Genomic DNA, 113,328 nt, shown 5'->3' on the forward strand with positions numbered 1-113,328 from the left:
TACGAACTATGAGTCTCACCGAATACGGTTAAAACCATCCTTCAAACCTATCAGACATACCGCTCAGGTTTCAGTGCTTGTTGGTTCAAACCCTATATATAGTGAGAGCACTACGCCACCTCCACAAGACAGGACCGACTCGATATGGAGCAGCGATTCATTTCCAATCCCGGAATCGCACCCAGCATCGGCGCCGCCGAGCGCATTGCCCAACGATCCTACAAGGCCTTGCGCATTGTCTATGGATAGGCTCAGGTCTCTCAGACGCTCAACCGATACGCCTGCGACCGTGATATGACGACTGACACTAAGTTTCCCCTGCTACGAACCGTTGGATTAGACGGTCTGTTGGTGACCTTTGCGCAAACCATGTCCGAGCCATCAAACCGCGCCGCTCTGGCATTTCGCGGCGCGGTCGAAGAACAACAGATCGACGGTGTGCTTGAGACGTCGGCCTCGCTGGCATCTGCATTTATACGGTTCAATCCCTCAAGCCTGTCGCATCACGACATCGAAGAGTTGCTGCGCGCGATGTTGGACAGTCGCGATTGGTACGCCGCACCCTTGCCTGCGGGGCGACGATTCTGGAAAGTACCGACAGTCTACGGTACCGATCTTGCGCCACAGCTAGAAGACGCAGCGCTGGCAGCTGGATTGTCACCCGCAGACGCCATCGATCGTCTCAGCCAATCGCGCGTGCGGGTACTAACCATCGGGTTCGCTCCGGGCCAACCTTATCTCGGGCCACTAGGTCCCGAATTCAACATTCCTCGCCTGAAAGAGCTGACGCCAATGGTGCCCGAGGGTGCGTTGGTTCTAGCAATTTCGCAATTTGTTCTGTTCTCAGGGCCAACTCCAACCGGATGGCGCCATGTAGGGCAAACCGCATTCCGTTGCTTTCGTCCGGACATGGAGCAGAGCTTTGCCCTCAACCCCGGTGATGAGATGCAGTTCATCTCTGTCTCGCGCGAGGAACTTGAGGATATCCAGAGAACCTGTACCGATGGTTCTGGCGGTGCGAGTTGCAAGGAGATCACGGCATGACGCTGATCGTCCATCGCATCGGTCCAGCTTGCACGGTTCAGGATCAAGGGCGTACTGGGTATCTGGATCAAGGCCTGTCACGTTCGGGTGCCGCAGATGTAATGGCGCTTTACGAAGGAGCCGCCTTACTGGGTAACGCCCCAAAGTGCGCAGCACTGGAAATGGCGGGGATGGGGGGCGAGTTTGAGGCAACCGAGCCTACCGCCATCGCGCTAACCGGCGCACCTATGCGGGCCAGTATCGATGGCAGCCCGGTTCTGTGGAATGCCTCGCACCAGATGGAAGTCGGACAGCGACTGATAATCGGGTCGGCTCAACAGGGCAGTTATGGGTATCTACACTTGGGCGGCGGGGTCGAGACCGAAATGACACTGGGCTCTCGCGCCGCACATCTGACCGCCAGGATCGGGCGCGCTGTTCGGGCCGGCGATCGACTGCCCGCACCCGGAGCGGGAACCACGGGCCTGAAGTTGCGTGCCGACGATAGATTCTCGGGAGGCTTGCTGCGGGTCGTGGCCAGCTTTCAGACTGCGCTGTTCGATGAAGGTACACTTGCGCGGTTTACACGAACGACTTTCCACCGTGGCGCCCGGGCCAACCGGATGGGCATGCAGCTAGATAGCGAAGGCGACGGCTTCGCTGCCAAAGGCCAGTTAGACATCCTGTCAGAAGTTATAACCCCCGGCGATATACAGATGACCGGTACCGGTGCACCCTTCATCTTACTTCCCGAATGCCAGACCACCGGAGGCTACCCGCGCATCGCAACCGTCCTAGCCTGTGATCTGCCCCGTGCGGCACAGACCCCGGCAGGGGGCGAGGTTCGGTTCGAGTTTGTATCGATGGAACAAGCTGTGACACTGCAAGCCGCTTTTGAGGCCGAACTGGCCCGCATACCGGGGCGCGTTGAACCTTTGGTCCGCGATCCGCATGACATCCCGGACCTTCTGTCCTACCAATTGATCAGCGGAATGATCTCTGCCACCGAATAAGGAGTTATCGCGATGCCGAGCGTCGATCTGAATGCAGATATGGGCGAGAGCTTTGGCCCCTGGAATATGGGGGATGATGAAAGCCTGCTGAAGATCATCACTTCGGCCAATATCGCCTGTGGCTTTCACGCCGGTGACCCGGATGTGATGGCCAAGACCATGACTCTGGCGGCCAAGAACGGTGTTGGCATTGGCGCGCATCCTGGTTTTCCCGATCTACAGGGGTTCGGGCGTCGAAACATGAAAGTACCTCATGACAGTTTGCGCAATCTTGTGCGTTATCAACTCGGATCGGCCATCGGTATGGCCAAAGCCGTAGGTACCGAAGTCCGGCACCTAAAATTGCACGGCGCACTGGCCAATATGTGTTCGGTCGATATCGACATGGCGCGCGCCTGTTATCAGGGCGCGCTGGATGTGGACCCCAACATTATTATAATGGTGCTTGCGGTGACCAAGCAGGAAGCGGCTGTGCGCGAACTGGGTTGCAAATGGGTGGGTGAGATCTTTGCGGATCGCGCCTACAACGACGACGGCACGCTAGTAGACCGGTCCTTGCCGGGGGCGGTCATCCATGATCCCGCGCTGGCAGGGCCGCGCATCCTGAACATGGTGAACGAAGGTGCGATCATCACCGAATCCGGCAAGCGGCTAGAGACTTCAATTGATACGATATGCCTGCATGGTGATGGCCCGACGGCGGTTCAGATCGCGCACTCCGTGCGCGAGAACCTGATCGCAGGCGGTGTCGAGGTCACAAAGTTCATCCGCTAGTCACAACAACGTAACTTTCGAACCCCATCTCCAAACTGTTGCCCATGCAGGCCTTAGCGCCTAGCATGAGTGGCAAGTGCATGATCTGACTACCACAAATCCAAGCAACGCGCCGCAAGGAGATGAGCCTATGTCTTTCGATCTGATGTCCTACCAGCCAAGGGGCGACAAGAAAAACTCGGACTTCTTCACCGAATATCTGCCCAGGATTTACGAGCGTCGCATCAGCTCGGGCATCGCGGATCAGGTAGGCGCGATGCGCGCGATCGTCATTCAGGTTGAAACCGATGCGCTGTTCGACACGTTGGTCGAACTTTATGTAATGACCCCCTATCGCCATACTGCCAGCTATCTGGGCCAGACGCATAAGTTCGCGGTCATGCACTCACATGCCGATTACCCGGCGCTGATTCTGATGGCTCCGCTCAGTTCGGCGTTCGAAGATTTCATTCCCCGCATCAACAGAATGTACCCGCTGGCGCGCGGCACGCCTCAGACGCGCTATGTGGGTGAGATTTACGGCGCTACCGATTTGAAGAACCTGACGGGAACGCTGGAGGATCAGAATATTCGGTTCGAATATTCTGGGGATACGGAAAACCCATTTTACACGTTGGACGGATACCGGTTTACGACGCCGTCGGATTTCACGTGCAACCGCGTCGGCTATTCAACGCATGATTTCAACGACACCGACAGTCTGGGGCTTGGCGATCGCGTGATGCTGAGCGATGCGGAACAAGCGCGGCTGGATCAGGCCGCAGCCTTTGGCGCCGACAGCAAAATCTCTCCGCTGATGCTGGGAATCGATCACCTCGCCACGCGGGTTCTCGCCGGAGAGCGCGAGGACGCGATCCTTGAGTTTCTGACCATGGTCCCCTATTATTTCTGGGGGGCGTACAACATCTTTGACATGAACTCGTCAACCAACGTGAACCGTAACGCCAATGTAGATGACGACAAGAAATCCCCCGCCAAGGTCTTCACCGCCAACAACACGCCATCCTTCGTAAATTCCTTCGCCAAACTGCCGATGCCGACCGAGGATTTCGTGCGCAACTTTGGACGCCGCCTGCACCACATGGCAGTCGAGATTCAGGATGGTGATCATGCCGCAGGTGAGAAAAATGTCGATTTCGTAGTGAATACGCTCAAAGACAATGGTGTGCCATTTCTTGCCCATGTGGTGGGCGAGTGCAAAGACGATCCGAATCTTAAACAGATCTTCTCGAAGCACTCGAAACATACATTGCTGATCACTGAGTATATCGAGCGCTGCCATCACTATGATGGCTTCTTTACCAAAGACAATGTTGCTGCCCTGACCGCTGCCGCTGGGCAGGACGAACAGTACCAGCATGGTCACGTTTTCGACTGATCGGATGAAAAAAGGGCTGCGAGATCATCGCAGCCCAGACCCATCCAGGAGAGTATGTCGGGTCTTATGACGGCCCGATCATGAAACATGTGACGTTGCGCGCCTGCAACCGGCGGCAAGCCAGATCGGCCTGTTCGCGGGTCATGCCCTGAAAGGTCGCATCAAACCCGCGCGCGCTCTGGTTCACCTTACGCAACGTGCCTTCCAATGTAGTCATTTCCGACAGCGCGGTTTTCAGCAAAACTTTCTCGGCCTCGTATCGCGTAGTGTATCGGCCCACATTGACACCCCACAGGTGACCGCCGGATGTGGACAGGCGGGTAACCACTTCGGGTTCCGGCTCTGGCTGTCTGGCCGGTTCAACCGAGGCAAGAACCACATCCCCAGGCCGCGAAACTGGTCGTGTTGCGCTGTCCGCAGGTGCGATATCCGCTGCCGCAATGGCGGCGGCAATACCGTCTTGAATACGGGAACCATTTTTCTCGGCCGTTTCGGCAACTGCACCTGCTACTTGCACAGCAGCGGCTGCCGTCGGACGCAGGACCGGGCGCAAGCTTTTCTTCGGTGGACCAACCTGAGCGACCTGTACGGTGCCCAGCCCCGTGTTTCCGGCATACGCCGGGCGGGCAGGCTTGCGGATCGGCGCGCGCGAGGGGGCACGGCGGAAACCCATATCCAGAAGTTCAGCTACACGGGCGTTACGTGATGCGCCGGATTTGCCGCCGAAGACCGTGGCAATGATGCGTTCATCCTTGCGTTTGGCTGAAGCAACAAGGTTAAATCCGGCCGCGCGGGTATAGCCGGTCTTGATCCCATCGGCGCCCCTGTAGGCCGCCAGCAGGCGGCGGTTGGTGTTCGGAACGGTCTTGATCCCGGCATGAGTCGATTGGCGCGAGAACAGATTATAATACTGCGGATAATCATACAGCAGATGACGGCCCAGCGTGGTCATGTCGCGCGCGGTCGACAAGTGGCCCGACTCGGTCAGACCATGCGCGTTCTTGAAGGTCGTCCGGCTCATCCCCATCGCCTTGGCGGTACGGGTCATGCGACGGGCAAAGGCCGCCTCGGAACCGCTGAGCGCGATACCTATGGCGGTCGCCGCATCATTGGCCGATTTCACTGCTGCTGCCCGGATCAGATAACGAAACGCGATTCGCTGGCCCGTGCGCAATCCCAGCTTGGACGGCGGTTCAGCCGCCGCCTTCTTGGTGATCCTAACCTGAGTGTCCAATGTGATCTCACCATTCCGCACCGCCTCAAACGCGATGTAGAGGGTCATCATTTTGGTCAGCGATGCCGGATGGAGCCGCGTGTCGGCATTACGGGAATGCAGCACTTCCCCGGTGCGCGCGTCGATGACCATGGCTGCGTAGGGGGCCGCCACGCCTTGAAGTGGCGCAAAAGAAAGCAGCCACAGGAATGCTATAAGGAATAAGCCCATTCGGGCCGGAACTGTCCGCCGAATCTGCACGATCTTTGCCTCTGTCTGCCTCGCGCCGCCGGGTTTTCCCGGTCAGCAATTTTTATTTTGATATTGGTTAGGCTAACACAGGGACGGGCTTAAAGAAACTGAAAGCTGCGTGTTCGTTACACCCACTCCGACCTAGCACTGCACTACATGTGGTATAAGTTGCGCGTCCAGACACCAAACCCGCGATTACGCCGAAATTCAGGCAAGCCAATCCATCGAATTTTTCGCAACTGATGTGAAACGGCAACAGGTCAGGAAATCCGGGCAACCAGAACCGAGAGATCGCCCAGATCTCGCAACTCACAAAATCTGGGATTGCCGGCCGGAGTTTCAGCCTTCTCAATTTCCCAGACCAGCCCATGGGGCACATACACGCCCCAGCATCCCGCTTCGATGGGCGCCACCACGTCAGACCGCATCGAGTTTCCGATCATCATCGAGGCCTCGGGACCATCCCCATGCTGCGCAAAAATCGTCGAATAAGTCGCTGCCGTTTTTTCGCTCACGATCTCGACGCCATCAAATAGCTCACCCAATCCGGATTGCGCCAGCTTACGCTCCTGATCGATCAGGTCGCCCTTGGTGATCAGCAAAACCCTGTGCGTCTCGGCCACCGTCTCGATGGCCTCGCGCGCATGGGGGAGCAGTTCGATGGGATGCGCCAGCATCTCCTGCCCCGCTTCGACAAGTTGGCGGATGACGCGCGCCGGAACGCGATCTTCCGTCACCTCAATCGCTGTCTCGATCATCGATAGGGTAAAACCTTTGATGCCATAGCCATAGTGTCGAATGTTCCGCTTTTCAGCGGCAAGAAGACGTTCCATCAGGTGATCACGCTCGGCGTGATCGGCCAGCAATTCGGCAAAATACGCCTGCGTCAGTTGAAAAAACCGCTCATTATGCCACAGCGTGTCATCCGCATCGAACGCGATTGTGGTCAATTTGTCCTGCATTGCGATTCCGACTCGTAGCTCTTTTCTCTGACCACAGTGACGTTATATAAGCCCTCAAACAAACCGAAGCTTGAATCGGGATTCTCTTACAGCAATGCGCGAACACCAGTGGATCATGTCGGACAAGGACGACCAGGACGACGACACGTCGGTCCTGGTGCAAACACGTCCCAAGACCAAGCGGCCTCCACTGTATAAGGTGTTGCTGCTGAATGACGACTACACGCCGATGGAGTTTGTGGTGCATGTGCTGGAACGGTTCTTCGGCATGACCCATGCACAGGCGTTCGAAATCATGCTGACCGTGCACAAGAAAGGCGTCGCCGTGGTTGGCGTGTTCAGCCATGAGATTGCCGAAACCAAGGTCGGGCAAGTGATGGATTTCGCGCGCAGGCATCAGCACCCGCTGCAATGCACCATGGAACGCGAAGAATAACGCGCGGCCATGTCTCCTCGCCTTGAACTTGCCCTAAGCAGCGGGCTCCGCCTGTCACAACCTCTGATCGTGCTGGCCCCAACCCCCAACCACGATCTGTCGGACCTGCCGCACGAGACGCAGGTGATACAACCCTTCAAACCCTTTCACGATCATTTTGCCGCGCAAGGTTTTGTGGCAACGCCCAACAGTGACGCGCCCAGCCAGGATGCTGTCGTCTTCCTGCCGCGTGCCAAAGCGCTGGCCCGGGCGTTGGTTCATCAGGCTTGCAGCCGCGCCAGCGGGATCATTGTGGTGGACGGGGCCAAAACCGATGGCGTCGACAGTTTGCTGAAAGACATCCGCAAGCGGGTCGCAATCAACGGGCCGATTTCGAAAGCGCATGGCAAGATTTTCTGGTTTCAGTCTGATGCGGACGCGTTTGCCGACTGGGCTGCGCCTGAAAACCAAATGGTCGACGGATTCCACTCCGCACCCGGTGTGTTTTCCGCTGACGGTATCGATCCTGCCTCAGCCCTGTTGCAGAGGTCTCTGCCAACCAAGCGCGGTACGCGCATTGCTGATCTGGGCGCAGGCTGGGGCTTTCTGTCCGCCGGGCTGATCGACGACACCTTGCACAGCCTGCATTTGGTTGAGGCGGATCACACCGCACTCACCTGTGCCCGCTCCAACGTCACCGACCCTCGTGCGCAGTTCCACTGGGCCGACGCAACCAATTGGACCGCACCCGAGCCACTGGACATGGTGGTCATGAACCCGCCGTTTCACACCTCGCGCAGTGCTGACCCGGCCCTTGGGCAGGGATTTATCGCAAACGCCGCACGAAACCTAACACGCAACGGGCAACTCTGGATGGTTGCCAATCGCCACCTGCCATACGAAGCCACCCTGGCCGAGTTCTTCACGCGCGTTGAAGAAGTTGCAGGAGATAACCGATTCAAGGTGTTTCATGCCTCTCGCCCTCGGGGCTGAGGCCCGCTAACCTGCGCCAGAACTCAGGAGGATTCGCATGTCCTTTTCAATCGCGGGCAAGACCGCAATCGTCACTGGCGGTGCCAATGGCATCGGGCTTGCCATCGGGCGGCATTTTGCCGATGCAGGTGCCAATGTCATGTTTGCCGACATGGATGAAAAACGCCTGTCTGAAGAGCTGGGTGAACAGGCGGATGACAGCAATATCCGCTATTTTGCGGGCGATCTGCGCGAAAAGCTGACCATCGCCAACTTACTCTCGGCAACGCTGGATGCTTTCGATCAAGTGGATATCCTGATCAATGGCGCACGGCAGGTCATCCCTTCAGACCCGCTCGACGCGGATGATGACTCGGTCCGTACATTGTTGAACCAGAACCTGATGCCTGCGCTGAGACTGAGCCAACTGATCGCCAAGCGGTTCATCAAACAGGCTGATGGTGACACCGAGAACCCTGCAGGTTCGATCATCAACCTGTCCTCGATTGCTGCGCGCCGAACCCACCCGGACCTGATGGCCTACTCGGTCTCAACAGCCGCCCTGGATCAGATGACCCGTTCGCTTGCTGTAGCATTGGCGCCGAGCCGCATCCGCGTGAACTCAATTGCTCTGGGATCGGTAATGAGCGCCTCGTTGCAATCCACTTTGAAGGAAAATCGCGACTTCCGCGATGATATCGAAAAACACACGCCCCTGGCACGAATTGCAGCGCCAAACGAACTGGCGGAAACAGCGCAGTTCCTTGCATCGGATGCCGCGGGTTTCATGACAGGGCAAATCCTGACCATTGACGGCGGCCGCACCCTGCTGGACCCGGTCGCGGCACCTGCCCACTGACACCTATGTTTGACACAGAAAAAAACACCGCCTCCGCATGGTTTCGCCAATTGCGCGATGAGATCATCATGGCGTTCGAAGCGCTTGAGGAAAGCCACGACGCTGGCCCGTTCTCAGACGATCAACCGGGCCGTTTTGAAGTGAAAGAAACCACCCGCCAATCCGACGATGGCTCGGACGCTGGTGGCGGTTTGATGTCCGTTATGCGCGGCGGTCGCGTGTTCGAAAAAGTGGGCGTTAATGTTTCAACCGTTTACGGCACACTAGGCGAACGCGCGCAGAATGCGATGGCTGCGCGCAAGGGCATTCCCGGAATGAAAGATGACCCGCGTTTCTGGGCGTCTGGCATCAGCCTGGTGGCACATATGCAGAACCCGCATGTGCCTGCGGTACACATGAACACACGAATGTTTTGGACACCGCATGCCTGGTGGTTCGGTGGCGGGTCCGACCTGAACCCTTGCATCGAATATGACGACGACACCTCTCATTTCCACGCCACTCAAAAGGCTCATTTGGATCCGCATGGTGCGTCGCATTATCCACGCCTCAAAGATTGGGCCGATGAATATTTCTACATCCCCCACCGCAAACGCGCACGAGGTGTTGGTGGGATATTCATGGATGACTATTGTACGGGCGACTGGCAGGCAGATTTCTCCCTGACCCAGGATATTGGCCGCGCATTCCTTCCAGCGTTCTTACCTCTGGTCGAGAAGCGTCGAATTCAGAGTTTCAATGACACGGACAAGACTAAGCAGCTTGTGCATCGTGGTCTCTATGCGGAATACAATCTGGTTTACGACCGTGGCACCAAGTTTGGTCTGGAAACCGGGCATGATCCCGATGCCGTTCTCATGAGCCTGCCGCCGCTGGCGAAATGGATCTGATGGTCAGAAACCAAAATCTATGAAATTGTCATAGCAATATCCCTGAGCCGACCCTGCCGTCATATTTGCTCCTACGGTTTTGACCGTGACGGAATATGTTGTGACATCTTCAGCCCCTTCAGGCGGTGACAGAGAAAACTGCACCGTACGGGCACCTCTCTCATAGGGTTTCGAGATATAGATGCGTTGAGTTGCCGATGTCCGCAGCGTCCGGATCGCAAAATCACCGATCCCGCACCAATAGGCCACTGGCGCTGATGTACCGATCGCAGCCACCTCGTAGGTGCCATCATTCAATGGCGTGACTGTTGTTCGAAATGCGGGCCGCACACCCACACCGAAGCCAACAGCTTGTGAAAGTGTGGGGCACACCAAAGCAGCCACCAGGCATGCAAGCTTCAGAATTCGCATATCCAATACCTCATTCGATAACTTCGATCGACGCCATCAAAGCGTGAATTCAATCAATAACATACCATGACAGCATTCTTGCTTCTGGTACAATGTCGAATTCGTGTGCCCTTGGTTACCCACCATGAAAATCCTTTCATTGAATATGATCCGCGCTATGATCTAAGGAACCGTAGTTTCCAGAGTGACCCGTGCAGACGTCATTTCCAAAAGACTGGTTCGATATTTCTCCTGAAAAATACGCCGATTTCGGTGCAGTGTTTTATCTCGCGGCACTGACCAAAACACATCGGGATCGCAACTTAGGTCAGGCGCTTTATGCCTTTGAAACGCCCTTGCGTCTGGGGCAGTATCATATCTTTCGGCAAAACGGATTTCCGCGCGGGTTTGTGACTTTCGCCGGTCTAAGCCCTGAAGCCGAACATCGCTATGCGGTACAGGAACAGCCGTTGAATGACGCCGATTTCACCAGCGGTACGTCTTTCTGGATCATCGACATGGTCGCTCCGTTTGGTCAGACCAACCAAATTGTCGAGATGCTGAAACGCGAGATTCCACATCCCCGGGTGCGCACTAACCGGATGGACAGCGACCTGACCCGAAACCGCATCGTCGAATGGACCCGTGACCAGAACGCTGAGGTGCATATGCGCCTTTACAGAAAAAATGAATTCGCGCGAGTGCTAAAGCAGGAGGGATCATAACATGGTCTCGATAGTCGGCGATACAACAGGTTCGGTGACAGATGATCCACCGAATGTGGCAACCGGTGATCTTGATATTACCAGCGGTGCCACCATCGCCTCGCAGGACTGGTCAATCCAGACGCCGCCCGATCACGGGACAGCCAGCATTGATCCAGCTACAGGCGAATGGACCTATACGGTCGACCCTACCTTTTTCGACAGTTTGGATAATGGCGAAATCGTCACCGATACGTTCACGGTCGAAGTCAACGCCGTCGTCAGCGTCTTCGGCTTTAATTTTAATGCAGCTCCGGAAACAACCGATGTCACCATCACAATTGAAGGTGTGTGTTTTACTGCAGGCACGTTGATCGAGACCGAAGTCGGTTCGCAACCGATCGAAACTCTTCAGGTGAATGACGAAGTGTTGACCGCCGATCACGGCTTGCAGCCCATCCGCTGGATCGAAAGCAGCCGATTGGACCGTGGGCGATTACGTGCGAACCCTTCAATGCGACCGGTGCGGCTTACTGCAGGCAGTCTTGGGCTAAATATTCCATCCCGTGATCTTCTAGTCTCTCAACAGCATCGAATTCTGATAAGTGGTCCCAAGGTCCAGATGCTATTTGGTGCGCCCGAAGTATTGGTCGCCGCAAAACACCTTTGCTCCTGGCCGGGCATCGATATCGAAACAAGCGACCAGCCTGTCGAGTATTTGCATATCCTTCTGGACAGGCACGAGATTCTAACCGCCGAAGGGGCGCCAGCTGAAAGCTTATTTCTGGGTGAAGAAACTCTTTACACGCTTTCGTCTGACGCATTGCAAGAACTCGTCGAGATTTTCCCCGACCGCGCGACAGACGAACACAACGGATTCGGAAATGTCGCGCGCCTTATCCTGCGCGAGCATGAGGCGCGCGCACTTGCCTAATCCTTAGACGACCCGCCCACCAACATCCTGTGGGGCCAGTGCGACAGTCTTGATCACCGCATAGCAACTGCTGCCCTGCTGCAATCCCAAGGCCGCGACCGAGCGTCGGGTCACGCGGGCCAGAACAATCCCAGCAGGTGTGTTGACCGACACAATGGCACCCGGCCCTTCGCCTGATCGGATCGTTTCGACCTGCCCGGAAAGCACGTTCAGGGCTGACAGCCCTTCTGGTGGTATGTTCGACAAGATCACCTCTTGCGCCGGGATACGGATACGCAGGTCTTCGCCGATCCGGTGCGCAATGCGCGGCAGGAACAACCGCGCCCCGCCTGCGTCCAATTCAGATAAACCATCATCGTGATGAGCCGCCACGCGAACGCTTAGCACCGCACCCACGGCGCGCACACCGGCGGGGGCAACTGATGGGTCGGCCAGCACTTCGGACGCAGGGCCAAAGCGTACCACCTGCCCATCCTGAAGCGCCACGACCGATGTCGCCAACCGCGCAACCTCGGCCGCCGAATGTGTTACATAGAGGATTGGAACCGAGACCTCATCCCTTAACCGTTCAAAATAGGGCAGGATTTCCGCCTTCCTCGCATCGTCAAGCGCCGCCAAGGGCTCGTCTGCAAGAATCAGGCGCGGGCTGGCCAACAAGGCGCGGCCAATGGCAACACGCTGTTTCTCACCGCCCGACAGCATAGCCGGGCGCCGATCCAGCAGGTGGCCGATTCCCAACATCTCGATCACGCGATCCGGGTTTTCGCGCTGTACCCCGCGCGGGGCAAACCAACGACCATAGTTCAGATTCTGACGCACAGTCAGATGCGGGAACAAGCGGCCTTCCTGAAAGATGTATCCCAGTCGCCGCCGATGTGGCGGCAGCCAAACCCCGCAATCCGTATCGAATAAAACCCAATCACCCACAGCAACACGTCCCGATTGGGGGCGCAGCAACCCGGCTACGGCATTGACCACCGTGGTCTTCCCGGAACCCGAGCGCCCAAAAAGGACTGTGACACCCAGAGGCGCTTCAAAATCCAAATCGAGCGCAATACCCGGCAGATTATGTTGCATGCGAACAGACAGACTCATGACCCTGCCACACGTTTGGCCACACGGCGGCCCACATATTCTGACAAGAGCAGCGCCCCCATGGCGATTATGATCGAGATGATCACCAATCGCGTCGCCGCCGCCTCACCCCCGGGCACCTGCAAAAACGCATAGACGGCGGAAGGCAGAGTCTGGGTCTGGCCCGGTATATTTGAAACAAAAGTGATCGTGGCCCCGAACTCTCCCATCGCTTTAGCAAAGGCCAGTATTGCGCCTGCGATAACTCCAGGCAGGATCATCGGCAGCGTCACCGTTCCAAAGACCATCAGACGCGACGCACCCAACGTAGCCCCGGCCTGCTCCAGTTTGGGATCCACCGCCTCAATCGACAAACGGATCGCGCGCACCATCAGTGGAAAGGCCATGATCCCAGCTGCAAGCGCCGCACCGGTCCAGCGGAATGCGAAAACGATACCAAGCTCGGCCAACGGCCCACCCAGCGGCCCCTGAATGCCGAACGTCAGCAGCAACAGATAGCCGGTTACGACCGGAGGTAGGATCAGCGGCAAATGCACCAGACCATTCAACACTTGCCGCCCCGGAAAGCGCCAACGCGCCAAGGCGTAGGCCACGAAGATTCCGAATGGCAGCGTTATTAGCGTCGCCCAGAGCGACACGCGCAACGACAGGTGCAACGCCTCGATCTCTGCTGGTCCCAACCACCCCATCTCGTCACCCGTTCGGCAGGGTGAAACCCTGCCTCAGAAACTCTGCCTGCGCGGTTTCTCCTTGCAGATAGGTCAGAAATGCCTGCGCATCTGGATTTGCGGTGCGGGTCAGGGCTGCGGGGTAGACAATTGTCGGATAATGCTCAGGCGGGATTGTTCCGATCACACCCACCCGATCCTCGGCAATTGCATCTGAACGATACACAATTCCCAGTGGTGCAGCACCCGTCGCCACCAGCGCCAGTGCTGCGCGAACATTATCTGTCTGTGCGATCTGGTCCTGTACTTCGTTCCACATGCCCAAACCCTGCAAGGCAGCCTTGCCATAGATACCTGCAGGAACGGCATCGACCAATGCCAACGCCAGATAACCCCCATCCAACTGGGAGAGCAGATCAAACCCAGCTCCAATTTCGGCGGCTTCCGAACTCGGCCCGCCAATCAGCACCAACCCGTTGCTTAGCAAGTCCACCCGTGAAACAGTATCGATCAAATCTTCGCTTTGCAGCACATCCATCCACTCTTGATTGGCCGATATGAACAGATCTGCAGGGGCACCAACCTGAATCTGCCGCGCCAATACCGATGAAGCGGCGTAAGACACCGTGACACTGTGCCCGGATTCTTCCTCAAACCCGGGTGCGATGGCATCCAGCGCGGTCTTGAGGCTGGCCGCAGCAAAGACCAGCACCCCCTCGGCCCGAACCGGAGCTGCGATCAGCGTGCATAACGCCACAGCCGCAATCAGACAGCGCATCTTGTGCCTCCGGTTCAAAGGGTTGCAGTCTCTTTGGGCATATCGGAGGCGACACGGGGCAGGCAAGGCCCTTTCCCGGCGCAAGGAAACATCTGGCTCTACAACGACACGCGTTTCTGTCGCAATTGGGATTGAACCCGGCAGGCATTCAGGCTGATGTGAGCCAAACCAAGACAGGAACCGTTGAACATGCTGCAGCAGACCCCCGGACTGATTGAAGAAATCCGCTCACGCTTTGCCCATGTCGACGCCTGCCCGTTTCAGGGGCCACGCATTTTCTTTGAAAACGCAGGCGGTGCGCTGACCCTGAATACGGTGGTCGACACCTCGGCCAAATTCGCTGCGATCCCGGATAATCAGGGGCGGGACAACGTCGCCAGTCATGCGCTGGTCGATATCATCAACCGCGCGAAGGCAGATTTGTCTGTCTTCATGAACGCCTCAGAAGGTCAGTTCTTTGTCGGCGAAAGCGGGACAGAGCTGCTGTTCCGCATGATCCGCACGGCCTGCGTGAATGCACCGAAGGGGGGTAAGGTGATCGGCAGCTCCATCGAACACCCCGCCAGTCGCAGCGCCGCACGCAGATGGGCTGAAATCGCCGGCCTTGACTATGTCAATGTGCCCCATGACGACGCAACAGGCCTTGTCACCGCCGAAGACTATGCTGCGCTGATGACCCCGGATGTGGCCGTCGCCACGATCCTGCACGCCTCGCCTGTAACGGGCATGGGGATGGATGTGGCTGCCATAGCGCGTGTCATCCGCGCTGTCGCACCCGATTGCTTCATAATCGTCGACGGCATTCAGCACGCAGCCCATGGCCAGATGGATATCGATAGCTACGACGTCGATGGCTATGCGATCTCGCCTTACAAAGTGTTCTCACGTCATGGTTATGGCATCGCCTGGATCTCGGACCGCTTAACTGCCCTGCCGCACGACCAATTGATCGACGCCCCTGCAAACGGATGGGAATTTGGCACCAGAGACACCGGCTCATACGCCGCGATGTCCGACGTGGTCGGCTATTTCGACTGGCTCGGCGGACAGGTCTCAGAGGAAACTGATCGCAGAGACCGCATCCGGGCCGCCGGCCATGCGATACACGCCTACGAAACACACCTGACCAATGCTATGATCAACGGTACAGGCAACCTGCCCGGTCTGAGCGATATGGACCACATCACGATCCTGGCTGGTGCCGATAATCCCGCGCGCGAGGGGCTGGTGTCGATCACTGTCGAGGATTTTCCGTCGGCGGATGTGGTGACCCGGCTGAACCAACAAGGCATCCGCACCCATACCCGAAAAGCGGACCACTACAGCGGCAATGTGCTGACACCTTTAGGCCTGAACGACTGTATCCGCATCTCGCTGTGCCACTACAACACCGAACATGAGGTCGCGCAGCTCTTGGCCGCTCTCAAGGACATGAAACCCTGATCTGCAGCGCGGTACAAATTTGCGGAAGAAATTGTGCCCTACCCTCTTGCGCCCGCGCACGGGCTTAGCTACATGAGCCCTCACGGGTGATTAGCTCAGTTGGTAGAGCGCTTCGTTTACACCGAAGATGTCGGGAGTTCGAGTCTCTCATCACCCACCATCAAACAGCCCTTGTTTTACTGGCGTCCTTTAAAATAAGGACATGACGCTGCCGTGTGGAGCACATCGCGGGAGTACATCGTGGGTCGTTTCGCAATGCCAAATCCAACTCTGATTAAGGGCTCGTATTACTGCCGAGTCGCCGTCCCTGCCGATCTCAAGGGCGAGGCCAGGGGAACGTAGGTGACAGCGACGATCAATGGACAGATCATAAATCGCAATGTCGGGAGCCGAGCTTTGCTGAGTTTGAATCGAGCTTCCGTTCCGCGAACATAGTGGACAAAAAAATTCCTGAATATGAAAGGTTCATCAGGTCTTCGACCACCGGATCGTATTACTCGACTGCATGGTTCGAGTTTATTCTTTTCGCGTAAATCAGTAGACTTACAACCGAAGTAAACAGGTGCATCGGACACGTTATTAACCTGTCTTTTTGGCCTGATAAGTAAGGACTATGCGGGTTAGATCGCTAGATATTCCTCACGAAGGTTGGTGTCTTCAAGTACTTCTTTCGCTGTACCATCAAATACAATGGTTCCGGTATCTAGTATGATCGCACGGTCCGCTAACTCCAAAGCGCGCACGGCATTCTGCTCAACAATTATCGTTGTCATACCCTGTTGCTTAACGTGAGTAAGGGTCTTTTCGATTTCATCGACAATGACAGGAGCCAATCCCTCATACGGTTCATCCAAAAGTAAGACCTTGATGTCCCTCGCCAAGGCTCTGGCGATTGACAGCATTTGTTGTTCGCCTCCTGACAGTGTAATTCCTTCTTGTTTTCTGCGCTCTCCCAAACGCGGAAACAACTCGTAAAGCCGTTCCAGTGACCATCCGATTGGCGGCGCAATCTGAGCAAGCTGCAGGTTTTCTTCGACGGTCAGGCCAGGAATTATTCGCCTGTCTTCTGGTACCAGACCAAGACCAGCTGCCGCCGCCTCGTAGCTTGTCATTTTGTGTAGCGGCTTGTGGTCTAGCCAGATTTCGCCATGTCTTACTTCAGGCTCTCCAACTCTCGCAATCGAACGAAGAGTTGAGGTTTTTCCGGCACCGTTACGCCCAAGAAGAGCAAGAATCTCGCCTTCGTGCACGTTGAAACTGACGCCTTGAACGATATAGCTTTCGCCGTAGTAGGAGTGCATATCCCAAACGGAGAGAAACGCAGGCGCAGTGCTGGCCATATTGGCATTTTTCGAAAAGTCAGGTTTCTCGTTCATAGGTTTTCCTTACGCAGCCTCGCCTAGATAGGCTTCGCGAACCTTGGGGTTTCCGCGGATGTTTTCCGGAGTATCTTCAACCAGAGGTGTTCCCTGCGCCAGAACGGTGATGCGTTCGGCAAGGCTGAATACGACGTGCATATCATGCTCAATGATTGCGATGGTGATGTCGCGCTCATCCTTAATTTGTTTCAGCAAGTCGATTGTGTTGTTTGTATCCGCCCTCGCCATACCCGCGGTAGGTTCGTCTAACAGCAGTAGCCGCGGATTCTGACTGAGGCACATGCCAATCTCGAGTCGGCGCTTATCGCCACGTGAAAGCGAGGCTGCATGCATTTCGCGCTTGTCAGCCATGTTCATCTCTTCCAGCATCGCTTCAGCCTGTTCAACAATCGCCTTTTCGTTGGCGATGGTCTCATACGCATGCATCCGGAACACTCCATCCCTCATAGCAAAAATAGGTATCAACATGTTCTCAATCACCGTCAGTTCACCAAAAATCTCTGGTGTCTGGAAAACACGACTAATGCCCATCTGATTGATCTGAAAAGGTTCGAGTCCCAAAACCGAGGCGTTGTCGAACAATACGGTTCCTGTGTCCGGCATAAGCTTGCCCACAAGACAATTCAGCAGGGTCGACTTGCCAGCACCATTGGGCCCGATGATCGCATGAACCGAGTTTTCTTCTACATTGAGGTTTACGTCCGTCAGCGCCTTGAGGCCGCCGAAGCGCTTGCTAACGTCTTTGACTCTTAGAATTGCCATGGCTCGCCCCTTATTCCGCCGGTTCTGTCTTGCCAGACGTTGCGTCATCGGTTTTTGGTTTCTTGCGTTTGATCCGGTTGAGCAAACGCTGACCACCTTCGACCAGCCCCCCCGGCAGGTAGATAACGACGAGCATGAAAAGGATGCCAAGCGTTAGATGCCAACCTTTTCCGATGAACGGATGGATCACGAAAACAACCGCGTTCTCCAACCCATCAGGCAGGAAAGCAAACCAACTGTGCAACACATTGTCGTTGATCTTAGAGAAGATATTTTCGAAGTATTTGATGAAGCCTGCGCCCAGAACCGGGCCTATCAATGTGCCGGTACCGCCTAGGATCGTCATCAGAACGACCTCACCCGAAGCGGTCCACTGCATACGCTCAGCGCCCGCCAGCGGGTCCATTGCGGCCATCAAGCCACCAGCCAGACCGGCATACATGCCAGAGATAACAAACGCTGCCAACGTGTACGGCTTCGAGTTAAGGCCGGTGTAATTCATCCGCTGCTGGTTCGATTTGACAGCCCGTAGCATCATGCCGAAAGGCGAGCGAAAGATGCGGATAGATAAGTAGAACACCACCATCATAACTATCGCACAAAGATAATATCCCGCGTTAAAATCAAAGCTCCACGCTCCGACGTCCATTGTATAAGTTGCGCGCATCGGCAGCCCGAACAGATGTGGCAGGTCCGGTGAGTTGGCACCCTGCAGGATTTGCGGATCGTCTGCGTAAACCTGCAGACCGGTTTCCCCGTTGGTTAGATTGAACTTGGGGTTCGACAAGACAGAGTAGGCTAATGCAAAACTCATCTGCGCAAAGGCCAGAGTCAGGATCGAAAAGTAGATGCCGGACCGGCGCAGACTGACATACCCAATCAGCAGCGAGAATACCCCGGCGACCACAACGCTGAGCGCGATAGCCGGAATGATGTTGTAACTCAGCAATTTGAACATCCACACGGCTGAGTACGATCCGACACCCAAAAAAGCCGCGTGACCGAATGACAGGTATCCGGTTAGGCCGAACAGGATGTTGAACCCGATGGCAAAGATGCCAAAGATAACAAAGCGCTGCATCAGGTCCGGATAACCCGCGTTGAACTGCGCCATGGCGCTACCTTCTGGGAACGGGTTCAGGATGAACGGGGCCAGAAGGGTGAGAAGGCCGACGATGATTAGAAGGCTGGTGTCTTTTTTGTTCAGTCCAAACATCAATTATTCCTCCATCACGCCTTTGCGTCCCATCAACCCGCGCGGGCGCGTCAGAAGCACAATGATGGCAACAAGGTAGATGATGATTTGATTGATCCCGGGAATTGTCGTGGTGGCCCAGGTCGTCGAGGCAAAACTTTCCAGGATGCCCAGCAGAAAGCCAGCCAGCACGGCTCCGGGCAGCGAGCCCATGCCGCCAACAACAACGACGACGAAGCTAAGGACCAGAAAGTCCATCCCCATGTGATAATTTGGCGGGTTTAGCGGCCCGTACATTACACCGGCCAAACCGGCCACTGAGGCAGCGATACCGAACATGATCGTAAAGCGCCGGTCGATATTGATACCCAGCAAGCCTACGGTTTCACGATCCGCCATTCCGGCGCGTACGACCATGCCGAACGTGGTGAAATGCAGGAATGAGAAAACGGCGCCGATAATGGCGACGGCAAATCCAAAGTAAACCAAACGCCAGATTGGATAGATTATTGCGTTGGGGTCAAATCCAATCATTGTGCCAAGGTCGATAGAACCGCTCAGCGCGTCAGGCGCTGGAGTTTGGATTGGGTTGGCGCCGAAGAAATACTTCACGATTTCCTGCAACACGATCGCCAGACCAAAGGTGACGAGGATCTGGTCGGCGTGAGGGCGCTTGTAGAAGTGCTTAATCAAACCGCGTTCCATCACATAGCCCACTGCTAACATGATCGGGATCGCAAACAGGATAGCCAAAGGAACAGACCAATCGATGATCGTCGCACCGGTCTCTGGGCCGAACCAAGCCTCGACATAAGGTGTTTCAACCTTCAGTGGGTTGCCCAGAAAGTCGGTTTGGCTTTCGTCGATGGTGGCAAAGCTCAGGTTCATGAGCTTTTGCAGAGTAACGGCACAGAACGCACCGATCATGAACAGTGCGCCGTGTGCGAAGTTCACAACACCCAGCGTTCCAAAAATGAGCGTCAGCCCCAGCGCAATCAACGCATAGGCCGACCCTTTGTCCAGACCGTTCAAAATTTGCAATAGGATGGCGTCCATTGGCCCCACCTCAGGGTTGGTCAGTGTGAATTAAGTGGCGTAACAGGATCAACCCTGTTGCAGATGTCTGGCCGCCTGTTCGGCAGCCAGACTTAGACACGAGGACTTACGCGCCCGGGTTACACTTACCCAGTGAACCACCGGCGAACATCGGATGCTCGGGGTCGTATTCGACCTGCGCACGTGGCGTGATCTCGACGATTTCCAGAGTGTCATAGGCGTTGGTCGGATTCTCGTTGCCACGAACGACCAACACGTCTTTGAAGCACTGGTGGTCCGCGCCACGGTACCAAGTCGGACCGTTGCCCAAACCGTCGAACTCAAAGTCCTCCAGAGCCTCAGCAACGCCACACGGATTGAATGTGCCGGCACGCTCACAGGCATCAGCATAAAGCAGAACTTGTGCATAGCAGGTCTGTGCAGAGTTGGACGGCGGTTTGCCGTACTTTTCACCAAAGGACTTCACGAATGCTTTGGTGCCCTCATCTTGCAGCTGCCAGTTCCAGTTCATGGAACCCAGCACGCCCTTGATGTTCTCGCCCGCACCAGCGGCCATCAGTTCCGAATACAGCGGAACGACGATCTTGAAATCCTTGCCGTTGGCAACTTTGTCGAGCAAGCCGAACTGAATTGCGTTGGTGAGCGAGTTCACCATGTTGCCGCCGTAGTGGTTCAGAACCAGAACATCAGCACCCGAGTTCAATACCGGGGTGATATAGGACGAGAAGTCCGTCGAAGCGAGTGGTGTTTTGACGGTGTTGACCGTTTCCCATCCCAAGGCTTCGGTAGACGCGACGATCGACTCTTCCTGTGTCCAGCCCCAGTTGTAGTCGGCCGTCAGGTGATAAGCACGGCGTTCCTTGCCCATCTCGGCAGCCAGCACCGGCGCAAGTGCAGCGCCCGACATATACGCGTTAAAGAAATGACGGAAACCATTGGCTTTTTTATCCTTGCCAGTCGTGTCGTTGGCATGAGTCAGGCCAGCCATAAAGATCACACCTGCTTCTTGGCAAAGGCCTTGAACCGCAACCGCCACGCCCGAGGACGATCCGCCGTTGATCATGATCGCGCCGTCTTTTTCGATCATCGACTTTGCAGATGCACGTGCAGCGTCTGATTTGGTCTGCGTGTCGCCTGTGACGAACTCGACCTTTTTGCCAAGGATACCGTTGCCTTTCAGCGCCTTCGAGGTGAAGGTATTCAAGCAACCCCCATCTCCCTCACCATTGAGATGTTCGACGGCCAACTGTTGCGCCAGTAGCTCGTCATTACCCTCTTCAGCATACGGTCCAGTCTGGGGAACGTTGAAGCCCAGGGTTACGGACCCTCCGGTAGGTTCGTTGGTATAAGCAGCAGCCGACGAAGCCGTGAAGATCGTAGGCAGGGCCAGACCGGTACCTGCGACGGCACCAGACTTCAACACGCCACGGCGTGTGATCGGTTTATTGGTCATTAATTCCTCCCATTTCTCTTTCTTCCGTCGTCTGGCTCCTCTTCCAGCAGACGAAAGCGCACTTATGTGCAAGTCAATAATGGAAAGGCGAATGAAAACTTCACAACAAATTACTGGATTTAAAACAAAATTTTGTAAATTTGTTCACTAAACGCGAATGTATCTTGTAAATACACTGCATCTCGCTAGTGCTAACTTGTTATATTCAAAATAATTAGATGCAAACTTTTTTTCCTCATTTTTTTGTCGTGAGTGGTGTCGCACGCTTTAGTGAGCTGGAGCCGAGGCAAAGTCGCAAGCGCAAGGCAATTTTTTAGTTCCCAATTTGATACTAGGCGCTCGCTGACACGAGTTGTCCGCGGTCAACAGAGCCAGTTTTGCCATTTTTCTGCTCTGGGCTCGAGGTTGTCATTAGCTGCGGATCGTTTGAACGTCGGCTTTTGGCCCGGACGAAAATTTGCAGCACGTTTTTTTGAGACGGTATCTAGCCCGCACTGGGTGGCCAGTTGCCCCCGTACACCCCCACGGCACGTAGCGACCGCTGCAACACCGCCGCACATGAGCGGCAATTCCACCGTTATGCGCATCACCGGTTAGATTGGAGTCCATTTACCGACTTGCACTTTGAAATTGATTATGAAAGTCTCAAGTTACTGACAACACGAGACATCTTTACTATAGGATGCTGGTGGCGGCAGTTGGATACAGCACTTAGCTGCATGTGCGGATTGTGATAGAGCGCTTCGTTTACACCGAAGATGTCGGGAATTCGAGTCTCTCATCACCCACCATCCTTTCCCCGCTATGTATCAAGGTCTTACGCGATTAGCACCTCTAAATCCGCCCGTTTTGGACATCATGGCCTTCGCATAATCATATTTTACCGTTGCACGGTCCTCGAAGCGAGCATGCACGATGCAAAAGAACAGGGCTCCGTCATCTAGCCCGTTGCGAGGTGTAAACCAATCAAAAGGGTCGGTCGGCTCTACCGACGCAAACTGATTAGTCGGTGTCGTGGCAGGCGCGACACTAGCTTCACTATTTGTGATGTCATCGAGCAGTGTTGGACGGGCCGTGCCGGTATCCGGTGTGAGAATACCCATGATCTGCTCGCGACCAGCCGGAACGAAACGCCCGCTCTCCTTGACTGGAAACCGGATCGGCTGTCCGGCATAAATATCTCGCTGAACTTCACTGTTCTTAACAATAATGGTTCCGTTAACGAGCACGTACGGAATGCCTTCTGACGGTAGACCTTGCTGACCGAGAGTGTAGTTCGCCTTTTCGGTCACAGCCTCCGGATCAAAAATCGTAATGTCCGCAACCATGCCTTCTTGCATACGCCCACGCACCTGCATTGCTCGCAAACCTGTGTCACCTAATCGCTTCGCATGTATGTAGCTGAGCTGAGTGAGTGTGAGCATAAGCGGCACATTCGCTTCGCGAGCCAGCCTCAAGACAAGCGCGTGGCTGCCTGCTGACCGAGGATGCCCGGCATAGTCTTCGTAGGGAGCATCCCAACTCATCAAGTTGCCCTCGATGTCTAGCCCGGCCATACCGTCGCCCGAGATGCCATAGCCTGCGATGGTGATCCAATCATTCAGCCATTGCTCTCTTGGAGGGCTAAAAACTATGGCTGTCCGTCCCGGTTCATTCTCAGCGAAATTCAAAAACTCGTCTTTTGTCACGAAGCGATCGAGCTGGGGATCAAAGATAGTGTCTTCGTATTTGTACCCCATCGAACCTTCCCAGTTTTCAGGGGCGATGATCGAAGCTCCGTAGTTTCCCGACCCGGCAGTCCAAGGATAGTAGCTGGACCAGACGTTGTAACCTTGGTCGCGGGCCATCTGGAGCTTTTCCTGATTTTCCCACCACCCATAATCATTATCGTGATGAATGTGCAGCGGGGCGCCAAGCACCATCGCATTGACCAAGATTTCATTTACACCCGTCTGTGTTTCTGTCGGCGTCGAAGCACTGGGATGAAATCGGTGATGGACGGAGGTCAATCTACCGTAACGCGCCGCAGCCCGCTGCGCTTCGAACATCTCATAGGTGGTAATACCTTCGCGGGCGTAGCCGATGGTCGATCCCACGCCAAGTGCTCCAAGACGTAGTCCCTCATCCAGCTGGGCAGTGATTTCGTTCATCTGCTCACGGTTGCTTGGTACAGAAGACCACCCCTCGACGCCGTCTTCCACAGATTGCGCCCTCAGTGCGAAGAAGTTCCGGAAGTCTATATCTCCACCTTCAAGCACGAGGCCGTCATGGACCCGCATCCGTGCGAATTCTTGTCCAACCACCGTGCCATAATTTGCCTGCGTTGAACCCTCTCGTGCCTCATACCATTCATCAATGTTAGCGGCTCCGACCTCAAAATCCATTTGAGTTGTGACGCCATCCCTAAGGTTTACTTTGATACCCCAAGGGTCCAACCCGTGCTGCTCAAGGTCGATAAATCCGGGTGCCACAACGTGCCCTGTCGCATCGATAGACTGGCTGCCGTTAATATCTTCGTCGGTAATCGCAGTGATCCAGCCGTTGCTTATTCCAACGTTAGCAATCTGGTCGAACCCGGTTTCCGGGTCCATTACCCGACCGTTGAGAATGACGACATCGTAAGTCTGCGCGGCGCATAGTGTCGAAAAAACAGACAACGTGCCCGCCAGAAACAAGGTGTGCATGGACGGATCCTCCTTTTTATCGACAAAACTATGTGTTTCGTTATTTTTAGCGTCTGCTTTCGCCCCACTTTAGAAAACGATCCGGGTTCTTAGACCGAACAGCGTAATGCTATCCTGGGTGGGGTTCAGCAGCGGGTCAGAAATGAACTGCAGTGATGGCGTGATCTGCAGTCCGGGCGAGATTGAAAACCGGTAGAATGCTTCGAGCGTGAACTGATCACCGTCTATGCCTCTTGCCTCGGCCCAGTTCAGGCCCAGCCCGGCCAGATCGGTATTGCGACCATAGTAACCCAGACCCGCAGAAACCGACCGGTCATAGAGCGCTGCTGTCCCTTTTGAGGCCCCTGCCCGAAAGAATGGCATCCATTTATTGCCAACAAACCACGCCGCTGAAAACGCGGCCCCATAATCTTCAGGGCGGCTGCCATCGTCGGCTGCATCCGCATGCCAAAGGGTCAGGTGGATATTGTCGAAGTAAATGCGATCAAAGCCAGAGGTGTAACCAAGTTCGAGTGACTTGAAGAGATTGCCATCGCTAAACACATCAAAGTTTGGATCAGACGGGTCGGCGTTTGCGTCTGAGACGCTCGCAACAGCGTAGAAGTTTTCGCTCAGCTTTACCCCACCGGCGATGCCAAGACCTTGATTGGGCGTGTTAATAGTCGGATTGGTATTAAAAGACAGGTTTTGGAAGCCACTGTAGGGGCTGACCAACCCATAGATATCCACAAAGTCCGTTACATCAATCTGGCCAACTTGCAGCGTCCACGAACCGTTCTCGGCCCTTTGGGTCCAGAACAGATTGGTTAGCAGCAGACCATTATCGTTGAAGGCTGTTCCCGTGATTGAAAGGGCTCCGCCATCCAGCCCCAAAAACTGTGGGGCGACATCGGTGTAGCTGTTTCGATCTTCGATCTTGAATGTCAGAGAGCCGCGTTCAGTTGCCTGCCAACTACCGTAGAAACGCGCAATCCCACTGGCCGCTTCGCCGGTTCCCAGATCAGCATTTGTGGATTGGCCCAATGCCAAGTAATCAATGTTGAAGCGAAATCCTTCCTCGGCCAGTCGGTCTTTCCACTGAAACCAACCCGGAGCGATATTGCGTGGGAAATCGGAACGGTATTGCGGATCGGTCAGCCCATCTCCGGGCTCTAGATCAGCTTCGACCGAAGATGGCCCGGATAGTCCCTGAGCCGACGCTCCGCCAGCGAAGGCAATACTCAATGCGGCAACCAGAAATCTTATCATTCAGACGCCCTTGCCCCACCGGTCTTGCGATTGCCCGCCGCTCGGATGCGATCAGCGGCGCGCTGTTTCCATTCCAGCCTGTCTGCCTCCGTTTCCAGAGTCTCGACCTTCTCCGTCTCCAACTGGAAGGTAGCATTCATGGGCATAAGGCCATCCACGACCATCATGTTTTGCATCGTGGGATCAATCTTCAGTGTGCCCGTTAGCCTTACGGGTTCATGAAAATAACTGGGCGTCCAATCGCCATTTAATCGCACACGGATCATCTGATTTGGCGGAGGTGGAGGCATGTGGCTACACATCCCGCGTTCTGGCACCAAATAGGCTACAGGTCGTCCGTCAGGATCGCTCGGGGCGGGAATGGCGAAGCCCGCTAGTGTAATTGTTTGACCATCAAATTGCGGATTTCCGTTTGTTCCAGCCTTTCTTCGCCGTTCCGTCACAATCTCTCGTTGATCGAGCAGCCAGTCGACATCAATCCCATCAGCCGCCAAGGCATCCTCAGTCTCGGTCAGAAGCTCCCGCCATTTCTGCCTCTCTTCTTCGCTGCCACTATCCTGCTGTAACCTGCCGCGCAGCCGTACGACGTAAAGAACATCGTCGAATTGTTCGGCGCTAAGTTCGCGATAGGGGTCTTCAAAGACCTGCGCGGACGGGTCAGGCAGGTCAGACCAGTCCAACGCGGTTCCTTGCGTCGCCATGACAGGATGACCACACCAAACCAACCCTGCAAATACTAAGGAGCGAAACCAATGGTGCATAAGTACTCTCCGACTGTTTGGACAGGTCAATCCAGTGTGTTTTTATAGATGACGCCGTCCTTCATGATCAGTCGGATCGTATCTGGGCTTTCTGGCCTCGGATCGGCACCGAACCACTGATCACCTGTGCCAACAACCGAGAAGTCTTCAAGTGGATTACCGTCGATTAGCAGGATATCCGCATAAGCTCCTTCCTCGATAACGCCCAGTTTCCCGGCGGTATACGGGTTCATAAAGTCACCTGACAGAGCGACTACCTCGCCACCCGTCGATGTCAGCGTGACCATTGACGTGTAGGGTCCGAAGAACTCATTGTTCAGGTGTTTTTCATAGGCAATCTGGATATTGCACGCCTCCACAGACCCAACACAGTCGGTCTGGAACCCTCGCTTCACCGGGCATTCCTTCATATTGTCGATGTAGCCCGCAAAAGTGGCCGAAGCCGATTTTGCCTTGGCGAGGCTCGACGGGACGCTTGCCACTGCAGGAATATCAAGCAATCCAGGATCAAAGGCAGTCAGGTTCGTAGTAATGTATGCCCCTTTTTCGTTCATGACTTGGGCAATCTCACAATCAAACGAAAAGCCATGTTCGATCGACATCACACCCGCGTCTAGCGCGTTCATGATCGCCTCCTTACGATAGGAATGCGCCATGACATAGCTGCCATACTCATTTGCCACCTGCACGGCGGCCCGGATTTCTTCGGGGGAACCAGCGAGCAATTGCCATGGATCAAACGCCGAAACCACGCCTCCGGATTGCATGTATTTTAGCTGGGTCGCGCCCATACGAAAGTTGTTGCGTCCAAACTTATGTACATCAGCAACGCTATCGACTTCTTGAGCCAAATTCAGACGGCTCATGTTGGTTTCAGAACCGGGCGGCGCCGTGAAATTGGCGAAATCTGCATGACCACCCCGAGTTCCCAAGAAAGCACCCGAGGCATAGTGGCGGGGCCCAATGATCTGGCCTGAGTCAATTGCCCGCCGAAGCCCACCATTGGCCCCACCTGCATCCCTCACTGTAGTGAACCCCTGCATCAGATACATCTCGGCCATCCGTGCACCGTGTATGGCAAAGTCCTCCCAGGTTGTGTTGGCCTCCATCGCAGGTAACGTCGGCCCCATCAGCATGAGGTGCGCGTGCAGTTCAATAAACCCGGGGGTAAGTGTCCGCCCCTCTCCGTCAATGACCGTAGCGTTGGGGGCATCGATCGCATCGGTTGATACGGCCTTAATTAGATTGCCCTCGACCAATACGCTGGCATTCTCGATACGCTGTTCATTAACGCCATCGAAGACATGCACGTTGGTAAATAGCGTTTGGGGTTCTTCTTGTTCCTGAGCATGTGCGGACGTTGAAAAAGAAAGAGCTGCAGCGACAATTACCGTCGAGCAAAGGGACAATCGTAGACCAGACATAAGTACTCCCTTCATATTCATGTTTTACAAACTGTAGTCTGGAATACCTTGGCTCGGTTGCCACTTTTGAATTAAGATGTTCGAATGTGATTGAAAAACTGGCCACTGCGGAAAACTAATCTAAACAATGGTGACGGGCTTGCCTTTCAACTCCACCTCTCAAGAGCATAGCGAGGGCTTTATTCGCCTCTCTTTAGCCGCTCCGTTCCTGCAATATCTCACCGAACGTAAGATCAACCCGCAACCAGCACTGGACCAGGTCGGTTTGAAGGCCGAGCTGCTGTCTGACCCATCCGTATTTGTACACTCAGAGTTGGTCTACGGCTTGGTGAATACTTTCTCAGAGTTGTCCGGTGATCGATACCTTGGCCTGCATGTCGGAGAAACATTTGACCTGCAAGGATGGCCTCCGTTCGCTCAAGCCTTGCAATCGACAACGAGTCTGTTCGAGTTTTTTGCCCGTTTTGTTGGGCTTGTACCGCAGGAGTCAAACTCTGTGCGGCACAGCCTTGTCATTGAAGCTGACAAGGCGACTTATCGGATCGCGAGGCAACAGGAATCGACTGTCCCACCCGTTCAGGTTACCGCTTTTGGAGCCGCAATCTACGTACGCCTATTGCAGACAGTCGTCGGAGACTCCTGGAACCCTTCCCGTGTTCGATGGGAAAGCAGATACATCACTGGTCTGCCTACCAACTACAAGGGGATCGAGGTTGGCCTTGGGACTGATTCCGGAATGCAGATTAGTTTTCCTGTGGAATGGTTGTTTTTGCTCCACATCTCTGAAGGCTCGACCAAACCATTGGCTTCGCCTCGACAAGATGAAGAAGTGACCGTGGTAGCTGCTTTGCGATCTGTCTTACGCGACAAACTGGACGAAACCGATTTGGGATCAGAGCGGGTGGCTGGATTGCTGGGAATACAGCCGGATCGGTTTCTGAAAGCGCTTCAGCAACAAAGCACGACGCTACCCCGTGAGATCAAACGGCTGCGTGTCGATGTCGCAAAGAAGCACCTCAGAGAAGACAAGATGACAATAGCGGAGATCGGCCTGATGCTCGGCTACTCCGACAAGTCCCATTTCACCCGCTTCTTCCGAGGTCAAACCGGAATGACACCGACCAAGTTCCGCCTTGGTGCTTAATTACGTTACTAGTTCTTGGATTGGCTCTCTATTGCTTGATAAGTGAGGACAGACAAGAACTCGCATTTCATTTCTTGGATCCCCTATCTTTGGATTGCTGAGGGATAGCTATTTCGCCACCAACCAGAATTGGAAGGCGATGAACGCCTGAACTATCGAAAAGCGATCCAATATCAGTGCCTTGGTCGCGCCGTCGGTTCAAATCAATTATTGCCCGGTAATTTCCCGACACGCGCCTTTGCCCCAGCCGGATTTACTTCCTGAAGCCGAGTAGTCGAAGGTGCCTTTTTCCGGGTGTACGTTGTAGTGCAGTGTGTAGCCATCGCCAATATACAGGTAGGTCAAAGTGTCGAGGCCGGGGAATACATCCACGTCTTTGTCGATGTCACCTATTGTAATGTGGCCCTTTTGCTGCCCGTCATATTTAACCAGTTTGGCTGCCATTTCTGGATGTTCTGCATCCGGCGCGTCACATTCAAACACGCGCTCTTCGGCAAATGCAGCCGCAGGCAAAAAGGCAAGAAGAAGAGCAATCTTTTCCATTGGATCCCAGTCCGTATTCCGTCACTTTCTCTGCGTCGGCTATTGGCTATTCTGGGCGTAATTTTGTCCAAACTCAGGTCGTAATGCGTTCTCTAACTCAAGCCATATCTCATGCCGATACGACGGATTTTTCATCCGCAACCCGAAGGTTCACAAAAATATCCGAATCGGCCTTGGATACTCAGTGTTGAAGGTATGGAGTGGCGATCCCTGAAGGACTCGAACCCTCAACCTGCTGATTAGAAGTCAGCTGCTCTATCCAGTTGAGCTAAGGGACCGCTGAGCCCTTCTTGCGGCTTTTAGCGGGCGGGTTCAAGAGCCAAGCGCATGAAGGCGCTGTTTGGGTCGTTTTCGTAACCTACAATCGGACCGCAGTATGAATACCCCAGCGATTCATATAGCTTGCGCGCCGCGTCATAGCCTTGCAGATGGTCAGCGCCAGTTTCCAAAACCAACGCAGATAGTCCTTCATCTTGCGCGATCTGCGCAAGGTGTTTCATCATCACCCTCGCAAGCCCCCTACCACGTGCCTCGGCCAAGATATGCACTGATTTGACCTCGGCGGTGCCGTCGGGCAATGCCTTTAGCGCGCCACACCCCAACGGGCAGCCGTCCTCATAAAGCGCCCAAAATCGCACTCCGGTGGCGGCAAGTGAGCCTGCATCCATTGTGTGATTGCTTTCAGCAGGGCCAGCTGCTGCGCTATGCGCGAAATGGGCTTGAATGATGGCGCGCATTTCCTCGGCGCCGGGATCGGCTTCGCGGATGTCGATCATTCAGGATGCCTTGTCAGTGAGTCCAGGGCGCACGCCGGTCTGTGGCAAAGTTCTCACCATAGCCGCGGGCCCGCAAGTTCGGCTTGCGCTTGTGCGGTTCGCTCACCTGTGCATCGATGCCGTTGTCCTTGGCGTAGTCCAACGCCTCTTCCTTGGAGTCGAATTTCAGACGCACCTGGGTTTGCGTGTCATTGGACGAGGTCCAGCCCATCAGCGGATCAACTTCGCGCGCCGAAGCAGGGGCGTATTCCAAAACCCACTTGCGGGTCTTGGCCATCCCTGAGGTCATCGCGTTTCGCGAAGGCTGGTAAATCCGTGCGCGCATGTCGCCTCTCCGTATTCACTTGATGGACTTGTTTATGCGTCAGAGCGCGGCCCGGGACAAGATGACAATTGTCGCGGAGCACAACAACATCCTGATGACAGGAACTGTCATTGGCAACACTTATGATTTTCGAAAGATCAGCCAAAGGATTGAGCAGATGATCCATTATGAACGAACCCTTGAAATCAACGCGACCCCCGAAGCCATCTGGGGGGTACTCAGCCGGTTTATGCAGATAGACGAGATTGCCCCACAGATCGCATATGTCGAGGCCCTGACGCATGGGGCAAATGGCATTGGGTCAAAGCGGCGTTGTTACTTTGAGAACGGAACCTCTTTGGTCGAAGAGGTGACAGAGTGGGACCCCAACCGAGGTTACAGCGTGCGCCTGTCCGATATGACAGCGATGCCCCTAACCGATGCGCATGCCACGATCGCAATCAAACCGCTGGACGGGGCTAGCACCCGGGTGATCTGGAGCATGGATTATGCCGTGAAATATGGCCCCCTCGGCTGGTTTTTAGGGCAGACCTTGATGAAAATGATGATGTCGAAGGTTCTTGACAGCAACCTGAAGGCACTGGCCAACAAGGTGAATTCGGATCACATACCGGATGCTGAACCCGCCTATTACTGAATCAGAGGTTCCCAGACCGGATCAGCCCTTGCAGTTGGACAAAATAAGAACAAATGTAGAGTTCTGATCCGGAGCCTGCCTATGCCCTACGCCCATTCCGACAAGACCCAGCTAACCGCCGAGGACGTGCGCGCGCGCCTGAAACTGGAAGGCGGCAAGCAGTTTGTCATGCACACTGAATTCGCCCCCGCAGGCGACCAGCCAACGGCGATCAAGGAACTGACAGGTGGTGTAAATGACGGGGAACGTGATCAGGTTCTTTTGGGAGCAACCGGGACGGGCAAAACCTTCACCATGGCGAAGGTGATTGAAGAGACTCAGCGCCCAGCGATCATTCTTGCCCCTAACAAAACGCTGGCGGCTCAGCTTTACGGCGAGTTTAAGGGCTTCTTCCCTGAGAACTCGGTCGAATACTTTGTCTCCTACTACGACTACTACCAGCCCGAGGCCTATGTGCCGCGCTCAGACACCTACATAGAAAAAGAATCCCAGATAAACGAACAGATCGACCGGATGCGCCACTCGGCCACGCGGGCGCTGCTGGAACGCGATGACGTGATCATCGTCGCCTCGGTCTCATGCATCTACGGCATCGGTTCGGTGGAAACCTATGGGGCAATGACGCAGGATCTGAAGGTCGGCCATGAGTATGACCAGAGGCAGGTGATGGCCGATCTGGTTGCCCAGCAGTACCGCCGCAACGATCAGGCCTTTCAGCGCGGGTCCTTCCGGGTACGTGGCGACTCGTTAGAAATCTGGCCCGCCCACCTTGAGGACCGTGCTTGGAAATTCTCATTCTTCGGCGAAGAGTTGGAAACCATCACCGAGTTTGACCCGCTGACCGGTGAACGTGCCGCGACGATGGAGCAAGTTCGCGTCTATGCGAATTCGCACTACGTGACGCCCAAGCCGACGATGAACCAAGCGATCATCGGGATCAAAAAGGAACTCCGCATCCGGCTAGATCAACTGGTCGGCGAGGGCAAACTGCTGGAGGCCCAACGTCTGGAACAGCGCACCAATTTCGATCTGGAAATGCTCGAGGCCACCGGTGTCTGTAACGGGATCGAGAACTACTCGCGCTATCTGACGGGCCGCGCGCCGGGTGAGCCGCCCCCAACCCTGTTCGAGTTCATCCCCGACAATGCCATCGTCTTTGCCGATGAATCCCACGTCAGCGTGCCGCAGATCGGCGGCATGTACCGGGGCGACTATCGGCGCAAGTTCACGCTGGCCGAACACGGGTTCCGCCTGCCGTCCTGCATGGACAACCGCCCCCTCAAGTTCGAAGAATGGGACGCCATGCGCCCGCAATCCGTCTTCGTTTCGGCCACCCCTGCAAAGTGGGAGATCGAACAGACCGGCGGCGTCTTCACCGAACAAGTGATCCGCCCGACCGGCCTCCTGGACCCCGAGGTCGAAATCCGGCCTGTCAGCATGCAGGTGGACGACCTGCTGGACGAGGTGCGTAAGGTCGCCGCCGATGGCTACCGAACGCTGGTCACCACGCTGACCAAACGCATGGCCGAGGACCTGACCGAATACCTGCACGAACAGGGCATCAAAGTCCGCTACATGCACTCGGATATCGACACGCTGGAACGCATCGAAATCCTGCGCGATCTGCGGTTAGGTGCTTTTGACGTGCTGGTCGGCATCAACTTGCTGCGCGAGGGGCTCGACATCCCCGAATGCGGATTGGTCGCCATTCTGGACGCCGACAAAGAGGGTTTCCTGCGCTCGGAAACCTCGCTGATCCAGACCATCGGCCGCGCTGCGCGGAACGCCGACGGCCGTGTGATCATGTATGCCGACAAGATCACCGGCTCGATGGAGCGCGCGCTGAACGAAACCAACCGCCGCCGCTCCAGGCAGATCGCCTATAACGAGGAACACGGCATCACCCCGGAGACGGTGAAGAAGAATGTCGAGGACGTTCTGGCCGGTCTTTATGAAGGTGACGTCGACATGAACCGCGTCACCGCCACCATCGACAAACCGATGCACGGTGCGAATTTGGAGGCCCATCTGGACGGGTTGCGCGAGCAAATGCGTAAAGCCGCCGAGAACCTGGAATTCGAAGAGGCCGCCAACATCCGGGATGAGATCAAACGTCTGGAAGCCGTCGACCTCGCCGTCGCCGACGACCCGATGGCGCGCCAGTGGGCGGTCGAGAAAGCCTCGGAAGACGCAGTGAAATCGCGTGGGCGGTCAACGGCTGGCAGGCCGGGACAGCGGGGTGGGAATGTGAAGCGGAGGAAGCGGTAGGATAAAATTGGCTGTCGAGGTCAAGTTGGCTGTTTAGTTGGCACAAGCCTTGGACTGAACCTCTGTACTTTGTCGCGTGGCCTTGATCCGGATCAATGTCGAAACATGAATATGTTGGCAGTGTGCAACGCATGAAGGCTCACAATCCAACCGGCGTAGACGCTTACAAACCTGCACAGATTGCAGAACTGGTTGAAACATCTGGTGTCGCAAAGGCACATCTTTCCATCGTTCAAACGCTGACACTTGCAATACTCGCAGGTGTCTTCATCGGCTTCGGTGGGGCCGCCTACACTATGGTTATGACCGGCGTAGATCCCGGATTTGGGCCAGCCCGGTTTCTTGGTGGGGTGGTGTTTTCTCTGGGCCTGATCCTTGTGGTCGTTGGTGGGGCGGAACTATTCACTGGAAACGCGCTGATGACCATCGCGGCAGTGGATCGAAAAATCTCGATGCGTGACCTGTTGAGGAACTGGGTATTCGTGTATCTCGGAAATTTAGTCGGAGCCGTCGCACTAGTCCTTGCTTGCGTTGCAAGCGGTTTGCTGGAAGGACCAATGGGGGCCACTGCTGCAGCGATCGCAAATGGCAAGATTGATCTCTCTCCAACGCAAGCCTTTATGCGAGGCATTCTGTGCAACGCCTTAGTCTGCCTTGCAGTCTGGCTGAGCTTCGCCGCCAGATCGGTCGTGGGAAAGGTCATGGCAATACTCTGGCCAATTTCGACGTTTGTTCTGTTGGGTCTCGAACACTCGATCGCTAATATGTACCTGCTGCCTCAGGGTGCGCTAGCAGGTGCCAAACTCGGTTGGGGCGCCACCATCAGCAACCTTTTTTGGGTCACGGTCGGTAATGTAGTCGGAGGCGCGGGCGGTGTCGCGCTCGCCTATCGGCTTGCCTATTTGGGCAAGGCAAGCGGCTGACGCTAGCTCAAGTCCTGTCTCGATTGACGATAGCCATACACTTCAAGGTTGCAGCGTAGCTTTCTCTCCTCCACGTTTGACATCACAAATTGTGATTCCAAACGGATGCCATGACGAAACCCAACACCCTGCCCAGCACGCATGAAGTCCAGAGCGCCATTCACCGGGTGCGCGGCACCCGCGTGGTACTGGCCGAGGATCTGGCGCAGTTCTACGGAAAGTCCGTCAGCGCTTTCAATCAGGCTGTCTCGCGCAACAAGGATCTGTTCGAGGGCTACCGTTTTCAGCTGAACGATGCCGAGGTCGCTGATTTGCAATCACAGAATGTGATTTCAAAATCCAAGGGCCGCGGTGGGCGGCGGGTTAATCCGTGGGTCTATACCGATTACGGCGTGGCCATCGCCTCGGCCCTGTTCAAGGACCCTCGCGCGATCAAGATCACCCGGATGATCACCGAAGCCTTTGTTGATGGTGCGAACGCGCTGGCCGAAACCCCGCGCAGCGTGCCGGAAATCCTGCCGCCCACGGACGCCCCGACCCCGCTGCTGCCCAATGGCGATCAACTGCGTGATTTGGCCGAAAACATCCTCGATTCCGGTCAACAGAGCCTGGTCGACTACATCGCCAATCCCACCACCAAGCGCCAGCAAGCGGTGGCGATGATTATGAAAACTCTGGCCGAAACCGCCGGAGAAGAGGTCCGCACCCAGCAGGAACGCCTGCGCCTGCGCATCGCGGAACGTCTGGCGACTGGGGATTACACAAATGATGATGACCGCAAGCGCCTGCTGGAGTTATTGCAAGCCATGAAGGGATAATCATCAGGGTTTGAGGAACTTCGCGGTTCCAACGGTTCGCTCACGCGGTGCCTGAGTTTGCCGCGGTGCGTTCCCGGCAGTTCCCGGCATCGCAGTCGTTCGTTGCCGTTGCAGACCACGGGTGCCACAGGCAACACCGTCACCGTCGGGGTCATTTCGCTTGTGATAGCCCGGCCGGCCTTCAAAAAATGGCCCCGGAACAAGCCGCTGCACCGTGTCACAGCCCGCCAGCGCGACCAGGTGGACCACAGCCTCATGACGCTCGTAGTCCGAGATGCGCAAATAAACTCCGATCGTGATCATTCCGATTGTCAACGGCAGCGCAAGCACCATCAGCAGAATTCGCAGCGGCGACAGAGCTTTCCGACGCATCTCATCCGCACGCCGTTGCCGCCTTGTCATCCGCGGATTAAGGCCAATCTCATCATTTGTATTTCCGGTCGTCATCGGGGTAGATATATACCCTGTATGTGGCAAAGCCATGGCCATACCGAGCTAAAAAACCTATTCCGTCACCGCACCACATGCACTGCGCATTTTGCGTGCCGTACCACATGGGTCGCGGTTGACCCTAGCAGAAGATCCTGCATTCCCGGCCGGTGCGAGGCCAGAATGATCAGATCGGGCTTGTTCACTTCGGCCCAATCCAGAATTGTTCTGCCAGAGTGACCTTCGATCACCTGTCCTTGGGCATTTGGTAATCGAGCAGCCAGCGTATCAAGCTCAGCCTGAAGCGCTTTGCGTGTCTCTGAAAGATATTCCGCCGGCATGTATGAGATCGCATAATCTGGAATGTGCTCGACCACATGCAGCAGAGTGATCTGCGCCTGTGGGGTTGCCAGCAACTTTGCCAGTTTCATCGCCGCCGAACTGTCGCGTTCGGCATCAAATGAAATAGGGACAAGGATGTTGTGGTACATGGCTTGTGCCTCCGTGGTTGCGCCAGCATCTTGCCCTGCCTCGCCACAGCGCGCCTTGATTCAGGTCAGGAACCGCCGAATGTTTCGGCAACGTCATACATCACCGGCTCAAAGCTCTTACACAGCTCGTTGATGCGGCGGTTTCGTTCCCGCATTTCCGGCGTACGCAGCATCGCCAGAAAATCATCGCGCCGCTCCCATTGCGAGTAGTTGGCAATCCGGGTCTGGGCGTCATTCACATGCAGCCCTGCAGATATGAACCCGGGTTGTTTCGAGATGAATTCGGCATAAGCATCAGTTAGCGCCTCAAGAAGATCCTGGCAGGTTCCGGGCGTCATCTCAAATGTGGTAATGACGGTCTGATAACTGTCGGTTTTGGAAATCTGCGGCATCTGGCTTCTCCTTTGTAGCTGCCCCCAGCCTAGCACAGCTTCAGGAAACGCAATCCATTTCCTGCAGTTAAGTGCGCCTGCGTTTCAAAAACTTTATCAAACCTCAACAAGTTACTAACCATCCGTTAACCATGACTGCCGATGCTGCAGGCATGGCGCGTCAGTTTTTCATCTATCTGTTGGTCTTTTTAGTGAGTACTCCGGCTTGGGCCGGGGCGTGGCTGCGCGAAAAAGGCTCAAGCTTCACCGCGCTCTCGGTGACCGCTTTCAAAGAAGATGACGGTATCTACAAATATGAATCCGCGCTTTATGCCGAATGGGGGCTGAGACCAAAACTGACCATAGGCCTCGATGCCGAAGAGCATCAGGATCTGTATGGACATGCGTTGGTTTTCGCCCGCTTTCCGGTCGCTGACCTCGGGCAAGCAGGCCGATTTGCCGCCGAGTTTGGCGTGGGTACACATCACCGTCAATACGATGCCTGGGCGATGTACAAAACAACACTCTCATATGGCAAAGGGATTCAAACCGGATTGGGGGGCGGATGGATCAATATCGACGCCGTGCTCGAAAACCGCACGCATGAGGCTCTAATCCGCAAGCTGGATTTCACGGCTGGCCTGTCCTCGGGACGGCGCATTGACCCGCTCTTGCAGATAGAAACCTCGTATATTTCAGATCACCCTTGGTATTGGCGGGTACGTCCCTCGCTGATGTATCGCCCGAAAAAAGGCAACCTCACCTGGATTCTGGGTGCCGAACGCAATTCAGCCGATGACAATATCGGAATCAAATTCGCCCTGTGGCGCAGCCATTGAAGATGGGCCGCCCAAAACTGGGCAGCCCGCCACGTCAATCAGGTATCGGTCCGCAGGATAGTCGAGACTGCCCCGCGCAAGCCTTCGGACCAGCGCAGGCGTATATCGCTCTGACTCGCACTCTGTCTCAGTTCAACATAAGGCGCGGTATAGCGTATCGCGTTCGATGCGTTCCTGAGACTGCCCAGGGCCACAACCGAATCACATCCGCGAGCTCGGCCTCCAAACGGTAACTGCCCCTGCGAACTGACGGTCCAGGCCGAAGACGGAGAACTCTGCGTATGCTGCAATCTCAACGGATTGGCGCAGGGCGTATCGATGCCGTGAAACGTATTATTCTCAAAACACACTCTCTTGTGCCGTTCCGGGTCGAGATCGGCAAAACTGGTATCGACCCGATCCACCCGGTCGATCCGCACATTGTTGACGCGAAACTTGTTGCCCGTCACGGTCAGCCCGTTCAGGAAATGACCCGTGCCATAGGGGCGGATCACCAGATAGCTGAACCAGGGCGCGACATCGCTGGCGTAGAAAATGTTATCCGTGATACTCAGCGCGCTGAACGAGAAGCTGGTAAAGTAATCCGGGTTCGCGTCGTGCTCGTTGGTCCATTCGATAAAGCAGTTATCGACATAGTTCTCGGCGATGGACGAACTGTTGTAGCCGCCGATGATAACCAACCCGGCATTGCGCACCCCGTTGGCCACGTTGTCGCCCTGGAAAAAGTGGTTGCCCAGGACCAGATTGTTGTCGCCGCTCAGCACTGCGAAATGATGGAACCGGGTCGCCCGGTTATGGCGCAGCTTGACGTCATTGGCATTGGCGTTCAGTGTGATCGAACTGCGATCCGGCACATCTAGACTTTCCTCGGTCGACAGGAACTGACAGCCATCGATCAGCATCCCCTGACATCCGCGCCCGATCGAGGTGACGCCGCGATCCTTCGGGCGACTGATGAAACAGTCCTTCAGCACAAAGGTATTGCCGCCCGGGGACAGCCGGATCGCGCTGCACCGCCCGTTGCACTGGAACTCGATCCCTTCCATGTTGAACTTCTGCAACGCGCTGAAGCCACTGAAATCCAACAGATATTTAAACGATGTGAAGGTAAAGGTCTGCGTACCTGCGGCATCATAAGTCGGCGCGCTCAGCGTGATCTCACCCGTGCTTTCGTTTTTCGACCGCACATAAACCTCGCGCCCAACACCGCTGCCGGTGACCAGCGAGCCAACAGGGATATTGGCCACATTGGCCACATTGGTCAGCGTATCGGGATCAGACTGGCTATAGGTCGCGACCGAGGTGAAGGATTCGGTATCCCAGGCCGAGCTGCTTTTGACATCAAACTGCCCGTTGCGCACCACCCGACGCGTGGCATAGCCCGTCCGGTTCGGCACCGCTGCCGCCATATCGATAGGCTCGGTCACCGCAATCTTGCGCCCGCTCAGATCCAGCGATTCATGGTCCGAGCTGTTCAGCAGCGCCTGAAACGCCTTTTTGAAGGCCAGCATCTCATCGCCGAAAGCGGTGATATAGGTCGGCAGATCGAAATTCTTGGTCAACAGCAGCATCTTATCGACTGGCATCGTGACGGTGCCGTCGAACGAGACCTCGGATGCCATATTGTTGTTCTCTTCCAGCCGGAACTCACCTTGCGGAATATAAACCTTGCGCCCATTCGCGACCTGATCCGCCGCCTCAAACGCCGCCGAGTCATCGGTGACCCCGTCGCCCACCGCCCCAAAATCGCGCACGTCTACCAGCCCGATCATGTCCCGCAGGAAAACCGAAGTCACATCGGTGATCTCGATATCATCGACCCGCACCACCGCACTGTTGGTGCCTTCGATATCCAAACCAAAATGGCCATAAAGCGCCGTGTTGCTCCATGGCATATCCACGCCGGGGCGCAGGCCCGTGCCCACGATGGCCGTCACCTCATGCACGGTGCCATAGCCGGTCAACTGCACCGCCAGGCCCTGCTCGACCAACCCGTCCACATGCGCATCTCCGGCACCACCGGCCCAGCCTGCGATCCGCACCTCGGGCAGCGGTCCACTGATCGCCTTGACCCGCGCCTTGATCTGCAGATAGCAGCCCGGCAACAAGGGCGTCTGCCCCATATAGCGCAATTGCTGCGGTTCCGCCGTCTTGTAAATCTCCAGACAGCCCGCAAAATCCGCGTCCGCCGGGACAAATACGCCCGTACCCGACCCTTCATAGGTCGGAGAACCCGGTGTACCGTCGCCACTGGACCAGACCCCAAGACCGGCCGCATAGGCGGGCGGTATGAACACGATGTCGTCGGTGATTGCCTTGTTCATGTAAATCCCTTTCCCAATCGCGCCAAGCTCGCGCGCCAAAACCCGAAATCGCCCGGGCCATGGCCCAAGCGCATGGGTCTGAGTATCGAAAAGGGATTAATCGCCGCTCTTACCACCGTAACGGTGGTGTTGCCTCAGGCTGCCGGGTCGGAGTTGCCCAGCAGTTGTACACCGTTGATCTTCCAACGGCCCTCTTGTTGGATCATCTGGTAATCCAGCAGATGCACCCGTCCGTCGCCATCAGTGATCATGACCTTCTGCCACAAGGCTCCGCTTATCTCGCGCAACTCCAGAAACCGCACCTCCGCCGGTCGCCAGACCATCGGATAACCGCGGCGCACCATCACCCCAAAATTGTCCGGGTCGCCAAATAAGCGCTGAATGTTGGGACTCGCAAAGGTAAAAGCGGTGGCAAAATCATCCGCCTTGAAGGCCTTTATCTGGGCCGAGATATTGGCCTCGATCTCCGCATTCTGCGCGAAGGCTCCGGATGCTAGTCCGGCACTCAGGGATACAGCAAGCAATAGTCGACGCATGGGGCCACCTCCTGATGCAAGGGTAGCCCCACACTGGATCAGGTCAAATCAGGCCAGTTCTCCGGCCAGCGCCTTGTCGATCAGAGCAATCGTTTCTGGCACACCATAAAGCGCGATGAACCCGCCAAACCGAGGCCCTTGCGAAGCCCCCAGCAGCACTTCGTAAAGTGCCGTGAACCAGCCGCGCATCGGATCGAACCGCTCGCGCCCGATGGAATAGACCACCGATTGCAGTGCCTCGTCTTCCATCGGCCCGTCATAGGCTTCCAAGGCCACCCTCAACGCTTCCAGCGCCTCACGCTCCTGATCCGTCGGCGCGCGATGCTGGCGCGTCGGCTTGACGAAATCGTTGAAGTAGCGCACCGCAAAGCCCGCCGCCTGATCCAGATCAGGGTGAGTTTCCGCCGTGGCCTCAGGCGCATACCGGCGGATGAAGCCCCACAAAGCCTCTTTATCCTCAGCCCCGGATACCGACGCCAGATTCAGCAGCATCGCAAAGGGAACCATCAGCGTGGACTCGGGCACATTCCCACCATGGATATGCCACACTGGATTATTCAACTGCGCCTTCAGGTCCTGCCCCGGATAGGCCCGCAACTGCTGATGATACTCATCATACGCCTTCGGGATCACATCGAAATGCATCCGCTTAGCCGTCTTGGGCTTTTGATACATGAAATAGGCCAGTGACTCAGTCGGCGCATAGGTCAGCCATTCATCAATCGAGACACCATTGCCGGACGACTTCGAAATCTTCTGGCCGTTCTCATCGAGGAACAGTTCATAGCTGAAATGCTCGGGCGCACGTCCACCTAAGGCCCGGCAGATCGCGTCATAGATCTTCTCGTTGGTGGCGTGTTCCTTGCCATACATCTCGAAGTCAACGCCCAGCGCGGCCCAGCGCGCGCCAAAATCCGGCTTCCACTGCAGCTTGACGTGGCCACCGGTCACAGGAACGGTCCACTCCTTGCCGGTCTCATCGTCAAAGGTCACGGTATAGGTCTCGGCGCAGACTTTCTTCATCGGCACATACATCACCCGTCCGCTTTCGGGATGTAGTGGTAGGAAGATCGAATAGGTCTGCTGACGTTCTTCCCGCAGGCTTTTCAGCATGATCGCCATGATCTCGTCATAGCGCTCAACCGCGCGTTTGAGCACCTCGTCGAACTGACCGGATTCATAGAACTCCTTGGCCGAGTAGAACTCATACTCGAACCCGAACGTATCCAGAAACCGGCGCAGCATCGCGTTATTGTGCTCACCAAAGCTATCATACTCGCCGAACGGATCAGGCACCGAGGTCAGCGGACACTGCAAATGCTGCTCCAAGATTTCCGGGTTCGGCACATTGGTCGGCACCTTCCGCATCCCGTCCAGATCGTCCGAGAAGCAGATCAGCTTGGTCGGAATATCAGACAGCGCCTCAAACGCGCGCTTGACCATCGTGGTCCGCGCCACCTCGCCAAAGGTACCGATATGCGGCAGACCCGATGGGCCATAGCCGGTCTCAAACAACACATATCCCTTCTCCGGAGCGCCCTGCTTATACCGTTTGAGCAACCGCCGCGCCTCTTCAAACGGCCACGCCTTGGACGTCATCGCGGTTTCACGCAAGTCAGACATTTGGATACCCCATCGGAAAACGTGCCAGACACCCCATGCGCCCGGACCGGCCCCTGTTATTGTGCAGGTGCAGTATGAGTCAATAAAGGGTCGTAATTTTCATGCCTCTATGCGCATGAACGTCATGCAATCCATATCTGCTCTGGATTACGAATGACCGCTTTACGGACAAAGCCGCCGTTCAGTTTTTGGGTGGTTCGTAGGGATCAGGCGTTCCTGGTGGGATTGGAGGGTATTCCTCGAAGGTTGCAATGTGCTGCTGCAACTGCGGCAGCGCCTTTTCGGCCGCCCATGTGTGCGGGAAGAGTACGCTTTCACGCTCATGGGGATCATTCAGAAGGTTGTAGACCCTAGGTGTGTCGAAAGACTCCGTTGCACCAAAAGCCGTCGTATTCTCTTTGAAAAGAACTTTCCAATCCTTCCATTTTACGCCGAATATCTGCTCACCCATGTAGACGATCACGCCTTCTCGGTTTGAGTTTGGTTGGGCGCCAAGAAAGAACTTTGACTGGTCGACACCATCAAAGGCCCTGTCATCAGGCACCTTGCCCCCTGCAAAAGCCGCAAGTGTCGGATAGAGATCCATTGAGTGGACAACATCGTTGCTTTCAGAACCGGCAGGGATCTTTCCCGGCCACTTGATTGCAAAGGGTACACGCATGCTTCCTTCGAGGCTGGTGAACAGAGTACCGCGCCAAGGCCCGGCTGTCCCATGTACCGCAGGAACCGGCGAGACGTTGGCATTTCCAACCGGAAGAGCTTCGGGGCCGTTGTCAGCAGTAAATATCACCACCGTGTCGTCGGAAACGCCTGCCGCTTCAATCGCATCAACGATGCGTCCGATATAGCTATCTGTTTGAAGCAGAATGTCGGCCCAGACGCCGTTTCCAGTGGCGCCATCAAACTCCTCAGACGCGATATTTGGATAGTGGGTCTGCGTATATGCAAGATAGATGAAAAACGGCGCATCTTCAGCACTCTTCGCTTCGATAAAGTTGATAGCTTTTCTCGTCAGTTCGCCATCAATCTCGCCGCGGTAATCCAGATCGTAGTCCCGCGCGATGGTTGCTGGCTCGCCTGCAACACCCTGCATCACAACGGGCTCTTCCATGTTGGCTTCAGCAAATCCCGGAAGCGTGCGCCAGACTGTAACGTCAGTGGTCTCAACTCCGTAAAACTCGTCGAATCCTTGATTCGTTGGATAGCGTCCTTCGGTCCAGCCAAGGTGCCACTTGCCGTACATGGCCGTGTTGTATCCTACATCCTTTAGCATCTCAGCCATCGTGATTTCCCACTGTGTCAGACCGTAGACGCCGCCGCCCAGTGGGACCGTGTGGTTGCCGCTTCGAATTCCGTATCGTCCTGTCATGGTCGCTGCACGGGACGGCGTGCACTGGCTTTCCACGTTGAAGTTTGTGAGTCGTAGCCCCTCCGCAGCGAGGGCGTCCATCTCGGGAGTCGCAGTACCTCGGATTATGCCGCCTCCATTGAACCCGGGCTCGCCCCAACCAAAATTATCTAGAAATATGAATACGATGTTGGGTTTATCTTTAGCTGAAGCGCCAGTGGCAAATAAAAGAGATAAGGACAGCAGGAATGTTCGCGATAACCATTTCATAACAACGACTCCGATCAAGATCACGGGCACAAGACTGGCGAACCAGGTCACAAGTCGTCAAGAACATCCACTCGTTGCGGTATTTTCTCACAGTGGCTAAGCGTCAAAGTCACGCGCGAAGCTGCGGTCCGGGATTAGTCGAACCTCCCCCGGGATCTCTTGTTCCCAACTAAGAAAAATCGTTGTTTTCCTTGACGAACAGCCACGTCAGATGTTGGCATGGGCTGGCATTCAGCTCGGCTGGGAGGTTCAAATGAAGTTTTTTCTGACGACATCAACAGCAATAGTTTCCGCAGCATTCATAACAAGCTCTTCACATGCTCAAGAGGCCGCAGAAGGTGGGCAAGTTGGAGAGATGACCATATCAGTTGATGATATGCGTGAACCCGCGCCTGCTGATTTCTCACCTTATGCGGGTCGAGATTTTCCTACACGCCCATTGTGGGGTGACACTCACCTGCACACGTCAAACTCGCTCGACGCCCGCGGATTTGGTGTCATTCTGAGCCCCGACGATGCCTATAGGTTTGCACGTGGTGAGGAAGTCACCACGTCGCACGGCCTGCGCGTGAAGCTGTCGCGCCCGCTCGATTGGCTTGTTGTATCCGATCATTCTGATGCCATGGGTGCAATGAATGAAATCATCGCGGGAAACTCCACGCTGATGCGCGATGCAACGCTCCGAGACTGGAGCGAACGGCTTAACGCGGGCGGAGACGTTGCACTTGGAGCCACTATGGAAGTCATTGAAACCTTTGCTGGCATCACCGGCGAGGCACTTCCCGAGGCTGTCGCAGATCGCAGGTTCGTACAATCCGTATGGGACGAGTTCACACAAACTGCGGATCATCACAACGCCCCCGGCACATTCACTGCGTTCATTGGATACGAATGGACGTCCACCGAAGCTGGCAACAACCTCCACCGTAACGTGATTTATCGAGATGATGCCATTCGCGCCCGGCAAATGCTGCCCTTCACAACCGCAGAAACCTTTAATCCGGAACGGTTATGGGACTGGATGGAAACATATGAACAAGAGACTGGCGGTCGTGTACTCGCCCTTGCCCACAACGGCAACGTCTCTAACGGTCTAATGTTCCCAGTCGAAACTAACCCGGAAACGGGTGAACCGTTGACAGAAGATTACGCAGAACGGCGTGCGAAGTGGGAACCAATGTACGAGATCACCCAAATCAAGGGTGACGGAGAAACGCATCCGTTTCTCAGCCCGAACGATGAGTTCGCGGACTATGAAACCTGGGATAAGTCCAATCTGGGTCCGACACCCAAAGAAGATTGGATGCTGCAATACGAGTATGCCCGTGAGGCTCTGAAGAACGGTCTCAAACTAGAGGCTCAGCTCGGCACCAATCCATACAAGTTCGGAGTAGTGGGCTCGACTGACAGCCATACGGCTTTGGCCACGGCGGAAGAAGACAATTTCTTTGGTAAACACTCTGGCGTCGAGCCGGAACCTGGCCGTTGGCAGCATGTCGTTGGCGAGTTTGATGCCTTGAGGATTCTCGGGTGGGAAATGGCGGCCTCTGGCTATGCCGCGGTCTGGGCAGAGGACAACACACGCGAAGCCATATTCGACGCAATGGAACGGAAAGAAGTTTACGGGACAACCGGTAGTCGCATCGCGGTTCGTTTCTTTGGTGGTTGGGATTTTACGGAAGCTGATGCAAGGTCTCGTTTGCCCGCAGAAATAGGATATGAAAAAGGCGTTCCGATGGGTGGGGACCTCGCAGGCACGACAGAAGGCGCGGACGCACCAACCTTCTTGGTTGCTGCGCTGAAAGATCCGTTCTCCGGCAATCTCGACCGTGTTCAGATTGTGAAAGGTTGGTTAAATTCCAGCGGCGAAACTGAAGAGCGGGTCTATGACGTGGCTTGGTCGGGAGACCGAGAACCCGATGCGGACGGCAACTTGCCAGCGGTGGGGAACACCGTAGATGTTGCAACGGGCACATTTACCAATTCCATAGGGTCTCCAGAGCTGATCACTGTCTGGACCGACCCTGAGTTCAATCCTTCAGTGCGGGCTTTCTACTATGCCCGTGTCTTGGAAATTCCTACACCGAGGTGGACAATTTACGACTCCGTTCGGTTCGGAGACGAACTTCCCGCGGAGGTTCCGACGTCAACGCAGGAACGCGCGTACACTTCGCCAATTTGGTATACGCCCGAGAACTGAAATATACCTAATCCGACGTCGTTGCGTTAAAAGCCCGGCAGTTCCTGTCGCAGCAACACTAGGCTAATGCGTTCATGCGAACGTCCGCTTAGGGCTCTCAGCGGACATATACATCACAGCCGAAATCATCCAGCTTCACCGATCGCATTCATTGCACCCCAAAACTACCAGTTGAACCTCTGCGCACCCCCTCCTATCGTGCGGCAACAGACGTATAATTCAGGACGGCACCATGACCGAGCAAACTCCACACCCGATGTCTCCGCAGGATTGCCTTGTGGCGATCATGGTGGCGGTTTCCGCCTCGGACGAAAACATCCGAACCGCAGAGCTGGTCAAGATCGAAGGCGCGGTGAACATGCTGCCGGTGTTTGCAGGCTACGATATCGACCGCACGCGCCGTGTCTCGCAAATCGTATTTGACCTTTTCGAGCAGGAAGACGGGCTGGATGCCCTTTTCGGCCTAATCCGTGACAACCTGCCCGAACGCCTGAACGAAACCGCGTATGCGCTGGCTTGTGACGTCGCCGCCGCTGATGGCACACTGGCCGAAACCGAATTGCGCTTGCTGGAAGAAATCCGGTACGAGCTGAGCATCGACCGCCTGCACGCCGCCGCCATCGAACGCGGGGCCCGGGCGCGGCATACAACCTAACTGCCGTAGAGCGCACCCCAGCGCTCAATCAGATTGCGTTGCAATTTGCGGGACCGACGGTTCCAGGGCCGCGCGCCGTCCGGGCGCTCGCGCGATGCTCGCGGGATCGTGGCGCGGTGCGCGGTATCGGCGGTGAAGATCGCAAAGGCCAGATCAACTCCATCTGCCGTTGTCATATAACCCCCAAGACCCGAGACGAAGTTCAACGTCCCCGTCTTTGCGTCGACCTTGATCGGATGATCCTTGACCGGCTGCCCATTTTTGTCGGCCAGCGTAAAGGACCGAAGCAATGGCCGCAGCTCCTCTGATTGCCCCGCAGCCACCAGCGTCTTGACCAGACCGGCGGGGGCCATGCGCGACGCTCCGCTAAGGCCGGAATGATCGACCATCGCGATCCCATTCGCACCAAAGCGCGCGGCCGCCCAGCGGTTCATTTCAGTGGCGGACTCTTCAAGGCTCTGCGGTGCAACCCCCCGCGCTTTGGTCGCCGCCAGGCCCACCATTTCAGCGGTTATATTGGTCGAATATCTCAGCATCCCTTTCAGGATGCTTTCCAACGGATCACTCTGATGCACGACCAGAACTGTCCCTTGCGATGCCTGCCGCGTCACCTGAACCCGGCCCAGTACAATCCCGTTCACGCGTGCCAGCGTGCGGAACACATCTCCGGCATAAAGCGCAGGCTTGCGCACCGGCAGCCAGCGTGCCCCGCCATTGCCCAGCGCACCTTTGGCCACGGTCCAGCGATCCTGCCGCGCGCTTGGCTGAAAGGTATAAATCGGCAGGCTGCGGTTCTCGACCCGCATAGAGGCCATATCCACCGACGGCGTATAGTTCGCGCTGCGCGCATCCATTGTTACGCCATACCCGGTGCCCTCACGTTTCCACTCGAAATGCACGCGGTTGAAGTTCAGGGAAATCCCGCTGATCGACGGGCTATAGCCCAGATGATCCGGCTGCCCCGGATCGATGCTGAAGACGTAAGGCAGCGCACCATCATAGACTTTGAACGCGCCCCGAACCTCGGTGATTCCGGCCTTGCGCAGATTGGCGGCCATCGTGGCCAGCGCGTCCGTGTCCAGCAGCGGATCACCGCCACCCGCAAGGATCAGGTCGCCTTTCAGAATACCATTTTCGACCGGTCCATCCGCGATCAAGCGCGTTTCGAACCGATACTCCGGACCCAGCACATCCAGCGCATAAAGCGCGGTCAGCGCCTTGGCGACGCTGGCTGGTGGCAGGCTTTGGCCTTCGCCATAAACCTCAAGCGGGGTTCCGGTTTCCACATCGGCCACGGCAAAGACAACCTCGCCCCTCAGCCCCGCCGCTTTAACCAGCCGCTCGGCCCCGCTGGGTTTCGGCCCACGCAGAACAGGGCGCAGAGACACCAAAGGCGCCTCGGCCAGACCCGTGCCCGGAACCAGAGACGCCCCCAATCCACCCAGAAACAAACGACGCGAAATACGATCAACCATGGGTCTATTAGAATCCCAGAGCTTAAATGCAGACAATCACTAGATTAAGATTATGCGCCAAGAGGAGTCATTCCGGCAACACCCCATCGCTCCAATCCCCCCGATTGCGCAACTCGGTCGAACTGACATCGACCATCGGCACGTTCACGAAACACCACGCCGGAGCCTCAGCCCGCCCCAGCAAATGCCGCGCCTGCCCATCGATACGGTACTTGGCATAAAGCCGAGCCGCCGGAGACATCCGCGCCGAGATCCGATCCCCTGGCCGCGCCACAACGCCCACAGGCACGCTGTCCATGATCTGCCGCCAGTCCTTCCAGCGGTGAAACTGCGCCAGATTGTCCGCACCCATCAGCCAAACGAACCGAACCTGCGGATACAGCCGTCTCAGCGCCGCCAACGTATCCGCCGTCGCCCGCGTCCCCGTCAGCGCCTCGATATCCGTCACCTCAACACGCGGATGCTGCATCACTGCGCGTGCCGCCATCATCCGCCGCGCCAGAGGCGCAGGTCCCCGCTCCTTAAGAGGGTTCCCCGGAGACACCAGCCACCACACCCGATCCAGCCCAAACGCCTTTATCGCCTCGCGCGTCACATGCACATGGCCTTGATGCGGAGGATCAAACGACCCCCCGAACAACCCCACGACCTGCCCGGGCCGCGCATATGGAATGTCATAGTGTTCCATATCCTGCTGATGTTCAGAACTGAAGCGGGTTGTCAATCAGCGCACCAAACGCATCTTTTCTTCATTGCGGCAATTGCCTTACTGGCGTGCTTTGTCTTGAAGCAACCTTCGAACTTGCGTGTTCTTTTGGAATTGGTCGCCGTACCTTCAAAGAAAACTCCTTCTGTATTCAGTACTGCTGAAACGATTTTCTTATGATCAGACTTCGATACCGCCAAAGCCCATCCGTCGTCAGGGACCATCGGAAAGGTCTGAGAACCAGCTCGCAGAAGCAATCCATCCCATTGGCTATATCGCTCCGCCGCATCTGCCCGTAGCAATACCACTGGTTCACAATTTGTACCGATCATCAGCAACATCTGTCGCGTAGGTTTACCGGTGAATTTAGTAGCCATCCAACAATAGTCACCATCCTCAAAAACACACCAAACTCCTTTAAAAGTGCAAGTAGTAAAAGTCTGAGCAAAGAGCGCCCCGGGAGCCAGAAAAACTACAGCGCAAAGTATTCGCAATACAAAAGGCTTCATAAAATTTACTTGTAGCTCAAATTGAATATGGGCCCTAGGTTACATATTCCCGATGTTACTTGCGATCTAAGCATCTGCAGTATTTCAAACTTCACGAGCATGCGGCAGCGGCCTAACCGCATCACCCAATGCCACCCGCCCGGGCCGCACCACCTCGGCGCACCAGCCGCCATGTCCGCGCACGGCAGAATAACCGCCTGTGCCCAACGCCTCTTCCATCCGGCTACAGGGCGCGCAGATCACACTAAAGCGCAAAATGGCTTGCCCCACCTGCACTTCCCGCCCCTTGAACGCCGCAAGATTGATCCCTGAAACCACCAGATTACGCCGCAAGATTTCAGGCGCCACGGGTTCTTGCCCCAGATAAGACCCAATCGCCGCCAGATGCTCCTGCTGGATCAACGTCACCGCCCGTTTGCCTGCTCGGGCGCGGTCACCGTCGAGTCCATCGTTTGAGACCCAATCCTCGTTGCGCCCATCCATTTCTGCTCTGCGGCCAGAACGTACACCGATCCATGTCACCCGGCCCGGTTGCGCCCAACCGGCAATCAGTTCCGCAAGTTCTGTCAAAGCCTCACCACTCCATTTCGTCTGGGTCCTACCGGACCAAAGGACCAAACAAAAATCACAATACCACCAGCTTGCCCCGCCCGCTCGCCTCGGATATCCAGCGTTCCAACTCAATTTCCCCGACCCAGAGGACGCGACATGGCCGCCTATCAATATGTCTACCACATGCAGGGTGTCTCCAAGACCTATCCCGGTGGCAAGAAGTGCTTTGAAAACATCCACCTGAGCTTTCTGCCCGGTGTGAAAATCGGTGTCGTCGGCGTCAACGGCGCGGGTAAATCGACGCTGATGAAGATCATGGCCGGCCTCGACACCGATTTCTCGGGTGAGGCTTGGGCCGCCGAGGGCGCCAAGGTTGGCTATCTGCCGCAGGAACCTCAGCTGGATGAATCGCTGACCGTCCGCGAGAACGTCATGCTGGGCGTCGCCGCGAAAAAGGCCAAGGTCGACCGGTTCAACGAGATCGCCATGGAGATCGCCGAGAACTACTCGGACGAGTTGATGGAGGAAATGACCACCCTGCAGGACGCGATCGACGCCGAAAACCTGTGGGACCTAGACAGCCAGATCGACGTTTCGATGGAGGCGTTGCGCTGCCCGCCGGACGATGCCAACATCGCCAACCTCTCGGGGGGTGAGAAACGCCGCGTGGCGCTCTGCAAGCTGCTGCTCGAAGCGCCCGACATGCTGCTCTTGGACGAACCGACCAACCACCTGGACGCCGAGACCATCGCCTGGCTGCAACAGCACTTGATCGACTACAAGGGCACCATCCTGATCGTCACCCACGACCGCTATTTCCTGGACGACATCACCGGCTGGATCCTCGAACTCGACCGCGGCCGCGGCATTCCTTACGAGGGCAACTATTCCGCATGGCTGGAACAAAAAGCCAAACGGCTGGAGCAGGAAGCCCGCGAAGACAAGTCCAAGCAGAAAACCCTGCAACGCGAGTTGGAGTGGATGCGTCAGGGTCAGAAGGCCCGTCAGGCCAAATCCAAGGCCCGGATCAATGCCTATAACGAACTGGCAGAGCAGTCAGAACGTGAAAAGCTGACCCGCGCCCAGATCGTCATCCCCAACGGCCAGCGCCTCGGCGGTAAGGTGATCGAGGTCGAGGGTCTGTCGAAACACTTGGGCGACAAGCAACTGATCGAAGGGCTGGATTTCGCCCTGCCCCCCGGCGGCATTGTCGGCGTCATCGGCCCCAACGGTGCCGGTAAATCGACGCTCTTCAAGATGCTGACCGGTCAGGAACAACCCGACAGCGGCACCATCACGCTGGGCGATACGGTCGAGCTGTCCTATGTCGACCAGTCCCGCGATGACCTTGCCGACAACGACACCGTGTGGGAGGCGATCACCGGCGGCGCAGAGATCATCCAGTTGGGCGACGCGCAGGTCAATTCCCGCGCCTATTGCTCGTCCTTCAACTTCAAGGGCGGCGACCAGCAGAAGAAGGTCTCCTTGCTGTCAGGTGGTGAGCGCAACCGCGTCCACATGGCCCGCCTGCTGAAAGAGGGCGGCAACGTCCTGCTGCTGGACGAACCGACCAACGATCTGGACGTCGAAACCCTGCGCGCGTTGGAAGACGCCCTTGTCGATTTCGCCGGCTGCGCCGTCGTCATCTCTCACGACCGCTTCTTTCTCGACCGGATTTGCACGCACATCTTGGCGTTCGAAGGTGACGCGCATGTGGAATGGTTCGAGGGCAACTTCGAAGACTACGAAGAGGATAAAAAGCGCCGTCTGGGACCGGATGCGCTGGAGCCCAAGCGGTTGAAGCATAAGAAGTTTGCGCGGTGAGTGGATTTTGCAGTGCGCGGTTCGATACTGCCTTCCATGCCGCCGCTGCAAATTGGTCGGCCTGGCGTCGAGACTACAACTGGGAAAAGGCCTGGCAGGACAGGCCTTTACTAACCTGTGAACATCTTTTTTCGCGTTTTTGCAATGAATACAATCTAGCGAGGAATATTCCGGGCGACCCGACGGAAAAAAATGCCAAGCGACGAAGAGAAAAAGCAGAGCGGCGCAAGAAAGTCGTAATGAACTATCTTCGAACCCACTCTATTCCCGAAGTTCCGGCAGAGCTCGACAACTATGCCACAAAAGGATTTCTGACAGCCGTAAACAGCGCAACTGAAGATTTACCCGAATTGCCTGTGAAATCCAAAGACAGCGGTATGAATAAAGAAAGTCAAAAAGTAGCGCCGTCTATCTCACTTTTTTCGAAAGTTGCGTGTTTCGCATTTCCCGCTCGTATTCCACCAATTGACAGGTTGAACAAAGCTGCACTTGAGAATCCCACCCAATATGCCGATTTCCACCAACGGTTTATGGAAAGACACGATTGGCTTTGGAACACAGTCAAGGAGAGGAATATCAAAATGTTGCCGCCGAGTTTCATCGCAAAATATCACTACAACGATACTGAACTCGGAGTACCCACTGCTTTTCGCATGCGCATCACAGACAATTACTTGACGCTCGAGGGAAGCAAAAAGCTGCGCAAAGCTCACGCAAAGTGAAATCAGCTAGCAAGCATAAGATGGGGTTACACCCCATTACTCACTCAACGACCCTACCCAAACCCCCTCACAATCTGTTTCCGCGCACCAAACCACTTCCAAACTCCAACCTCTCAAATGATGGGGTGAAACCCCATCCTACGGCGCTCCGAACGCGCCCTCGGTGACCATACCGCTCCACTCTGGATCAACCCGACCCGCTCGAATATCGCGATGGATTGACGAATACGGTCATTCGGTCGGGCTCTCGACCAACCCGTGTTTCACCGGATTCCCATAACAATATGCCATATGATTGCGGAAATCCCGCTCATCCCGAATGACATGCTGCCAAATCCCGGCATCCCCTTTCGCGATTTTCGGATCCGTTCGTAGGGTGGGGTTCCACCCCACCACTCCCGAAGCCTTCACCCCACGCGTAAACCGCGCCTTGATCGCACCCCACCGCGTCGAATAATCCGCATCCCCCGGCAGCAAGGTCCAGATCGCGTGCAGATGGTCTGGCAGCACTACAAATGCATCGCACCAAAACGGCCGCTCCCTCTGCGTCACTGCAAAGGCCGCACGCAGATGCGCCACCTCGCGCATCAATAAATCCGACGACCGGTCGGCCAAGGACACGGTGAAAAAATATTTGGCTCAGGGAATGCGGACGCGTCGGTAATCGCTCATGCCGCAACTTGATCATGACGAGGGTTAACGGATTCTGAATGCCACTCCGACGCGCCAGATCAATAACCGTGCCTTATCATAGGTCCGCAAACTAATAACCAAAACCATCGGCGGATTCTTGTACAAATCGGACGATTGCCCCTCAAACCCCTGTACAAACCGTACAATCCGCCCTTGCCACACGGCCTGACCGATGCCATATCCAAGAGGCTTACGTTTTTCTATTTCGACCCACTGTCTCCTTCTACGGCGCTCAGTCACTCGATCCAGACTACGACGCCAGGCTGCCGCAACTCCGTGGGCAGCACCAAACAGGAGACAACGGATATGCCCGCAGGCACCGTAAAATGGTTCAACACCACCAAAGGCTACGGCTTTATCGCACCCGAAGATGGCGGCAAAGACATCTTCGTACACATCTCGGCTGTCGAGCGTTCGGGCCTCACCGGTCTGGCCGACAACCAGAAAGTCACGTACGAGCTGCGCGCTGGTCGTGATGGTCGCGAAAGCGCCGACAATATCGAACTGGCCTAAGCCGTTAAAAGGGCGGGATTTTTCCCGCCCATCCCATAAGCCCGCATTGAGTGTGTGGCAAAGGGAATACATCACAATCGGGTTATCCTTCCCCGGTGATTGACCAAATCGGCTATCATTCCAAAACTAGCGTTATGATTTCTTTGGTCATTTGAGGGATGTCACCATGTTCACACGCCGTGTCTTTCTGGCCGGTACTGCTGTCAGCCTGCTGCCGGGCGTCGCCAGCGCCAAGAAAGCGGTCGAGTATGATCCGACGCCGCAATTCGTGCGCATCAAAAAGCAATTTCAACCCGGTCAGTTGCTGGTCGCGCCGCGATCCTTTTACCTTTATTATGTAACCGAGCCGCGCAAAGCGATCCGCTATGGCTGCGGCGTCGGCAAAGCCGGACTGGAGTTCACCGGCTCGGCCACCATAGACGTCAAGAAAGAATGGCCGACCTGGCGACCCACTGAAGAGATGATTGAGCGGGACCCTGTCACCTATGCCAAGTTCAAAGACAATGATTATGTCCAGCCCGGCGGCGGAGACAATCCTCTGGGCGCGCGCGCGCTGTATCTGTTTCAGAACGGGGTGGACACGTATTTCCGAATTCACGGCACAACGCAGCCGCAGACCATCGGTCATGCAGTGTCAAATGGATGCATTCGGATGCTGAATGAGCATGTGATCGATCTGTATAACAGAGTTCCTATCGGCACGGTGGTCACAGTGGTCTAAGCCCCCGACCAATCGACGTCGTCAGCTTGTTCGATCATCAACCGACCTTCGGGCCAAGGGCGCGCCAAACTCTGCGCCTCGTCTTCAGACCCATGCAACCAGCGCTGAACGTCCCGCGCCTCCAGCAGCACTCCCATTCGGTGATGGATCGGCTTTACATCAGCATTGGGTTCGCATGTCACCGCAGCAACCTGATCCACGCGTAGCCCACCCGGGGCTTCCCAAGTGTCGGTGATCGCAGCAAATAGCAGTGGAGCCCCGTCCTTGGCGGCAATCCGGCAGGCCGTTTTGCGTCGCTTCTCACCGGTCCATTCGTACCAGCCATCCACCGGGATTATGGCGCGACCGACCCCTTCGAAGGCGCTCTTGTCAAAAACCGTCTCGGAGCGCGCGTTTACGATGGTCTCCATCACCGGTCGTCCACGCGCATTGACCCTGCCGACCGGGATAATCCCCCATCGCATGGCCTTTAACCCATCACCAGTCAGTACGACCACTTCTTGACCCGGCTGAATGTTTCTGCGTGCTGGCTGAGGCCCAAGACTGTCTTTCACATTCAGCAACCTCGCGATCTCGCTAATGGGTCGTGTGAGGAAAAACCGGCCGGGCATCGCGTACTCCTATTCGGCAACGCGCTCCGCAAGCGCCAAGACAAAGGGGCCCAGCGTATCAACGATCAGCGCGACGCCTTGGGCACTTGGATGGATACCATCAGATTGCATGAACTGGCGCGCGGCCGCCGGATCGCCTTCGGTTGTGAGCCCGTCAAAAAAGCTTTCCGCATAAAGTGCATCATATTGCTCTGCCAGCTCTGGATACATGGCGTCGAAACTCTGCTTGTAATCGGCTCCGTAATTACCAGGCGCCTGCATTCCAATTATTAGTACCTCGACATCCGCGGTCTCTGCAGCACGCAGTATTGTCTCGAGGTTTGATCGGGCAACGCTCGGATCGATGCCACGCAACAGATCATTGCCGCCAAGTGCAACAATCATGCCGTCGACCTCTGGTGTCAGGGTCCAGTCAACTCGGGCAGCGCCCCCTGCGGTCGTATCCCCGGAAACACCGGCGTTGATCAACCGAACCTCCGCACCTGCTTCCTGAAGCCAACGCTGCAGTTGCGGCACGAACCCGTCTTGTTCCGGCAGCCCATATCCTTGTGTTAGGGAATCTCCGAGCGCAGCAATCACAACTGGCTCTGCCATCGCTGCAATTCCGCAACAGATGAACGCGCCTGAGATCAAACCCTTGTGTAGCTTCTGTTTCACGCCATATCCCAATGGACTGTACCCCTCTCGATGGCCTGATCAATGACGACACCTGTTCTTACGCTCCAAGATGCCGCATTATCGCTGGATGGCAATGCCGGAAGGGTGGATATTCTGCACGACATCTCTCTGTCTGTGAAACAGGGCGAGACGCTGGGGTTGGTCGGCCCTTCCGGTTCAGGGAAATCCTCACTGCTAATGCTGATGGGCGGGTTGGAACAGGCGACCGACGGTCGCGTCACGGTATTGGGCCATGATCTGACGGAAATGAGTGAAGATGCACTTGCCCGGTTTCGTCGTGAATCAATGGGTGTGGTGTTTCAGAATTTTCACCTGATCCCGACGATGACCGCACTTGAGAACGTCGCCACCCCGCTCGAACTTGCAGGGCATAAGGATGCTTTCAAGCGCGCTGAGGCCGAGCTAGAGGCTGTGGGGCTGTCACATCGAAGCGATCACTACCCGGCGCAATTGTCAGGTGGCGAGCAGCAACGTGTGGCGCTGGCCCGCGCGTCGGCCCCACGCCCTAAGATTTTGCTGGCAGACGAACCCACAGGAAATCTGGACGAAGCCAACGGTGCGGCGATTATAGATCTGTTGTTCGGTCTACGCGACCGGCATGGTGCCACCCTGGTTCTGGTCACGCATAGCCACACGCTGGCGCAGAAATGCGACCGCGTCGTGCGGTTGCGGGATGGACGCATCGCTGAAGAGTCGCAGCGCGAGGCGGCCGAATGAGCCTGCGTCTGGCAGGACGACTGGCACGGCGCGAACTCCGCGGTGGGCTGCGTGGATTTCGGGTGTTTCTGGCTTGTCTGGCCTTGGGCGTTGCAGCGATTGCCGCGGTCGGCATGGTCCGCCAAGCAATCCAGACCGGCCTTCAGCAAGAGGGCGCATCGCTACTGGGCGGGGATGCGCAACTGGAATTCACCTATCGCTTTGCCAATGATCAGGAACTCGCTTGGATGGAAAAAACCGCACATGCGGTTTCAGAGGTTGTTGATTTTCGGTCTATGGCCGTAACGGGAAACGGGACGAACACGCAACGTGGGCTGACCCAGGTTAAGGCTGTGGATGACGCTTATCCGCTGTTAGGTTCGGCGATCCTTGAACCTAAACTTACTCTGACCGATGCCTTTGCAGGTGCCGATGGGCTGCCTGGTGCAGTCATGGCCCCCTCTCTGATTGACCGCCTAAACCTGACGATTGGCGACCAATTTGAACTTGGCACGCAGAGATTTGTTCTGATGGCCGCGTTAGAGCACGAACCTGACGGCGCGGCTGATGGGTTCTCGCTTGGGCCGCGCACATTGGTCCGGACAGAAGATCTGCAGTCCTCCGGCCTGTTGGCGCCGGGCACGTTGTTCTCCACTAAATACAGGTTGGGCCTGCCTCAGACTGCCGAATTGGATGCGCTGTCGCTGGAAGCGAAGCAGGCCTTCGAGGGGACCGGCATGCGCTGGACCGACGCTCGCAACGGTGCGCCGGGAATATCTGAATTCGTAGGCCGCCTCAGCGCGTTTCTGGTTCTGGTGGGCCTGTCGGGATTGGCCGTTGGCGGGATCGGGGTGTCTGCTGCCGTGCGAGCCTATCTTTCCCAAAAGACGGAGACGATTGCGACATTGCGCACGTTGGGCGCTGATCGGGCGACAATCTTTCAGACCTATATGATTCAGATAGCCGTTCTGTCGAGCATCGGTATTATCATGGGCTTGGTCCTGGGCGGGGTGTTGCCGCTGCTACTGGCCCCCGTAATCGAAACGCAATTGCCAATCCCCGCAGTCTTCTCGCTTTATCCGCAGCCACTGTTCGAGGCCGCACTTTATGGTGTGCTGACCGCGTTCCTGTTCACACTCTGGCCGCTGGCCAGAACCGAGGAGGTGCGCGCAGCAACCTTGTTTCGGGATGCGCTAACATCGGCGCGCAGTTTCCCGCGCCTGATCTATGTCGTAGCGACCGCTATTGGCTTGGCCGCACTGATCGGAGCCGCTGCATGGTTCAGTGGTTCAACCCGATTGACCCTCTGGACCAGCGCAGGGTTGGCCGGGGCGCTTACTTTGCTGGCCCTTTCTGCCTTTGCCATTCGCAAATTGGCCCGCGCGGGCGCGCCTTGGACCAGAGGCCGCCCTGCCCTGCGGTGGGCCTTGTCCGCCATTTCTGACCCACGCGAAGGGGCAGCGTCGGTGGTTCTGTCCCTTGGGCTCGGCCTGTCGGTCCTCGCAGCGGTGGGACAAATCGACGGCACCCTGCGCAATGCGATCTCGGGGAACCTGCCAGAAGTGGCACCCTCATATTTCTTCGTCGATATCCAGAAGGATCAGATGCCCGGGTTCAGCGAACGTCTCGACACTGACCCCGCCGTCAGTCGGGTAGAAAGCGCTCCAATGCTGCGCGGGATCATTACCAAGATCAATGGACAACCCGCGCGAGAGATTGCAGGCGATCACTGGGTTCTGGACGGCGACCGGGGCGTGACCTATTCCGCCCAACCGCCGCAGAATGCCCGCGTGACCGACGGAGTGTGGTGGCCCGAAGATTACAGCGGCCCTCCACAAGTCAGCTTTGCCGCCGAGGAGGCTGCTGTGATGGGGCTTAAACTTGGGGATGAACTCACGGTCAATATCCTTGGCCGCGATATCACTGCTGAACTGACCTCATTACGCGAAGTTGATTTTTCGACCGCTGGAATGGGATTTGTCATGTCGATGAATCCCTCCGCGCTGGCGGGCGCGCCGCATAGCTTCATCGCAACGGTTTATGCTGAAGAGCAGGCCGAAGCCGCCATCCTGCGCGATCTGGCGGGGCAATATCCCAACATCACGGCGGTCCGCGTCCGCGATGCCATTGACCGGGTCTCTGGTTTGCTGGCGGGCCTGGCAGCAGCTACCTCGTATGGCGCAGGCGTGTCCCTGCTGACCGGTTTTCTGGTGTTGATCGGTGCTGCCGCCGCAGGAGAGCCAGCGCGCAGATATGAAGCGGCGATCCTCAAAACTCTGGGCGCGGACCGGGGCCGCATCCTGCGCAGTTTTGCCTTGCGAGCTATTCTGTTGGGGGCCGCTGCCGGATGTGTCGCCCTGTTGACCGGTATTTTGGGCGGCTGGGCCGTGGCCACATATATCTTCGACACAGATTTCGCGATTATCTGGTCATCCGCGCTCGGGATCGTTATCGCGGGCGTCGCGGTAACGCTTGGCGCGGGGATGCTCTTTGCGCTGCGCCCGCTTTCAGTGCGTCCGGCGCGCATTCTTCGCGCCAGTGACTAAGTTCAACGCACGCACGCGACGGGCTGTAGTATCTTCAGCAACTGGTCGTTGTCACAAACCAACGCATCAAGCGTGATTTCGTCTAAGGACGCATAAAACACCTCAGCCGCATCCTGCAGCGCCAATCGCAAGCGGCATGCATCGGTCAGCGGGCATGTATTGTCTGCATCCGCAAAACACTCGGCAATCGGCAATCCACCTTCAACATGGCGGAACACAGACCCGACCCGGATCTGATCTGCCGAGCGGGCCAGCGTCATGCCGCCATTGCGGCCACGTTGGGTACTGAGATAATCCAACTGGCTAAGCTGGTTGATCACCTGCGCCAGATGGTTCTCGGAGATGTTGCAGACTTCTGCAATCTCAGCCTTAGTAACCAGCCGATCCTGATGCGCGGCACAATACATCAATACGCGCACCGCGATATTCGTCCGTTTGGTAATCCGCATGAGGGCCTCCCGAATCTCAAGATGAAGCCTTATTGCATGTTCTGTAAAAAGACTGTTTGACATACATCAATCGTCAAAGAAGGACACGACCCGCATGGCAGACCCCTATTTCTTCGGCTATGGCAGCCTCGTGAACCTGTCGACGCACGATTTTCCCGACCCGCGCCCGGCGCGTCTGAAGGGCTGGCGGAGGGCGTGGCGGCACACCAATCTGCGCTCGGTCGCCTTTCTGACTGCGATTCCAGATCCCTCGTCAGAAATCGACGGCATGATCGCTCACGTGCCCAAAAACGACTGGGCCGCGCTGGATGAACGGGAATGGGCCTATGAACGCGTGCCTGCCACGCGATCAATCTCCCATACGCTGACGCAGGAGGCAGAAATCGCCGTCTACGCTGTGCCCCATAACCGCCATACAGCGCCCAGCAATCACCATCCGCTGCTGCTGAGCTATATCGATGTCGTGGTGCAGGGGTACCTGAGGGCATTTGGATCGGACGGCGCTGATCGCTTCTTTGCCACAACCGATGGCTGGGACGCGCCGATTTTGAATGATCGTGCCGAACCGCGATATCCGCGTCATCAGCAACTCAATCCCACCGAGACTGAATTCGTGGACGACCGTCTGAAGCGCGTATCGGCTCGTATTTTGCAGCCCGGAGACCAAAGAAAAGCAGGCCAACTGCCTGCCTCCTTCGTGTTTTAAGATACTCTCTGCGGGTCAGCCCCGCGCGCGGATCACCTGCAGCAGCGGCAGCAAGGTCGCCATCTCGGGCCCGCGCTCCATTCCGGTCAGCGCTTTGCGCAGCGGCATGAACAGGCCTTTTCCCTTACGGCCCGTGGCCTCTTTCACCGCCTTGGTCCAATTCGCCCAGGTATCTGCGTCGAACGGACCTTCGGGCAGCAGGGCCACCGCCTCTGCTATGAATTCACGATCTTCATCTGCGATCAGAGGTTCGGCCCCATCGCGGCAAAGATCCCACCAGCCTTTGAGATCGCTCAAGGTGGTGATGTTTTCACGCGCCATGGTCCAGAAAGGTTCTGCCAGTTCATCCGGAACACCCGCCTCTGCAACGGCATCCGCAACTTCGGCCAGAGGCAGCGATTGCAGGTGCTTCGCCGTCAGCGGGAACAGGTCCTGCACGTCGAACTTGGTTGGTGCCGCGCCAAAACGGTTGATGTCGAACCCGTCGATCAGCTCGGACATCTCAGCACGCAGCTCAACCGGATCAGAAGAACCCAGACGCGCCATCAGGCTCAGCAAGGCCATTGGCTGCACGCCCTGCTCTCGCAGATCACGTAAGGCCAGTGTGCCCAGACGTTTAGACAGGGCCTCACCCTGCGGGCCTGTCAACAGAGAGTGATGCGCAAAGCGTGGGCAGGTGCCGCCCAACGCTTCGATGATCTGAATCTGCGTCGCCGTGTTGGTGACATGGTCCGAACCACGCACCACGTCGGTCACGCCCATCTCGGTATCATCGACCACGGACGAAATCGTATAGAGAACCTGACCATCACCCCGGATCAACACCGGGTCGGATACCGAGGCGGCATCGATCGAGATGTTGCCCAAAATGCCATCGTTCCATTCGATACGCTCGTGGTTCAGTTTGAACCGCCAGACGCCATTGCCGCGCTCGGCGCGCAGCGCCTCTTTCTCGGCGTCGCTGAGGTTCAGCGCGGCACGGTCATAGACCGGCGGCTTGCCCATGTTCAGTTGTTTCTTGCGCTTCAGGTCCAGCTCGGTCGGCGTTTCAAACGCCTCATAGAACCGACCCATCGCACGCAGCTTGTCCGCAGCTTCGGCATAGCGGTCCAGCCGTTCCGACTGACGCTCGACCCGGTCCCAATGCAGGCCAAGCCACTCTAGATCTTGTTTGATCGCATCGACATATTCTTCCTTCGACCGCTCGGGATCGGTGTCATCGATACGCAGGATGAACGTACCGCCTGCTTTGCGGGCGATCAGATAATTCATCAGGGCGGTGCGCAGGTTGCCCACATGGATGTAACCGGTGGGCGACGGGGCGAAACGGGTCGTGGTCATGGAAGTCTCCTGTTGGCGCGGCTCATGTCACATGGGCGCGTTTTTGTCCAGCAGGGCGTTCAGGTCGGCTCTACCGGCCACATACCATACAGGTGTTCGAGCCCAGCTTTGATGAGTTCACGAAGCACGTCGAGATCGATGTCTGACAACTTGTTCACGTAGAGGCAGGATTTCCCCAGCTTGTGTTTGCCCAGTCGAGACAGGATATATTCGAAATCAGCATAACCCGGCATGATGTAGATAGAATGCGCAGCCTTGCGCGGAGAGAACCCGGTCGCCAAAAAATCGCCTTCCCGCCCGGGAGCATAGCGATAGTGATATCGGCCATAGCCAACGATCGACGGACCCCACATCACTGGGGCAAACCCGGTGGTATCCTGAAAGAGCCTGTCCAGCACTTGCGCCTCGTCCGCCTTACGCAGCGGCTGAACGGTCGCCAGAAATTCAGCAATATTTTGCACGGTGGGCACTGTTTTGTTCTCAGATCGCGGCATGAACAAAAATTAACACGTAATGTTCATCCATGCAGCCCATGTATTGGGTCTATAACTGGCAAGAGAAACGCTCTGACCTAGTTCTACTACTGGCGTTCTGACAGGGAGACTTAGATATGACGATCAAATTGACTCGCAGGGCTGCTCTGAGTGCCGCTGCCGCATTGCCTTTTGCCTCTGCCGCGATGCCGGCTTTCGCAGCTGGTAAGCCGAGCAAAGCAAATTCAACCATCGCAAAATCATTCCAGTTGGGCGATTTCACAGTTACCACCCTGCTCGACGGCAGCGTGCCACGTGATGAGCCAAAGGCACTATTCGCAGCTGAAGTATCTGACGACGAATTTGCAGCAATCTCTGCGGAAAACTTCATTCCAACTGATGTTGCGCAATTCTTCTTTACTCCGACACTGGTCCATACCGGCTCTGAACTGGTGTTGTTCGACACAGGCTTGGGTCAAGGCGGTATCCAAGCCGCGCTGGCTGACGTAGGAGTCTCACCTGACCAAATTGATGTGGTCGTGATCACGCACATGCACCCCGACCATATCGGAGGCATGACAACGAATGACGCTCCGACATTTGCGAACGCCCGATTTGTAACCGGCGCGCCGGAATATAATTTCTGGTCTGCGATGGATGCGGGCAACCGCGTCGGAGATATGGTTGCAGCGAAGGTCACACCCCAAGCCGAAAAGATGACGTTCCTTGACGATGGTGGAGAGGTCACTTCGGGAATAACAGCGATGGCGGCTCACGGACATACGCCTGGTCACACAGTTTATCATCTGGAAAGCAATGGGCAACGATTGGTTCTGACAGCCGATCTGGCAAATCACTACGTCTGGTCATTTGCGCGCCCCGACTGGCCATTCAGCTTCGATATGGACGCCGCAGCGGCCACCGCCTCGCGTCGGAATGTGCTGGGTATGCTGGCCGCTGATAAAATACCCATGATCGGCTATCACATGCCTTTCCCGGCCGCGGGGTACGTTGAAACACGCGGCGAGGGGTTCCGGTTCGTACCGGTCAGCTATCAAATGATGGGCTAGGGCCTAATAACCAGGATCTGGCCGTACTTTTGAACTATCCGTGAAACGCGACAGGCGAAAGGCGGCTGGATCAACGCAGGGCGTGCTATCGGTGACAATATCCGCCATCAGCCGACCTGCGCCTGGCCCAATCCCAAAACCATGGCCGGAAAACCCGGTTGCTATATGCAGACCCGGGAATTCGTCTACTTTTGAGACAACTGGAATCGCATCCGGGGTCACATCGATCAGCCCGGCCCAGCTTTGGACGATCTCTGCCTCCTCAAGTACGGGCATCGCTTTGCGAGCGTTGGACCAGGCCTGTCGCAACACTTTTCGAGAGGGCTCGGGATCCAGCACCCGACAGTGCTCAAACGGCGTCACGTCGGTAGGCAGCCAAGTTCTGTCTTCTTTTGCCTCTACCATCCAGCGTTGCGACAGGCGAAACCGCAAGGAACGCCACTCTTGCTGAAACGCTGGCAAGAACTGAAGGCCGAGTCGAAAACTGTCAGGAACGATATCCACAGTATTCTCGTGACCCGACGCAATCGTGTAACCCCCGTCCGCACGTTTGCGAATGGCGAAATCATCACTCCAAAGCGATACCTCCGGCCCGGACTCTACCGGTGAGGTCCGCATGACTGTATTCAGCACCTTGAGTTGGGGCAGAGCGATACCTGCGTTCCCTGCAAAAAGACGCGACCATGCCCCACCCGCCAACACCACCTGACTGCAACGAACACGCCCTCGTTCGGTGAAGACACCTGCGATCCGGCCCGCCTCGAGATCGACGCTTCGCACAGCGCATTGTGTCATGATCGCGGCCCCACAATTGCGGGCAGCCTCAGCCATTGCGGGGGCCGCCCATTGCGGCTCAGCCCGTCCGTCTTGCGGCATATAGAGCCCAGTCTGCGGTTTCATGGTGGAGTTTGGAAATAGTGAGGCCAACTCAGCGTGCGATACCATACGGGCACCTGTCTGCTGCCCTTCAACATGCTCCAACCACCGCGTCAAGTTACCAACGTCGCGTGTGCCTGATGCGCCAAATACGATCCCCGACTGAACATAGCCCGTGCTCCGCCCAAGGCGTTCATCCAACCCACGCCAGATGCGCAGAGCTTCCTGCATCAATGGGATCTCGCGTGGGTCGCGCATCCCAAGCCGGACCCAACCCCAGTTACGCGAACTCTGTTCACCGGCGATCCGGCCCTTTTCGCACAACAGGACGGAAATGCCACGCTCGGCCAACTCCAAAGCGGTCGAGACACCAATTATTCCGCCACCGATAACGACGACATCCACCGATTTAGGAAGGGTAATATCAGATTCGACGGGAGTCGGAGAAGGACCTGGCATCAACCGCTCGGAAGTTGTTTATCGAAGCGGTATCCAGCCCGAGAACGCGTATTCTGGCAATGAGAAACGGAGGCAGGTCAACTGAATGCAGCAACCTGTTGCCTATCAGCCAGCCCATTACGCACCACGCAGCGCTGGTTGTTCTAAATCAGGCAGCGCCGGACAGTTGCGCCCATGTTTGGCGCAGAAAAGATTTGCGGCCAGTATCAGGCTTTGCAGCAAGAACTTCTTGCGACTTCAAGGATGGAAATTCTGGTCGCGTCGGTTCAATATCTGTAACCGGCGGCGGCGCAAGATCCTCTTTGTTCAGAATTTCTGCGATCGAAGCATCAAGCGTTTCTTCATCCAGCTTGCGCGGCTCAGACTCCATTGTTTTCCATTGCAATGGAGCATGAAGCGATTTGTCATATCCATTCGTCATTTGACCACCATCACCTTTACCGACACCCAAAAACACGGATGCCCCAACTCAGATCAATAATCACGGTCGCAGTTTCTGAAATAGCAGAGCGGCATACCGGATTACGTCACATTCGCCTCACACAAGGCGAACCCCTGACATAAATGTGGCAAAAAAAGGACCCAATTACAAGCTGAACGTGCGCCAGATATCCATAACCAGTCGTCATGTATGGACAATTATGATGACCGAAGCCAACTGCCGACGAATTGGAAACAATCGCAGCGATAGGAACTGATCCGGGTCTTAATCCTGATCTCGCCAGCGATTTACGATCGGGTAACGACGATCCAACCAGAAGGCACGCGGGGTCAGCCGTGTGCCCGGCGCCGACTGAAAGCGCTTGTACTCACTAATATAAATCAGGTGCTCAACGCGCCGCGCGTCGCCTTCATCAAAACCCGCCGCTACGCAATCGGCGATCGAGCCATCCTGATCCACCAATATATCAAGAATGGCGTCCAGAACCGGGTAATCCGGCAGGCTGTCGCTGTCTTTCTGATCTTCACGCAATTCAGCGCTCGGTGGCTTATCGATGACCGAGGGGCGGATGACCTCTCCTTCGGGGCCTATCATCCAATCGCGGTGATTGGCGTTGCGCCAGCGACAGGTCTCGAACACGCGGGTTTTGTACAGGTCTTTGATCGGATTGTAGCCTCCGTTCATGTCGCCATAAATAGTAGCATATCCTACCGCGACCTCGGACTTGTTGCCGGTCGTCAGCAGCATCTCGCCAAACTTGTTCGAGATCGCCATCAACAACAGACCACGTAGGCGGGACTGAACGTTTTCTTCGGTCAAATCTTCCTCGCGCCCGGCAAATAGCGGGGCAAGCGTGTTGGTCACCGCAGTCCGACCTTCGGAAATCGGAACAGAATCATAGTGGACTCCCAACGCCTTCGCGACGGCTTCGGCATCATCCAGAGAGCTTTGGCTGGTATATTCCGATGGCAACATAACGCAGCGCACATTGTTCGCCCCGATGGCATCTACCGCAATCGTCGCAACCAATGCTGAGTCAACACCCCCCGACAAGCCAAGCACCGCCTTTTTAAAGCCGGTTTTAGCCATGTAGTCGCGCAGGGACTGCACCATAGCGCGATAGTCCTGCTCCCATGCATCTGGCTGCGGCACCACCTCTGCAAGATCGATTCGCCAGCCGTCGTCGGTGCGCATCAGATCGATGTTTTGCACCGCTTCATCAAAGACCGGCATACGGAATGCAAGCTCTCCGCCGGGGTTCAGACCAAAAGTGGCACCATCAAAAACCTGATCATCCTGCCCGCCGACCATGTTCAGATAGATCACTGGCAAGCCTGTCTCGACCGTACGCGCCACCATATGGTTCAGCCGGATGTCGTATTTGTCTCGGAAATAGGGCGACCCATTGGGGATTAACAGGAACTCAGCCCCGGTTTCCTCGAGCGTTTCGGCGACATCCTCGTGCCAGCCATCCTCGCAAATCGGACTCCCCACCCGGACGTTACCGACCGCATAGGGCCCACCCATTGGGCCTGCGTCATAGAGCCGAACCTCGTCAAAGACGGTTTCATTTGGCAAGTGATGCTTGAGAACCTTGCTTACGATCTTCCCACCTTTGAGGATCAGATACGCGTTATAAAGCTTGTCTTCCTCGACCCAAGGACCTCCGATTGCCAGCGCAGGGCCCTCGGCGCAGTCTTCCGCCAGCGCCTGCACAGCTTGCATCGCCGCACGATGAAACACAGGCTTCATCACCAGGTCCTGAGTATTGTAACCGGTGATGAACATCTCAGGCAGCGCCACCAGATCAGCCTGCGCCGCGCGCCCTTGCTGCCAGGCCGCAGCAGCCTTTGCGGCATTCCCTTCGATATCCCCAACGGTTGGGTTCAGTTGCGCCAGAGTGATGCGGAAACGGTCGGCCATTTTGCCCTCTTGCCCTCGTCAGTCCTTCAGGGATTTAGCAGATCACAGCGCGAGTGAAAGGCAAATGCGGCAAAACCCGTTGCTCTGCCCCCTGCGGTATCCTAGTTTTGCGCCAACATCTCATAAGAGCCGCAGGCAGGTACAATTATGAACGCGATCCGCACATCCCTTACCGCTGCTACATTCGCCATGCTGACGCAAATTGCAGCGGCCCAGCAAAATGATCAGATCATCGTAGCCGACGACGACGTCGGGGGTGTTTACGAAGGCACATTCGAAAACGGCCTGCGGCACGGTACAGGTACTTATCGGCTGCCCAGCGGATTCGAATATTCCGGTGAGTGGGTCGAAGGAGAGATTCAGGGAAAGGGTACAGCACGATACGCCAATGGTTCGGTCTACGAAGGCGATTTCGTAAAAGGCCAACCTGAAGGACTCGGGAAGATCGTGTACGCCGACGGACAAACCTATGAAGGTGAATGGTCCAAAGGTGCGATCAATGGCGATGGTATTGCCGAGTACACCAATGGCATGCGGTACGAGGGCACGTTCAAGGAAGCTAAGCGCCACGGTCAGGGCGTGCTGACCAGTGCCGACGGATATATCTACGATGGAGATTGGGTGGACGGCCAAAAAGAAGGCAAGGCCAAGATCACCTACGCTGACGGCAGCACTTATGATGGCGATGTCAAAGCCGGGAAACGTGCTGGTACGGGCACTCTGAATCTGACTGGCGGATTAACCTATACCGGTGACTGGCTTGATGACAATATGACCGGAACCGGTCGGCTCACACACCCCAATGGTGACGTCTACGAAGGCGCGCTGATCAATGGGCGGCGTCAGGGCGAAGGCAAAGTCACGTACGCCAGTGGCGCGGTCTATGAAGGTAATTTCGCCGACGACCTGCGTCAGGGACAAGGCACATTTACCGGCACTGACGGCTTTCGCTATACCGGCGAATGGTCAGATGGTCAGATCGCGGGATTGGGCGAGGTAACCTATGCGGATGGTTCCGTTTATGTCGGTGACTTTCTGGATGACCTGCAGCACGGCAAAGGGCGGACGACCTATCCAAACGGCACTGTTTATGACGGCGACTGGGTTGCAGGCGTATTTGAAGGCACCGGAACAGCGACCTATCCAAATGGAACTGTCTATTCGGGGCAGTTTAGAAACGCGCGCAGTCATGGCAAAGGCGTTCTGACCTTCGCCAACGGCTATCGTTATGACGGAGATTGGGTCGATGGTGTCCGGCAAGGGAAGGGCAAAGCCACGTTCCCGGACGGTATTATATATGAAGGCGAGTTTAAGGATGGCAAACGCCACGGACTAGGAACGCTCACTCGCCCCGGCGGTTTCAGTTATACAGGCGAATGGTCTGAGGGAAAAATCAACGGTGCTGGCATAGCAACCTATGAAACAGGCGACGTCTACGAAGGCAATTTTCTGAACAATAAGCGTCACGGTGAAGGGACAATGCGTTTCGCCGGTGGTGAAGTTGAATCTGGGATCTGGGAAAATGATACGCTGGCGCGTGAAACAGATACCCCTGCTGAGACATCTGATCCAGAACCAGAGACCGAACCTTCTGAACCTCAGACCGATACGGATAACGCAGATACGAGTGACGGCTAACAAAGCCCTACCAAGGCACGCGCTTGCCAGCCCAGTCAAAAAACCCGCCCGTGTCGGTTGGTGAGAGCCCTGCGATAACGGCAAGCAAATTTTCCGCCGCCTCTTCGGGCTCGACTGCAGGGTGGCGACCGAGATATTTCTTCGTAAATGCAGTCTTAACCGTGCCGGGATGCATCACGACACACGCAGCTTGTTTATGCGTGCGCGCCAGCTCGATCGCGGCTGTATGCACGATCTGGTTCACCGCAGCCTTCGATGCACGATAGCTTACCCAACCACCAAGTCGATTGTCTTCAATTGACCCGACGCGCGCCGACAACACAACGAAGGCTGCCTTCCGGTCACGTGGTAACAGCCTGTGAGCCTGTTTGAGGACCAATGCAGGGCCAATAGCATTCAGGGCAAACTGGTCCATCATCGCGCGGGCTGACACGGCGCGCATCGACTTCTCAGGTTCAGCCCCGTTTATCTCAAGCGCGCCAGATGCAACGATAATCAGATCGAACGGATCAGAGAGAGTATTCAAAATCCGCGCAACCCCATCAGGGTCCGTCAGGTCAAACCCATCCACAGACCGTGACAATCGCGTCACCTCAACGCCCCGCGCTTGCAACAACTCGCTCAGCGCCCGCCCAATTCCACCAGATGCACCTATGATTAAAGCGGTTTCCATGACATCAGAGCTAGAAGGAAACCAAGCCCCTTCAACAGCGCAATCAATTTCAACTAGGGTTCATTTTCCCGCTTTTCATTCGCCATGCGCCCTGTATAAGCTGAAGCCCATGATCAACCGCGCAGATATCGCTTTTGCCGACGCCGCATCCTGCGGTGCATCGCTGCGTGGTCTACTGATCCTAATCCGCCTCTGAGCGTGCCATCCGGCGCGCCCGCTCAGAGGAGGACGCCCGCGCGCCAAGAGGCTTTAGGACAGAAGAAGAAAGAGAACCCCATGACAAACGTGACCGACCAAGACCGCGTCGTGATCTTCGACACCACATTGCGCGACGGCGAGCAAAGCCCCGGCGCGACTATGACCCACAACGAAAAGCTCGAGATTGCCGAGCTTTTGGATGAGATGGGCGTCGATATCATTGAAGCAGGATTTCCGATCGCATCGGAAGGCGACTTCAAGGCAGTATCCGAGATCGCCGAACGGTCGAAGAACAGCCGCATCTGCGGTCTGGCCCGCGCCAATTTTGCCGATATCGACCGCTGTTGGGAGGCCGTGAAACACGCCGAGAAGAACCGGATTCATACGTTCATCGGCACCTCTCCGTTGCATCGCGCCATCCCGAACCTGACGATGGACGAGATGGCCGACAAGATCCACGAAACGGTCAGCCATGCGCGCAACCTGTGCGAAAACGTGCAGTGGTCGCCGATGGATGCAACGCGGACCGAGTGGGATTATCTGTGCCGTGTAATCGAGATTGCGATCAAAGCGGGTGCGACCACAATCAACATTCCCGATACTGTCGGCTACACAGCCCCGGTCGAGTCTGCCGACCTGATCAAACGCCTGATCGAAACGGTCCCCGGTGCAGATGAGGTGGTCTTTGCAACGCATTGCCATAACGACCTTGGCATGGCGACCGCGAATTCTCTGGCCGCAGTCGCGGGTGGTGCGCGCCAGATCGAATGCACCATTAACGGGCTCGGCGAACGCGCCGGCAACACCGCGTTGGAAGAAGTTGTCATGGCGTTGCGCACCCGTAACGACATCATGCCTTGGCATACTGGGATAGATACCACCAAGATCATGCACATCTCCCGCAGAGTAGCGACCGTGGCGGGCTTTCCTGTCCAGTTCAACAAGGCCATCGTGGGTAAAAATGCTTTCGCCCATGAAAGCGGTATTCACCAAGACGGAATGCTGAAAAACCGCGAGAATTTTGAGATCATGCGGCCCGAGGATATCGGTCTTTCGGGCACGTCGTTGCCGCTGGGCAAACACTCCGGCCGGGCTGCACTGCGCGACAAGCTTGAGACGCTGGGCTTTGAGGTCGGAGACAACCAACTCAAGGATATTTTTGTGCGCTTCAAGGATCTTGCAGATCGCAAGAAAGAGGTCTTTGACGACGATCTGATCGCCTTGATGTCGCTGGACGACGACGACGATCGTTTGCAACTGGTGTCGATGAAAGTGACCTGCGGTACAGGCGGTCAGGCTGAATCGACGGTCGAGCTTGAGTTCGATGGCAAAGATGTCATCGCCACCGAGCACGGCGACGGACCGGTGGACGCGACTTTCAAAGCGATCCGAGCGATTTACCCGAACAAGGCGCATCTGCAGTTGTATCAGGTCCATGCAGTGACCGAAGGTACGGACGCGCAAGCCACGGTTTCTGTACGGCTGGAAGAGGATGGCATGATTGCCACCGGTCAGTCAGCAAATACGGATACCGTTGTTGCCTCGGCCAAAGCTTATATCCACGCGCTAAATCGCCTGATCATGCGCCGTGAAAAAGCAGGTCCAGGCGCGGACACGCGTGAGATCAGCTATAAGGATCTGACCTGAGATAAAATCGGCCCGTTGTCGCGGGCCGATTTTCGCTTGGAAGGTCAGGACAATCCGGCCTTTCTTACTCCACCGACAAAATGCTGCAGATCTTCCTCCCGGGCGTAATGCAGCGTCGCAACCAGATCTTTGATCTCGGTATCGGGCTGCGCAGCATAAATAGCCTCCACATGTATTCGGGCCTTGGCATCATCCCCCAGCCACGCGAAGCACGCCGCGACATAGGCATTTTGCACAGTGTCCAGCGTCGGCAAATGGGCAAAATCGTCAATCGCCTGATCATAATGCTTTCCACCAAACCGCGCCTTTCCCAGATGGCTCCAGAAACGTGCAGGATGATGCGGATTCAGGCGCATGGCTTTCTGAATCCACTCAGCGCCTTCGTCGGGTCGGCCTGACCAGGTCAGCAACTCTCCCATCTGGACGACAACCAGATCGTAGTTCGGGTTCAGCGACAAAGCCCGTTCCTGATGGTAACGCGCACGCGCCAGATTGTTACGCAATATCTCGACGGCCCCCATCAAACGATGAACATCCGCGTCGTTGTCATCCATCGAGGCCGCCTTCAGGATCGCCTCTTCGCAGGACGCCATCATGGCGTCGCTGTCATCACACCAGCCATAGCCCCAGGCTTGCCCCCGGATGCAACCGCTCCAGGCGTGGGCGTGGGCATAGTCGGGGTCAAGCTCGATGGCGCGGTCGATCAGCTTGGTGGCCTCGGCATTATCTTCGTACGTGCTGCGATGATGCAGGACCTTGGCGGCCAGAACACATTCGTAAGCTGCAAAACTCGATGGTTTTTTGCGCGCCAGCCCTTCTTGCTGGGACGCTTCGATCCTCCCCGGCAGAGTCGCAACCACAGCTGAAATCACCTCGTCCTGAATGGTGAAAATATCGTCAAGGTCACGGTCATATTTCTCGGCCCAGACATGGCCATCGCATTCACTGTCGATCAACTGAACCGTAACGCGCACCCGATTTCCCGCCTTGCGAACGCTGCCTTCGACTATGTAGCGCGCACCCAGTTTATCACCAACATCACGGACGTTCACCGCCTGCCCTTTGTAGACAAAGCAGGAATTGCGCGAGATCACGAACAGTTCGTGCCTGCGGCTCAGCTCAGTCAGAAGATCTTCGGTCAGACCGTCGGCAAAGAACTCCTGCTCTGGATCACCACTCATGTTCTCAAATGGAAGAACCGCGATCGAGGGTTTGACGACTCTTGTCCCTTCTTGCCCGGTAAGGTTCTGCTCGGCCTCGCCGGCCGGCGCATCTAATCCGACCCTGTACGCGCGAACAGGTTGCGACAGGTTCTTGAGCGACAGGTCCCCTACATCGTGAAACTGTAACTCCAACCGACTGGATACCTGTTCGTGGACAGCGCCGGAAATCAGCACATCGCCTGCTTGTGCTGATTGTTCCAACCGGGTAGCAATGTTGACACCACTGCCAAAGATGTCCCCGTCTTCAAAGATGATTTCATCAAGGTTGATGCCTATGCGAAACTGAATGCGCTGATCTTGCGGAACATCCGCATTCCTACGCAACATTCGGTTCTGAACTTCGACGGCGCAGGTTACGGCGTCGCTTGCGCTGGGAAATTCGACAAGCATTCCGTCGCCGGTGGTCTTGATAATCTTTCCGTGGTTTTTCTCGATCGAAGGGTCGATAAGCTCAATCCGGTGTGTGCGCAGCCGCGCCAGCGTGCCTTGCTCGTCAATTTCCATCAATCGGCTATAACCCACCATATCGGCGGCCAAAACCGTAGCAAGTCGGCGATTCATGGCACCCCTCCCTGCTGTAAGTTTAGGGCCGGTGGTCCTTTTGGAACAAGAAATTTTGCAGACACAGCCAGGACGTGTAGTCGGACACGCTCAATGCGCCTTGAACATGTGTTACCTGTGACCCAGCCCCGCAAATATTGCATCCAACCTGCGCGCCTCGTCCGCAAACCCAAACGGAGTGTTCACGACAAACATGCCAGACCCGATCATATGATGACCTTCCCGCGCAGCAGGAAACCGCACCTCGTGGCAAATCGTTTTGGGATATCCGGCGGATTTCAGTGATGAAATCATAGCCTTGTGTCGCGCATCCGTCAGGATTGGATACCAGAGTGCGATCACCCCCACATTCCACTTGCGATGCAATTTCGCGATCACCCCAGGCAACCGGTCATAGTCTGCCTTCACTTCATAGCTGGGATCGATCAGCATCATCCCACGCCGGGGCGTTGGTGGCAGCAGAGATTGCGCAAGTTCGAACCCGTCTTGCCGGTAAACCTTGGCCCTGTACGGCGACAGTGCAGTAGCCAGTGCCGCATGTTCCTGAGGATGCAACTCAGCAAGGTGCAAACTGTCCTGTTCTCTGAGCAGATTTGCAGCGATTAGTGGGGAACCGGGATAAGCAGGCGCGCCATATCGGGCCTGCATAGTCCCCAGCACCTGCATCATTGGGTGATCCGGATCAAACCAACCCTCACGCTGCGCACGCGCGATACCGGCAGCCGCTTCTCCCGTTCGGATCGCCTCGGCCGCGTCAAGCTCATACAGACCACGCCCCGAATGCGTCTCGACATAACTGATCGGCTTGTCCTTTTGGGTCAGATACCGCAGCGTCCACGCCAATAAAGCGTGCTTTTGTACATCAGCCAGATTTCCAGCGTGGTAAATATGTTGATATGAGAGCATTTTGCCTTCTAAAGTCCCTACCAATAAGGCGGAAAGGTGCTGACTATCGCGGAATCAGCCCTTTAACCGGACGAGTTGGCACCCTATAAGGCATCCGTCCCGGAACCGTCGAGTCGCGGGCAGTGGAAATTCGGACAAACGGGATCAGGGAAATATGGGCATCTTTGGCACTCTGGGCGGCCTGTTCACAGCGGACATGGCTATAGACCTCGGAACAGCGAACACGCTTGTTTACGTCAAAGGGCGCGGTGTGATCCTGTCCGAACCGTCAGTTGTTGCCTACCACGTCAAGGATGGCGTGAAGAAGGTTCTGGCCGTCGGCGAGGACGCCAAACTGATGCTGGGTCGAACGCCAGGCTCGATTGAAGCGATCCGCCCGATGCGCGAGGGCGTCATCGCTGACTTCGACACCGCGGAAGAGATGATCAAGCACTTCATCCGCAAAGTGCATAAGCGCTCGACCTTCTCCAAGCCCAAGATTATCGTCTGCGTCCCTCATGGCGCGACACCCGTTGAAAAACGCGCGATCCGTCAATCGGTTCTGTCTGCAGGCGCGCGACGCGCGGGCCTGATTGCCGAACCGATTGCAGCTGCGATCGGTGCGGGCATGCCGATCACCGACCCGACTGGCAACATGGTTGTTGATATCGGCGGCGGCACCACCGAGGTCGCGGTTCTGTCGTTGGGTGACATCGTTTATGCTCGTTCGGTCCGCGTGGGTGGTGACCGCATGGACGAGGCCATCATCTCGTATCTGCGTCGCCAGCAGAACCTGTTGGTCGGTGAATCGACCGCTGAGCGCATCAAGACCACAATCGGCACTGCACGGATGCCCGATGATGGGCGTGGGCAGTCGATGCATATCCGAGGCCGCGATCTGTTGAACGGCGTGCCTAAGGAAATCGAGATCAGCCAGGCTCAGGTGGCCGAAGCGCTGTCCGAGCCCGTTCAGGCGATCTGCGAGGCGGTGATGACCGCGCTGGAAACCACACCGCCCGATCTGGCGGCTGATATCGTCGACCGCGGCGTCATGCTGACCGGTGGCGGTGCGCTGTTGGGCGATTTGGATCTGGCTCTCCGCGAACAGACCGGGCTGGCCGTGTCGATTGCTGATGAAAGCCTGAATTGTGTGGCTTTGGGCACCGGCAAAGCGCTGGAATACGAAAAACAACTGCGCCACGCGATTGACTACGAAAGCTAAGGCGCGCACCCTTAGGGTGCGAAAACTCGGGCACGAGCAGCACGGGAAGGTAACCTGTGGCAAAGGACCGATCACAGCGCGACGAATACACGACCCCCCTGCGCCGATTGCTTGTGGGGATCGTTGTTTTATGCCTGCTCGGTATCTTCTTGGTCTGGCGCATCGACAGCCCGCGTGTCGAACGTTTCCGTGCTCAGGTGGTAGACACTGTTGTACCTTCGATGGAGTGGGCGATGGTGCCGGTTACCGCGTTGATCAACCTGTCGCGTGATTTCCAAAGCTACCAGCGCCTTAGCGAACAAAACCAGGAACTACGCAGCGAATTACGCCTGATGCGCGCCTGGAAAGAGGCCGCATTACAGCTGGAGCAGGAAAACGCCCGCCTGCTGGATTTGAACAATGTACGCCTCGATCCGCGACTGACCTACGTTACCGGCGTCGTAATGGCTGATAGCGGATCACCCTTCCGGCAATCAGTTCTGCTGAATGTCGGCGAGCGAGATGGTATCGTGGATGGCTGGGCTACGATGGACGGGATTGGCGTGGTCGGGCGCATCTCGGGTGTTGGGTCCGATACTTCGCGCGTGATCCTGTTGACCGACGCCTCAAGCGCAATCCCCGCCACCATACAACCATCGGGTCAGACTGCATTGATTACCGGTGATAATACCTCTGCACCCGCTGTCGAATTTCTCGAAAACCGGGAACTGGTTCGACCCGGCGACCGTGTTGTGACATCCGGCGATGGGGGAGTATTCCCCGGCGGCCTGTTGATTGGGCAGATCAGCGTTGATCCGGGCGGTAGGTTACGCGTACGGCTTTCCGCCGATTTCGAGCGTCTCGAATTCTTGCGTGTTCTACGCTATCAGTCCGCACCACCAATTAGCGATTCAGGAGACATAGTCGGTCCGCGCCAGCCCGAGGCAGCTTTGACCACACAAGGGGTCAACGATGGATAAGTCTGTCTCCTCACTTTGGGCTAAACGCAGCTTGTATGTCGCCTTGGCGATTATAGTGATGTTCCTGCACTTGTTGCCGCTGGACACCAAACCTGATCGGTTACCGTTTCCGGATATCATGATCGCGCTTACCTATGCGTGGGTATTGCGGCGACCCGAATACGTTCCAATCCTGACGATTGCCGTCGTCATGTTCATGGCTGATTTGTTGTTACAGCGCCCGCCCGGTCTGCTGGCTGCATTGGTGGTATTAGGGGCCGCCTATCTCCATTCCGCCTCCGTTGGTATGAAAGATTTGGGATTTATAGGCGAATGGACGACTGTCGGAGCCGTAATCACAGTTGTTTTTGTACTTAACCGCCTCCTTCTTGCTATCCTGTCAGTGCAACAGGCGTCATTGGGGCCAGTGGTAGTGCAAGTGGTACTGACAATCGCAATCTATCCCTTGATGGTCCTGATGAGCCAAAGTGCCATTGGTGTGCGACGAAAATCGGTCGCGGACAGCACAATGCCCCGAGTGCGGTCATGAAACAGAGAAAACCAAAACCTCAGGGTCTGGCTTACAAGCGGCTACCGCGCCGCGCTTTGATTTTAGGTGGATTGCAAGCGGCCTTTGTTGGTGGCCTCGCTGCCCGAATGCGGTTCATGCAGGTTGATCAGGCGGATGAGTATCGCTTGCTGGCCGAAGAAAACCGTATCAATATTCGCCTGATCCCACCAACCCGGGGCCGGATCTACGATCGAAACGGGCAGATCATTGGGCAAAACTCACCGTCTTATCGCATCGTCATCGTGCGTGAGGATGCGGGCGACATCGACAAAGTCATTTCCAAACTCTCGGAACTGATCCCGCTGACCGTAGATGAAATTGAACGTGCCAAGACGGAAATGCGTCGCTCTGCCCCGTTCTTGCCAGTTACATTGGCTGACCAAGTAACGTGGGAGGATATCTCAAAAGTTGCCGTCAACGCTCCGGCCTTGCCTGGTGTCACTCCCGAGGTAGGCTCTACGCGCCAGTACCCGCGCTATGAGGATTTCGCCCATGTCGTCGGTTATGTGGGCCCGGTCAGCGATTATGACCTGAGCCAAATCGAAGACCCCGAACCGGTTCTGCGTATCCCACGGTTCCAGATTGGCAAGGTTGGTTTAGAAGCCAAGCAAGAAATCAGCTTGCGCGGCAAGGCAGGCGCAAAACGGGTCGAGGTCAATGCCACAGGCCGCGTCATGCGTGAACTGGACCGGCAAGAGGGTCTTGCCGGTGCCGATCTGCAACTATCTGTTGATGCCGATCTTCAGCAGTATGCTCAGGCCCGTCTGGCTGGCGAAAGTGCTGCAGCCGTCGTGATGGACTGCGAAACTGGCGACATCCGCGCCATCAGCTCGGCCCCGAGTTTTGATCCGAACTTGTTCGTGCGCGGCATTTCAGTGGCCGACTATCGTACTTTGACGAATGACAAATACCGTCCGCTGGCCAACAAAACGGTACAGGGCACCTATCCACCGGGATCAACCTTCAAGATGATCACTGCCATGGCCGCGCTTGAGGCCGGAGTAATCAGCCCCTCCAACACGGTGTACTGCCCCGGTCACATGAAAGTCGGCAGCCGCCGCTTCCACTGCTGGAAACGCGGAGGGCACGGGTCAGTTGACCTTGAAACATCGCTGAAGCGTAGCTGCGATGTATTCTACTATGACGTGGCAATCCGCGTTGGGATCGACAAGATTTCCGAGATGGCAAACACTTTCGGGTTGGGTATCAAACATGACATCCCGATGTCTGCGGTAGCTGCGGGGCTTGCCCCTAATCAGGAATGGAAGCAACGCATCCACGGGCAGGACTGGCTGGTGGGTGACACCGCGAATGCCTCGATCGGTCAGGGTTTCATGCTCGCATCACCACTCCAACTGGCAGTCATGACTGCACGACTGGCGACCGGTCGTGCGGTAAAACCACGGCTGGTGCGCTCGGTTGACGGGATCGAGCAGCCCTCGGGAGCAGGCGAACCGCTGGGCGTTAATCGCAACAATCTTGAGCAAGTGCGCAAGGCAATGTTCTCGGTCTCGAATAATCGGCGCGGCACGGCATACCGCAGTCGGATCATCGCTGATGAGTTCCGCATGGCCGGTAAGACGGGTACGAGTCAGGTGCGCAACATCACCAAAGCCGAGCGCGCCGCAGGGGTAATCCGCAACGAAGACCTGCCGTGGGAGCGTCGGGACCACGCGCTGTTCGTAAGCTTCGCGCCCTACGACAATCCGAAATACGCAGTGGCCGTGGTGGTGGAACATGGCGGCGGTGGCTCCAAAGCAGCCGCACCGGTGGCGCGCGACATCATGCTACAGGCACTTTACAACGGCACTCCACCGCTCGAAGCCTACCCGGCTGGTGACCGCGAGCGTATCAAGGAACAACAAAAGCGACTTGAGGGGGATCGCCGCCCCAAAGCGCGTCCTGATGAAAAGGACCGCGCATGAGCTATCTTGAATATGCCGTCAAATCCACGCCTTCGGGCTTCCGCAAGTTCCTCTATATGAACTGGCCGCTGACGCTGCTTTTGATCAGCGTCGCCAGCGCCGGGTTCTTGATGCTGTATTCGGTGGCGGGCGGGTCTTGGATGCCATGGGCCGAACCTCAGATGGAGCGTTTCGGCCTTGGGCTGGCGGCAATGTTCATCGTCGCCATCGTTCCTATCTGGTTCTGGCGCAATATGTCGGTCGTAGCCTATCTGGGATCCATAGGATTGCTGATTGTGGTGGAACTGTTCGGTACCATCGGCATGGGCGCGCAGCGCTGGATTGATCTGGGGTTCATGCGGCTCCAGCCTTCCGAGGTCATGAAAGTCGCGTTGGTGATGGTCCTCGCTGCCTATTACGATTGGCTGCCTGCCCATAAAACCTCGCGACCGTTGTGGGTGATTTTCCCGGTCCTTCTGATCCTGATTCCGACATTTATGGTTCTGAAACAACCCGATCTAGGCACATCAATCCTGCTGCTTGCCGCTGGCGGAGGTCTTATGTTTCTGGCCGGTGTCCATTGGGCCTATTTCGCCGCCGTCATCGCGGCGGGGGTTGGACTGATTGCCACGGTGTTCAACAGCCGTGGGACGGAATGGCAACTGCTCAAAGACTACCAGTTCCGACGAATCGACACCTTCCTCGATCCTTCCACCGACCCGCTCGGGGCGGGATACCACATCACGCAGTCGAAGATCGCGCTTGGGTCAGGCGGCTGGAACGGGCGCGGCTTTATGCAGGGCACGCAGTCACGCCTTAATTTTCTACCCGAAAAACACACCGACTTCATCTTCACCACTCTGGCGGAAGAGTTCGGCTTTGTCGGTGGCATAACCCTGCTGATCCTATATGGCCTGATCCTGATCTTCTGTATGGTCACTGCCCTGTCGACCAAGGATCGGTTCTCGTCGCTGGTAACGCTGGGCATTGCGCTAAACTTCTTCCTGTTCTTCGCCGTCAACATGTCGATGGTGATGGGGCTTGCCCCGGTTGTTGGCGTGCCTCTGCCAATGGTCAGTTATGGCGGTTCTGCCATGCTGGTCCTGATGGCCGCCTTTGGCATTGTCCAAAGCGCTCATATCCACCGCCCCCGCTGAAAGGTTCCCCATGCCCGTGAATATCCTGTTTTCCGCGCGCCCTGAGTTGTGGCCAGAGTATGAGCCTCTGATGCGCCAATACCTGACCGACGCGGGGCTGGATTTTCACTTAGCCAAAGACATCCCAGCAGATCAGGTTGACTACATCGTCTATGCCCCGAACGGAGGGGTACAGGATTTCACTCCCTTCTCGCAGCTCAAAGCGGTGCTGAGCCTCTGGGCAGGGGTTGAGAAGATCTCGGGCAATGAAACCCTCACAGTTCCGCTGGCGCGGATGGTCGATGGTGGATTGACGCAGGGCATGACCGAATGGGTGGTTGGGCACGTACTGCGCTATCACCTTGGCATGGACCGTCACATCACGCAGCAGGATGGCACGTGGACACCGGATACTCCGCCCCTGGCCTCTCAGCGCACGGTCTGCATTTTGGGATTGGGTTCATTGGGTGAGGCCGCGGCCCTCGCTCTGGCCGCATTGAATTTTCATGTCATCGGCTGGAGCCGTACCGCAAAGAATATCGTCGGCATCAACTGCCTGCACGGGCAGGATGGGTTGCGAGAAGCGCTGTCGCAGGCAGAAATCGTTGTGCTCCTGTTGCCCGATACACCTGCCACCGAAAACACCTTAAATGCGGACACGCTCGCCCTGCTTCCCAAAGGCGCACAGATCATCAATCCTGGGCGAGGGCCTTTGATTGATGACGACGCCTTGCTGCATGCGCTGAATTCGGGACAGATCGGACATGCCACACTGGATGTATTCCGGATCGAACCGCTCCCGGTCAACCATCCGTACTGGGTGCATCCTAATGTAACTGTCACACCGCACATTGCCTCGGAGACGCGCCCCTTCACAGCAGCACAGGTGATATGCGAAAACATCCGACGAGGTGAGGCAGGAGAGCCCTTCCTGCACCTCGTCGATAGAGACCTCGGTTACTAGGCAGCAATCAAACCGCGACCCTTAAGCAAGGCTTCGACGCCGGGCAGGCGGCCACGGAAGGCCAGATAGAGATCTTCAGCCTCGCGTGATCCACCCGTAGAAAGGATATTGTCTTCCAACGATTTGGCGCGTTCCGGATCGAACGCCCCGCCTGCTTCTTCGAAGGCGGCGAAGGCATCCGCGTCCATAACCTCGGACCACATATAGCTGTAATAGCCCGAGCTATAGCCGTCGCCCGCGAAGACGTGGGCGAAATGCGGGGTGGCATGGCGAATGCCAATAGCAGAAGGCATCCCAATTTCCGCAAGAACCTCAGCCTGTTTGTCCATCGGATCAGCGGGCGCTGCCCCATCGTGGAACGCCAGATCAACCAGCGCCGAGGCAACATATTCCACCGTCTGAAAGCCCTGATCGAAATTGGCCGCTTTCAGAACTTTTTCCAGCATTTCCTGCGGCATCGGCTCACCGGTATCCGCGTGCGTGGCAAACTCGGCCAATACCTCCGGCACTTCCAGCCAGTGTTCGTAAAGTTGGCTGGGCAGCTCGACAAAATCACGCGCCACTGAGGTGCCAGAAATGCTTTCATAGGTCACATTGGACAACATCTGGTGCAGGGCGTGGCCGAATTCGTGGAACAGTGTTCGCGCATCGTCATAAGACAGCAGCGCCGGGTCACCCTTGGCGAAGTTGCACACATTGATAACGACAGGCGTCTGTACATTCGGAAACTTTGCCTGCCCCCGCATTGCGCTGCACCATGCGCCTGATCGTTTCGATCCACGTGCAAAATAGTCTCCGATGAAGACCGCAACATGTTGGCCTTTCCGGGTTACCTCCCACGCACGACAATCAGGATGGTAGAGAGGCACATCCAACGGAGCAAATTCCAGCCCGAACAGCCGATTGGCGCAGGCAAACGAGGCCTCAATCATCCGATCCAGTTGCAGATAGGGCTTTAGCGCCGCCTCATCCAGATCATGTTCGGCTTTGCGCCGTTTCTCGGCATAGTAACGCCAGTCCCAGGCTTCCAATGGGCCGTTGATGCCGTCCTCTTGCATCATTTGTGTCAACTCATCGGCGTCTGCATCTGCTCGCTTTTTCGCAGGTTCCCAGACCTGCATGAGAAGGTCGCGCACCCGATCAGGTGTCCGTGCCATCTCAGTTTCCAGCTTGTATTCGGCAAAGCTGTCATAGCCGAGCAGCTTGGCGCGTTCTTCACGCAGTTTCAGGATTTCGGCAGCAATCTCGCGATTGTCAGTCTCACCGCCATTTGCGCCACGCGCCGTCCACGCACGATAGGCTTTTTCTCTTAGATCCCGGCGAGGTGAAAACTGCAGAAACGGCACAATCAGCGATCGCGACAGCGTCACCACCGGCCCATCCGCGCCCTTTTCCTGTCCGGCTGCCCGGGCTGTATCGACGACAAAACCGGGCAATCCCTGCAGATCTTCTTCGGCGAGTTCCATGAACCAATCCCGCTCATCTGCCAACAGATTCTGCGTGAAAGACGTGCCCAATGAGGCCAGACGGGCCTTGAGCTCTTGCATCCTCGCATCGTCATCTCCGGTCAACGCGGCCCCAGCCCGCACGAATCCTCGATGGGATAACATCAGAACGCGCGCCTGTTCGTCGGTCAGACCCAATTCGTCGCGCCGATCCCACAGATCAGCCACCCGCTGAAATAGGGATTTGTTCGAAGAAATGCGTGAGTAATGTGCGGCGAGTTTCGGTGAAAACGCGCGTTGGAGTTCCTCGCGCTTGGGGTTGCTGTCAGCGCCTGCGACGGTGAAGAACACCGACAAGACTTTGTCCATCTGCTCACCGGCGGCTTCAAGTGCTTCAATCGTATTGGCGAAAGTGGGCGTGTCCGGATTTGCCGCAATCGTATCGATCTCAGCATCATGCGCTTGCATCGCCTGCTCCAGCGCAGGAGTGAAATCATCATCCGAGATCGTCGCAAATGGGGCAATTTCGAAGGGCGTATTCCAGTCGGACAGGATCGGGTTGGTCATTGAGGTCTCCTTTGACCTCATAGCTAAGACCGCCCGACGCAATGATCCAGAGCTAGTCTGCACTTTGAGCTCCTGACCCGCAAATCGGACAATCTGCGCGGTGCGCCAAGGTGATCTTGCGGCTTTCGCCGTAAAGCGCGTCGTAGATTAACATCTCACCCCGCAACGCCTGCCCGGCACCGGTGATCACCTTGATCGCCTCAACCGCCATCATCGAGCCGACAACACCGGGCAACGGCCCGATTACGCCTGCCTCGGCACAAGAGGGTGCCAGACCAGGGGCCGGGGCTTCGGGAAATATACACTGATAGCACGGGCCGGAAGTGGCTGGGTCGAACACGCTCAGTTGCCCTTCCCATTGCGACAACGCTCCCGAGATCAACGGCTTGCCCAGCGCCACAGCCGTCCGGTTGGCCAGATAGCGGGTGTCGAAATTGTCTGTACCATCAAGGATCAGATCAAAATCAGCGAACAGTTCAGCAGCAATCTCTTCAGTCAGGCGGCGATGATAGGGCAGAACCACGGCATTGGGGTTCTGCGCCACCATGGCATGCTGGGCTGAAAATACCTTGGGCATCCCGATATCCGCATCGCGGTGGATCACCTGCCGCTGCAGGTTCGCATTCTCAACCGCGTCATCATCGATCACACCAATGGTGCCAACTCCGGCGGCAGCGAGATATTGCAAAGCGGGTGCGCCGAGGCCCCCGGCCCCGATCACCAGCACGCGCGCCTGTTTCATCCGCTTTTGACCCGGTCCGCCAAGTTCGCGCAGAACGATATGGCGGGCATAGCGTTCAAGTTCGGTTTCGCTGAACTGATCGGATGGCATGGCAGGTTCCGACATTGGGCTGGGCGCAGCGCGACTACGTAACGCCTTGATGCCCCGCCCATAAAGCAGAGCTAGCAGAACCACGCCAGAGAGGATCAGCCACATCGCTGCAGACCCGCCAGTCGCCTCACGCAACGGATTTCCCTCCGGCAGCACAAGTTGAGCAATGATCACCCCCGTTAGCAGAGCGCCAACAGAAACCAGACGCGCGGCGCGCGAAACACCGGCGATATATCCAACGCCCCATAGCGCGGCAGCCAGGATCAGAACCAGAAGCATCAGCCCCGCCCGGTCGAGCCGAAACCGCCTGCGCCACGGTCGGTCTCACTCAGAACCTCAACGTCCTGAAAAATGGCCTGTACCACAGGCGCGACAATCAGTTGTGCAACACGTTCGCCATGGGTGATTTCGAAAGGCTCCTGCCCCGCATTCAGCACAATCACCCCCAACGGGCCGCGATAATCGCTGTCGATCGTACCCGGGGTATTCGGCAAGGTGATCCCGTGTTTAAGCGCAAGGCCCGAGCGGGGCCTCACCTGAACTTCGAAACCAAGCGGGATCTCGATCCTAAGGCCCGTTGGCACAAGGGTGCGCTCACCTGGAGCTAATATTATTGGCGTACCATTTGGCAAGTTGGCCCGTACATCCGCACCAGCCGCACCAGACGTTTCATAAGAGGGTAACGGCACCGAATGATCAGCCCCTTCCTCTCGGATCACACGAATTGCCACCATCACTGCACCTCAGATTTCAACGACTACTATTTGGTCAGCGCTCCAGCGATCTTAACCGCCAACCGCTTTGCCACTTCGTCTTTACCCATGCGCGGCCATTCTTCGGCACCCTCTTCCGAAATCACGATCACGGCATTTTCGGACCCGCCCATGATGCCCGTCGCGGGACTGACATCATTCGCAACAATCCAGTCACAGCCCTTACGGGCGCGTTTTGCAGTGGCATGTTCGATCACATTGTCCGTCTCAGCCGCAAAACCCACCACCAACAGGGGTCGGCCATCTTCCATATGAGCAATGCGCTTCAGGATGTCAGGGTTCTCGGCGAACTCAAGTGCAGGCAGGCCATCGCGACTTTTCTTTAGCTTCTTGTCCGAGGCGCTGGATACCCGCCAATCGGCCACAGCGGCTGCGAATACACCAGCATCAACAGGAAGCGCAGCGTCCACCGCATCTGACATCTGCTGCGCCGTCTCAACCCGTACAACATTCACCCTTTCAGGTGGCGAAACGTCAGCCGGACCTGTAACAAAAATAACCTCGGCCCCCAGCGCTGCCAGTGCACGCGCCACAGCCGTGCCCTGTGCACCTGACGAGCGATTTGCGATGTAACGCACAGGATCAATCGGTTCATGTGTCGGGCCCGAAGTCACCAAAATACGCTTACCGGTCAATGGGCCGGCCGAAAATTGCGCCTCAATCGAAGCAACGATCTCCAGCGGTTCCGACATGCGGCCCGGGCCATATTCTCCGCAGGCCATGTCACCCTCGTTCGGGCCGACAAATCGCACCCCATCGGCTTCAAGTTGCGCGAGGTTGCGTTGGGCCGCTGGATGCTCCCACATGCGAACATTCATCGCGGGTGCACACAGAACGGGTGTATCGGTTGCCATCAACAGCGTTGAGGCCAAATCATTCGCCAAACCACCTGCCATCTTGCCCATCAGATCAGCGGTCGCGGGCGCAACCACGATCAGATCTGCCGAACGCGACAGTTGGATATGACCCATCTCGGCTTCGTCGGTCAGATCAAAAAGGTCCCTGTAAACCTTCTCACCGGCCAATGCGGATACGGACAAGGGAGTCACGAACTCCTCCGCGGCGCGCGTTAATACAGGCGTCACTGCGGCACCGCGTTCACGCAGCCGCCGGATCAGATCCAGCGATTTATAGGCGGCGATCCCACCACCAATAATCAGCAGAATGCGTTTGGATGAAAGCATGCTTTGCCCTTCCCGTCCCGGTCGGCCCTGACATTAGGCAACGCCGCCGGTCAGTTCCAGCGGTTAATTCTGTGCTTCGAAGGCCTTGCAGGGATCTTCACGTTCTGCAGCAGGGCTATCAACCACGGCGTCGAAGTCTCCGTCGATAAGCCCATCCTCAGATTGCCCGAGCACAAAGACTTTCAGTCCGGGCCGCAAACGCGTCAAAAAAGTTGGTATCCCGCGATCTTTGCGTGCATGGCCGTTGCCCGTGATCACTGCAATCGGCCCGCCAGTTTCATCTGCGGCCCGTAATATGGCGCGCGTGAGCACCGCATCCCGCAAGCGCTGAATTGCAACCATCTGCGGCAGGACCTCGGCAGGCAAAGCATCGCAATGGGCCGCAAGCTGATCCGCCTCACGCGCGGCCTGATCATCGTCAGGCAAGGCCACTGTCAGCCCATATCTGGCCGCGTCCGCCCCTAAAGTGGTCGCTGCTCCGCGCTCCATAGCTGCACGCGCGGCAGTTCGAGGCACCATCGCACCGTAAACCGGTACATTCGCCGCCTGAAAAACGGGATAATACATGCTGAGTGGAGGCCAGCCGGATTCTGCCCAGCGCAGAATTCTCGACAGCTCTTCAGGATTACTCGCCGCTTTCTGCGCCAGTCGCTGTGCGCCTTCTTCGGTCACCATTTCCCAGACAACCGCAGATGGCGCAATTGCTGCAACCGCTTCGGCCTGCACGAGATGATGCCGCGGGTTGTCATGTATTTCACCCAGAATAACGACATCCGCCGCTTGCATATCGTCCAATACATCCTGAGGTATAAGTTCATCGGCGTTGCTCGGCTGAGGTAGTGCGGCGAGCAACACAAAAGCTATAAGAATCGCAAGTGCTTTCATGCGAAGAAGTGTTGCACCTCGCGCGATTGAGCTTCAAGGTTCTTGCGCATTTTTATGAAGGCCGCTGCCTCGAGCTGACGCACACGTTCTTTCGACAGACCAAGCTCCTGACCGAGGCTTTCCAAAGTCCGAGCGGGTTCGCGCAACTTTCGTTCTCGCACAATGAATCTTTCACGCTCGTTCAAAGACTGCATGGCTGTAACCAACCATTCGCGCAATTGCTGCCTATCATGAATGTTCTCGACCACTTCGGCGGCTTGTTCACTGTCATCTTCCAACGCATCTATCCACTCGCGCCCATCTTCATCTGTCGACTGAATCGCATTCAGTGAGAAATCGGACCCGGCGAGCCGCCCTTCCATCATCTCGACGTCACGCAACGGTACACCAATTTCAGCCGCGATCATCTGGTGCAACTGGTGGCGATCCAAATCCATGCCTTCGGTCGCCGCTTCACGTTCAAGACGCGCCTGAACCCTTCGCATATTGAAGAAGAGAGATTTCTGGGAAGAAGTCGAACCTGTGCGCACCATTGACCAGTTACGCATCACATAGTCCTGAATGCTCGCCTTGATCCACCACACCGCATAGGTTGAAAAGCGAACGCCCCGGTCCGGATCAAACTTGTCGGCGGCTTTCATCAAACCCAGTCCCGCCTCTTGAATCAGATCGTTCATCGGCGCGCCGTATCGCTTAAATTTTGCTGCCATTGAAATTGCCAACCGCATATAGGCCGTGATCAGGCGGTGCAGAGCTTTCTCATCGCGTTCATCACGCCAAGCATATGCCAGCTTCAATTCTGTCTCTGCGTCCAGCAATTCGGCTTTCATTGCCTGCCGGGACATCGAAAAATCATGTGCGTTATCAAGTGCCATGCAAATCTCCCTTTTTTACAGGCGATTGGCCGGGCTTGCTTTGCCGACTCAGGGTCGATACGCAGGGCAAAACCGGTTGGATCACCAGAAAGGTAATAAAAGTGCATGCCGATTTAACCTTTATCTTGGGCGGCGCTGCATCCGGAAAATCCCTTTTTGCGGAACAAACTGTTGTTTCTACAGGTAAAAATCGTATTTACCTCGCAACATCACAAGTGTTTGATGATGAGATGCGTCAAAAAATCAGGCAACATATTGCACAACGAGGCAGCGGGTGGACGACGATTGAAACACCATTCGATCTGTCGCCAGAACTCGCAAAGCTGACGCGGGATCAGATTTGCCTGATCGACTGTGCAACCATGTGGCTGACCAACCACCTGCTCGCGGAGAGCAATCTTCACGAAGCGCAATCCAAACTGCTGAACGCGTTGAAAACCTGTGCAGCGCAAATCGTTATCGTTTCGAACGAAGTCGGCCACGGCATCGTGCCTGACAATGCCCTGTCCCGTCGGTTCCGCGAGGCACAGGGGCGCCTGAACATAGCACTGGCTGCACAGGCGGATCGGGTGGTGCAGGTCACGGCGGGGCTACCATTGGTTCTAAAGGGACCACCCCTGTGACCCGGCTACATTTGGTACGGCACGGCCCGACACATGCCAAAACCATGGTAGGCTGGTCCGATCTGCCCGCTGACTTGAGCGATCACGCTGCAATCAGCCGTCTCGAAACGCACCTTCCCTCCAATGCCGTCGTGATTTCATCGGATTTGTCACGCGCCGCCGACACGGCCAGTGCAATTCAAGGCACACGCCAGCGTCTGCCGCACCATGCCGATCTTCGCGAAATCAATTTTGGCACATGGGAGTTGCGCCCATATGCAGAGATCGAGGCTGAAGACCCCGAGCTTTGCTTTGCATACTGGGACAATCCCGGAGATGTCAGACCCCCAGATGGGGAAAGCTGGAATGAAGTCCGCGCGCGCGTCGATGCGGTAGTTGATACCTTGATTGCCGACAATTCAGGACGCGATTTGGTAGTGGTCGCGCATTTCGGCGTAATCCTGACTCAAATCCAACGTGCCTTGGACGTGGATGCGCAAGAGGCGTTCAGTCACCGAATCGACAATCTTTCGGTTACCGAGATTACACGCCACGAAACTGGCTGGTCGGTGGGGCGGATCAATCACCGACCGTGATAGGACTGCGCACAAATCACTGATTTACGAACGCGCATCGACCCTGCATCGTTGGCGCATGACCCATGACCTCTTTATCGGCGACCGGTTGTTTTCAAGCTGGTCCTTGCGCGGATGGCTGATGCTCGAAAAATTCGGCCTGCCCTACCGCACCCACATGATTGGCCTCTACTCCGGGACGATGGCAGCGGATATGAAGCCACTGGCACCAGCACGTCTGGTACCAGCATTGCGGCTACCCGATGGAACTGTGGTCGGTGAAAGCCTCGCCATGGCAGAGACTTTGGCCGAACATCACCCTGACGCCGGACTTTGGCCAACAAAGCCGGCAGCTCGTGCAACAGCCCGGTGGCTTTGTGCTGAGATGGTCGCCGGTTTCATAGCTCTGCGGGGGCAATGCCCCATGCAGTTGAAATATCGCTGGGAAGGTTTCACCCCCTCTAAAGATACGCTGGTGGATCTGCAGCGGATCGAAACACTCTGGGCTCATGCTCGGAGTATTTCGGGTGCCGAGTCGGGCCCTCTGTTTGGTGCGTACTCGTTGGCTGATGTCTTCTATACTCCGGTTGCAGCACGGATTATCGGCTACGACCTACCCGTGACTGAGGCCAATCGCACCTACTGCATGGACCTGCTTTCAGACATTTCCGTTCGGCAATGGCGTGCCATGGGCATGATCATTGAGTATGATCCCTTTCCCTATCCACAAAACCTTACCGCCCATAACTGGCCGATTGGCGAAAACTCGAAAGCGGCAACCGTCAGTACCGGTCCATCCATTAACTCCGCCTGTCCTTACTCCGGAAAACCAGTGAGGGATTATCTTGAACTCGAAGGCAAGGTTTGGGGCTTTTGCAACCCGTTTTGTCGGAACAAAACTGTTGCCGACCCTGGTGCTTGGCCAAAATTTACTGCGATGATCGGTGGCGTTAACGATTCCTAAACCGCAGCCATGGCAGCAACGTCCTGTTAACCAAAAAACAGGATTGCCATGGTCGCCCGCGCCCACACCGTCGCTTTTCAAGGGATCGATGCCCGCCCGGTCGAAGTGCAATGCGCCGTTTCTCCGGGCCTTCCTGCGTTTTCCATCGTTGGATTACCGGACAAGGCAGTCTCTGAGGCGCGGGATCGGGTGCGCAGCGCACTGAGCGCGATGGCCATCGCGCTGCCCTCGAAACGGATCACCATCAACCTGTCGCCCGCCGATTTGCCCAAAGAAGGCAGCCATTTCGACCTGCCTATCGCAGTTGCCTTGCTTACTGCGCTAGAGATCATTCCTGCGGACGCCGCAGAGGGTGCCGTCGCTTTGGGAGAATTGTCGTTGGACGGCTCGCTTGTTCCGGTTGTCGGAGCGTTGCCCGCCGCCATGACGGCTGCTGCTGAAGATCGTAGCTTGCTTTGCCCCAGCGCCTCTAGCTCGGAAGCCGCTTGGGTAGATGCCACGCAAGTGATCGGTGCTGGCTCATTAGGAGATGTGGTGCGGCACTTCACCGGCCAATCCGCGTTGCCCGCCGCGACACCGGGCGAGGTCAGTCTTTCGCCCAGCGCGCGCGATTTGCGAGACGTAAAAGGGCAAGAACGCGCTAAACGGGCCTTGGAAATCGCCGCCGCGGGGCGGCATCACCTGATCATGATCGGGACACCCGGTTCGGGGAAATCCATGCTGGCGGCGCGCCTGCCAGGAATATTGCCACCGCTGACGCCGGTCGAAGCACTGGAAACTTCGATGATCCAATCGCTTTGTGGGTTGTTGGACGAAGGCGGCATCAGCCGCGCGCGACCGTTTCGAGAGCCACATCACACCGCCTCGATGGCGGCTATCGTCGGTGGGGGGAAAGGTGCAAAACCCGGTGAAATCTCATTGGCGCATAACGGCGTTCTTTTCATGGACGAGTTCCCCGAATTCCCGCGCACCGTTCTGGAAACCTTGCGACAACCGATTGAGACCGGCGAAGTCATGGTCGCCCGCGCCAACGCCCATGTGAAATACCCATGCAGGTTTATGCTGGTGGCCGCTGCCAACCCCTGTAAATGTGGATACCTGACTGATCCGTCCCGTGCCTGCTCGCGCGCACCGGCTTGTGGCGAGGATTATCTGGGCCGCATCTCAGGGCCACTAATGGACCGGTTCGACCTGCGTATCGAAGTACCCCCTGTAGGTTTTACCGATCTCGATTTGCCACCGTCGGGCGATAGTTCAGCCGCTGTGGCTGCGCGCGTTGAAGCCGCGCGCGCTGCTCAAGCTGACCGGTTTCGCGACACCCCCGAGACCCGTCAAAACGCGGATGTTCAAGGCAACCTATTGGAAGAAATCGCCGCGCCAGATTCCGAAGGCAAGGCGTTGCTTTTAAAAGCTGCCGAGCGTTTCGGCCTTTCGGCCCGCGCCTTCCACCGTATCCTGCGGGTCGCCCGCACCATCGCCGATCTCGATGGAGAGCCGGACGTGCGCCGCCCCCATGTCGCCGAGGCGCTGAGCTTTCGCATCAGCGCAAAGGCAGGGGCTTAAAACTTGGCCTCAATCGCCTGCCAGATTTTCTCGGCGATATTCAAACCGTTGAATCGCTCAAGCTCCTGAATGCCGGTGGGTGACGTGACATTGATCTCGGTCAGGTAGTCGCCAATCACATCGATTCCGACAAAGACCTGTCCACGTTCTTTCAACAACGGCCCAATTGCAGCGCAGATTTCCATATCGCGGTCAGACAGGCCGATTTTCTCAGGGCGCCCACCCACATGCATGTTCGAGCGGGTTTCACCCTCGGCTGGAACGCGGTTGATGGCCCCCACTGGCTCGCCATCCACGAGGATGACACGTTTGTCGCCGTTTCTTACATCCGGCAAAAACTTCTGTGCGATCAACGGCTCACGCGAGAAACCCGTGAACAACTCATGCAGTGATGTCAGGTTGCGATCATTCGCATCGAGGCGGAAAACACCCGCGCCTCCATTGCCATATAACGGCTTGAGGATGATATCGCCGTGCTTCTCTTTGAACGCTTTGATGGTCTGCAAATCCCGCGCAATTGTGGTGGGCGGTGTCAGTTCAGGAAAGTCCAATACCAGCAGCTTTTCCGGATAATTTCGCACCCAAAACGGGTCATTCACCACCAAGGTCTGCCCCCGGAGACGGTCCAGCAAATGGGTCGAAGTGATGTAGTGCATGTCGAACGGAGGGTCCTGCCGCAACCAGACCACATCGAAATCAGCTAGATTCACTTCGCGTTCTGGCCCCAGAACAGCCGGGTCGCCAGCGACCCTTTGCACTGTCATGTCGTGCCCGCGCGCAGTGACTTTGCCCTCCTGATACGCCAATTGATCCGGGCCATAGAAAAAAAGCTGGTGGCCGCGGGCCTGAGCCTCTTCTGCCAAACGAAACGAGCTGTCGGCATTGATATCCACGGCCCCGATCGGGTCCATCTGAAAGGCGATTTTCATGGTCTATCCCTCAATTCCTCGCCTGATACATGGCGCAGAGACTCGACGGGTTCAATGGTGATCAGTTCATACCGAAGGCGTTTTCGATGATTTGAACAGTTCCGGTATCATCCACCAAAGCGGCGTCAAAACGCGTGTTTGTCAACTGCCCGCCGGGTTCCTGTTCAAGATACTGCGCAGCAGATGCACAAATTCGATCCATCTGTCGACGGTTGATGCGAGCGGCGGCGGCTTCAAAACTGCGGCTTTTCTTGACCTCAACGAAGACCAACCCCTCCGCATTGCGCGCAATCAAATCAATCTCGCCACCTGCGCCGCGCCATCTGCGATGTGCGATTGAATACCCTCGGCGCTGGTATTCAGTAGCAACGCTAAACTCTGCTGAACGTCCGGCGTGATATGAAACCGAACCCCGAACAGATCGCCGCATGCTTTCATCCTTTTCCCAGTTTCAGGGCCTTCTGATAAATCGGTCGGCGCGGCAGGCTGAACATCTCTGATACCAGATCTGCTGCATCCCGTACCGAATGCGTTTCCAAGGCTCTTCTCAAGGCCTCTTCTACGTCGGTTTCCTTAACAGATTGCGAATGGGCGCGATCTACAAGCAAGACAACTTCGCCCTTGACGGATGCATCCTGATACTCGGACGCAAGATCCGCCAACGTCCCTCTTCGGGTCTCTTCAAACTTTTTCGTCAGTTCACGGCAAAGCGCCGCCTGGCGCTCACCACCCAGCACTGCGGCCAGATCCGCGAGACAACCCGCCACACGCTTCGGCGATTCGTAGAAAACCAGCGTTCCGGGGACACTACGCAGCGCCTCGATTCGCGAACGCCGCGCGCCAGAAGCATTGGGCAGGAAACCGGCAAAGAAAAAGGCGTCGGTCGGTAGACCGGCCAATGTCAGTGCGGTCAATACGGCAGACGGGCCCGGTGCACAGGTCACGTTATGCCCGGCCTCGGCTGCTTGACGCCCCAGATCATAACCGGGATCGGCAATCAGGGGCATTCCGGCCTCGGATGCATAGGCAACCGATTGCCCCTGCGCGAGCGCTTCAAGGATCTTGCCACGTGCGCCAGCTCCGCTGTGATCGTGATAGGCCAAAATACGACGCCCCTCGAGCGGCACGCCATGAATTTCCATCAACCGACGCAGGCTACGGGTATCCTCGGCAGCGATCATGTCTGCCGAGGCCAGCACATCCAAAGCCCTGAGCGTAATGTCGCGCGCTGTCCCGATTGGAGTGGCGATAAAATACAGCCCTGCGGCCAATCTGATCTTTTGGAAATTCAAAGCTGGACCCTCACAGCGTGACGTTTATTATCGCGGATCAATAGACCAAGGTGCCCTCAGACGCCGGATCAGGGAGTTTTCTTTTAGATGTTTACCGTTTGCAAGCCCGCACGCAAACTGGCGAAATCCGCCATCGCTCTGGCTACGGCCGCATTCCTCGCTGCTTGTGATGCCGGAGGCTTGGGTGGAGGTCCTTCGATCAACGCCTCAGACCCGGTCCCGGTTGCGCTTCTGGTGCCAAGCGGATCGCCTCAATCTGGTGATGCCGCCCTTGCGCGAAGCCTTGAGAATGCCGCACGTCTGGCGATCGCGGATTTGCCAAACGTCAAGATTGACCTGCGGGTATATGACACTGCTGGAAATGCAGGAACAGCATCAAGTGTCGCACAGCAAGCCGTTGCGGATGGGGCTAAGATCATTCTTGGTCCAGTATATGCGCAGGCGGCCAATGCGGCGGGCCTTGCTGTTCTAAACAACAACGTCAACGTGCTGTCCTTCTCGAACAACACCAGCATTGCGGGCGGCAATGTTTATGTGCTCGGGCCTACATTCCAAAACACGGCCAACAGGCTCGTGAACTACGCCGGACAGCAGGGCAAGAACAATACTGTCATAGTGCATAGCAATGACTCGGCAGGCCAGTTGGGCCGGTCTGCCATTGCCACCGCGCTCAGCAACAGCCGCGTCAATAATGCGGGTACCGTTGGATATGACCGGTCTCAGCAGGGAGTGATCGATTCGGTTCCGACCATCAAGGCGACAGTCGACTCAACTGGCGCGGATTCGATCTTCTTGACTGCAACGACGGCGGGCGCACTGCCCCTCTACAGCCAATTGCTACCAGAGGCAGGCGTTTCACCGGCAACAACGCAATATATCGGCCTGACGCGCTGGGACATCCCGGCACAGACGTTGGAATTACCAGGTGTCCAAGGCGGATGGTTCGCGCTACCTGATCCTGCAAAGGCACAGGTCTATCGCCAGCGGTACAATAATACCTATGGCGAAGCACCGCACCCGATCAGCGGGCTTGCCTACGATGGGATTGCCGCCATTGGCGCGTTGGTGAGCCAAGGCAAATCCGATGCCCTGACTGGGGCGGCTCTGACCCAAAACGCCGGATTTCAGGGTGTAGGTGGTATCTTCCGCCTGCGACCTAACGGTACGAATGAACGCGGTCTGGCGGTTGCCACGATCCAGAACAAACAGGTGGTTGTGATTGACCCTGCCCCACAAAGCTTCTCTGGCGCCGGATTCTGAGCGACTGGCGCTGGCCACCGCGTCTAAAGACGACCTGATCTGTTCAGCCGACGAGATTTTTGACAGCGTTTCCGTCGATGCCAGATTGTCCGATGCAATTAAGAACAGCTCGGACAACGCAGCGTTGCGCGCAGAAACAGTGCGTATTCTGCGAGACGCCCAAAAGGCTGGGCGCAAGGCGATTTCCGATTCATTTTCACAGCGCCCATTCGATGCACACCCTCTGACACATTCCTATACCTATCTGACGGATCAGATGGTGCGGACCGCAATGCGGGTCGCAACCGAGCATTTGCACCCGCTCGCCAATCCTACTCGTGGGGAAAAAATCGCCGTATTGGCGGTCGGCGGCTATGGCCGGGGTGAAATGGCTCCCTCCTCTGACGTGGACCTGCTGTTTCTGACGCCCTACAAAATCACCGCCTGGGCCGAGAGCGTGATCGAATCCATGCTCTACATCCTCTGGGATTTGCGACTGAAGGTCGGGCATTCTTCGCGTACGATCAAAGACTGTTTGCGCTTGGGTGCAGATGATTTCACCATTCGCACCGCCATGCTAGAGCAGCGTTATCTCGTCGGGGATCAGACGCTTGCGCAAGAGCTTGAGGAATATCTGAAAAGCGAGCTGTTCAAGGGTACTGAGCGGGAATTTATCGAAGCCAAGCTGAAAGAACGGGATGAGCGGCACCTGAAACAAGGTGAGCGCTATATGGTTGAGCCTAATGTCAAAGAAGGCAAAGGCGGCCTGCGCGACCTGCAATCGCTCTACTGGATCGCAAAATATATCTACAGCGTGAAAGATGTTGCCGAACTGGTCCCGATGGGTTTGTTCACACCGGAAGAGTTCGGTGAATTCGTTCAGGCCGAAGAATTCCTTTGGGCTGTCCGGTCGCATCTGCATCTGGTGACCGGTCGCGCGACAGAGCAGCTGACTTTCGATCTGCAGGTCGAGGTGGCGGATCGCATGGGCTACGAAGACCGCGCGGGTCGGCGGGCCGTCGAAGTATTCATGCAGCGGTACTTCCGCGAGGCGACACGTGTGGGCGAGTTGACCCGCATATTCCTGACAAAGCTGGAGGCGGCCCATATGAAGGGCGCGCCGTTACTAGAACGCATTTTTCGCCGTCGGCGTCAGATCAAGGCCGGGTACAGGGTTGTTCATGGCCGTCTGGATATCGCGGACCCCGACAAATTCCTGTCAGACAAAGTCAATCTGCTGCGGCTGTTTGAGGAAGGCCTGCGCACAGGCATGTTGATCCACCCTGACGCCATGCGTTTGGTTACGGCAAACCTGAACCTGATCGACGAAGACATGCGCAACAACAAAGAGGCGCGGCGCATTTTCCTTGATCTGATGCTGAAACACGGCAACCCCGAACGGGCCCTGCGCCGAATGAACGAGTTGGGTGTACTGTCGGCCTTCCTGCCCGAGTTCGAACACATCGTAGCGATGATGCAGTTCAATATGTATCACAGCTATACGGTGGACGAACACACGATCCAGTGCATCGTAAATCTGGCCCAGATCGAACGCGGAGAGCTAATCGAAGAGCTGCCGCTGGCGTCCTCGATCCTTGAGCGAAGTGTCAATCGCAAGGTCTTATACGTTGCCTTGCTTTTGCACGATATCGGGAAGGGGCGGCCTGAAGATCACTCGATCCTTGGCGCTCAAATCGCTCGCAAGGTGGCGCCGCGTCTCGGACTGAATAAGGCAGATTCCGAAACCGTGGAATGGCTGGTGCGATACCATCTGTTGATGTCCGATATGGCACAAAAGCGCGATATTTCTGATCCACGCACCATCCGCGACTTCGCCAAAGCGGTTGAAACAGTAAAGCGATTGGATTTGCTTACGGTGCTGACGGTCTGTGACATTCGCGGTGTCGGGCCGAATACCTGGAACAACTGGAAAGCCACACTGCTGCGCGCCTTGCACGCAGACACCAAGCGCGCGCTGGAATCCGGCATGGAGGTTCTCAATCGTGCCAACCGTGGCGCAGAGGCAAAAAAGCAGTTGCGCGCCGTGTTGGAAAACTGGTCCAAATCCGATCTGAAGACTGAAACCGGGCGACACTACGATCCTTATTGGCAAGGGTTGAACCTTGCGACCCATGTCGAATTTGCGGAGATGCTGAAATCTCTCGAAGACAGCGGTGACCCCGCGGCGGTCGAGATCCGATTGCATCCGGATGAAGATCGCGACGCGACCCGCGCTTGCTTTGCCATGGGCGACCACCCGGGTATCTTTTCTCGGATTGCCGGGGCGCTGGCTCTGGTTGGGGCCAACGTTGTGGATGCACGCAGCTATACGACAAAAGACGGTTATGTGACGGACGCATTCTGGATACAGGACGCCGAAGGCCATCCGTTCGAAGCATCTCGCCTTCCGCGTCTGACCCAGATGATCCACAAGACGCTGAAGGGTGAAGTGGTGGCAAGGGACGCCCTAAAGTCACGCGACAAGATCAAAAAACGTGAGCGCGCCTTCAACGTCCCAACACACGTCACCTTCGACAATGAAGGCTCGGAAATCTACACGATCATCGAGGTCGACACGCGTGATCGGCCCGGCCTGCTTTATGATCTGGCCCGAACATTGGCGGCAGCCAATGTTTACATCGCGAATGCGGTGATCGCGACCTATGGCGAACAGGTGGTTGATACATTCTACGTCAAGGATATGTTTGGTCTGAAATACCATTCTGAGGCCAAGCAGCGTGGCTTGGAGGCCAAGCTTCGTAATGCCATTGCCGAAGGTGCGGAGCGGGCCGCCTCATGAAGCCGATCCGCCTGATCTCGGGCTTTTTCACCGTTGGCTTCTGGACCCTCGCCAGCCGTATTCTGGGTTTCCTGAGGGAGATTCTGCTGACCGCCTTAATCGGCCCGGGCCCGGTTATGGATGCCTTTGTCGCAGCGTTCCGCCTGCCCAACATGTTCCGCCGCTTCTTTGCTGAAGGGGCATTTAATGCAGCCTTTGTGCCAATGTTCTCGAAACGCCTGGAGGGCGATGAGAACGCAGAAGGCTTTGCGCAGGACGCATTCAATCTGTTGGCGGTGGCTGTGCTGGCCTTGGTCGGGTTGGCGATGGTTTTTATGCCCGGCTTGGTCTGGATTACCGCTGAAGGTTTTTACGGAGACGAGCGCTTTGATCTGGCAGTGGACTATGGATACGTCGTGTTCCCCTACATTCTATTCATGTCTCTTTCCGCGTTGTTTTCCGGTGTTTTAAACGCGACCGGCCGATTTGCGGCCGCCGCTGCAGCACCAGTGTTGCTGAACATCTTCGCCTGTTTCGCATTGATCTTTGGAGCCATGTCAGGAGGGGACGTGATCCGCTGGCTGATCGCAGTCATCCCAGTCGCTGGTGTCGCACAGCTTGCTCTGGTCTGGGTTGCGACTGAGCGCGCCGGTATTTGTATACGGCCGGGTTGGCCGACGCTTAGCCCAGAAATGCGGCGTATGGTGCGGATCGCTGTGCCAGCGGCGCTGGCCATGGGGGTGACGCAGGTCAATTTGGTAGTGGGGCAGCTTGTAGCTTCCAAAACCGAAAAAGCCATCAGTTGGTTATTTGCAGCGGATCGTTTGTATCAGCTGCCTTTGGGAGTGGTCGGAATCGCAGTTGGCATCGTTTTATTGCCTGACCTATCGCGCCGTTTGCGCGCAGATGACAAAGACGGCGCCCGCAACGCGTTTTCTCGGGCCGGTGAATTCACATTGCTTTTGACGCTACCCTCAACGGTTGCCTTTCTCATCATTCCTGGCCCATTGGTCTCGGTTCTGTTCCAACGCGGCCAGTTCAGCGCCGAGGATACGGCAGCGACCGCTCTTGCCGTCGCTATCTATGGCATCGGGTTACCTGCGTTCATGTTGCAAAAACTGTTACAGCCGCTGTTCTTCGCCCGCGAGGATACAAAATCACCGTTTAGATACGCCGTGTTTGCGATGGCGGTGAATGCCGGGCTTGCCTTTGGCCTGTACCCCGTCGCCGGTTGGATTGCGCCCGCGATCGCAGCCTCGACCGCTGGTTGGGCGATGGTAGCTTTGCTGGCAATCGGCGCGCGGAGGATGGGGGACGAGGCACGGTTTGACGACCGATTCAAACAGAGAATCTGGCGGATCGTGGCCGCCTCGGCGGGCATGGGCGTTGTGTTGTTTGCTGCGATCCACTTGTTTGGATGGGCGTTTGGCATACCCGGCTGGCGCTACTTGGCGCTATTGATGCTCATCGTTACCGCAGCAATTGCCTATTTCTTGTTGGGCCACGTCTTCGGCGCGTTTAGGCTTTCGGAATTCCGAAATGCACTAAAACGAGGCTGAATTTGCACTAATCACGCCTTGTTTTGCTGAGAATGCGCGCCCAACCGCCCGGAGCCAGAAAGAAAGACAAGCCGAACCCGGTGGCAAATCCACCCAGATCGGCAACCCAATCCGACGTGCCGCCGAAGATCAAGCCGAACAGCAGCTGAATCCCCATAAGAACCGCAATCAAGCTGAAAGCGCGGGATTGGTTTTCGCCGACCAGTGAAAGCTTACGCCACAACAACCATGTGAACGCACCGATCAACCCGTAGACAGGCGGAAACCCCCCAACCAGAGGATAGGGCGGGTTCAGCAAAACGGCATAGGCCAGCGCTCCGCCCACGCCAGACACCACAAAGATGATCAGCATGGCGATGCTGCCAAACACCTCGGCAACCATTTTCCCCATTGCCAGTACAAACACGCAAACAAATATCGCTTGCGTAAAATTGGCCTGGACAAAGGGATAGGTCACAAAGCGGATCACATGTTCGAACGGCCAACGCCCGTTCTGCACCATCCAGTCGAAGATATCAGGCGAGAACGTGTATTGCTGCAACGCGTCCAGCCGCCATCCAACCGCAGTTAGACCTCCGACCAGCCCGCGGCCGCCAAGCATAAAAGCCAGCTCGATCCCCATGATGAACAGAACTAATGCCACCACGATCGGCGGCAGAGGGTTCACGGGCGGTGTATAATGCTCACTGCTCATTGGGCTGGCCTTTCGCGGCTGTTGACGTCCCTTTGCCTCATGGGTAAGCGACGGGGGCTGATTTTTCCAGACAGGAGTTTCCTTCGATGACCGAGACCCAATTCACGCCGCGCGTGTTTTCCGGCATCCAGCCTTCAGGAAACCTGCACTTGGGTAACTATCTGGGTGCACTCAAACGTTTCGTGGATATGCAGGGGCCGGAGTATGAGACCGTCTACTGCATGGTTGACCTCCACGCGATTACTGTCTGGCAAGACCCGGATCGCCTGCGTGAGAAGACTCGTGAAGTTTGCGCTGGATTCATTGCCGCCGGTCTCGACCCTGAGAAATCCATCCTGTTCAATCAGAGCCAGGTGCCCGAGCACACGCAGTTGGCCTGGATCTTCAACTGCATCGCCCGGATCGGTTGGATGCAGCGTATGACGCAATTCAAGGACAAGGCCGGTAAGAATGCGCAAAACGCGTCGTTGGGTCTGTTCGCTTATCCCGCACTGATGGCTGCGGACATTCTGGTCTATCACGCGACCCATGTGCCGGTCGGTGAGGACCAGAAGCAGCATCTGGAACTGACGCGCGACATCGCAATCAAGTTCAACCATGACTACGGCGTCGATTTCTTCCCCGTGACCGAACCGGTAATCGGTGGCCCAGCGCCGCGCGTGATGAACCTGCGCGACGGCTCGCGTAAGATGTCATCCTCTGACCCGTCCGATATGACGCGGATCAATATGACTGACGATGCCGACGCCATTGCCAAGAAAATCCGCAAGGCCAAGACTGACCCGGATGCACTGCCCTCGGAAGTGAAGGGGCTTGAAGAGCGGCCCGAGGCACGAAATCTGGTGAACATCTTCGCTGCTCTTAGCGATCAGACTGCCGAGCAGGTTTTGGCAGAGGTAGGTGGCAAACAATTCGGTGAGTTCAAGCCGATGCTGGCTGAATTGGCGGTTGAGAAGCTGTCACCCATCTCCTCCGAGATGGCACGTCTGATGGGAGAAGAGGCTGAGATCGACCAGATACTTGCCCGCGGGGCTGAACGGGCGCGTGCGCTTGCCTCCCCGATCTTGCAAAAAACCTACGAGATTGTGGGCATGGTCGGTGCTGGCAAGTCCTGATGATCAGAATCCGATCTAGAAACGCCGCCCAATCCGGGTGGCGTTTTTTGTTCGCCAGCCTCTTATGCGGCCTCGGGGCGCAGCATTTCATGCACAATAGATTCAGCAACCTGATGTGGGCTGACCGCTTCGATCTTGGCCCTCGTCAGGATGCGATCCATCGTCTGCTCAAGCGCCTTTAATCTATCAGCGACCCAAGCTTCACGCTCTTCTACGCGCAGGATTTCTGTTGCCACATTTATGATGCCACCCCCGTTAGCGACAAAGTCGGGTGCGTAAAGAATGCCGCGCTGGTGAAGCAACCGCGCATCGCGAGCACTGGCCAACTGGTTGTTTGCGCCCCCAGCCACGGCGCCGACCTGCAACAACGGAATGCTTGTTTCGTTAAGGATACCCCCGATGGCGCAGGGGGCAAATATGTCAGCCTCAACACCATAAATCATATCGGGGGCCACAGCCTGAGCCGCATACTGTTCAGCAACGCGTGCCGATTGGCGGGCATCGATATCTGTGACGATCAGCCGTGCGCCTGCATCATGAAGCAACTGACACAAATGCGCGCCGACATGACCAAGCCCCTGAACCGATACGGTCAGGCCATCCAGATCAGTTCGCCCAAAACGGTGCTGCGCAGCCACCCGGATCGCGTTGAATATTCCGCGTGCCGTGATGGGGGATGGATCACCGCTCGCAAATTCCCCGTCTGCCAGCCCTGCCACAAAGTCAGTCCGGGACCCGATATGGGCCATGTCAGCGGGCGTCATACCCATGTCTTCTGCGGTCCAGTACTGGCCGCTCAGGCTTTGCACGGCTTGACCGAAGGCACGCAGAAGATCGGGTGATTTATCGACGTGCGGGTCACCAATAATAACGGCCTTGCCACCCCCCAGAGGAAGATCAGCTGCAGCGTTCTTAAAGGTCATGCCCCGCGCCAATTGCAAGGCATCATTCAATGCCTCAGCGGCATGCCCGTAGGGGCGCATCCGCACACCGCCAGCAGCAGGACCGCGTTGCGTCGAGTGAATTGCAATATAGCCCAATAGACCAAGTGCGCTGTCCTTGAATTCGACCACGCGCTCGTAATCTGGCGCGTCTATGATGGTGATGTCCATTCTTCTCCTCCGGGCTACCCAGTGGAGTTTGCCATCTGTCGACGAGTGAATTTCACCTATTTATCGCTACCAGCAGAAGTATTTTAGGGGTATTCTTCAACCAACTCGAAAATGATGGAGCTTTTCACTATGGATGACATCGACTCCAAGATAATCCGTGCCCTCCAGAATGATGGCCGCATGACTGTTATCGATCTGGCAGACCATGTTGGGCTGTCCCCGACACCTTGCGCGCGACGCTTGGATCGATTGCAACGAGATGGAATCATCACCGGGTACGCCGCTCAGGTAGACCCCGAGCGGCTTGGCTTCGGTGTTACGATTTTTGTCTCTGTTGAGTTGGAGAAACAGGATCGCAGCGCCATCGATTCCTTTGAAAAGGCAATTCGGCGGTGTGACGAGGTGATGGAGTGCTATCTCATGACAGGCTCGCGTGACATCTTGCTGCGCGTCGTGGCCAAAGACCTCAACGCATTTGACGCCTTCTTAGAAAACCGACTGATGAAAATACAAGGCATCAGAAATCTGCGTTCAAACTTTGCCTTGCGCACCATGGTCAAACGTGAGTCGCTGCCTCTGTAACGCGGATAATCTGCTGGACCTTGCCTCGGCCCCAACCTAGGTTTCCCGAAGCTTGAGGGAGGGCGCAATGGCAGTCGGCAAAAACATCCGCACCTATTTCGAAGGTCAATGGCATGATGGGGACGCCCCGATCATGCGCGCAGCCGACCATGGCGCATGGCTTGGCTCGTCTGTATTTGACGGCGCCCGCTTCTTTGATGGAATGACCCCGGATCTGGATGCCCATTGCGCTCGGGTCAATCGCTCGGCCGAAGCTCTGATGCTAACGCCTTCGGTGACTGCGGAACAGATGGTTGAACTGGTTCAGGAGGGACTACAAAGTTATCCAACAGATACTGCAGTTTACATTCGTCCTATGTATTGGGGCATCGACGGAGACCCAACCGCAATCATCCCCCAGGAAGACAGCACTGGCTTCGCCATTTGCCTGGAAGAAATCCCGATGGCCCCCGAATCCGCCTCGGCCACGCTGACGACAACCCGCTTCCGTCGCCCCGTTCTGGAATCTGCCGTGGTTAACGCCAAAGCGGGCTGCCTCTATCCGAACAACGCCCGGATGTTGCAGGAGGCGCGTAGCAAAGGTTTCTCAAACGCGTTGGTTGCCGATGCGATGGGGCACGTGGCGGAAACCGCGACCGCCAATATTTTCATGGTTCGCGACGGCGAAGTTTTCACCCCGATTCCCAATGGAACATTCCTTGCCGGCATCACCCGGGCGCGACACATCAAGAATCTGCGCGCCGATGGGGTGAAAGTGCATGAATCTGTGCTGAGCTTTGAGGACTTTCAAGATGCTGACGAAGTGTTCATGACCGGTAACATGAGCAAAGTGACCCCAATCACCGCGCTGGATGACACCCAGTATCAGGTGGGTCCAATTGCCCGTCGCGCACGCGAGATGTACTGGGATTGGGCTGCAAGCAATCGCTGATCGACACCCTGCCCGTTTCAGTTGCCTCTGCGCATCCTGTGGGGCATGATCCCGAAAACAAACGAGGACAAACATGCGCAAGTTCCTAGTCGTTCTTGACGACAGCCGTGAATGCCTGAACGCCATGCGCTTTGCCGCAATGCGCGCGGCCCATACGGGCGGCGGAGTTACGGTTCTTTCGGTAATTCCGCCGGATGAATTCAACCATTGGATCGGTGTTGCCGAGGTGATGCGCGAAGAGGCGCGCGAGCGTATTCACGCGCATTTCGAAGTGTTCGCCAAATGGATGCGTGACAAGCAGGGTGTCGAGCCCGAATTGGCCATTCGCGAAGGCGACCCGGTTCCTCAAATCATCGAACACGTCCAGTCCGACTCTGAAATTGGCGTGTTGGTGCTGGGCGCTGGCACTGACAAGAAAGGACCCGGACCATTGGTAACCCAGCTAACCCGGAACTCTGGCAGTCTGCCTATACCGGTCACTATCGTGCCCGGCGACTTAAGCAAGGAAAAGCTGGAAGCCATCACCTGAGGCACATTATGCCAGCAACATTGCAATTTTGGTTCGATTTCGCGTCGACCTATTCCTATCTCAGCGCTATGCGCATCCAACAGGCGGCCGCAGAAAAGAGAGTCGCCGTGGAATGGCACCCATTTCTTCTGGGCCCGATCTTTGCTGAACAGGGTTGGAACAACTCGCCGTTCAATCTGTATCCCGCAAAGGGCCGGTACATGTGGCGGGATATGGAACGGCTTTGTGCAGCGCGCGATCTACCATTTCAGCAGCCCAAAAATTTTCCGCAAAACAGCCTGCACGCGGCGCGTCTGGCATTGGCAATTGGATCAACTAATCAACGTGGTGCATTTGTACGCGCCGTCTATTCTGCACAATTCGGAGCGGGACAAGACATCTCGGACCTCAAGGTTCTGGCGGAATGCCTTGCCAGTTCAGGCGTTTCGCAAGATGTGATGGAACAGATTGGTAGCCCCCAGATCAAATCCGCGCTGTTCGAACAGGTCGCTCGGGCCAAGGCTCTGCACATCTTCGGCGCACCAAGCTTTATCGCCAAAGATGAATTGTTCTGGGGTGACGACCGATTGGATGACGCGATTTCCTTTGTCGCATCAATTTAGAACGATTCCAAATCTTGACTTCCCCCGTCCGGACGCGCATATCAGATACACCTTAAACGGAGCCGCGCCATGTTTATCCAAACTGAATCCACACCCAACCCGGCAACTCTGAAGTTTTTGCCCGGTCAAACGGTTCTGGAAGCGGGTACTGCAGATTTTCCAAACGCTGAGGCGGCCGAGAAATCTCCGCTCGCCACTCGTATCTTTGGCGTCGCGGGTGTGACAGGAGTGTTCTTTGGCAATGATTTTGTCACGGTGACAAAATCCGATGATGTCCAATGGGATCACATCAAACCCGCCATCCTTGGCGCTGTAATGGAGCATTACCAATCCGGTCAGCCCGTCATGGGCGCAAACGTTGATGCAGGCGCAGGGCACGCCGAACATACCGGCGAAGACGCTGAAATTGTACACCAAATCAAAGACTTATTGGACAGTCGAGTGCGACCTGCCGTGGCACAGGATGGCGGCGACATAACATTCCATGGCTTCGACAAAGGGATTGTTTATCTTCACATGCAAGGGGCCTGTGCGGGATGTCCATCCTCCACGATCACTCTGAAAATGGGTATCGAAAACCTGCTACGGCATTACATCCCGGAAGTGATCGAGGTTCGCCCCGTTGCGATCTGATCCAACCATCCTGGCATTCGACACATCGGCCGCGCATTGCGCGGCCGCTTTGTTGCAAAACGGTGTGATTGTTGCGTCCTGCGTTGAGCCCATGTCGCGCGGGCAGGCTGAGAGGTTGATGCCTTTACTGGAAGAGTTGTTGGAAGAGAACGGATGCAACTGGCAAGATCTGGACGCGATTGGTGTCGGGGTTGGCCCCGGAAACTTCACCGGGATTCGAATCTCGGTCTCGGCTGCCCGAGGACTGGCGCTTGGTCTGGACGTTCCCGCAGTCGGTGTATCGGGCTTCGATGCCTTGGCCGAGTTGGCCCCCAAAGGCGACTTACCTGCGATTCCCGCTCCTCGCGACCAAGTTTATTTGATGCCGGATGGAGCAAAAGCGCGACTGGTCGCGCGACACGACGCAGAATCATTGGGCAGACTATATCTTTGCGATCAGCCTGATCGGCAGGTTCGCACTATTGCTCGATTGGCGTCGCGGCGTTTGACCTCGACGCCCACTCCACCCGCACCTTTATATGTTCGCCCTGCAGATGCCGCGCCTTCGCGCGACGTACCTCCGGTCTTGCTTGACGAATGACGCCACAGGAAATGGCTCATATCCATGCCGCCGCGTTCCATCAGAGCCGCCCTTGGGTTGCAGATGAGTTTGCCGAGCTTTTGGCAAATCGCTTCATCCATGCAATTGGGGACACAAGATCATTTGCGTTGGTTCAGGTGATTGCCGACGAAGCGGAACTACTGACGATAGCAACCCATCCAGATCACCAAAGGAAGGGATTGGCGCGAAAGATAATGGTAGAATTCCACGCCTACGCGGATCAGGCTGGGGCTTCGCGGGCGTTTCTGGATGTTGCCTCGGACAATGACGCGGCAATCGCTCTTTACCAAGCATGTGGATACGAAGCATGCGGCACACGCAAGCGCTATTACCTGCGCGAGAACGGTCCAAACGTCGACGCAATCGTCATGGAATGTCGTTTTCACGGCAATTAATCACTTTTTTAGACCATATGGTCAAATTTCTATTGACCGAAGCTGTTGCAAACAGCTTCAATTCCCGCCATCACAACATGTATGCTCGCTCTGAGTGGGTATCGGGGGATTCAGCCCCGGACCGATAATAGCCAACGGGAGTAACAAATGACCCTTATGAAATCTTTGATGGGCGCAGCCGCTGCGGTTGCACTGACAGCAGGCGCAGCCCTGGCAGAACCGGCCCTGATCTTTGATCTGGGCGGTAAGTTCGACAAGTCATTCAACGAAGCGGCCCATAACGGCGCGTCTCGCTGGGCGGAAGAAACGGGCGGTACATACCGCGAGATTGAGATGCAGTCCGAAGCACAGCGCGAACAGGCCCTGCGTCGTTTCGCCGAAGCCGGCTCGAACCCGATCATCACCATGGGCTTTGGCATGGCTGACCCGCTGGCCGCGGTTGCAGCTGACTACCCTGACACAACCTTTGTGGTAGTTGACGTGACATGGCTGGACGCCCCGAACCTGCGTCAGGTTGGCTTTGCCGAGCATGAAGGCTCATACCTAGTTGGCATGATGGCAGCGATGGCATCGAAGACCGGCACTGTCGGCTTCATCGGCGGTATGGACGTGCCACTTATCCGCCACTTTGGTTGCGGATACGCACAAGGTGCCAAAGCCGTGAATCCCGACATCAATGTTGTTGCCAACATGACTGGTACAACTCCGGCAGCGTGGAACGACCCGGTAAAAGGCTCTGAGCTAACCAAAGCACAAATCAGCCAAGGTGCTGACGTGGTTTACGCCGCAGCTGGCGGCACTGGCGTTGGTGTTCTGCAGACCGCCGCAGACGAAGGCATCCTGTCGATCGGCGTTGACAGCAACCAGAACCACCTGCACCCAGGTAAAGTTCTGACTTCGATGCTCAAGCGCGTTGACGTCGCCGTTTATGAAGCGATGAAAGCGGGTGAGGACGTCGAAACCGGCGTATTCGTCATGGGCCTGTCCGAAGATGGCGTTGGCTATGCTATGGACGAGAACAACGCGCCGCTGGTTTCCGACGATATGAAAGCTGCGGTTGACAAAGCTCGTCAGGACATCATCGACGGCAATGTTTCGGTTGTCAGCTACTATGAGAACGACAGCTGCCCGGCACTGCAGTTCTGATAACACACGGGGCGAAGGGTCAAACTTCGCCCCGAATGCACTCTGCCGCGATACTGATCGCGGTCCTTTCGGCAATTGAGGACAAGACATGACCGTCCCCGCCATTGAGCTCAAAGGGATTTCCAAAGCCTTTGGGCCGGTTCAGGCCAACAAAGACATTTCCATCAGCGTAGCCCCCGGAACGATCCATGGGATCATCGGAGAAAACGGTGCGGGCAAATCCACGCTGATGAGCATTCTCTACGGCTTCTACAAAGCCGACAAAGGTGAGATCTGGATCAACGGATCCAAGACCGACATCCCCGATAGTCAGGCTGCGATTGCAGCAGGCATCGGGATGGTTTTCCAGCATTTCAAACTGGTCGAAAACTTCACCGTACTGGAAAACATCGTTCTGGGTGCCGAGGATGGCGGACTGCTGGCCCCATCATTGGCGAAAGCCCGCAAAGAGCTGAAAGAGCTTGAAGAAGAATACGAACTGTTCGTGGACCCCGATAAGCGCATCGACGAAATTGGCGTTGGCATGCAGCAGCGGGTTGAGATCCTCAAAGCGCTCTATCGCAAGGCAGAAATTCTAATTCTCGACGAGCCGACCGGAGTGCTGACCCCCGCCGAGGCGGATCAATTGTTCCGCATACTTGACCGGCTGCGGTCCGAGGGCAAAACGATCATCGTGATCACGCACAAGCTGCGCGAGATCATGGAAAATACTGATACCGTCTCGGTGATGCGCCGCGGTGAGATGACCGCGACAGTCAAAACCGCTGAGACCAACCCACAGGAACTGGCCGAACTTATGGTGGGCCGCAAGGTTCTGCTGCAGGTCGACAAAGTGCCCGCGCAACCGGGCAAACCGGTTCTGGAGATCGAAAAGCTCAGCGTCACCGATTCGGCAGGTGTCGAGCGCGTCAAAGGCATCGACCTGACTGTTCGCGCAGGTGAAATCGTGGGGATTGCTGGCGTTGCAGGAAACGGGCAATCGGAACTGTTGGAGGTTCTGGGCGGGATGCGTCCCGGACAGGGATCAATCAAATTGAACGGGGAACCACTGCCATTGCACGGCCCCGGCTCGGACGGTCAGGCACGGCGCGCGCAACACATCGCGCATGTGCCCGAGGATCGCCAGCGCGAAGGCTTGATCATGGATTTTTACGCGTGGGAGAATGTGGCCTTCGGCTATCACCGCGATCCTGCGTATAAGCGCGGGCTGTTCATGGATAATGCCGCACTGCGCGCCGACACCGAAGCCAAGATTGAGAAATTCGACGTTCGCCCGCCCAATGGCTGGCTGACCGCCAAAAGTTTCTCGGGTGGCAACCAGCAGAAAATCGTCGTCGCGCGCGAGATTGAGCGGAACCCGGACCTGCTGCTGGTGGGCCAACCCACACGCGGTGTGGATATCGGAGCCATCGAATTCATTCATAAACAGATCGTTGCCCTGCGTGATCAGGGTAAGGCGATTCTGCTGGTTTCGGTCGAACTGGAAGAGATCTTCTCGCTGTCCGACCGTATCGCGGTGATGTTTGACGGACACATAATGGGCGAGCGTCTGCCCGCCGAGACGGATGAAAAAGAACTGGGCCTACTGATGGCCGGTGTTGCAGGAGAGGCCGCCTGAACCATGGAAAAAATGCCCAAATGGGCCGATGTGGTGCTGATCCCGATCATCAGCCTGCTGTTGGCCACAATCCTTTCGGCAATCGTTATTCTGGCCATTGGGGAAAACCCGATCGAGGCGGTCAACCTGATGGTCACAGGGGCCTTGGGTTCAACCTATGGCTGGGGTTATACGCTCTATTACGCGACAAACTTCATCTTCACCGGTCTCGCGGTTGCAGTCGCCTTTCATGCGCGCCTGTTCAATATCGGTGGTGAGGGGCAGGCCATGTTGGGTGGACTGGGCGTTGCCATTGTCTGTCTATCAGTCCCATGGCCGCATTGGACCATTGCATTGTTGGCTGCCTGCGCAGCTTCGATGATCTTTGGGGCAGCTTGGGCTGCAATCCCGGCCTATCTGCAAGCCAAGCGGGGCAGCCATATCGTTATCACCACGATCATGTTCAATTTCATCGCCGCTGCCTTCCTGAACTACATGCTGGTCAATGTGATGCGCCCGCAGGGGTCGCAAGACCCGGCGACCGCGCGGTTCCCCGAGGCGGTACACCTGCCAACATTCCAGTCTATGTTCTCAAGCGCTGAAAACATCGTTTTCCGGGGAGCGCCCGCGAATATTTCGTTCTTCGTAGCGATACTTGCCTGCATCGTGGTTTGGGCCCTGATCTGGCGCACGCGACTGGGATACGAAATCCGCGCCTATGGCCATTCGGAAACGGGAGCCGTCTATGCCGGTATCTCACCCGTGCGCATCACGATCATCGCAATGCTGATCTCGGGTGCCCTTGCAGGCATGATGGCTATCAACAATGTCATGGGCGAAGCAGAACGACTTGTCCTCAATTCGACCGAGGGTGCCGGATTTATTGGGATCGCCGTGGCTCTTATGGGTCGTTCCCATCCATTTGGCGTTTTCCTTGCTGCGATCCTGTTCGGATTTCTGTACCAGGGCGGCGCTGAATTGGCGTTGTGGACGTCGATCCCACGTGAACTGATCGTGGTCATTCAGGCGCTGGTCATCCTATTCACCGGTGCGCTCGATAATATGGTGCGCATGCCGCTTGAAAAGATCTTCCTGAGTTTTCGGAAGGGGGCAGAGTGATGGAATTTTTCGTTACCCTCATTCAGGTCCTCGATTCTACAGTTCGACTGGCCACGCCACTGTTGCTGGCTTGTCTGGCGGGTTTGTATTCCGAACGCGCCGGCATTTTCGACATCGGGCTTGAAGGCAAGATGCTTATGGCGGCTTTCTTCTCGGCTGCTATCGCCGCAGTAACGGGTTCGGTCTGGTTAGGGCTTCTGGCTGGGATCGGAGCCTCTCTGGTTTTGTCAGCATTGCACGGACTGGCTTCGATCACGTTTCGGGGCAATCAACTGATCTCGGGTGTCGCCATCAATTTCCTCGCGTCCGGTATGACGGTTCTGATCGCGCAAAGCTGGTTTCAACAGGGTGGACGCACTCCGTCTCTGTTTGGCGGCGGCCGGTTTGAGCCGATCAACTTCCCCTTCGCAGAAGCGCTGGAAGGTGTGCCATTCATCGGCCCGATATATTCCGAGCTGCTGTCAGGCCATTCAATCCTCGTGTATGTGGCGTTCCTGTTCGTACCACTCACCTGGTGGATCTTGTTCCGCACCAGGTTCGGGCTGCGATTGCGTGCGGTAGGCGAAAATCCTGCGGCGGTTGATACAGCCGGGGTCTCGGTCGTTGGTCTGCGATTTGCCGCCGTGGCCATCTGCGGCATTCTCTGCGGTATTGCCGGTGCGTATCTGGCGACAGCCTTGCAAGCCGGATTTGTAAAAGAAATGACAGCAGGTCGCGGATTCATCGCATTGGCAGCGCTAATCTTCGCAAAGTGGCGCCCTTGGCACGCGATGTGGGCTTGCCTGTTGTTCGGGTTGTTGCAGGCGATTGCGCTGCGGTTCCAGAACATCGATCTGGGTGGGGTCGTAATCCCGGTCCAGGTGATGGACGCCCTGCCCTACATTCTGACCGTGGTGATTCTTGCAGGCTTTGTTGGCAAAGCCATTCCACCACGCGCGGGGGGTGAACCCTACGTCAAAGAACGCTGATAGAGCCAGTTCAGGACTGAGGAGCAGTCCTGTTTGCTGCAGAGCGGCATACAGAGTTGATTTTGTATGTCGCAACCGTTCTAAGGGGGTATGCACGTATACCTCCCCATAGCCGAAGTTTCGGTCAACCCTTTCCTGCTGCTTGGAATTGGCGGGTTGGTTGGTGTTTTGTCCGGTATGTTTGGCGTAGGCGGGGGGTTCCTGATCACCCCTATGCTTTTTTTCATCGGCATACCCCCGGCTGTGGCGGTGGCCACATCGGCCAATCAGGTTGTGGCCTCATCGTTCTCTGGGCTGATGGCGCACCTGAAACGCAAGACCATTGACCTTGAGATGGGCACCGTCCTGCTTGGCGGAGGGCTGCTCGGTGCGGCCTTGGGAATGGTTGTTTTTAACTTTCTGAAACATCTCGGCCAGGTCGATCTGGCGGTTCAGCTTTGTTATGTCGTGTTCCTAGGCGTGATCGGCAGCTTGATGTTTGTCGAAAGCCTGAACGCTATCCGTCGCGCAAGGCAGTCAGGAAGTACCCCTGTCGCCAAGCGCCGGCAACGGACATGGGTCCACGCGTTACCCTTCAAAATGCGCTTTCGTGCTTCGAGCCTTTATATTTCAGTGATCCCACCCGCACTGGTCGGGTTTGGCGTTGGTATCCTGTCAGCGATCATGGGAGTTGGCGGCGGGTTTATCATGGTGCCTGCGATGATCTATATCCTTGGTATGCCCACAAAAGTCGTGATCGGCACATCCCTGTTTCAGATCATATTTGTGGCTGGGTTCACGACGATGATACATGCCTCGACAAACTACAGCGTCGATGTGCTTCTTGCTGTTCTTCTATTGATCGGGGGGGTGGTGGGCGCACAGTTGGGCACCCAAATCGGCGCACGTTTGAAGGCCGAGCAATTGCGCATTCTGTTGGCTCTTTTGGTCATTGCAGTTGCTGCAAAAATCGGGTTTGACCTGCTCCTGACGCCGCCTGACTATTTTTCTCTCTCAGAACCCGGAGGAGTTTAGCCGTGTTGCAAGCTCTGCCCGCAAGCCACCCCGACCGCAAGAGAACGGGCCGGTCCAAGCCCGGTAACGCCAGTAATAACGTGACGGTATCATGCATATTTACCTGCCCATAGCCGAAGTCTCCGTAAACGCCTTCCTGTTGTTGGGACTGGGCGGAATGGTCGGCATTTTGTCGGGGATGTTCGGCGTTGGGGGCGGTTTCCTGATGACCCCTTTGCTGTTCTTTATCGGCATTCCACCCGCCGTGGCCGTTGCAACCGAAGCCAACCAAATTGTTGCCTCTTCATTCTCAGGGGTTCTGGCACATTTCAGACGCCGAACCGTTGATCTGAGAATGGGGGCAGTCCTATTGGTTGGGGGGTTGGCAGGTGCTGCATTGGGCGTCGTCGTCTTTAACTATCTCAAAAGTCTTGGTCAGGTCGATCTGCTGGTCAAACTTTGCTACGTCGTCTTTCTGGGCATCATCGGCAGCCTGATGTTCGTCGAAAGCCTGAATGCAATACGCAAAACCCGAAAAGGCGGTACGCCTCCTCCGAAGCGGCGCCAGCGTGGATGGGTTCACGCCATGCCGTTCAAGATGCGATTCCGGACATCTGGCCTCTATATCTCGGTCATTCCACCAGTGATCGTTGGCCTGTTCGTCGGTGTCTTGTCAGCCATTATGGGGGTTGGCGGCGGGTTTATTATGGTGCCTGCGATGATCTACCTTTTGGGCATGCCAACCAAGGTGGTTGTAGGGACTTCGCTGTTTCAGATCATCTTTGTGACCGCCTTTACCACCATGCTGCATGCCACGACCAACTATACGGTTGACGTCGTGCTGGCCGTTCTGCTGCTGGTCGGTGGCGTAGTCGGAGCCCAGGTAGGAACTGTTATCGGGGCCCGGATGCCAGCCGAGCAGCTGCGAGTTCTGCTTGCCGCGCTTGTGCTTGTCGTCTGCGGCAAGCTGGCACTTGATTTGTTGCTACAACCTTCCGAGCTGTACTCGCTGGGCACGGATGGAGGACACTAAGATGTTGCGTTTGATTGTCCTTCTATCTCTGATTTGCCTGCCCGCTTTTGCCGCCGAAGAACAAGTTGTTCTGGGATTAAGCCAGGATCGCGTATCAATCACGGCCAATTTCGACGGCTCCGAGATTCTGGTATTCGGAGCTGTAAAACGCGAAGCCCCCATACCGGAAGGCCCCCCGCTTGAGGTCGTTGTCGCTGTCGCTGGTCCATCCGAACCCGTAACCGTTCGGCGCAAGGAAAAGCGATTTGGCATCTGGGTAAACACCGATAGCCTGGTTGTTGATCTGGCCCCTAGTTTTTATGCCGTAGCCACGAGCGCCCCGTTCGGTGAAGTACTGACTCAAACCGAAGATCTGCGGTACAAGGTTTCAATCGAACGCGCCATCCGCTCGGTGGGTGCCGATATGAATATTCAGGGCGCTCAGGACTTTTCCGAAGCCGTCATTCGCATCCGAGAGGATGAAGGTTTGTATTCCATCCGTGAAGACACTGTGGCGGTTGACGAACAAACTCTGTTCCGAACTTCGATCGAAATGCCGTCAGACCTTACAGAAGGTAGCTATGCCGCCCGTATTTTCCTGACGCGGGGTGGTATGGTTGTCTCAACTTTCGAAACATCTATTGATGTACGCAAGGTCGGGCTGGAAAGGTTCCTCTACAGCATGTCCCGCGAACAGCCGATCTGGTACGGGCTTATGTCGCTGGCGATAGCGATTGCAGCAGGGTGGGGTGCATCGACCGCTTTCCGACTGTTGCGCGAAAACTAGGCTCAGCCGCGGCCGATATAGGGCATCTTTGTCGCCATCACGGTCATGAACTGCACATTTGCTTCTAGCGGTAGCTGAGCCATATGCAAAACAGACCGGGCGGCATCGCCAACAGCCATCGTCGGATCGGGCTGAAGACCATCAGCGATGGCGTTCTCGACCAGTTCTTGCACCATGGGCGTGCGGGCGTTGCCGATATCAATCTGCCCACAGGCGATTCCAAAATCCCGCCCATCCAGCGACAAGCTCCGTGTCAGGCCCGTGATCGCATGTTTTGTTGCCGAGTAGTGCACGGAATTCGGGCGCGGTACATGGGCCGCGATTGATCCATTGTTGATGATCCGCCCGCCCTGCGGCTTCTGCGATCGCATCGTGGCAAACGCGGCGCGCGCACAATGGAACATCCCGTTCAGATTCACATTGACCGAGTTGTACCAATCTTCAAGCGCGATCTCATCAATCGTGCCACCCGGCGCAAAAATGCCGGCGTTGTTGAACAGGGCATCCAGACGGCCGGTTTGTTTTACAAGGTTGGTGAACGCTTGAGTGACCGCTTCTGCATCGGTCACATCGGCAACCAAAGGGATCGCCTTGTCGCTGCCCTGCGCCATTGCTTCAAGTGTGTCGGCGCTGCGGGCCAATAGACCAACTGTCCAACC

110 protein-coding genes and 2 tRNA genes (1 of these 112 running past the window's edge) are annotated in these 113,328 nt (G+C 56.3%); 58 read left to right on the plus strand and 54 right to left on the minus strand.

Annotation, left to right across the window (positions count from 1 at the left end; all coding sequences use genetic code 11):
• The first annotated feature begins 294 nt into the window (after positions 1–294).
• The 4 genes from ACR3EJ_RS00795 (at position 295) to ACR3EJ_RS00810 (ending at position 4,188) form a co-directional block, all read left to right on the plus strand.
• Complete coding sequence (locus tag ACR3EJ_RS00795; RefSeq protein ID WP_170544345.1) at positions 295–1,044, plus strand: 5-oxoprolinase subunit B family protein; 750 nt, start codon at positions 295–297, stop codon at positions 1,042–1,044.
• Positions 1,041–2,036: a 5-oxoprolinase subunit C family protein gene (locus tag ACR3EJ_RS00800; RefSeq protein WP_170544347.1), complete on the plus strand. Its 996-nt coding sequence runs from the start codon at positions 1,041–1,043 to the stop codon at positions 2,034–2,036. Before ACR3EJ_RS00795 ends, ACR3EJ_RS00800 begins: the two co-directional genes overlap by 4 nt.
• A gap of 12 nt (positions 2,037–2,048) precedes the next feature.
• The gene (locus ACR3EJ_RS00805; protein ID WP_170544349.1) at positions 2,049–2,810 is read left to right on the plus strand and encodes a LamB/YcsF family protein; all 762 of its coding nucleotides are present in this window, start codon (positions 2,049–2,051) and stop codon (positions 2,808–2,810) included.
• 130 nt (positions 2,811–2,940) lie between these two features.
• Complete coding sequence (locus tag ACR3EJ_RS00810) at positions 2,941–4,188, plus strand: hypothetical protein (protein ID WP_170544351.1); 1,248 nt, start codon at positions 2,941–2,943, stop codon at positions 4,186–4,188.
• Between the two features lie 64 nt (positions 4,189–4,252).
• On the opposite strand, the gene ACR3EJ_RS00815 is transcribed toward ACR3EJ_RS00810, so the two are convergent.
• Both ACR3EJ_RS00815 and ACR3EJ_RS00820 read right to left on the minus strand, forming a co-directional pair.
• Entirely contained in the window at positions 4,253–5,632 is a 1,380-nt protein-coding gene (locus ACR3EJ_RS00815) for a D-alanyl-D-alanine carboxypeptidase family protein (protein WP_170544889.1), read from the minus strand.
• Positions 5,633–5,913: 281 nt separating this feature from the next.
• Positions 5,914–6,615: an HAD family hydrolase gene (locus ACR3EJ_RS00820; RefSeq protein ID WP_170544353.1), complete on the minus strand. Its 702-nt coding sequence runs from the start codon at positions 6,613–6,615 to the stop codon at positions 5,914–5,916.
• Positions 6,616–6,709: 94 nt separating this feature from the next.
• On the opposite strand from ACR3EJ_RS00820, the gene clpS reads away from it, so the two are divergent.
• From clpS to hemF, 4 genes are read left to right on the plus strand one after another with little or no spacing between them, the layout of a single operon-like run.
• The gene (gene clpS, locus ACR3EJ_RS00825; RefSeq protein WP_170544355.1) at positions 6,710–7,051 is read left to right on the plus strand and encodes an ATP-dependent Clp protease adapter ClpS; all 342 of its coding nucleotides are present in this window, start codon (positions 6,710–6,712) and stop codon (positions 7,049–7,051) included.
• 9 nt (positions 7,052–7,060) lie between these two features.
• Complete coding sequence (locus ACR3EJ_RS00830) at positions 7,061–8,023, plus strand: class I SAM-dependent methyltransferase (RefSeq protein WP_170544357.1); 963 nt, start codon at positions 7,061–7,063, stop codon at positions 8,021–8,023.
• Between the two features lie 37 nt (positions 8,024–8,060).
• Complete coding sequence (locus tag ACR3EJ_RS00835) at positions 8,061–8,861, plus strand: SDR family oxidoreductase (protein ID WP_170544359.1); 801 nt, start codon at positions 8,061–8,063, stop codon at positions 8,859–8,861.
• A 5-nt stretch (positions 8,862–8,866) separates the two neighbouring features.
• Positions 8,867–9,751, plus strand: a complete 885-nt coding sequence (gene hemF / locus ACR3EJ_RS00840; RefSeq protein WP_170544360.1) for an oxygen-dependent coproporphyrinogen oxidase — start codon at positions 8,867–8,869, stop codon at positions 9,749–9,751.
• A 3-nt stretch (positions 9,752–9,754) separates the two neighbouring features.
• On the opposite strand, the gene ACR3EJ_RS00845 is transcribed toward hemF, so the two are convergent.
• The gene (locus ACR3EJ_RS00845) at positions 9,755–10,162 is read right to left on the minus strand and encodes a hypothetical protein (RefSeq protein WP_170544362.1); all 408 of its coding nucleotides are present in this window, start codon (positions 10,160–10,162) and stop codon (positions 9,755–9,757) included.
• A gap of 191 nt (positions 10,163–10,353) precedes the next feature.
• On the opposite strand from ACR3EJ_RS00845, the gene ACR3EJ_RS00850 reads away from it, so the two are divergent.
• Positions 10,354–10,866, plus strand: coding sequence for a toxin-activating lysine-acyltransferase (locus tag ACR3EJ_RS00850; protein WP_170544364.1), 513 nt, complete (start codon positions 10,354–10,356; stop codon positions 10,864–10,866).
• Position 10,867: 1 nt separating this feature from the next.
• Positions 10,868–11,779, plus strand: a complete 912-nt coding sequence (locus tag ACR3EJ_RS00855; RefSeq protein WP_170544366.1) for a Hint domain-containing protein — start codon at positions 10,868–10,870, stop codon at positions 11,777–11,779.
• A 3-nt stretch (positions 11,780–11,782) separates the two neighbouring features.
• Here ACR3EJ_RS00855 and modC read toward each other — a convergent pair whose 3' ends face one another.
• Genes modC through modA form a run of 3 tightly spaced genes read right to left on the minus strand, consistent with a single transcriptional unit; the run spans position 11,783 to position 14,320 of the window.
• On the minus strand, positions 11,783–12,874 hold the full coding sequence (modC, locus tag ACR3EJ_RS00860; protein WP_170544368.1) for a molybdenum ABC transporter ATP-binding protein: 1,092 nt from the start codon (positions 12,872–12,874) through the stop codon (positions 11,783–11,785).
• Positions 12,871–13,563: a molybdate ABC transporter permease subunit gene (modB, locus tag ACR3EJ_RS00865; RefSeq protein WP_170544370.1), complete on the minus strand. Its 693-nt coding sequence runs from the start codon at positions 13,561–13,563 to the stop codon at positions 12,871–12,873. Before modB ends, modC begins: the two co-directional genes overlap by 4 nt.
• Positions 13,564–13,567: 4 nt before the next feature.
• Positions 13,568–14,320, minus strand: a complete 753-nt coding sequence (modA, locus tag ACR3EJ_RS00870) for a molybdate ABC transporter substrate-binding protein (protein ID WP_170544372.1) — start codon at positions 14,318–14,320, stop codon at positions 13,568–13,570.
• Between the two features lie 189 nt (positions 14,321–14,509).
• Here modA and ACR3EJ_RS00875 point away from each other — a divergent pair, with 189 nt between their 5' ends.
• Entirely contained in the window at positions 14,510–15,763 is a 1,254-nt protein-coding gene (locus ACR3EJ_RS00875) for an aminotransferase class V-fold PLP-dependent enzyme (RefSeq protein ID WP_170544374.1), read from the plus strand.
• Positions 15,764–15,847: 84 nt separating this feature from the next.
• Positions 15,848–15,923, plus strand: a tRNA-Val gene (locus tag ACR3EJ_RS00880).
• Positions 15,924–16,383: 460 nt separating this feature from the next.
• On the opposite strand, the gene ACR3EJ_RS00885 is transcribed toward ACR3EJ_RS00880, so the two are convergent.
• The 9 genes from ACR3EJ_RS00885 to ACR3EJ_RS00925 all read right to left on the minus strand — a co-directional run bounded on the left by ACR3EJ_RS00885 (position 16,384) and on the right by ACR3EJ_RS00925 (position 27,725).
• Complete coding sequence (locus ACR3EJ_RS00885; protein ID WP_170474546.1) at positions 16,384–17,139, minus strand: ABC transporter ATP-binding protein; 756 nt, start codon at positions 17,137–17,139, stop codon at positions 16,384–16,386.
• A 9-nt stretch (positions 17,140–17,148) separates the two neighbouring features.
• Positions 17,149–17,904, minus strand: a complete 756-nt coding sequence (locus tag ACR3EJ_RS00890) for an ABC transporter ATP-binding protein (protein ID WP_170544376.1) — start codon at positions 17,902–17,904, stop codon at positions 17,149–17,151.
• Between the two features lie 10 nt (positions 17,905–17,914).
• Positions 17,915–19,120, minus strand: a complete 1,206-nt coding sequence (locus tag ACR3EJ_RS00895; RefSeq protein ID WP_170474539.1) for a branched-chain amino acid ABC transporter permease — start codon at positions 19,118–19,120, stop codon at positions 17,915–17,917.
• A gap of 3 nt (positions 19,121–19,123) precedes the next feature.
• Positions 19,124–20,155 (minus strand): branched-chain amino acid ABC transporter permease, encoded by a 1,032-nt coding sequence (locus ACR3EJ_RS00900; RefSeq protein ID WP_170544378.1) that lies wholly within the window; start codon positions 20,153–20,155, stop codon positions 19,124–19,126.
• A 106-nt stretch (positions 20,156–20,261) separates the two neighbouring features.
• Positions 20,262–21,608: a substrate-binding protein gene (locus ACR3EJ_RS00905; protein WP_170474534.1), complete on the minus strand. Its 1,347-nt coding sequence runs from the start codon at positions 21,606–21,608 to the stop codon at positions 20,262–20,264.
• Between the two features lie 809 nt (positions 21,609–22,417).
• Positions 22,418–24,292 (minus strand): amidohydrolase family protein, encoded by a 1,875-nt coding sequence (locus ACR3EJ_RS00910; RefSeq protein WP_170544379.1) that lies wholly within the window; start codon positions 24,290–24,292, stop codon positions 22,418–22,420.
• Between the two features lie 69 nt (positions 24,293–24,361).
• Positions 24,362–25,540 (minus strand): carbohydrate porin, encoded by a 1,179-nt coding sequence (locus tag ACR3EJ_RS00915; RefSeq protein ID WP_170544381.1) that lies wholly within the window; start codon positions 25,538–25,540, stop codon positions 24,362–24,364.
• The gene (locus ACR3EJ_RS00920; RefSeq protein WP_170544383.1) at positions 25,537–26,301 is read right to left on the minus strand and encodes a DUF3299 domain-containing protein; all 765 of its coding nucleotides are present in this window, start codon (positions 26,299–26,301) and stop codon (positions 25,537–25,539) included. Before ACR3EJ_RS00920 ends, ACR3EJ_RS00915 begins: the two co-directional genes overlap by 4 nt.
• A 26-nt stretch (positions 26,302–26,327) precedes the next feature.
• A complete protein-coding gene (locus ACR3EJ_RS00925; RefSeq protein WP_170544385.1) occupies positions 26,328–27,725 on the minus strand; it encodes an amidohydrolase family protein in 1,398 nt (465 codons plus the stop codon).
• Between the two features lie 139 nt (positions 27,726–27,864).
• Between ACR3EJ_RS00925 and ACR3EJ_RS00930 the strand changes: the two genes are divergently transcribed.
• Positions 27,865–28,869 carry an AraC family transcriptional regulator gene (locus ACR3EJ_RS00930; RefSeq protein WP_170544387.1) on the plus strand — a complete coding sequence of 335 codons (1,005 nt, stop codon included), beginning with the start codon at positions 27,865–27,867 and terminating at the stop codon, positions 28,867–28,869.
• Positions 28,870–29,076: 207 nt separating this feature from the next.
• On the opposite strand, the gene ACR3EJ_RS00935 is transcribed toward ACR3EJ_RS00930, so the two are convergent.
• The 4 genes from ACR3EJ_RS00935 to ACR3EJ_RS00950 all read right to left on the minus strand — a co-directional run bounded on the left by ACR3EJ_RS00935 (position 29,077) and on the right by ACR3EJ_RS00950 (position 30,513).
• The gene (locus ACR3EJ_RS00935) at positions 29,077–29,412 is read right to left on the minus strand and encodes a hypothetical protein (protein ID WP_170544389.1); all 336 of its coding nucleotides are present in this window, start codon (positions 29,410–29,412) and stop codon (positions 29,077–29,079) included.
• Positions 29,413–29,613: 201 nt separating this feature from the next.
• A tRNA-Arg gene (locus ACR3EJ_RS00940) sits at positions 29,614–29,690 on the minus strand.
• Between the two features lie 21 nt (positions 29,691–29,711).
• Positions 29,712–30,188, minus strand: a complete 477-nt coding sequence (locus ACR3EJ_RS00945; protein WP_170544391.1) for a GNAT family N-acetyltransferase — start codon at positions 30,186–30,188, stop codon at positions 29,712–29,714.
• A 13-nt stretch (positions 30,189–30,201) separates the two neighbouring features.
• Positions 30,202–30,513 carry an ETC complex I subunit gene (locus tag ACR3EJ_RS00950; RefSeq protein WP_170544393.1) on the minus strand — a complete coding sequence of 104 codons (312 nt, stop codon included), beginning with the start codon at positions 30,511–30,513 and terminating at the stop codon, positions 30,202–30,204.
• Positions 30,514–30,547: 34 nt separating this feature from the next.
• Between ACR3EJ_RS00950 and ACR3EJ_RS00955 the strand changes: the two genes are divergently transcribed.
• The 4 genes from ACR3EJ_RS00955 (at position 30,548) to ACR3EJ_RS00970 (ending at position 35,159) form a co-directional block, all read left to right on the plus strand.
• On the plus strand, positions 30,548–31,150 hold the full coding sequence (locus ACR3EJ_RS00955; RefSeq protein WP_480422473.1) for an SRPBCC family protein: 603 nt from the start codon (positions 30,548–30,550) through the stop codon (positions 31,148–31,150).
• An 81-nt stretch (positions 31,151–31,231) separates the two neighbouring features.
• Complete coding sequence (uvrB, locus tag ACR3EJ_RS00960) at positions 31,232–33,418, plus strand: excinuclease ABC subunit UvrB (RefSeq protein ID WP_170544395.1); 2,187 nt, start codon at positions 31,232–31,234, stop codon at positions 33,416–33,418.
• 95 nt (positions 33,419–33,513) lie between these two features.
• Entirely contained in the window at positions 33,514–34,341 is an 828-nt protein-coding gene (locus ACR3EJ_RS00965) for a formate/nitrite transporter family protein (protein ID WP_480422475.1), read from the plus strand.
• A 110-nt stretch (positions 34,342–34,451) separates the two neighbouring features.
• Entirely contained in the window at positions 34,452–35,159 is a 708-nt protein-coding gene (locus ACR3EJ_RS00970) for an ORF6N domain-containing protein (protein WP_170544397.1), read from the plus strand.
• Positions 35,160–35,162: 3 nt separating this feature from the next.
• Here the strand turns inward: ACR3EJ_RS00970 and ACR3EJ_RS00975 are convergent, their stop codons facing one another.
• The 3 genes from ACR3EJ_RS00975 to ACR3EJ_RS00985 form a co-directional block, all read right to left on the minus strand.
• Positions 35,163–35,531 (minus strand): excalibur calcium-binding domain-containing protein, encoded by a 369-nt coding sequence (locus tag ACR3EJ_RS00975; protein WP_170544399.1) that lies wholly within the window; start codon positions 35,529–35,531, stop codon positions 35,163–35,165.
• A gap of 140 nt (positions 35,532–35,671) precedes the next feature.
• On the minus strand, positions 35,672–36,079 hold the full coding sequence (locus ACR3EJ_RS00980) for a universal stress protein (RefSeq protein ID WP_010442458.1): 408 nt from the start codon (positions 36,077–36,079) through the stop codon (positions 35,672–35,674).
• 65 nt (positions 36,080–36,144) lie between these two features.
• The gene (locus ACR3EJ_RS00985) at positions 36,145–36,471 is read right to left on the minus strand and encodes an antibiotic biosynthesis monooxygenase family protein (protein ID WP_170474493.1); all 327 of its coding nucleotides are present in this window, start codon (positions 36,469–36,471) and stop codon (positions 36,145–36,147) included.
• Between the two features lie 131 nt (positions 36,472–36,602).
• On the opposite strand from ACR3EJ_RS00985, the gene ACR3EJ_RS00990 reads away from it, so the two are divergent.
• Positions 36,603–37,289: a hypothetical protein gene (locus tag ACR3EJ_RS00990; protein ID WP_260024189.1), complete on the plus strand. Its 687-nt coding sequence runs from the start codon at positions 36,603–36,605 to the stop codon at positions 37,287–37,289.
• A 38-nt stretch (positions 37,290–37,327) separates the two neighbouring features.
• Here ACR3EJ_RS00990 and ACR3EJ_RS00995 read toward each other — a convergent pair whose 3' ends face one another.
• The 4 genes from ACR3EJ_RS00995 to ACR3EJ_RS01010 all read right to left on the minus strand — a co-directional run bounded on the left by ACR3EJ_RS00995 (position 37,328) and on the right by ACR3EJ_RS01010 (position 43,390).
• Complete coding sequence (locus ACR3EJ_RS00995) at positions 37,328–39,613, minus strand: glycosyl hydrolase family 28-related protein (RefSeq protein WP_170544403.1); 2,286 nt, start codon at positions 39,611–39,613, stop codon at positions 37,328–37,330.
• Between the two features lie 134 nt (positions 39,614–39,747).
• Positions 39,748–40,149 carry a DUF4864 domain-containing protein gene (locus ACR3EJ_RS01000; RefSeq protein WP_170544405.1) on the minus strand — a complete coding sequence of 134 codons (402 nt, stop codon included), beginning with the start codon at positions 40,147–40,149 and terminating at the stop codon, positions 39,748–39,750.
• A 48-nt stretch (positions 40,150–40,197) separates the two neighbouring features.
• Positions 40,198–41,772, minus strand: coding sequence for a lysine--tRNA ligase (locus ACR3EJ_RS01005; protein WP_170544407.1), 1,575 nt, complete (start codon positions 41,770–41,772; stop codon positions 40,198–40,200).
• 181 nt (positions 41,773–41,953) lie between these two features.
• A complete protein-coding gene (locus tag ACR3EJ_RS01010) occupies positions 41,954–43,390 on the minus strand; it encodes an arylsulfatase (RefSeq protein ID WP_170544409.1) in 1,437 nt (478 codons plus the stop codon).
• Between the two features lie 253 nt (positions 43,391–43,643).
• Between ACR3EJ_RS01010 and ACR3EJ_RS01015 the strand changes: the two genes are divergently transcribed.
• A complete protein-coding gene (locus tag ACR3EJ_RS01015) occupies positions 43,644–45,590 on the plus strand; it encodes a DUF3604 domain-containing protein (protein ID WP_170544412.1) in 1,947 nt (648 codons plus the stop codon).
• A gap of 232 nt (positions 45,591–45,822) precedes the next feature.
• The gene (locus tag ACR3EJ_RS01020) at positions 45,823–46,245 is read left to right on the plus strand and encodes a tellurite resistance TerB family protein (protein WP_170474479.1); all 423 of its coding nucleotides are present in this window, start codon (positions 45,823–45,825) and stop codon (positions 46,243–46,245) included.
• On the opposite strand, the gene dacB is transcribed toward ACR3EJ_RS01020, so the two are convergent.
• The 4 genes from dacB to ACR3EJ_RS01040 form a co-directional block, all read right to left on the minus strand.
• A complete protein-coding gene (dacB, locus tag ACR3EJ_RS01025) occupies positions 46,242–47,720 on the minus strand; it encodes a D-alanyl-D-alanine carboxypeptidase/D-alanyl-D-alanine endopeptidase (RefSeq protein WP_170544415.1) in 1,479 nt (492 codons plus the stop codon). The two genes, ACR3EJ_RS01020 and dacB, sit on opposite strands and share 4 nt — an antisense overlap.
• Positions 47,721–47,787: 67 nt before the next feature.
• Positions 47,788–48,408 (minus strand): nicotinate-nucleotide adenylyltransferase, encoded by a 621-nt coding sequence (locus tag ACR3EJ_RS01030; RefSeq protein WP_170544901.1) that lies wholly within the window; start codon positions 48,406–48,408, stop codon positions 47,788–47,790.
• A 32-nt stretch (positions 48,409–48,440) separates the two neighbouring features.
• Positions 48,441–48,935: a hypothetical protein gene (locus ACR3EJ_RS01035; RefSeq protein WP_170544418.1), complete on the minus strand. Its 495-nt coding sequence runs from the start codon at positions 48,933–48,935 to the stop codon at positions 48,441–48,443.
• 84 nt (positions 48,936–49,019) lie between these two features.
• Positions 49,020–49,505 (minus strand): MOSC domain-containing protein, encoded by a 486-nt coding sequence (locus ACR3EJ_RS01040; RefSeq protein WP_170544420.1) that lies wholly within the window; start codon positions 49,503–49,505, stop codon positions 49,020–49,022.
• A gap of 138 nt (positions 49,506–49,643) precedes the next feature.
• Here ACR3EJ_RS01040 and ettA point away from each other — a divergent pair, with 138 nt between their 5' ends.
• The gene (gene ettA / locus ACR3EJ_RS01045; protein ID WP_170544423.1) at positions 49,644–51,311 is read left to right on the plus strand and encodes an energy-dependent translational throttle protein EttA; all 1,668 of its coding nucleotides are present in this window, start codon (positions 49,644–49,646) and stop codon (positions 51,309–51,311) included.
• Positions 51,308–52,033: a hypothetical protein gene (locus tag ACR3EJ_RS01050; RefSeq protein WP_170544426.1), complete on the plus strand. Its 726-nt coding sequence runs from the start codon at positions 51,308–51,310 to the stop codon at positions 52,031–52,033. Before ettA ends, ACR3EJ_RS01050 begins: the two co-directional genes overlap by 4 nt.
• Positions 52,034–52,264: 231 nt before the next feature.
• Here ACR3EJ_RS01050 and ACR3EJ_RS01055 read toward each other — a convergent pair whose 3' ends face one another.
• Complete coding sequence (locus ACR3EJ_RS01055; RefSeq protein WP_480422482.1) at positions 52,265–52,654, minus strand: REP-associated tyrosine transposase; 390 nt, start codon at positions 52,652–52,654, stop codon at positions 52,265–52,267.
• A 378-nt stretch (positions 52,655–53,032) separates the two neighbouring features.
• Between ACR3EJ_RS01055 and ACR3EJ_RS01060 the strand changes: the two genes are divergently transcribed.
• Complete coding sequence (locus tag ACR3EJ_RS01060; protein ID WP_010442474.1) at positions 53,033–53,239, plus strand: cold-shock protein; 207 nt, start codon at positions 53,033–53,035, stop codon at positions 53,237–53,239.
• Positions 53,240–53,405: 166 nt separating this feature from the next.
• Entirely contained in the window at positions 53,406–53,960 is a 555-nt protein-coding gene (locus tag ACR3EJ_RS01065) for a L,D-transpeptidase (protein WP_170544429.1), read from the plus strand.
• Here the strand turns inward: ACR3EJ_RS01065 and ACR3EJ_RS01070 are convergent.
• Together ACR3EJ_RS01070 and ACR3EJ_RS01075 are read right to left on the minus strand one after the other, a co-directional pair.
• Positions 53,957–54,571 (minus strand): SOS response-associated peptidase, encoded by a 615-nt coding sequence (locus ACR3EJ_RS01070; RefSeq protein ID WP_170544431.1) that lies wholly within the window; start codon positions 54,569–54,571, stop codon positions 53,957–53,959. The genes ACR3EJ_RS01065 and ACR3EJ_RS01070 overlap by 4 nt on opposite strands.
• 9 nt (positions 54,572–54,580) lie before the next feature.
• Positions 54,581–55,240: an arylesterase gene (locus ACR3EJ_RS01075; protein ID WP_170544434.1), complete on the minus strand. Its 660-nt coding sequence runs from the start codon at positions 55,238–55,240 to the stop codon at positions 54,581–54,583.
• Between the two features lie 30 nt (positions 55,241–55,270).
• On the opposite strand from ACR3EJ_RS01075, the gene ACR3EJ_RS01080 reads away from it, so the two are divergent.
• Both ACR3EJ_RS01080 and ACR3EJ_RS01085 read left to right on the plus strand, forming a co-directional pair.
• Positions 55,271–55,966: an ABC transporter ATP-binding protein gene (locus tag ACR3EJ_RS01080; RefSeq protein ID WP_170544437.1), complete on the plus strand. Its 696-nt coding sequence runs from the start codon at positions 55,271–55,273 to the stop codon at positions 55,964–55,966.
• Positions 55,963–58,491: an FtsX-like permease family protein gene (locus ACR3EJ_RS01085; RefSeq protein ID WP_170544439.1), complete on the plus strand. Its 2,529-nt coding sequence runs from the start codon at positions 55,963–55,965 to the stop codon at positions 58,489–58,491. The genes ACR3EJ_RS01080 and ACR3EJ_RS01085 overlap by 4 nt, the downstream gene beginning before the upstream one ends.
• Positions 58,492–58,493: 2 nt before the next feature.
• On the opposite strand, the gene ACR3EJ_RS01090 is transcribed toward ACR3EJ_RS01085, so the two are convergent.
• The gene (locus tag ACR3EJ_RS01090; RefSeq protein WP_010442480.1) at positions 58,494–58,940 is read right to left on the minus strand and encodes an RrF2 family transcriptional regulator; all 447 of its coding nucleotides are present in this window, start codon (positions 58,938–58,940) and stop codon (positions 58,494–58,496) included.
• 94 nt (positions 58,941–59,034) lie between these two features.
• Here ACR3EJ_RS01090 and ACR3EJ_RS01095 point away from each other — a divergent pair, with 94 nt between their 5' ends.
• On the plus strand, positions 59,035–59,646 hold the full coding sequence (locus tag ACR3EJ_RS01095; RefSeq protein ID WP_170544442.1) for a gamma-glutamylcyclotransferase family protein: 612 nt from the start codon (positions 59,035–59,037) through the stop codon (positions 59,644–59,646).
• Positions 59,647–59,661: 15 nt separating this feature from the next.
• Here ACR3EJ_RS01095 and gltX read toward each other — a convergent pair whose 3' ends face one another.
• Complete coding sequence (gltX, locus tag ACR3EJ_RS01100; protein ID WP_170544446.1) at positions 59,662–60,987, minus strand: glutamate--tRNA ligase; 1,326 nt, start codon at positions 60,985–60,987, stop codon at positions 59,662–59,664.
• Positions 60,988–61,046: 59 nt separating this feature from the next.
• The gene (locus tag ACR3EJ_RS01105; RefSeq protein ID WP_170544449.1) at positions 61,047–61,481 is read right to left on the minus strand and encodes a DUF1801 domain-containing protein; all 435 of its coding nucleotides are present in this window, start codon (positions 61,479–61,481) and stop codon (positions 61,047–61,049) included.
• Positions 61,482–61,597: 116 nt separating this feature from the next.
• Between ACR3EJ_RS01105 and ACR3EJ_RS01110 the strand changes: the two genes are divergently transcribed.
• Positions 61,598–62,530, plus strand: a complete 933-nt coding sequence (locus tag ACR3EJ_RS01110; RefSeq protein WP_170544452.1) for an MBL fold metallo-hydrolase — start codon at positions 61,598–61,600, stop codon at positions 62,528–62,530.
• Positions 62,531–62,533: 3 nt separating this feature from the next.
• Here ACR3EJ_RS01110 and ACR3EJ_RS01115 read toward each other — a convergent pair whose 3' ends face one another.
• From ACR3EJ_RS01115 to ACR3EJ_RS01125, 3 genes are all read right to left on the minus strand, one after another.
• Positions 62,534–63,865 (minus strand): NAD(P)/FAD-dependent oxidoreductase, encoded by a 1,332-nt coding sequence (locus ACR3EJ_RS01115; RefSeq protein ID WP_170544455.1) that lies wholly within the window; start codon positions 63,863–63,865, stop codon positions 62,534–62,536.
• Positions 63,866–64,013: 148 nt separating this feature from the next.
• Complete coding sequence (locus ACR3EJ_RS01120; RefSeq protein WP_260024159.1) at positions 64,014–64,286, minus strand: hypothetical protein; 273 nt, start codon at positions 64,284–64,286, stop codon at positions 64,014–64,016.
• Between the two features lie 285 nt (positions 64,287–64,571).
• Positions 64,572–66,230, minus strand: coding sequence for an NAD+ synthase (locus ACR3EJ_RS01125; RefSeq protein WP_170544461.1), 1,659 nt, complete (start codon positions 66,228–66,230; stop codon positions 64,572–64,574).
• Positions 66,231–66,377: 147 nt separating this feature from the next.
• On the opposite strand from ACR3EJ_RS01125, the gene ACR3EJ_RS01130 reads away from it, so the two are divergent.
• A complete protein-coding gene (locus ACR3EJ_RS01130) occupies positions 66,378–67,868 on the plus strand; it encodes a 2-isopropylmalate synthase (RefSeq protein ID WP_170544464.1) in 1,491 nt (496 codons plus the stop codon).
• Between the two features lie 7 nt (positions 67,869–67,875).
• Here ACR3EJ_RS01130 and ACR3EJ_RS01135 read toward each other — a convergent pair whose 3' ends face one another.
• The gene (locus tag ACR3EJ_RS01135; protein WP_170544467.1) at positions 67,876–68,541 is read right to left on the minus strand and encodes an SDR family NAD(P)-dependent oxidoreductase; all 666 of its coding nucleotides are present in this window, start codon (positions 68,539–68,541) and stop codon (positions 67,876–67,878) included.
• 276 nt (positions 68,542–68,817) lie between these two features.
• On the opposite strand from ACR3EJ_RS01135, the gene ACR3EJ_RS01140 reads away from it, so the two are divergent.
• A complete protein-coding gene (locus ACR3EJ_RS01140) occupies positions 68,818–70,386 on the plus strand; it encodes a 2-isopropylmalate synthase (RefSeq protein ID WP_170474403.1) in 1,569 nt (522 codons plus the stop codon).
• A gap of 44 nt (positions 70,387–70,430) precedes the next feature.
• Here the strand turns inward: ACR3EJ_RS01140 and ACR3EJ_RS01145 are convergent, their stop codons facing one another.
• Both ACR3EJ_RS01145 and ACR3EJ_RS01150 read right to left on the minus strand, forming a co-directional pair.
• The gene (locus ACR3EJ_RS01145) at positions 70,431–72,170 is read right to left on the minus strand and encodes an adenylate/guanylate cyclase domain-containing protein (RefSeq protein WP_170544470.1); all 1,740 of its coding nucleotides are present in this window, start codon (positions 72,168–72,170) and stop codon (positions 70,431–70,433) included.
• A gap of 111 nt (positions 72,171–72,281) precedes the next feature.
• The gene (locus ACR3EJ_RS01150) at positions 72,282–73,076 is read right to left on the minus strand and encodes a 23S rRNA (adenine(2030)-N(6))-methyltransferase RlmJ (RefSeq protein WP_170544472.1); all 795 of its coding nucleotides are present in this window, start codon (positions 73,074–73,076) and stop codon (positions 72,282–72,284) included.
• A 154-nt stretch (positions 73,077–73,230) separates the two neighbouring features.
• Here ACR3EJ_RS01150 and ACR3EJ_RS01155 point away from each other — a divergent pair, with 154 nt between their 5' ends.
• Genes ACR3EJ_RS01155 through ACR3EJ_RS01180 form a run of 6 tightly spaced genes read left to right on the plus strand, consistent with a single transcriptional unit; the run spans position 73,231 to position 79,790 of the window.
• Positions 73,231–74,277 carry a rod shape-determining protein gene (locus ACR3EJ_RS01155; protein WP_010442888.1) on the plus strand — a complete coding sequence of 349 codons (1,047 nt, stop codon included), beginning with the start codon at positions 73,231–73,233 and terminating at the stop codon, positions 74,275–74,277.
• A 56-nt stretch (positions 74,278–74,333) separates the two neighbouring features.
• A complete protein-coding gene (gene mreC / locus ACR3EJ_RS01160) occupies positions 74,334–75,236 on the plus strand; it encodes a rod shape-determining protein MreC (protein ID WP_010442887.1) in 903 nt (300 codons plus the stop codon).
• Positions 75,229–75,765: a rod shape-determining protein MreD gene (locus ACR3EJ_RS01165; protein ID WP_170544475.1), complete on the plus strand. Its 537-nt coding sequence runs from the start codon at positions 75,229–75,231 to the stop codon at positions 75,763–75,765. The genes mreC and ACR3EJ_RS01165 overlap by 8 nt, the downstream gene beginning before the upstream one ends.
• The gene (gene mrdA / locus ACR3EJ_RS01170) at positions 75,762–77,711 is read left to right on the plus strand and encodes a penicillin-binding protein 2 (protein WP_170544478.1); all 1,950 of its coding nucleotides are present in this window, start codon (positions 75,762–75,764) and stop codon (positions 77,709–77,711) included. Before ACR3EJ_RS01165 ends, mrdA begins: the two co-directional genes overlap by 4 nt.
• Positions 77,708–78,847 carry a rod shape-determining protein RodA gene (rodA, locus tag ACR3EJ_RS01175; RefSeq protein WP_010442884.1) on the plus strand — a complete coding sequence of 380 codons (1,140 nt, stop codon included), beginning with the start codon at positions 77,708–77,710 and terminating at the stop codon, positions 78,845–78,847. The genes mrdA and rodA overlap by 4 nt, the downstream gene beginning before the upstream one ends.
• Before the next feature lie 10 nt (positions 78,848–78,857).
• Entirely contained in the window at positions 78,858–79,790 is a 933-nt protein-coding gene (locus ACR3EJ_RS01180) for a 2-hydroxyacid dehydrogenase (RefSeq protein ID WP_170544481.1), read from the plus strand.
• Here the strand turns inward: ACR3EJ_RS01180 and ACR3EJ_RS01185 are convergent.
• From ACR3EJ_RS01185 to ACR3EJ_RS01210, 6 genes are all read right to left on the minus strand, one after another.
• A complete protein-coding gene (locus ACR3EJ_RS01185) occupies positions 79,787–81,802 on the minus strand; it encodes a M3 family metallopeptidase (RefSeq protein WP_170544484.1) in 2,016 nt (671 codons plus the stop codon). The genes ACR3EJ_RS01180 and ACR3EJ_RS01185 overlap by 4 nt on opposite strands.
• A gap of 52 nt (positions 81,803–81,854) precedes the next feature.
• Complete coding sequence (locus ACR3EJ_RS01190; RefSeq protein ID WP_170544486.1) at positions 81,855–82,913, minus strand: molybdopterin-synthase adenylyltransferase MoeB; 1,059 nt, start codon at positions 82,911–82,913, stop codon at positions 81,855–81,857.
• Positions 82,913–83,368: a dUTP diphosphatase gene (gene dut, locus ACR3EJ_RS01195; RefSeq protein WP_170544489.1), complete on the minus strand. Its 456-nt coding sequence runs from the start codon at positions 83,366–83,368 to the stop codon at positions 82,913–82,915. The genes ACR3EJ_RS01190 and dut overlap by 1 nt, the downstream gene beginning before the upstream one ends.
• A 26-nt stretch (positions 83,369–83,394) precedes the next feature.
• Positions 83,395–84,591 (minus strand): bifunctional phosphopantothenoylcysteine decarboxylase/phosphopantothenate--cysteine ligase CoaBC, encoded by a 1,197-nt coding sequence (gene coaBC / locus ACR3EJ_RS01200; protein WP_170544492.1) that lies wholly within the window; start codon positions 84,589–84,591, stop codon positions 83,395–83,397.
• A gap of 63 nt (positions 84,592–84,654) precedes the next feature.
• Positions 84,655–85,476: a ChaN family lipoprotein gene (locus tag ACR3EJ_RS01205; protein WP_170544494.1), complete on the minus strand. Its 822-nt coding sequence runs from the start codon at positions 85,474–85,476 to the stop codon at positions 84,655–84,657.
• Positions 85,473–86,351, minus strand: coding sequence for an RNA polymerase factor sigma-32 (locus ACR3EJ_RS01210; RefSeq protein WP_170544497.1), 879 nt, complete (start codon positions 86,349–86,351; stop codon positions 85,473–85,475). Before ACR3EJ_RS01210 ends, ACR3EJ_RS01205 begins: the two co-directional genes overlap by 4 nt.
• A 101-nt stretch (positions 86,352–86,452) precedes the next feature.
• On the opposite strand from ACR3EJ_RS01210, the gene cobU reads away from it, so the two are divergent.
• Genes cobU through ACR3EJ_RS01230 form a run of 4 tightly spaced genes read left to right on the plus strand, consistent with a single transcriptional unit; the run spans position 86,453 to position 90,055 of the window.
• Positions 86,453–86,974: a bifunctional adenosylcobinamide kinase/adenosylcobinamide-phosphate guanylyltransferase gene (gene cobU, locus ACR3EJ_RS01215; RefSeq protein ID WP_170544501.1), complete on the plus strand. Its 522-nt coding sequence runs from the start codon at positions 86,453–86,455 to the stop codon at positions 86,972–86,974.
• Positions 86,971–87,549 (plus strand): histidine phosphatase family protein, encoded by a 579-nt coding sequence (locus ACR3EJ_RS01220; protein ID WP_170544504.1) that lies wholly within the window; start codon positions 86,971–86,973, stop codon positions 87,547–87,549. Before cobU ends, ACR3EJ_RS01220 begins: the two co-directional genes overlap by 4 nt.
• Positions 87,550–87,607: 58 nt before the next feature.
• The gene (locus ACR3EJ_RS01225) at positions 87,608–88,492 is read left to right on the plus strand and encodes a glutathione S-transferase (protein WP_170544506.1); all 885 of its coding nucleotides are present in this window, start codon (positions 87,608–87,610) and stop codon (positions 88,490–88,492) included.
• A 48-nt stretch (positions 88,493–88,540) separates the two neighbouring features.
• Positions 88,541–90,055 (plus strand): YifB family Mg chelatase-like AAA ATPase, encoded by a 1,515-nt coding sequence (locus tag ACR3EJ_RS01230; RefSeq protein WP_170544509.1) that lies wholly within the window; start codon positions 88,541–88,543, stop codon positions 90,053–90,055.
• On the opposite strand, the gene gshB is transcribed toward ACR3EJ_RS01230, so the two are convergent.
• From gshB to rsmI, 3 genes are all read right to left on the minus strand, one after another.
• Positions 90,052–90,984, minus strand: coding sequence for a glutathione synthase (gene gshB, locus ACR3EJ_RS01235; RefSeq protein ID WP_170544512.1), 933 nt, complete (start codon positions 90,982–90,984; stop codon positions 90,052–90,054). The genes ACR3EJ_RS01230 and gshB overlap by 4 nt on opposite strands.
• A 61-nt stretch (positions 90,985–91,045) precedes the next feature.
• Complete coding sequence (locus ACR3EJ_RS01240) at positions 91,046–91,414, minus strand: YraN family protein (protein WP_170544515.1); 369 nt, start codon at positions 91,412–91,414, stop codon at positions 91,046–91,048.
• A 4-nt stretch (positions 91,415–91,418) separates the two neighbouring features.
• On the minus strand, positions 91,419–92,276 hold the full coding sequence (gene rsmI, locus ACR3EJ_RS01245) for a 16S rRNA (cytidine(1402)-2'-O)-methyltransferase (protein WP_170544517.1): 858 nt from the start codon (positions 92,274–92,276) through the stop codon (positions 91,419–91,421).
• A gap of 87 nt (positions 92,277–92,363) precedes the next feature.
• Between rsmI and ACR3EJ_RS01250 the strand changes: the two genes are divergently transcribed.
• From ACR3EJ_RS01250 to murJ, 3 genes are read left to right on the plus strand one after another with little or no spacing between them, the layout of a single operon-like run.
• Positions 92,364–93,536 carry a penicillin-binding protein activator gene (locus tag ACR3EJ_RS01250; protein ID WP_170544520.1) on the plus strand — a complete coding sequence of 391 codons (1,173 nt, stop codon included), beginning with the start codon at positions 92,364–92,366 and terminating at the stop codon, positions 93,534–93,536.
• Positions 93,496–96,315: a [protein-PII] uridylyltransferase gene (locus ACR3EJ_RS01255; protein WP_170544523.1), complete on the plus strand. Its 2,820-nt coding sequence runs from the start codon at positions 93,496–93,498 to the stop codon at positions 96,313–96,315. The genes ACR3EJ_RS01250 and ACR3EJ_RS01255 overlap by 41 nt, the downstream gene beginning before the upstream one ends.
• Positions 96,312–97,853: a murein biosynthesis integral membrane protein MurJ gene (gene murJ, locus ACR3EJ_RS01260; protein ID WP_170544526.1), complete on the plus strand. Its 1,542-nt coding sequence runs from the start codon at positions 96,312–96,314 to the stop codon at positions 97,851–97,853. Before ACR3EJ_RS01255 ends, murJ begins: the two co-directional genes overlap by 4 nt.
• Positions 97,854–97,860: 7 nt before the next feature.
• On the opposite strand, the gene ACR3EJ_RS01265 is transcribed toward murJ, so the two are convergent.
• Positions 97,861–98,547, minus strand: coding sequence for a rhomboid family intramembrane serine protease (locus tag ACR3EJ_RS01265; RefSeq protein ID WP_170544529.1), 687 nt, complete (start codon positions 98,545–98,547; stop codon positions 97,861–97,863).
• Positions 98,548–98,633: 86 nt separating this feature from the next.
• On the opposite strand from ACR3EJ_RS01265, the gene trpS reads away from it, so the two are divergent.
• Positions 98,634–99,662, plus strand: a complete 1,029-nt coding sequence (gene trpS, locus ACR3EJ_RS01270; RefSeq protein ID WP_170544532.1) for a tryptophan--tRNA ligase — start codon at positions 98,634–98,636, stop codon at positions 99,660–99,662.
• Between the two features lie 62 nt (positions 99,663–99,724).
• Here trpS and ACR3EJ_RS01275 read toward each other — a convergent pair whose 3' ends face one another.
• Positions 99,725–100,774, minus strand: a complete 1,050-nt coding sequence (locus ACR3EJ_RS01275) for a Glu/Leu/Phe/Val dehydrogenase dimerization domain-containing protein (RefSeq protein ID WP_170703455.1) — start codon at positions 100,772–100,774, stop codon at positions 99,725–99,727.
• A 129-nt stretch (positions 100,775–100,903) separates the two neighbouring features.
• On the opposite strand from ACR3EJ_RS01275, the gene ACR3EJ_RS01280 reads away from it, so the two are divergent.
• The 14 genes from ACR3EJ_RS01280 to ACR3EJ_RS01345 all read left to right on the plus strand — a co-directional run bounded on the left by ACR3EJ_RS01280 (position 100,904) and on the right by ACR3EJ_RS01345 (position 112,669).
• The gene (locus tag ACR3EJ_RS01280; protein ID WP_170544537.1) at positions 100,904–101,356 is read left to right on the plus strand and encodes an Lrp/AsnC family transcriptional regulator; all 453 of its coding nucleotides are present in this window, start codon (positions 100,904–100,906) and stop codon (positions 101,354–101,356) included.
• Between the two features lie 67 nt (positions 101,357–101,423).
• Positions 101,424–102,287, plus strand: a complete 864-nt coding sequence (locus ACR3EJ_RS01285; RefSeq protein WP_170544540.1) for a branched-chain amino acid aminotransferase — start codon at positions 101,424–101,426, stop codon at positions 102,285–102,287.
• Between the two features lie 73 nt (positions 102,288–102,360).
• Positions 102,361–102,816 carry a universal stress protein gene (locus ACR3EJ_RS01290; protein WP_010442861.1) on the plus strand — a complete coding sequence of 152 codons (456 nt, stop codon included), beginning with the start codon at positions 102,361–102,363 and terminating at the stop codon, positions 102,814–102,816.
• 8 nt (positions 102,817–102,824) lie between these two features.
• The gene (locus tag ACR3EJ_RS01295) at positions 102,825–103,418 is read left to right on the plus strand and encodes a 2-hydroxychromene-2-carboxylate isomerase (RefSeq protein WP_170544543.1); all 594 of its coding nucleotides are present in this window, start codon (positions 102,825–102,827) and stop codon (positions 103,416–103,418) included.
• A 69-nt stretch (positions 103,419–103,487) separates the two neighbouring features.
• Complete coding sequence (locus tag ACR3EJ_RS01300; RefSeq protein WP_170474317.1) at positions 103,488–104,051, plus strand: NifU family protein; 564 nt, start codon at positions 103,488–103,490, stop codon at positions 104,049–104,051.
• Complete coding sequence (tsaB, locus tag ACR3EJ_RS01305; protein ID WP_170544546.1) at positions 104,041–104,631, plus strand: tRNA (adenosine(37)-N6)-threonylcarbamoyltransferase complex dimerization subunit type 1 TsaB; 591 nt, start codon at positions 104,041–104,043, stop codon at positions 104,629–104,631. Before ACR3EJ_RS01300 ends, tsaB begins: the two co-directional genes overlap by 11 nt.
• 11 nt (positions 104,632–104,642) lie before the next feature.
• Positions 104,643–105,047, plus strand: coding sequence for a GNAT family N-acetyltransferase (locus tag ACR3EJ_RS01310; RefSeq protein WP_170544549.1), 405 nt, complete (start codon positions 104,643–104,645; stop codon positions 105,045–105,047).
• Between the two features lie 147 nt (positions 105,048–105,194).
• Positions 105,195–106,193 carry a BMP family lipoprotein gene (locus ACR3EJ_RS01315; protein WP_010442856.1) on the plus strand — a complete coding sequence of 333 codons (999 nt, stop codon included), beginning with the start codon at positions 105,195–105,197 and terminating at the stop codon, positions 106,191–106,193.
• 88 nt (positions 106,194–106,281) lie between these two features.
• Complete coding sequence (locus ACR3EJ_RS01320; RefSeq protein ID WP_170474311.1) at positions 106,282–107,811, plus strand: ABC transporter ATP-binding protein; 1,530 nt, start codon at positions 106,282–106,284, stop codon at positions 107,809–107,811.
• A 3-nt stretch (positions 107,812–107,814) separates the two neighbouring features.
• Complete coding sequence (locus ACR3EJ_RS01325; protein WP_170544552.1) at positions 107,815–108,909, plus strand: ABC transporter permease; 1,095 nt, start codon at positions 107,815–107,817, stop codon at positions 108,907–108,909.
• Positions 108,909–109,877, plus strand: coding sequence for an ABC transporter permease (locus ACR3EJ_RS01330; RefSeq protein ID WP_010442853.1), 969 nt, complete (start codon positions 108,909–108,911; stop codon positions 109,875–109,877). Before ACR3EJ_RS01325 ends, ACR3EJ_RS01330 begins: the two co-directional genes overlap by 1 nt.
• Positions 109,878–109,967: 90 nt before the next feature.
• A complete protein-coding gene (locus ACR3EJ_RS01335) occupies positions 109,968–110,891 on the plus strand; it encodes a sulfite exporter TauE/SafE family protein (RefSeq protein WP_170544555.1) in 924 nt (307 codons plus the stop codon).
• A 91-nt stretch (positions 110,892–110,982) separates the two neighbouring features.
• Positions 110,983–111,903, plus strand: a complete 921-nt coding sequence (locus ACR3EJ_RS01340) for a sulfite exporter TauE/SafE family protein (RefSeq protein ID WP_170544558.1) — start codon at positions 110,983–110,985, stop codon at positions 111,901–111,903.
• Position 111,904: 1 nt separating this feature from the next.
• Positions 111,905–112,669: a TIGR02186 family protein gene (locus tag ACR3EJ_RS01345; protein ID WP_170544560.1), complete on the plus strand. Its 765-nt coding sequence runs from the start codon at positions 111,905–111,907 to the stop codon at positions 112,667–112,669.
• A 2-nt stretch (positions 112,670–112,671) separates the two neighbouring features.
• Here ACR3EJ_RS01345 and ACR3EJ_RS01350 read toward each other — a convergent pair whose 3' ends face one another.
• Positions 112,672–113,328, minus strand: partial view of an SDR family oxidoreductase gene (locus tag ACR3EJ_RS01350; protein ID WP_170544564.1) — the 3' portion only. It continues 72 nt past the right edge of the window; the window shows 657 of its 729 coding nt (coding positions 73–729); the start codon falls outside the window, past its right edge; it ends in the stop codon at positions 112,672–112,674.

The organism is Ruegeria sp. AB11, assembly GCF_056536325.1.

Excerpts from the sequence above, each read along its gene's own strand:
- ACR3EJ_RS01280 (WP_170544537.1), top strand. The coding sequence starts at position 100,904 with ATGGATGACATCGACTCCAAGATAATCCGTGCCCTCCAGAATGATGGC.
- ACR3EJ_RS00935 (WP_170544389.1), bottom strand. The coding sequence starts at position 29,412 with ATGGAAAAGATTGCTCTTCTTCTTGCCTTTTTGCCTGCGGCTGCATTT.
- dut (WP_170544489.1), bottom strand. The coding sequence starts at position 83,368 with ATGGTGGCAATTCGTGTGATCCGAGAGGAAGGGGCTGATCATTCGGTG.
- ACR3EJ_RS00950 (WP_170544393.1), bottom strand. The coding sequence starts at position 30,513 with ATGCGCGCACGGATTTACCAGCCTTCGCGAAACGCGATGACCTCAGGG.
- ACR3EJ_RS01015 (WP_170544412.1), top strand. The coding sequence starts at position 43,644 with ATGAAGTTTTTTCTGACGACATCAACAGCAATAGTTTCCGCAGCATTC.
- ACR3EJ_RS00990 (WP_260024189.1), top strand. The coding sequence starts at position 36,603 with ATGACTGCCGATGCTGCAGGCATGGCGCGTCAGTTTTTCATCTATCTG.
- ACR3EJ_RS01070 (WP_170544431.1), bottom strand. The coding sequence starts at position 54,571 with ATGCCCGGCCGGTTTTTCCTCACACGACCCATTAGCGAGATCGCGAGG.
- ACR3EJ_RS01250 (WP_170544520.1), top strand. The coding sequence starts at position 92,364 with ATGTTTACCGTTTGCAAGCCCGCACGCAAACTGGCGAAATCCGCCATC.
- dacB (WP_170544415.1), bottom strand. The coding sequence starts at position 47,720 with ATGGTTGATCGTATTTCGCGTCGTTTGTTTCTGGGTGGATTGGGGGCG.
- coaBC (WP_170544492.1), bottom strand. The coding sequence starts at position 84,591 with ATGCTTTCATCCAAACGCATTCTGCTGATTATTGGTGGTGGGATCGCC.
- ACR3EJ_RS01210 (WP_170544497.1), bottom strand. The coding sequence starts at position 86,351 with ATGGCACTTGATAACGCACATGATTTTTCGATGTCCCGGCAGGCAATG.
- ACR3EJ_RS00920 (WP_170544383.1), bottom strand. The coding sequence starts at position 26,301 with ATGCACCATTGGTTTCGCTCCTTAGTATTTGCAGGGTTGGTTTGGTGT.
- ACR3EJ_RS01230 (WP_170544509.1), top strand. The coding sequence starts at position 88,541 with ATGGTCGCCCGCGCCCACACCGTCGCTTTTCAAGGGATCGATGCCCGC.
- ACR3EJ_RS00900 (WP_170544378.1), bottom strand. The coding sequence starts at position 20,155 with ATGGACGCCATCCTATTGCAAATTTTGAACGGTCTGGACAAAGGGTCG.
- ACR3EJ_RS01240 (WP_170544515.1), bottom strand. The coding sequence starts at position 91,414 with ATGCGGCGATCTGTTCGGGGTTCGGTTTCATATCACGCCGGACGTTCA.
- ACR3EJ_RS01275 (WP_170703455.1), bottom strand. The coding sequence starts at position 100,774 with ATGGACATCACCATCATAGACGCGCCAGATTACGAGCGCGTGGTCGAA.
- ACR3EJ_RS00915 (WP_170544381.1), bottom strand. The coding sequence starts at position 25,540 with ATGATAAGATTTCTGGTTGCCGCATTGAGTATTGCCTTCGCTGGCGGA.
- ACR3EJ_RS00800 (WP_170544347.1), top strand. The coding sequence starts at position 1,041 with ATGACGCTGATCGTCCATCGCATCGGTCCAGCTTGCACGGTTCAGGAT.
- ACR3EJ_RS00820 (WP_170544353.1), bottom strand. The coding sequence starts at position 6,615 with ATGCAGGACAAATTGACCACAATCGCGTTCGATGCGGATGACACGCTG.
- ACR3EJ_RS00795 (WP_170544345.1), top strand. The coding sequence starts at position 295 with ATGACGACTGACACTAAGTTTCCCCTGCTACGAACCGTTGGATTAGAC.
- ACR3EJ_RS00875 (WP_170544374.1), top strand. The coding sequence starts at position 14,510 with ATGCTGCAGCAGACCCCCGGACTGATTGAAGAAATCCGCTCACGCTTT.
- ACR3EJ_RS01010 (WP_170544409.1), bottom strand. The coding sequence starts at position 43,390 with ATGAAATGGTTATCGCGAACATTCCTGCTGTCCTTATCTCTTTTATTT.
- ACR3EJ_RS01130 (WP_170544464.1), top strand. The coding sequence starts at position 66,378 with ATGAACGCGATCCGCACATCCCTTACCGCTGCTACATTCGCCATGCTG.
- ACR3EJ_RS00970 (WP_170544397.1), top strand. The coding sequence starts at position 34,452 with ATGACGAAACCCAACACCCTGCCCAGCACGCATGAAGTCCAGAGCGCC.
- ACR3EJ_RS01145 (WP_170544470.1), bottom strand. The coding sequence starts at position 72,170 with ATGAATCGCCGACTTGCTACGGTTTTGGCCGCCGATATGGTGGGTTAT.
- ACR3EJ_RS00905 (WP_170474534.1), bottom strand. The coding sequence starts at position 21,608 with ATGACCAATAAACCGATCACACGCCGTGGCGTGTTGAAGTCTGGTGCC.
- ACR3EJ_RS00980 (WP_010442458.1), bottom strand. The coding sequence starts at position 36,079 with ATGTACCACAACATCCTTGTCCCTATTTCATTTGATGCCGAACGCGAC.
- ACR3EJ_RS01265 (WP_170544529.1), bottom strand. The coding sequence starts at position 98,547 with ATGAGCAGTGAGCATTATACACCGCCCGTGAACCCTCTGCCGCCGATC.
- ACR3EJ_RS01110 (WP_170544452.1), top strand. The coding sequence starts at position 61,598 with ATGACGATCAAATTGACTCGCAGGGCTGCTCTGAGTGCCGCTGCCGCA.
- ACR3EJ_RS00845 (WP_170544362.1), bottom strand. The coding sequence starts at position 10,162 with ATGCGAATTCTGAAGCTTGCATGCCTGGTGGCTGCTTTGGTGTGCCCC.
- ACR3EJ_RS01285 (WP_170544540.1), top strand. The coding sequence starts at position 101,424 with ATGGCAGTCGGCAAAAACATCCGCACCTATTTCGAAGGTCAATGGCAT.
- ACR3EJ_RS00975 (WP_170544399.1), bottom strand. The coding sequence starts at position 35,531 with ATGCGTCGGAAAGCTCTGTCGCCGCTGCGAATTCTGCTGATGGTGCTT.
- modB (WP_170544370.1), bottom strand. The coding sequence starts at position 13,563 with ATGGGGTGGTTGGGACCAGCAGAGATCGAGGCGTTGCACCTGTCGTTG.
- ACR3EJ_RS01085 (WP_170544439.1), top strand. The coding sequence starts at position 55,963 with ATGAGCCTGCGTCTGGCAGGACGACTGGCACGGCGCGAACTCCGCGGT.
- gshB (WP_170544512.1), bottom strand. The coding sequence starts at position 90,984 with ATGAAAATCGCCTTTCAGATGGACCCGATCGGGGCCGTGGATATCAAT.
- rodA (WP_010442884.1), top strand. The coding sequence starts at position 77,708 with ATGAGCTATCTTGAATATGCCGTCAAATCCACGCCTTCGGGCTTCCGC.
- ACR3EJ_RS01000 (WP_170544405.1), bottom strand. The coding sequence starts at position 40,149 with ATGCGTCGACTATTGCTTGCTGTATCCCTGAGTGCCGGACTAGCATCC.
- modC (WP_170544368.1), bottom strand. The coding sequence starts at position 12,874 with ATGAGTCTGTCTGTTCGCATGCAACATAATCTGCCGGGTATTGCGCTC.
- ACR3EJ_RS01225 (WP_170544506.1), top strand. The coding sequence starts at position 87,608 with ATGACCCATGACCTCTTTATCGGCGACCGGTTGTTTTCAAGCTGGTCC.
- ACR3EJ_RS01300 (WP_170474317.1), top strand. The coding sequence starts at position 103,488 with ATGTTTATCCAAACTGAATCCACACCCAACCCGGCAACTCTGAAGTTT.
- ACR3EJ_RS01150 (WP_170544472.1), bottom strand. The coding sequence starts at position 73,076 with ATGCTCTCATATCAACATATTTACCACGCTGGAAATCTGGCTGATGTA.
- ACR3EJ_RS01325 (WP_170544552.1), top strand. The coding sequence starts at position 107,815 with ATGGAAAAAATGCCCAAATGGGCCGATGTGGTGCTGATCCCGATCATC.
- ACR3EJ_RS01320 (WP_170474311.1), top strand. The coding sequence starts at position 106,282 with ATGACCGTCCCCGCCATTGAGCTCAAAGGGATTTCCAAAGCCTTTGGG.
- ACR3EJ_RS00855 (WP_170544366.1), top strand. The coding sequence starts at position 10,868 with ATGGTCTCGATAGTCGGCGATACAACAGGTTCGGTGACAGATGATCCA.
- hemF (WP_170544360.1), top strand. The coding sequence starts at position 8,867 with ATGTTTGACACAGAAAAAAACACCGCCTCCGCATGGTTTCGCCAATTG.
- ACR3EJ_RS01155 (WP_010442888.1), top strand. The coding sequence starts at position 73,231 with ATGGGCATCTTTGGCACTCTGGGCGGCCTGTTCACAGCGGACATGGCT.
- ACR3EJ_RS00945 (WP_170544391.1), bottom strand. The coding sequence starts at position 30,188 with ATGATCGACATCCGCGAAGCCGATCCCGGCGCCGAGGAAATGCGCGCC.
- ACR3EJ_RS00895 (WP_170474539.1), bottom strand. The coding sequence starts at position 19,120 with ATGTTTGGACTGAACAAAAAAGACACCAGCCTTCTAATCATCGTCGGC.
- ACR3EJ_RS01345 (WP_170544560.1), top strand. The coding sequence starts at position 111,905 with ATGTTGCGTTTGATTGTCCTTCTATCTCTGATTTGCCTGCCCGCTTTT.
- ACR3EJ_RS00810 (WP_170544351.1), top strand. The coding sequence starts at position 2,941 with ATGTCTTTCGATCTGATGTCCTACCAGCCAAGGGGCGACAAGAAAAAC.
- ACR3EJ_RS01185 (WP_170544484.1), bottom strand. The coding sequence starts at position 81,802 with ATGACCAACCCGATCCTGTCCGACTGGAATACGCCCTTCGAAATTGCC.
- ACR3EJ_RS01165 (WP_170544475.1), top strand. The coding sequence starts at position 75,229 with ATGGATAAGTCTGTCTCCTCACTTTGGGCTAAACGCAGCTTGTATGTC.
- ACR3EJ_RS01120 (WP_260024159.1), bottom strand. The coding sequence starts at position 64,286 with ATGACGAATGGATATGACAAATCGCTTCATGCTCCATTGCAATGGAAA.
- uvrB (WP_170544395.1), top strand. The coding sequence starts at position 31,232 with ATGCCCTACGCCCATTCCGACAAGACCCAGCTAACCGCCGAGGACGTG.
- ACR3EJ_RS01205 (WP_170544494.1), bottom strand. The coding sequence starts at position 85,476 with ATGAAAGCACTTGCGATTCTTATAGCTTTTGTGTTGCTCGCCGCACTA.
- ACR3EJ_RS00815 (WP_170544889.1), bottom strand. The coding sequence starts at position 5,632 with ATGGGCTTATTCCTTATAGCATTCCTGTGGCTGCTTTCTTTTGCGCCA.
- ACR3EJ_RS01330 (WP_010442853.1), top strand. The coding sequence starts at position 108,909 with ATGGAATTTTTCGTTACCCTCATTCAGGTCCTCGATTCTACAGTTCGA.
- ACR3EJ_RS01020 (WP_170474479.1), top strand. The coding sequence starts at position 45,823 with ATGACCGAGCAAACTCCACACCCGATGTCTCCGCAGGATTGCCTTGTG.
- ACR3EJ_RS01030 (WP_170544901.1), bottom strand. The coding sequence starts at position 48,408 with ATGGAACACTATGACATTCCATATGCGCGGCCCGGGCAGGTCGTGGGG.
- ACR3EJ_RS01115 (WP_170544455.1), bottom strand. The coding sequence starts at position 63,865 with ATGCCAGGTCCTTCTCCGACTCCCGTCGAATCTGATATTACCCTTCCT.
- ACR3EJ_RS01180 (WP_170544481.1), top strand. The coding sequence starts at position 78,858 with ATGCCCGTGAATATCCTGTTTTCCGCGCGCCCTGAGTTGTGGCCAGAG.
- clpS (WP_170544355.1), top strand. The coding sequence starts at position 6,710 with ATGCGCGAACACCAGTGGATCATGTCGGACAAGGACGACCAGGACGAC.
- ACR3EJ_RS00925 (WP_170544385.1), bottom strand. The coding sequence starts at position 27,725 with ATGTCTGGTCTACGATTGTCCCTTTGCTCGACGGTAATTGTCGCTGCA.
- ACR3EJ_RS00885 (WP_170474546.1), bottom strand. The coding sequence starts at position 17,139 with ATGAACGAGAAACCTGACTTTTCGAAAAATGCCAATATGGCCAGCACT.
- ACR3EJ_RS01315 (WP_010442856.1), top strand. The coding sequence starts at position 105,195 with ATGACCCTTATGAAATCTTTGATGGGCGCAGCCGCTGCGGTTGCACTG.
- ACR3EJ_RS01135 (WP_170544467.1), bottom strand. The coding sequence starts at position 68,541 with ATGGAAACCGCTTTAATCATAGGTGCATCTGGTGGAATTGGGCGGGCG.
- ACR3EJ_RS00805 (WP_170544349.1), top strand. The coding sequence starts at position 2,049 with ATGCCGAGCGTCGATCTGAATGCAGATATGGGCGAGAGCTTTGGCCCC.
- ACR3EJ_RS01065 (WP_170544429.1), top strand. The coding sequence starts at position 53,406 with ATGTTCACACGCCGTGTCTTTCTGGCCGGTACTGCTGTCAGCCTGCTG.
- ACR3EJ_RS00830 (WP_170544357.1), top strand. The coding sequence starts at position 7,061 with ATGTCTCCTCGCCTTGAACTTGCCCTAAGCAGCGGGCTCCGCCTGTCA.
- ACR3EJ_RS01295 (WP_170544543.1), top strand. The coding sequence starts at position 102,825 with ATGCCAGCAACATTGCAATTTTGGTTCGATTTCGCGTCGACCTATTCC.
- ACR3EJ_RS01335 (WP_170544555.1), top strand. The coding sequence starts at position 109,968 with ATGCACGTATACCTCCCCATAGCCGAAGTTTCGGTCAACCCTTTCCTG.
- ACR3EJ_RS01140 (WP_170474403.1), top strand. The coding sequence starts at position 68,818 with ATGACAAACGTGACCGACCAAGACCGCGTCGTGATCTTCGACACCACA.
- ACR3EJ_RS00835 (WP_170544359.1), top strand. The coding sequence starts at position 8,061 with ATGTCCTTTTCAATCGCGGGCAAGACCGCAATCGTCACTGGCGGTGCC.
- ACR3EJ_RS01290 (WP_010442861.1), top strand. The coding sequence starts at position 102,361 with ATGCGCAAGTTCCTAGTCGTTCTTGACGACAGCCGTGAATGCCTGAAC.
- ACR3EJ_RS00995 (WP_170544403.1), bottom strand. The coding sequence starts at position 39,613 with ATGAACAAGGCAATCACCGACGACATCGTGTTCATACCGCCCGCCTAT.
- ACR3EJ_RS01310 (WP_170544549.1), top strand. The coding sequence starts at position 104,643 with ATGGCTCATATCCATGCCGCCGCGTTCCATCAGAGCCGCCCTTGGGTT.
- ACR3EJ_RS01340 (WP_170544558.1), top strand. The coding sequence starts at position 110,983 with ATGCATATTTACCTGCCCATAGCCGAAGTCTCCGTAAACGCCTTCCTG.
- mrdA (WP_170544478.1), top strand. The coding sequence starts at position 75,762 with ATGAAACAGAGAAAACCAAAACCTCAGGGTCTGGCTTACAAGCGGCTA.
- ACR3EJ_RS01125 (WP_170544461.1), bottom strand. The coding sequence starts at position 66,230 with ATGGCCGACCGTTTCCGCATCACTCTGGCGCAACTGAACCCAACCGTT.
- trpS (WP_170544532.1), top strand. The coding sequence starts at position 98,634 with ATGACCGAGACCCAATTCACGCCGCGCGTGTTTTCCGGCATCCAGCCT.
- ettA (WP_170544423.1), top strand. The coding sequence starts at position 49,644 with ATGGCCGCCTATCAATATGTCTACCACATGCAGGGTGTCTCCAAGACC.
- modA (WP_170544372.1), bottom strand. The coding sequence starts at position 14,320 with ATGCGCTGTCTGATTGCGGCTGTGGCGTTATGCACGCTGATCGCAGCT.
- ACR3EJ_RS01090 (WP_010442480.1), bottom strand. The coding sequence starts at position 58,940 with ATGCGGATTACCAAACGGACGAATATCGCGGTGCGCGTATTGATGTAT.
- ACR3EJ_RS00965 (WP_480422475.1), top strand. The coding sequence starts at position 33,514 with ATGTCGAAACATGAATATGTTGGCAGTGTGCAACGCATGAAGGCTCAC.
- ACR3EJ_RS00985 (WP_170474493.1), bottom strand. The coding sequence starts at position 36,471 with ATGCCGCAGATTTCCAAAACCGACAGTTATCAGACCGTCATTACCACA.
- gltX (WP_170544446.1), bottom strand. The coding sequence starts at position 60,987 with ATGACCACGACCCGTTTCGCCCCGTCGCCCACCGGTTACATCCATGTG.
- ACR3EJ_RS00890 (WP_170544376.1), bottom strand. The coding sequence starts at position 17,904 with ATGGCAATTCTAAGAGTCAAAGACGTTAGCAAGCGCTTCGGCGGCCTC.
- ACR3EJ_RS01190 (WP_170544486.1), bottom strand. The coding sequence starts at position 82,913 with ATGCTTCTGGTTCTGATCCTGGCTGCCGCGCTATGGGGCGTTGGATAT.
- ACR3EJ_RS00955 (WP_480422473.1), top strand. The coding sequence starts at position 30,548 with ATGCGTCAGAGCGCGGCCCGGGACAAGATGACAATTGTCGCGGAGCAC.
- ACR3EJ_RS01005 (WP_170544407.1), bottom strand. The coding sequence starts at position 41,772 with ATGTCTGACTTGCGTGAAACCGCGATGACGTCCAAGGCGTGGCCGTTT.
- ACR3EJ_RS00910 (WP_170544379.1), bottom strand. The coding sequence starts at position 24,292 with ATGCACACCTTGTTTCTGGCGGGCACGTTGTCTGTTTTTTCGACACTA.
- ACR3EJ_RS01060 (WP_010442474.1), top strand. The coding sequence starts at position 53,033 with ATGCCCGCAGGCACCGTAAAATGGTTCAACACCACCAAAGGCTACGGC.
- ACR3EJ_RS01095 (WP_170544442.1), top strand. The coding sequence starts at position 59,035 with ATGGCAGACCCCTATTTCTTCGGCTATGGCAGCCTCGTGAACCTGTCG.
- ACR3EJ_RS01105 (WP_170544449.1), bottom strand. The coding sequence starts at position 61,481 with ATGCCGCGATCTGAGAACAAAACAGTGCCCACCGTGCAAAATATTGCT.
- murJ (WP_170544526.1), top strand. The coding sequence starts at position 96,312 with ATGAAGCCGATCCGCCTGATCTCGGGCTTTTTCACCGTTGGCTTCTGG.
- ACR3EJ_RS01035 (WP_170544418.1), bottom strand. The coding sequence starts at position 48,935 with ATGAAGCCTTTTGTATTGCGAATACTTTGCGCTGTAGTTTTTCTGGCT.
- ACR3EJ_RS01080 (WP_170544437.1), top strand. The coding sequence starts at position 55,271 with ATGACGACACCTGTTCTTACGCTCCAAGATGCCGCATTATCGCTGGAT.